Source organism: Paracoccus sp. MA (assembly GCF_020990385.1).
Lineage (GTDB): Bacteria > Pseudomonadota > Alphaproteobacteria > Rhodobacterales > Rhodobacteraceae > Paracoccus.
In genome coordinates this window covers 1,287,001-1,398,662 of sequence record NZ_CP087598.1, presented here as the reverse complement: position 1 = coordinate 1,398,662, position 111,662 = coordinate 1,287,001, and the positions used below count along the sequence as shown (strand labels likewise).

Below are 111,662 nucleotides of genomic sequence, written 5' to 3'. Positions count from 1 at the left end.
GGCCGAAACCGCGCGGCTCTCGGACCCGGAGCTGGCCCGGTGGATCACGGCGCATGTCGCCTTCCCGAACGCCATGGTGGACCGCATCACCCCCGCCACCAGCGACCGCGAGCGCCGCATGGTGCGCGAGGATTTCGGCATCGCCGACGACGCCCCGGTCTTCTGCGAGGATTTCATCCAATGGGTGCTCGAAGATAACTTCCCCGCCGGCCGCCCGCCGCTTGAGAAGGCCGGCGTCGAATTCGTCGCCGACGTGACGCCCTGGGAACTGATGAAGATCCGCATCCTCAACGGCGGCCATGCGGTGATCGCCTATCCGGCCGGGATGCTGGACATCCATTTCGTGCATGAGGCGATGGCCGACGCTCAGGTCCGCGCCTTCCTGGAAAAGGTCGAGGCGGACGAGATCATCCCCGCCGTGCCGCCGGTGCCCGGCACCGACCTTGGCGCCTATTTCGCCAAGGTGGCCGAACGCTGCGCCAATCCCAAGATCGGCGACACGGTGCGCAGGCTTTGCCTCGACGGTTCGAACCGGCAGCCGAAATTCATCGTGCCGACCATCGCCCACCGGCTGGAGCGCGACCTGCCCGTGGACGGGCTGGCGCTGGAATCGGCGCTGTGGTGCCGCTATTGCGCCGGGACTACGGACAGCGGCGCGGCCATCGAGCCGAACGATCCGAACTGGAACCACCTGACGGAGGTGGCGCAGGCGGCCCGGACCGATCCCTCGGCCTGGCTGGACATGGCCGAGATCTATGGCGCGACCGGCCGCGATCCGCGCTTTGCCGAACCCTTCGCGCGCTGGCTGGCCATGCTGTGGGACAGGGGCACGCGCGCGACGCTCGACGCTTATCTCAAGGGCTAGGCGGTGGTGCGCGGGCTGATCTTCGACTGCGACGGGGTGCTGGTCGATTCCGAGCCCCTCGCCGCAGTCGAGATCGAGGCGCTGCTGCAAAGGCTGGGCGCGCCGATCACCCGCGCCCGCATCTATGACGAATTCCTGGGCCGCTCCTTCTCGACCATCGTCGAGGCGGCGCGGGGGGAGGGCGTCGATCTGGGCCCGGCGCTGCCCGGCTATGCCGAGGCGCTGGCCCTGCGCTTTCGCCGCGAGCTGCGCCCGGTGCCGGGCATGGCCGAGGCGGTCGCGGGGCTTTCCGGGCCGCGCGCCGTGGCCTCATCCAGCGCGCCGGACCGGCTGCGGCTGTCCCTGTCGCTGACCGGGCTGGCGCCGCTCTTCGGGCCGCATGTCTATTCCGCGACCCAGGTCGCGCGCGGCAAGCCCGAGCCCGACCTGTTCCTGTTCGCCGCCCGGCATCTGGGCATCGCACCGGCCGACTGCGTGGTGATCGAGGACAGCCCGGCCGGCCTGCGCGCCGCCCGCGCGGCAGGCATGCGGGTGATCGGCTTTCTGGGCGGCAGCCATGCCGCACCCGCCCGGCTGGCCGAAAAGCTGGCGGCGCTGGCCCCCGACGCGCTGATTGACCACGCCCGGGATTTGCCCAAGACTTTGGCCGAGCTGGGCTAGGGAAGGGGAATCGGCGTGCTGATCGGGGCCGTGGATGTGGGCTCGGCCCGGGCGCGAGCGGGGCTTTTCACCCTCGACGGCCGGCTGATCGCCCGCGCGAGCCGGGGTTTCGCCACCATCGCGGGGCCCGACCGGCAGGCCATGCACGATTTCGCCGAGATCTGGCGGGCCGTGGCCGAGGCCCTGGCCGAGGCGCGGCGTCAGGCCGGCGCCAGCCCCGCGCAGGTCGGGGCGCTGGCCTTCGATGCCACCTGCTCGCTGGCGGTCGAGGCGCCGGGCTTTGCCCCGGACGTGATCGCCTGGCACGACCATCGCGCCGTGGCCGAGGCGGGCGAACTCAGCCGCATCCCGCATGAGATCGTCGCGCGGGCCGGCGGCTCGGTCTCGCCCGAGATGCAGACGCCGAAGCTGATGTGGCTCAAGCGCCATCGGCCCGAGGTCTGGGCGGTTCTGGCCGGAGTGCGCGACCTTTGCGACCAGCTGGCCTTTCGCGCCACCGGCATCGAGGCGCGCTCGCTTTGCGCGACGGCGGCGAAATGGCCCTGGCTGCCGGATCGCGGCGGCTGGCAGGCGGACCTGCTGGAACAGGCCGGGATCGCCGATTTCCCGCGCCCGGGGCCGGTCCTGCCGCCCGGCGCGCGCATCGGCCCGCTTTCCTTGCAGGGCGCGGCCGAGCTGGGGCTGGAGCCCCAGACGCTGGTCGCTGCCGGGCTGATCGACGCCTTTGCCGGGGCGCTCGGCGCGGCGCCGGACATGCCGGCGCTGATCGCCGGCACCTCGAACTGCGTGATGGCGACCGGGCTGGCGCCGCGCCCGGCGCTTTGGGGCCCCTATCCCGGCGCCATCCTGCCCGGCGAAAGCGTCAGCGAAGGCGGCCAGTCCGCGACCGGCGCGCTGCTGGAGCGGGTGCGCGGGCTTTACCCGCAGCCGGTCAGCCACGACGCGATCCTGGCCCGGATCGCCGCCGATCCCGAGCCGGAGCCCGGCCTGCATGTCCTGCCCGACATCAAGGGCAGCCGCACGCCCTTCGCCGATCCGCTGATGCGCGGCGCGATCCACGGCCTGACGCTGGAACGCAGCGCGCAGGCGCTGGATGCGCTATACTGGCGCGCGGCGGTGGGCATCGCGCTGGGGACGCGGCAGGTCATCGCGCATATGGGGCTGGCGCCCGCGGCGCTGGCCATGGCCGGCGGGCAGGCGCGCTCGGCCCTGCTGCGCCAGCTTTATGCCGATGCGACCGGGGCCGAGATCCACTGGCAGCCCGAGGACGCGGTGCTGCGCGGCACCGCCATCGCCGCCGCCGCGCCGCTCATGGGCGGGATCCGCGCCGCGCGCGCCCGTTTCGCAAGACCGGTCGAGATCACCCGCCCCGATCCGCAGGCCCGGGCGCGGCGCGAGCGGGACTGGCGCATCTTCCTGCGCATGCAGCAGCAGCGCGCCGAAATCGCCGCGATGTCAGTCGCCTAGCAGCGCCGCGCCGGTCGCGGCATCGGTGATCAGCCCGCTGATCAGCCCGCCCTGCAGCGCGCCGCGGATCGCCGGCACCTTTTCCGCGCCATGGGCGGCGCCGATCACCAGCGTCGTCTCGCGCGGCGGGATCGGGGCCGAGGCCACCCGGTCGTTGCTGAGCCCGGCCACCAGCGCGCCCCGGGCGTCATAGGCCCAGCCGGTGATCTCGCCCACCGCGCCGGCCGCGACCAGCGCGTCCAGATCGGGCTGGGACAGGAACCCGTCCAGCATCAGCGGCGCGCCTTCGCCCAGCGTGCCGATGCCGACGAAGGCCACCGCCGCCTCGGCCGACATGCGGATCAGCCGCTCGATGCTGGGCTGGCTGTTGACCGCCTGCCGCTCGCGCATGCTGGGGGCGATGACGGGCAGGGGCAGGGGAAAGCTGCGGGCGCTGACCAGGTCGGAGAGCGTGAACAGCACGTTGTAATAGGCGGTCGAGCCGTCCGGCGCGATATTGCCGGTCAGCGAGACGATGCGGTGCTGCGGGCAGTCGATATGCGGCAATTGCGCGATGGCGCTGCGCAGCGTGCGGCCGGTGCCGATCGCCATGGTCATCGGATCGGGACGCCGCAGCCATTGCTCGATCACATCGGCCAGCATCAGCGCCACCCCGACCTCGGGTGCGTCCGAGGGCGCGATCTGGCAGAATTCCAGCCCGTATTTCCGCTGCAATTCGACGGCGAGGTCCATGCAATGGGCGAAGGGATGGTCGATGCGGATCTTGACGATGCCCTCGGCCATGGCCTGCGCGACCAGGCGCTGCGCGGTCTGGCGCGAGACGCCCATGATGCCGGCGATCTCGTCCTGGGTCTTGCCCGCGACATAGGAAAGCCATGCCGCCTTGGCTGCCTGTTCCAGTTTCCGGCCCTGGTTCGACATCGGTTGCGGTTCCCGTCCTGCACCTGCCAGGGATGCGTTCCCCCGACCCCGTGTCTAGCTTGCCGGCGGACCGGCTGTCCAGCACCCCCGCCCCGCCGGAAAAGCCGCGCGCCGATGATCCATGTCAATTTCCGGGCCGCCCGATCCGGCGTAAACCGCCGGGGCTGGACAGACCTGCCGGGGATTCGCGCGATGAGCGTCATGGCCTTCCTTTCCGCCGTCCTGGCGCTGCTGATCGCGCCCGGGCCGACGAATACGCTGATGGGCCTTGCCGGGGCGCAGAAGGGGCTGCGCGCCGTGCTGCGCCTGATGCCGGCAGAGCTGCTGGGCTATCTGGCCGCCATCCTGCCGCTGGCCTGGCTCGGCGCCGGGCTGCTGGAACGCTGGCCGGCGGCGGCGGTGGGGCTGAAGCTCGTGGCGGCGCTCTGGGTCATGCTACTGGCCGTCCGCCTGTGGGGGCGAGGCGGCGAGGATGGCGCGGGCGACGAGGTGACGGCGCGGCGGGTCTGGCTGACCACGGTGCTGAACCCCAAGGCGCTGATCTTCGGTCTGGCGCTGCTGCCGGCGCCCGCGGATCCGGGCTTTGCGCCAAGGCTGGCGCTGTTCTGCGCCATGGTGGTCGCGGCGGCGTTGCTCTGGGGTTCGGCGGGGACGCTGACCCGGATCGGGGATCGCGGTCTCGGCCGGCTGGGCGTGGTGCAGCGCCTGGCCTCGGCCTGGCTGGCGGCAGTCTCGGTCACGCTGATCGCGGGGGTGATCGGGGCGTGACGCCCGCTGCGGCCGGGCCGGGAAGCGGTCGGGCAGGGGCCGGTGCGATCGGGCCGCCGGCCTGATGTATACCTCATGCGCTTCCGCGACCGGAGCTGACGGCCGCGGAAGCGCGAGGAGGCCGAGGGCCGATCCGGCTGATGCGCATGCGGGGCGGATGAAACCGCAGCCCCCTTTGCCGGTTGTCACTGGACAGATGCTTCACCGCAACCGGACAGAGATCGCCGCGAGGAGGGCGCCCATGGACAGCGAGCAGGCGCAGATCGGCACCTCCTATTGCGGGCCCCCGCCCGAACCCGGAGGGCTCTGGAGCAGCTGGAACCTCGATCCGGTCCTGATCGCGGCATTGTTGTTGTCGCTGGTCTGGGGGCTGCGGCACGCGGAGGCAAGGACTCTTTTCCTAGCCGGCTGGACGGGTCTGGTTCTCGCCTTCGTTTCGCCGCTCTGCGCCCTGACCACGGCGCTTTTCTCCGCGCGGGCTGTTCATCACCTGCTGCTGGTCGGGCTGGCCGCGCCTGCGCTTGCCGCCGGCCTGCCGCTTCGCCGGGTTCCGGCCGCGGCAGGTTTTGCCGCCACGGGCCTCGCCCTGGTCATCTGGCATGTGCCGGCCGCCTATTCGGCGGCGTGGAACAGCGCGGCCGTCTACTGGCTGATGCAGGCCGCGCTGTTCGTTCCGGCCTGGGCCTTCTGGTCCGCGGTGTTCCTTCCCGGGGACCGAAGCGCCGAGGCTCTGCTTGTCCATGCCTTGCTGGTGGGGGCGCTGGCCGGGACGATGGGGCTGATCGGCGCGGTGCTGGCCTTTTCGGACCGCGTTCTCTACCCCCAGCATCTCGCCGGCAGCTGGGCTTGGGGGGTGGAGGCCCTTGCCGATCAGCAGGCGGCGGGGCTGGTCATGTGGGTGCCGGGTCTGGTGCCGCTGGCGCTGGTCGCGGCGCTGATGCTGCGGCGGGTCTGGCGGCAGGGCGCGGCGGCATGATCGCGGCGGTGAAATTCATCCATTTCGTCGGGCTTGCCTGCTGGTGCGCGGCGCTGATCGCGCTTCCCCTGCTGATGCATGCCCATGGCGGGATGCGCGACCAGCGGCAGTTCGCGCGGTTCCGCCTGGTGACCCATGTCAGCTACATCGCCTTCGCCACGCCCGCCGCGCTGATCGCCATCGCGGCGGGAACCGCGCTGGTCTTCCTTGCCCGGGTCTTCGAGCCCTGGCTTCTGGCGAAGCTGGCCTTCGTCGCGGCCATGGTGCTGGTCCATGTCTGGCTTGGCCATCTGATCCAGCGCTCGGGCGAGCAGCCGGGCCGCGCGCGGCCGGCCCATCCGCTGGTCGGGCTGGCGCTGGCGCTGCCGCTGATCGGCGTGGTGCTGGCGCTGGTTCTGACCAAGCCCGACCTTTCGGCGCTGACGGCCCTGATCCCGGATCAGTTCCTCGTTCCCCGCGGAGCGGCCCCATGATCATGTTCCGGTCCTCCCTGCGTGCCCAGCCCGTAATCGAAGACCAGCTTGCCGCCGTGCCAGCCGGTCATGCCGGTCATGCCCGCAGCGAGAAGCGAGGTCAGCACGCCCCAGGGCAGGACCGCCGCGACCGGATCGTCCAGCCGGATCGCCCAGTTGGCCCCCAGAACCGACAGCAGCATGACCGCCAGGACGAAATGGGTCCAGCTTGCCGCGCGGATGCGGATGCCGGGCACCAGCAGCAGCTCGGCCGTGCCCGCGAGCCCGGCAAGCAACCCCATGAGGAAACCCACGCCCGACGCCCAGAGCGCGGTCCGGGGCCAGAACGGGTCTCCCGTCCACCAATAAAGCGCATCGGCGCCCAGCGTGCAGATGCACAGCGCGATCGGAAAGGTCACCAGCATGGCATGGATCGGATGCCCGGCGATGGCGATGCGGGATTCCGTCAGGTGGAAGCTGCGGTGTTCGTGAATCGGATCCCTGAACCTGCGGCGGGGCCGCCTGCGTCTCGCCATGCTCGGACCTTCCCTGCTGCCTGCCTGGACCGGGCGGCACCCGCATCCCCTGTGCCGCAACCGGCGGCGGCGCTGATGGTTCCTTTTCTGGCGGGTTGCGAGGGCCCCTTGTCCAGCCTTGCGCCCGCCGGGCCGGCGGCGGCGCAGATCGCGGTTCTGTGGTGGGCGATGCTGGCCGGGGCGGTGCTGATCACGTTGATGGTGCTGGCGCTTGTCTGGCGCGGTTTCGCCGTGCCGCCGCATCCTCGGCCCGGCGAAAGCTTCTGGATCCACGGCATGGGGCTGGGCTTTTCGCTGGCGGTGCTGGCGGCGGTGGTGGGCGCCGGCATCTGGGTGGGCGAAAGGCTGCAGGCCCGGCCGGACCCCGAGGCGATCCGGGTCGAGGCCATCGCCCGGCAATGGGACTGGCGCTTCCGCCAGCCGGGGCCGGACGGGCGCATGGTCGAAACGCGGGGCCGGCTGCATATCCCTGCCGGGCGTCCGGTCGATGTGGTGATCCGGTCCGAGGACGTGATCCACAGCTTCTGGGTGCCGCGCCTTGCCGGCAAGATGGATGCGCTGCCCGGGCGGGACAACCTGCTGCGGATCCAGGCGGATGCGCCGGGCCTCTATCACGGCACTTCGGCCGAGTTTTCCGGGACCGGCTATGCCGGGATGCGCTTCGAGGTGCTGGTCTGGCCGCCGGCCGATCCGCCCGATCTGACCGCGGAGGAGGCCGAATGATCCCGCCGCGCCCCAATCCGCCGCAGAACGCGCTGCGCCTTCATCGCGAGCTGGACCGGGTCTGGGGCCGGCCGCCGGGGTTGCGGGGCTTCCTGTCTTCGGTGAACCACAGCGAGCTGGGGCTGCGGTTCATGATCGCCGCCTTCGTGTTCTTCGCCGTCGCCGGGATGCTGGCGATGCTGATCCGCACCCAGCTTGCGACGCCGGGGGGCGCGTTCCTCGATACCGCGCATTACAACCAGATCTTCACCATGCATGGCAGCATCATGATGTTCCTCTTTGCCATTCCCATGCTGGAGGGGCTGGGGATGTATCTGCTGCCCAAGATGCTGGGCGCGCGCGACCTGGCCTTTCCGCGCCTGTCGGCCTTTGGCTGGTGGTGCTATCTCTTCGGCGGCGCGATCATCCTGCTGGCGCTGCTGGCCGGGGTGGCGCCGGATGGCGGCTGGTTCATGTATACGCCGCTGTCGTCGAAGACCTACAGCCCCGGCATCAATGCCGATGTCTGGCTGCTGGGCATCACCTTCGTCGAAGTCTCGGCGGTGGCGGCGGCGGTCGAGATCATCGTGACGGTCCTGCGGATGCGCGCGCCGGGCATGCGGCTGACCGACATGCCGCTGATGGCCTGGTACATGCTGGGCACGGCGGCGATGATGCTGGTGGGCTTTCCGCCGCTGATCCTCGGCTCGGTGCTGCTGGAGATCGAACGCGCCTTCGGCTGGCCGTTCTTCGACGTGGCGCGCGGCGGCGATCCGCTGCTGTGGCAGCACCTGTTCTGGCTGTTCGGCCATCCCGAGGTCTATATCATCTTCCTGCCGGCGGCGGGGGCGATTTCCACCATCCTGCCGGTGATGTGCCGCACGCGGATCATGGGCTACGGCGCCATCGTCGCGGCCGTCCTGGGGCTGGTGTTCCTGTCCTTCGGCCTGTGGGTGCATCACATGTTCGCCGTGGGCATCCCGCATATGGCGCTGGCCTTCTTCTCGGCCGCATCGGCGCTGGTCGCGGTGCCGACCGCGGTGCAGATCTTCGCCTGGATCGGGACGATGTGGCAGGGGCGGCCGCAGATGCGGCTGCCGATGCTGCACCTGATGGGCTTCTTCTCGACCTTCGTCATAGGCGGGCTGACCGGGGTGATGCTGGCCATCGTGCCCTTCAACTGGCAGGCGCATGATACGGCCTTCGTCACCGCGCATCTGCATTACGTGCTGATCGGCGGCTTCGTCTTTCCGATGATGGCGGCCGCGGTCTACTGGCTGCCGCTGTTCAGCGGCTGCGCGCGGGTGAAGGGGGTGGGCGAGGCCGCCTTCTGGCTGATCCTGACCGGCTTTCACGGCACCTTCCTGATCATGCACCTGACCGGCCTTCTGGGCATGCCGCGCCGGATCGACGCCTATCCCGACAATCCCGAATGGATCCTTCCCAACCTCGTCAGCTCGCTGTTCGGCTTCGTCATGGCGATGGGCTTTGCCCTGTTCCTGCTGGACCTGCTGCTTCAGGTCGTCTTCGGGTCGCGCGCGCGCCGCGATCCCTGGGAAGCGGGCACGCTGGAATGGGCCATGCCGATGCCGGCGCCCAGCTACAACATCGCCTCGCTGCCCTTGCCCGGGCAGACCGCGCTGGACCTGGCGCGCGGCGAAGGGATGCTGCCCGGGGCGCCGCGGGACCGCCGCGAAACGCTGGTGGTCGAGGCCCTGGGCGGCGCGCCGCGACATGTGGCGGTGCTGCCGGGGAACACCCTCCTGCCGGTGGTCACCGCGGCGGTGATCGGGGGCTTCGTGTTGCTGATGCTGTTTGGCTTCTACCGTCCCGCCGCGGTCGCGCTTGCCGCCATCGCGCTGACCGCCTGGCAGTGGCAGGGGTTCATGGGCTGCCGCCGCGACGCCGGCCCGGTCGAGGTCTCTCCCGGACTGCGCCTGCCGCCGAACTGGGCGGTAGAGGACGGTCTGGCCCGGACCGGGCTGGTCTGCCTTCTGATCGCCAACGGCACGCTGCTTGCCTGCCTTCTTTTCGCGGTGGGGTTCCTGTCGGTGATCGCGCCGAACTGGCCCGCGCCGGAAAGCGGCCCGGGCACGGCGCGGGCGGCGATCCCGGCGGGGCTGCTGCTTCTGTCGCTGCTTGCCGCCTCGGCCCTGGCGCGGCTGTCGCTGGCGCGGGGGGCGTCAGCCGCCCTGTTGCCTCTGGGGGCGGCGCTGGCTGCCGCCGGGCTGCTTGCGGCCGGGCTGGACGATCCGACCCGCCATGCCCGGGATGCCCTGCGGGCGGCGGGGCTGGGCTATGTCGTGCTTCATGTCGGGATCGCGCTGATGCTTGCCTTGCTGTGCCTTGTGCAGCGCCGGGACGGCCGGATCGCGCCGGGCCGGGTTTCCGCCTGGCCCGTCTGGCGCATCTGGCAGGATTACACCCTGGCGACCACCGCCGTCCTGACGGGCCTGGTCGCCGCGCAGGAGGTGCTGTCATGACCTGGCCCCTGCGCGCCTTGCTGGGTCCGATGCTCTGGGCGGCGGCATTTTCGGCGATCTATGCCGTTCACGGGCTGGGCTGTGCGCTGGACTGGCCCGCCCGTCCCGCCCCGGTTGGCGACCTGCACCGCTTCGCCCTGATCTCGCTGTGGTTGGCATCGCTCATGGGCGGGGCGCTGATCCTGTGGCGGATGCCGAAAGCCGGGGACGCAGGCGACAGGATCGCCCGCGCGGGCGGCTGGATCGGTTTCCTGGCCATCCTGCTAACGCTGTTTCCGGTTCTGGGCCTGACGACCTGCGGCTAGGCAGGAAGAGCGATCCGCGCCCAGCCCCCGAGGTCGCCGCAAGAGGCGGCCGGACAAAGGGGGCAAGATTTCGCCTTTGCGGCAGTTGCAACCGCATTCGAGCCGGGGACGCAGGCGGCCCGCGCCAGGCGCAGACCCTTCGACCCCGATCATCACGGGCCCGCAGGTGGCCTGACATCCGGGCCGGCACACCAAGCTGTGACGACGCTCAAGGAACCAATCCGAACGAAGGCGCATTACCCGGAAAGGCATCCGAGCGCATCATGGGTTTACGCAAGCTTCGAAAGGATTACCTGACCAAGCCTGTCTTCCGATGGGCCAGCGCCGCCATGCCGCCCATTTCGGAGACGGAACGCGAAGCGATCGATGCCGGCACCGTCTGGTGGGACGGCGCGCTGTTTTCGGGCAATCCGGACTGGAAGGCGCTTCTGGCGATGCCTCCGGCGAGGCTGACAGAGCGCGAACAGGCCTTCATGGACGGGCCCGTGCGCGAACTCTGCGCAATGGTCGACGACTGGAAGATCGCCTGGCAGGATCGCGACTTGCCGCCCGAGGTCTGGCGCTTCATGCGCGAGCAGAAATTCTTCGGGATGATCATCCCCGAGAAATATGGCGGGCTCGGCTTTTCGAACGCGATGCATTCCGAGGTGGTTCGGACGGTGTCCACCGCAAGCGTGGTGGCCGGCGTCACCGTCATGGTGCCCAACTCGCTCGGCCCCGGCGAGTTGCTTTTGCATTTCGGCACCGAGGAACAGAAGGATTACTGGCTGCCGCGGCTGGCCGACGGCCGTGAAATCCCCTGTTTCGGCCTTACGTCCGAGGATGCGGGCTCCGACGCGGCGGCGATGACGGATACCGGCGTCGTCGAGCATGGGGATATCGACGGCGAGCGGACCCTGGGCATCAGGCTCAACTTCCACAAGCGCTATATCACGCTCGGCCCGGTGGCGACGGTGATGGGTCTCGCCTTCAAGCTTCGGGACCCCGACAACCTGCTGGGCGAGGGGGTGGAGCGCGGCATTACCGTGGCGCTGATCCCGACCGCGACGCCGGGCGTCAGCCACGGCGAATGCCATATGCCCCAGTTCACGCATTTCCAGAACGGGCCGCTTCACGGCAAGGACGTTTTCATTCCGCTGGACTGGATCCTTGGCGGCAGGAAGCAGATCGGCCAGGGGTGGAAGATGCTGATGACGGCGCTTGCCGCCGGCCGCGGCATCTCGCTGCCGTCGCAATCGGCGGGATCGGCGGCGATATGCGCGCGCGTCACCGGCGCCTATGCCCGCATCCGGCGGCAGTTCAACCTTCCCATCGGCGATTTCGAGGGCGTGCGCGAACATCTTGCCGACCTTGCCGCCAATGCCTACCTGATCGACGCCGCGCGCCGTCTGACGGTCGCGGCGCTTGATGAAGGCCATCGGCCCTCCGTGATCTCGGCGATCATGAAATATCACGCGACCGAGCGCATGCGGCAATCGGTCGAGAAGGCCATGGATATCCATGGCGGCAAGACGATCATCGACGGGCCGAGGAACTATCTCGGCGGGCAGCACCGCTCGGTGCCGATCGGCATCACGGTCGAGGGGGCGAATATCCTGACCCGCAACCTGATGATCTTCGGCCAGGGCGCGATCCGGTCGCATCCCTACATGCTCGACGAGATGACGGCGCTGTCGGAGACCGACAAGGCCGCCGGCCTCGACGCCTTCGACCGCAGCTTCTGGGCCCATGCCGGCCATGCCGTCCGCACCGTCTTCCGCACCTGGGGGCGGGGCTGGACCGGCGGCCGCATCGCACCTGCGCCCGAGGGCGCCGCGCTGCCGCATCATTGGCGCCAGCTGTCCCGGCTGTCCGCCGCTTTCGCGCTGCTTTCCGACATGGCGCTGCTGACGCTGGGCGGGGCGCTCAAGCGCAAGGAGATGCTGTCGGCGCGCATGGGCGACATCCTGGCCGAGCTTTATCTGCTCGGCGCGGTGCTGAAGCGATACGAGGACGAGGGCCGGCAGGAGGAGGACCTGCCGATCGTGGATTACGTCATGCTGACGGGGACCGACCGCATCGCCGCCGCCTTCGACGGCGTGCTGGCCAACCTGCCTGCACGCTGGGCGGCGTGGCTCGTGCGCTTTCTCGCATTCCCCTTGGGCGTTCCTCGTGCCCATCCGCCCGACAGGCTGACCGATCAGGTGGCCGCGATCCTGCTGGAGCCGACGGCCCAACGCGAGCGGCTGACGCCGAACCTCTATCTGGGCGAAGGCCGGGACGGTCATCCGGTCCGGGATCTGGAGGAAGCCTTCCACCTGGTGGCCGCCAGCGCCCCGATCGAGAAGAAGATGCGCGAGGCAAAGCTCCGCGATCCCGAACAGGCGCACCGCCGCGGCCTGATCAGCGACGACGAGCTCGCCCATATCCGGGCCGCCGAGGCCGCGACCGCGCGCGTGATCGCCGTCGATGCCTTTGCGATGGAGGACATCTCGCCGCTGGCGAGTCAGCATCGTCGGGGCAAGAAGCTGCACGAGGCCGCGGAATAATGGCTGTGCAGCCGCCAGAACGCGCGGCGAGGCGGCAGGCACGCGATGCAGGAAAGATCGAACGCGCTTGGCGGCTGCCGGAACGGCCGCGGCCGAACGGCCCGGACGCGATCCCGGCCGCCCTGCGCGAGGCGCGCAACCGCGGCGGCGGCGGGCCGTTCCCCTTCGGGACGGATTTCACGGCCGGGGAACGAAAACTGCTCCCGGCGCTTTCGTTCCTGAAGGAGAGGACCGCCACGCGGCGGGGGACGGCCTCGGCCGCCCTCTCGGCGATGGCCGCAGGCGCACGGCGCACGGATCGCAGGGAAGAACTCGCCCGGATGCAGCTTGGCAGGGCGAACGGCTTTCGGGAGATGATCTGCAGGCGCCTGCTATGGGCGCTGGAACAAGCCAGCTCGGGGGATGCGTTGCGCTGAGCGTCCTTTTCGGGAGGATGACAATGCCAAATGACGAATCGAACCGCCCGACGGTCCTGATCACCGGAAGCTCGGGGTTTCTGGGAGAGGCCATCGCCAGGGGCCTGCGCGACCGCTATCGCGTCATCGGCCTTGACGTCGCGCAACCGAAGCATCCGATCCAGGGCGTGGAGACGGTCGAGATCGACCTCACCTCGGACGAAAGCGTCGAGGGCGCGGTGCGGCAGGCGGCCAGCAAAGCCGGCGGGCCCATCGCCTCGGTCATCCATCTGGCCGCCTATTACGACACGACCGGCGAAGACAATCCCAAATACGAAGCCGTGACGGTGCAGGGCACGCGCCGGCTGCTCCAGGCGCTGAAGGCGGTGGGCGCCGAGCAGTTCGTCTTTTCCAGCACCCTGCTGGTGCATGCGCCGAGCCCCGGCAAGGGCGTGCGCATCGACGAGGATTCCCCGCTGGATCCGCCCTGGGCCTATCCCCAGTCGAAGGCCGATACCGAAGAGTTGATCGCCCGCGAGCGCGGCGACGTCAGGACGGTGATCCTGCGGCTCGCGGGCGTCTACGACGAGGACTGCCGGGCCGCCTTCGTCGCCCAGCAGATCGCCCGCATCTTCGAGCGGTTGCCGACGGCCTATCTTTTCACCGGCGATCTGACTGCGGGCCAGCCCTATCTTCACAAGGACGACCTGGTCGGCGCGATCATGCGCACCGTGGATCGTCGCGCCGCGCTTCCCGAAGAAACGGTCATGCTGATCGGCGAGGAGGAGACGCCGTCCTACGAGGAGATGCAGAAGCGCATAGGCCGGCTGATCCATAACGAGGAGTGGCGCACGCTCAGCCTGCCCAAGGGCATGACCAAGGCCGGCGCCTGGGTCCAGACCGAAGTTCTGGACGAGGAAACCGACATCAAGCCGTGGATGATCGAAAACTCCGACGATCACTACGAGATCGACATCTCGCGCGCCCGCTCGCTGCTTGGATGGGCGCCCAGGCACAGCCTGACCGGAACGCTGCCCGAGATGATCCGCAGGCTCAAGCAGGACCCCACGGACTGGTATGAAAAGAACAAGCTCGACCCCTCCGCGGTCGCCGCGTCGCAGCCGGAACTGGATCAGGCCAAGGAACGCCTTCGGCAGCCGCTAGAACGCAGCCTTGATCAGGTCGAGAAGGCCGTCGAGCGGCATCGGTTCTGGACGCTCTGGGCGCCGATGGCGAATGCGGCGCTGGGCTTGTGGCTGATGGCCGCGCCGATGACGCTCGGGCTCTTCGATCCGGTCTCGGCGACGTTGCCGCCCGCGCTCGGCCACGAGATCGCCGAACCGCAGGTCCGGAACATGCGGCTCGGCATCAGCGAAATCCTGTCCGGCCTGCTCATCGCGGTTCTGGCGCTGGCGGGCATGGCGCGCCGCCGCCGCTGGATGCAATGGGCCACCGCCGCCGTCGGGCTATGGGTGATGTTCGCGCCGCTGGTGTTCTGGACCACCAGCGCGGCCGCCTATGGTCTGGACACGCTGGTCGGCATGCTGGTGGTGGCCTTCGCGGTGATGATCCCGCCGACGCCCGGCATCAGCCGCCGGGCGCTGGCGGCCGATGACGACCGGCCGCTGGGCTGGAGCTATTCGCCCTCATCCTTCACGCAGCGCATTCCCATCGTGGCGCTGGCCTTGGTCGGGCTTTTCGTCTCCCGCTATCTCGCCGCCTACCAGATGGGACATATAGACGGGCTGTGGGATCCGTTCTTCGGCCCGGCAGAGGCCTCGGCCCGCAACGGCAGCGAGGCCGTCGTGACCTCCTGGGTGTCGAAAGGATTTCCCATCGCCGACGCCGGGCTCGGCGCCTTCGCCTACGCCGTCGACATCCTGGCCGGGGCCATCGGCGACCGGCGCCGCTGGCGCACCATGCCGTGGATGGTCTTCCTGTTCGGCCTGCTGATCATCCCGCTCGGCGTGGTCAGCGTGTCGTTCATCATCATCCAGCCGCCGCTGATCGGCGCGCTTTGCACGCTCTGCATCATCCAGGCGGCCGTCACGGTCGTCCTCATTCCCTACTCGGTCGACGAGGTGCTGGCGACAGCCCAGTATCTCTGGCGTGCCAAGCGGGCGGGCGAGCCGTTCTGGCGCACCTTCTGGAAGGGGGGGCCGGCTCTGTCCGAGAACCAGACGCCCGAGCCCGATCTGAACCGTTCCGCAGGCGCGTTCCTGAAGGATTTCGTGTTCGGCGGCGTGACCTTTCCCTGGACGCTCACCGCCAGCGCGGCGCTCGGCGTCGTGCTGATGGCGACGCCCCTGATCTTCGGAACGCAGCCCCCGCTCTATTTCAGCGACCATGTCGTCGGCTGCCTCGTCATCATGGTGGCTGTCACGGCCATGGCCGAAGTGGTGCGCGCGGTGCGTTTCCTCAATGTTGCGCTCGGCGCCTGGATCTGCGCCTCGCCGTTCCTGCTGGGCGGCGGGTCGGGCGCCGCGACCGCTGCCGAGATCGCGATGGGCATCGCCTTGATCGGGCTGAGCCTGCCGCGCGGCGCGCGCAGCGACGAGCATTACGGCGGTTGGGACCGGGCAATTGTCTGAACTGCTCGATTTCGGCGGCCGCTCCGTCTGGTTCAATGTCACGCTGTTTGCCGCGGCGGCCGCGATCGTCTGGATCGCCGGAACCCGCATGGTCCGGCTGGTCGATCGCCTGGCCGACCGGACCGGAATGGGAAAGGGCTTTGCGGGAATGCTTCTGCTTGGCGGCATCGTCTCGCTGACAGAGATATCCACCGTCTCGACTGCCGCCTTCACCGGAAGCCCGCTGCTGGCGCTCAACAACCTTCTCGGCAGCGAGTCGATCAATCTCTTTCTGCTTGCCGCCGTCGATCCGCTGACCGGCCGCGAGGCGCTGACCTCCTTCATCGCCAAGCCCGCGATGCTGTTCCAGGGAACGATGGGCATCGTTCTTCTGGCCTTCACGGCCCTGGCCATGGCCGTCGGCGACGTCCTGGTCTTCGGGGTCGGCCTTTGGTCGTCGGCGCTTTTCCTGCTCTGCCTGGGGGCGTTGTGGATGTCCGCCCGCTACGAACATCGCAAGGTCTGGACCGTCCAGGACCAGACCGAAAAACCGGGCGACGAATCCGGGGACGACGGTGGGCCGGATCGCGACAAGCATCGCCAGGAACGTCTCGGGCCTCTCTGTCTCAAGCTGACGGCCCTGGCGGGGGTCATCCTTCTCGCCGGCCTGTTTCTTTCCCTGACCGGGGACGCGCTGGCCGAGCAGACCGGCCTCGGCGCCAGCTTCGTGGGATTCCTGCTGGTTGGCATCTCGACCTCGCTGCCGGAGCTGAGCACCATCACCGCCGCGCTGCGCATGAAGCGCCATGAAATGGCGGTCGGCGACATCCTGGGCTCCAATGTCTTCAACCTGCTTCTCGTCTTTCTCACCGATGTCCTTTATGTCGGCGAGCCGGTGTTGAATCAGGTAGGGCGGTTCGAGATCGTCGCCAGCCTGCTGGCGATCGTCATGACAGGCATCCTGCTGCTCGGCCTGCTGGAACGGAGAGACAAGACCGTCCTCGGCATGGGTTACGATTCGGCCGCGATGCTTGCGGTCTTTCTCGGCGGCGTCGCGATCCTCTACGGCTTCGGGGGCTGAACAGCGGCTGGCCCTTGGCCGCGAAGTTTCCTTGGCTGTTCCCCTGGCCTGCACCTGTGAGCGACCGGCTGATTGTCACGCGGCTGCGACCGGCCGGTGCAAGGCCGACTTTGGCCTTGGAGGCAAGCACGGGGCCAGCCTGCGCCTGCATTGCGGGGCTACTCGCCGGGAGCTTGCGGGAGGGTCGCTGACCGACAAGAGGCCAAGGCCGCAAGGGTCCGCCCTGAATGTGCGCTATTGCGCGGTTTGAGAATGCTCGCCCCCCGGCTCCGAGATGTCGCTCAAAGCCTCGCCGGCTTCCGCCACCTCGCCGTTCCTCGCGAGGTCGCCCAGAGAGATGATCCCGACCAGCCGCTTGTCACGATTGAGAACAGGCAGGCGCCGCACCTGCAAGTCTCCCATATTCTCCAGGACTTGCTCGACTTCTTCATCCTCGAAGCAATATCTGACCTCCGAGCTCATGACCTCGCGCACCTTTGTGTCAGGCCCTTTCCCCATCGCGACGCCGCGGATTACGATATCGCGATCCGTGATCATGCCGACCAGCCGGTCATCGTCGCCCACGGGCATCGCCCCGGCGTCGATCTGCCCCATCATCTGCGCTATCTCGCGAATGGTCTGTTCAGGATTGGCGATTCTCACTTCCGCCGTCATGCAGTCGCTGACTTTCATGGCAACCTCCCATCAGTTGCAAGCTCGGATCGATGTTGAGCGGGGAAAACGAAACCTCAAGGGTATTGTTCCATCACATCCGGCCAGCTCTTCGGATGTCGCTCGCACCTGGCGAGAATCGATAGCGAAAGAGCCATTCGCTCAGCCACATCCGCTAAGGGTCTTCAGCGTGCCGTCAGGCGCGCGACGCCATTTCCGTCACGGCCGGTTCCGGAATGCGGCGCAGGAGCCAGGAGGATCGATCCCGACGGATCGCAGCCGGTGCGCAACGAATGCGAGGGATCCTCGGGGACCGTAGCGCATCATTCACGGAGATCGCAGGGGCGGGACAAGGCAGGGGCGGGGACTGCAGGAGGGATGCGATTGGCACCCCGCACAGCTCGCCCCATGCTGGACCCGCTTGATGCGGGTGATCTCCGAACGTCCGCGCATCCTGACGTGACCAGGCTATGGGGGCTGCTAGAGGATGAAACTGTCCTCGGTCAATGTGCGCAGGTCGCTCAGAATGACCGACAGGTCGGCTGCCCCGTCGCCATCGGCATCGGCGAGCACGACCAGATCGGACCCGCTGACCTCATATCTCAGCTCTCCCGCGTTCCCGGAGAATGCCTCCTGCCCGATAAACTCGAAACTCTGATTGCCGTCCATGGTCTGATCCGCGTCGATCCGCGACAGGTCGATACGGTCGCTGGTGCTGAGGTCGGTGATGATGTCTTCGTGGCCCGGCCGGCTTTCCGCAAGGCGGTCTATCCTGATCTTGTCGTGACCGTTACCCGTGGTGATGTGGTCAGCCCCGTAGCCTCCCACAAAGGTATCGTTCCCGCTCCCTCCAGGCATTTCCTCCCAGCCGTCCAGAGTATCGTTGCCGCCCCTGCCGGATAACAGGTCGTTCCCCACGCCTCCCCTGAGGCTGTTCTCGCCTTCGCTGCCGACCAGTATGTCAGCGTCGGGGGTTCCCGAGAGATTCTCGACGCCCGACACCTCGTAATCATAGATGATGCCGGTATGCGGCGACCGGACGGAGACCCGCCCCTCTTCCAGATTCGCGAAAGCCCCGTCGCCGTAGACCGAGAACATGTCCACGCCCGCGCCGGCCGCGATCACGTTCCCGGCGCCGACATTGTTGTTGTAGAACGTATCGTCCCCGGCCCCTGTGGTGAAGGCATTTCCACCGCCGAAGAAGCTGATGGAATGGCTCGTATCGCCACCTTGCACCGTATCGTTCCCGTCCGAGAAGTTGACTGCCACATAGCGGGCGGAGATCTGCGTCACATCCACAAAATCCCTGCCGTTCAGCATGTTGATTCTATAGGTGTCGTCGTCGCCTGCGACGGTCAGGCGGTCGTTCCCGTCTGTTCCATGGATCGTGGTGGCCATGATCGTGTCTCCTCAATGCGTCAACGGGCAAGAAGGCCCGGAGCAAGGGAAGGGTTGCACCTCTCGGCGCCGCCACCAACCCCTCTGCCGGTAGTCGGCGGAGACCCGACAATCGCTCTCTGACCCATAGGCATTTTCCCGCCAGTCATGGGGGATCGGACAAGCAGGAGGCCAGCGCCAGGGATGCCTCACGATGCCTGTCCAGAGGGCTCTCATCGCTTGATGGCCGTAAATTTCACGAACTCGGCCAGCGCCGCCGTGATCGAGACGGGCGGCTTGTCCATTGCACCGTGAAGGGCAGAGGCTTCCGCCAGAGGCGTGAAGGTCCCATCGGAGCGGACAAGCGCCTCAAGCCGCGTGAGCAGGTTGTCAATCGACCCGGCTGCCAGTTCCGCTGCCGGGCGGTAAGGAAACTCGCGTGCCTGCGCCAGCTTCCGCGCCGCCTCATAGGCGGCAGCCGCATCATCGGCTTGCCCGGTTCCCCATGGGCCATGACCTCGGCCTCTGCGGCCTTGATCCTCGCCTCGCGTTCGGAGGCGGTCCAGAGCGTCCGCGTCACCTTCTACCGGGGATCGGCATGGGCGAACCTTTTGGAGCACCCGTTTCACGATTTACCAGTGCGGCGATCCCGGGTGATATCCATCGCCCTGCCTCATGTTCCGGGATTCAAGAGCGATTTCAAGGGCGCGGAAGGCGAATATGCAGTAAATTCTGGAGGTTTCGCAGTCGCATAGCGGCTGAATTGGTGGAGCCAAGGGGAGTCGAACCCCTGACCTCTTGAATGCCATTCAAGCGCTCTACCAACTGAGCTATGGCCCCACCGGAGGTCTCGGGCGGCGTCTCCGGCGCCCGTGTGAGGCGTCGTATAGGAGGGCGCGTCGGCGGGCGCAAGCGGAAAAATACAGCCGTCGGGAAAATTTCTCGGGGCCGGCGCAGCGCCCTTGAAAGACCCGGTTCTGCCCCGGAAATCACCTCCTTCCGGCCTCCCATTCCGGCCGGGCCCTGTTCGGCCTGCTCGTCATCCTCCGCGCGGGCGCCGATCGACATCTCCAGATCCAGGAACGGCGACCGGCGCGATTATCGCGTGGCTGGTGCGGGCAGACTTGTCAGTCCAGGGGAAAACCCTGCGGCGCCTCGTCTCAACCCCGGCCGTGCGGCTCCTCCCAGTCGATCAGAGGATTGATCGGGACGATGCGATGCGGGTTTATCGTGACGTGGCTGTAATGGTAATGCCGCACGATATGGTCGAAATGCACCGTCTCGGCGACGCCCGGCCATTGGTAAAGCTCGCGCGTCCAGCCCCAGAGGTTCGGATATTCGCGCAGCCAGCGGCGGTTGCATTTGAAATGCGTGTGATAGACTGGATCGAAGCGCAGCGCGGTGGTGAAAAGCCGCCAGTCCGCCTCGGTGATCCGGTCGCCGCACAGGTAGCGGTTGGCGGCCAGATGGCCCTCGAGCCAGTCCAGCGTTTCGAACAGCGGTTGCACGGCCTCGTCATAGGCCGCTTGCGAGGTGGCGAATCCGGCCTTGTAGACGCCGTTGTTCACCCGGTCGTAGATGCGCTCGTTCATCGCGTCGATGCGCTCCCGCAGGTCGGCCGGGCAATAGTCGTCGCGATTGCCGGTCAGCCCGTCGAAGGCGGAATTGAACATGCGGATGATCTCGGCGCTTTCGTTGCTGGCGATGGTGCCCTGGGCCTTGTCCCACAGCACCGGCACCGTCACCCGGCCCGAAGCCTTCGGATCCACCTTCAGGTAGATGTCGCGCAGGTAGGGCAGGCCGAACAGCCGGTCTCCGGTCGCGCCGGGGAAGTCGGTGGCGAAGGTCCAGCCCTCGGACAGCATGTCGGGATGCACGGCCGAGACGTCGATATGCGGCGCCAGCCCCTTGATCGCGCGAAAGATCAGCGTGCGATGCGCCCAGGGGCAGGCATAGGAGACATAGAGATGGTAGCGCCCGCTTTCGGGGCCAAAGCCGCCCTTGCCGCTGGGACCGGGGCTCCCGTCCGGGGTGATCCAGTTGCGATAGGCGGTCACGCTGCGCTGGAAACGTCCGCCGCTGCTTTCCGTGTCATACCATTCGTCATGCCAGATGCCGTCGATCAGTTGGCCCATGTCGTCCTCGCCCGTCTTGTTCCGGCCTCCAGCTTAACCGAGCGTGCCGCCGCGGCAACCGCGCCGCCCTCAGCCGCGTAGCCGCGCCTGGGCCCAGCCGGCGATCGAAGCCGCGTCCATGGCGCCGGATTGCCGCGCGATCTCGCGCCCGCCGCGATAGAGAAGCAGCGTCGGGATGCCGCGGATGCCAAGGGCGGCGGCGGCCTGTGGCTCGGCCTCGGAGTTCAGCTTGATCAGCCGCATCGCCGGTTCCAGAAGGGCGGCGGCGCGGGCGAATTCCGGCGCCATCATCCGGCAGGGGCCGCACCAGGGCGCCCAGACATCGACCAGAACCGGGATCGAACTGCGGCCGATCTGGCGCTGGAACATCCGTCCGTCCACCTCGGCCGGCTGGCCGGAAAACAGCGCCTTCCGGCATTTGCCGCAGCGCGCGGCGGCCGGATCGCGCGCGGGCGGCAGGCGGTTTACCGCGCCGCAGGCGATGCAGACGATCTGGCTGTCCGGGCCGGACATGGTCGAACCTCGTTGTTCCGGGCGGGCAGCTTGACCATATATTCGGAATCGTGTAGGTATGCAAGAATGACCAGCGACACCCAGCCAGACTGCTCCCGACCCGATGCTGCCGGGATCGACCCGGAGGCGATGCGCGCGGCTGCGGCCGAGGCCAGCGAGTTCCTGAAATCGCTGGGCAACCAGCACCGGCTGATGATCCTTTGCGCGCTGAGTTCGGGAGAAAAGTCGGTGGGCCAGCTTGCCGCTTTCCTGGGCATCCGCGATTCGACGGTCTCGCAGCATCTGGCGCTGCTGCGCCGCGACCGCATCATCGCCGGGCGCCGGGACGGGCAGGTGATCTGGTATCGCATCGAAAGCGAGCCGGCGCGGCGGGTGATGGCGGTGCTTTACGCCAGTTTCTGCACCGGCGCCTGATCGCCGGCCGAGGCCGCCGCTCTTCCTCCGCATCGATTCGGGCATTCCGCGCGCCGCGGGGCCGGAAACGGGGGCGGCATTGCGCCAATCGGCTTGACGATGGAAGGATCTTCGATTCTTCTCGCCATCCGGAGGGTCCTGTTCCGTTCGGGCGCGCCAGCCGGGGCCATCTTCGCAACAGCTTGCGGGCCAAGCAGGCAGACTGGTCGCGCACCCGCACCGAAACCAGCGCGAGGAGAGGAGATGAGCATGAAGATCGGCTGCCCCAGGGAAATCAAGCCGCAGGAATTCCGCGTCGGCCTGACGCCGGCCGCCGCCGCCGAAGCCGTGGCCCACGGTCATCAGGTCCTGGTCGAGACCGATGCCGGGCTGGGCGCCGGTTTCGCGGATCAGGACTATCTGGCCGCCGGGGCGCAGATCGCGCCGGACGCGGCCTCGGTCTTTGCCGCCGCCGACCTGATCGTCAAGGTCAAGGAGCCGCAGCCCCAGGAACGCGCCATGCTGCGGCAGGGGCAGGTGCTCTTCACCTATCTGCATCTGGCGCCCGATCCGGCGCAGACCCGCGACCTGCTCGACTCGGGCGTGACGGCCATCGCCTATGAGACGGTGACGGATGCGCGCGGCGGCCTGCCCCTGCTTGCGCCCATGTCCGAGGTGGCGGGGCGCTTGGCGCCGCAGGTCGGCTCATGGGCGCTGCAAAAGGCCAATGGCGGGCGCGGCGTGCTGCTGGGCGGGGTGCCGGGGGTCCGGCCGGCCAATGTGCTGATCATCGGCGGCGGCGTGGTCGGCGCCGCGGCGGCGCGGGTCGCGGTCGGCATGGGCGCGAACGTGACGGTGATGGACCGCTCGCTGCCGCGGCTGTCCTGGCTGGACGACCTGTTCATGGGCAAGCTGACCACCCAGCACGCCAGCGCCGCGGCGACCGCCGAGCTGATCCAGACCGCCGACATGGTGATCGGCGCCGTGCTGGTGCCGGGCGCGGCGGCGCCCAAGCTGGTGTCGCGGGCCCAGCTGGAAACCATGCCGCGCGGCGCGGTGCTGGTCGATGTCGCCATCGACCAGGGCGGCTGCTTCGAGACCTCGCGCCCGACCACCCATCAGGACCCGATCTACGAGGTCGATGGCATCGTCCATTACTGCGTCGCCAACATGCCCGGCGCGGTGGCGCGGACCTCGACCCAGGCGCTTGGCAATGCCACGCTGCCCTTCCTGCTGGCGCTGGCCGACAAGGGCTGGCGGCGCGCGCTGGAACAGGACCCGCATCTGCGCGCCGGGCTTGCCACGCATGAGGGGCGGCTGACCTCGCCGCCGGTGGGCGAGGCGCTGGGGCTGGCGGCGGTCACTCCGGACGAGCTTCTGGCGGGCTGAACGCGGGCGGGGCGGCCGTTTCGGCGGCCTGCGGGAACAGTGCCTCGGGGCGCAGGATGCGCAGGAAGCGGCGGCCGCTCTCGATCACGCCCTCGCGGCCAAGCTTGGCCAAGTTTCGGCTGATCGCCTCGCGGTTGGCGCCGACGATATTGGCGATCTCGGCATGGGTCGGCAGGTCGCGCAGCACGCGGCCGCGCTCAAGCCCGCCGCGCTCCAGCGCGATGCGCAGCAGATAGGCGCGCAGCCGCTCCTCGACGCTGAGCGAGATCAGTGCATGCACCCGGTCGGTCAGGCCGTGGATCTGGCGCACCAGATGGCCCATGATCGCCTGTCGCACCGAGGGATGGGTCCCGATCAGCTCCAGCAGCAGCGCGCCGGGCATCTCGAACAGCGTGCAGGCGCTGCGGGCGTAAAGCGACAGCGAGCGCGGGCTGCCCGACAGCACCGACAGCTCGCCGCAGGCGCAGCCGGGCCCGATGTCGCTATAGACGATCTCGCGCCCGGCCTGCGTCCAGTGCACGGCAAGCACGCGGCCCGACAGCACGAACAGCACCGTATCGCCCGGATCGCCGCGCTCCAGGATCAGCTGTCCCTGGTCGAACTGCCGCCGCCGCAGGGCGGCTTCGATCGGGGCCAGATCCCACGGCGTCAGCCCGGCAAACCAATCCAGATCGCCCAGCCCCAGCGTTTCCGTCATCACCCGCGCCCTGTTCCGGTGTCATGGCCTCGATCCGGCCGGTTGCAGGTCGAATATGCCGGCTCTGTGCGTTCGCGCACTGATTGTGGCCGATCGATACGGCAGGAGCAAGGCGCAACCATGACAGCCCGAGAGCCGCCGCAATGTCCAAGCCGCCATGCACAGCCGTCCATGCCCCCGATCTTCCGGCCCTGACCGGGGCGGCCCTGCATCGGCTGGCGATGACGGCGCTGCTTTTGCAGGTCCGGGCCGGCTTGCAGGGCGGGCAGCCGCGCCCCCTCTGCGGGCGCGGCACCGGCGCCATGGAGGGCGCGGCCGCCAAGGCCGAGGCCGATCTGCGCGCCATGTCGCGCTATTGCCTGGACCATCTGCTGCCCCGCACCCGCAGCCTGCTGGTCCAGGCCGGGACGCTGGCCCGCGGCCTGGCCGCGCCGCCCTGCGACGCCGCGCAGCTGCCGGCGCTGCTGAAGGCCGCCGCGGGCGATCTGGATCGCTGCCGCTCCATCCTGCGCGGCCATACCCGCACCGCGCCGCGCGGCGCCGGGATGATCCGGTTCAGCGCGCAGCGGCTCTGGGGCGCGCTGGCGGCCGAACTGCACCGGACCGAGGGCGCCGACGGGCCGATGATGCAGGCCTGCACCCGCATCGAGGAACTGGCCCAGAAGCTGGCGGCGGCGGTCGAGGCGCTGCTGGAAGCCGGGGCCGAGATGTCCTTGGCGCAGCGTCACCGGCTGGGCCGGGCGCTGATCGGCGCCGCGGCGCGGGCGGCGGCGGGGAACTGGCGCGGCGAGGCGCTGCTGGGGGCGGCGGGGTCTCATGCCGGCCGACTGTCGCGGCCGGCCGCGCTGCTCGACCGGCTGGAATTGGACTATCGCGGGCTTCGGGCCGGCAGCGTTCCGGTGGCGGCGGCGCTGGCCATCGCCACGCAGGCCAGCGCGCAATCCGCGGTCGCCGCCCGGCTGGAACAGGACCTGCAAGAGCTGGACCGGCTGCTGGGCGGACTGGCCGCCGATTACCGCGCCATGGTCAAGCTGGCGCAGCGGGGGCAGGGCAGGGCGGCGGTGCTGCGCCGGCTGGAGCTGGATGCGCCCGCCTGGGGCGAGGCGGCCCGCGCCCTTGCCGAACCGCTGGCGCTGCTTGGGCCGGCCGCCGAAGCGCCCTCGCAGCCGGGACCGACGCCTGCGCCCCCGCCGATGGCGCGGGCCTGACTGGGCGATCCGACAACGGCAAGGCGGCGTCGCTTTCGGCCCGGCCGGTCCGGCGCGCACCGCCGGCGCGATCCCGGTTCCGGCCGGCTGCTCTGCGCGCGGCGGCACCCGTTCGGCCGGTTCCGCCTGTCGGGGAGCCGCCCGCTTCCGGGGTTTCCGCACTTGACAGTTCAGTTCAGGGCGGATTTCACGGTCTCCGGCAGGCATTGCCGCCATGCAGGAAAGCCGGGAGCCGATGTCAGGGTGATGAGCGCGCAGTCCGATCTGTCCGGTCCCCGGCTGCTCACCGTGCTTTATGCCGATGTGCAAGGCTATACCGGGCTGGTCGAGCGGGACGAGGCCGGCACCGTCGCCCGGCTGGCGCGCTCGCTGCGCCTGATCCGCCGGCTGGCCGGCGATTATGGCGGCTCGGTGGTGAATACCGCCGGCGACGGGCTGGTGGCGGTTTTCGAAAGCGTCCACCAGGCGCTGCATTTCGCGCTCGAGATGCAGCAGGAACTGTCGCAGGACGCGGCCTGGACCGGCGGGGCCGAGCCGATCGCCTATCGCATCGGCATCTCCATCGGCGAGGTCTTTGCCGGCGACGACGGGGTCTATGGCCACAGCGTCAACCTGGCCGCGCGCATCCAGAGCTTCGCCGCGCCCGGCGGCGTCTGCATCACCGAAGCGGTCTATCGGCTGGTGCGCGGCCATCCCGACCTGGTCCTGCGCTCGCTGGGGCGCAAGCGGCTCAGGAACATGACGGCGCCGGTCGAGATCTATGCGGTCGGGCTCGCCTCGGCGGCGGCGGGGCCCCGCGCGATCCCTGCCGCGCCGCCGCCTGCCGCCGGGACGCTGGCCTTGCCCGATGCCTCGCTGGCGGTCTTGCCGCTGGAAAACCTCTCGGGCGACCCGAACGACCTGCATCTGTGCCGGGGCCTTGCCGCCGATCTGATCACCAGCCTCAGCCGGTTCCGGCACCTGATGGTGATTGCCCGCCATTCCGCCTTCCTGGCGGCGGCCGAGGTCGCGTCGCTGCGCGAGATCGGCCGGCGGCTGGGGGTGCGCTATCTGCTCGCCGGCAGTTTCCGGCGCGTGGACAGCCGCATCAGGATCACCGCGGACCTGATCGAGGCCGAGACCGAGAACACGCTCTGGTCCGAACGCTACGACGGGGCGATGGCGGGCATTCTCGACATCCAGGACGATATCGCCGCCACGACCGCCGCACGCGTCGCCCTGCGCATCGAGGCGGCCGAACGGCGCCGGCTGGCCGAGCAGACCCATCCGGCGCTTTACGCCTATGGGCTGGTGCTGCGCGGGCTGGAACTGGACTTCCGCTTCCGTCCCGAGGCGAACCTGCACGCGCGCCGCCTGTTCGAGCAGGCGCAGGAGCTCGATCCGCTCTATGGCCGCAGCTATGCGGCGATGTCGCGGACCTTCAACGTGGAATGGCGCTACAACTGGAGCAGCGATCCGCAGACGGCGCTGGACCGGGCGCTGGACCTGGCGAAGCGCGCGGTGGAATGCGACGGGTTCGACGCGCGCGGCTTTTCCGAGATGGGGCTGGCGCATCTTTACAAGAAGCAGCACGCCGAGGCGACGTCGGCCTATGAGCATGCGCTGGCGCTGAACCCCAACGACGCCGACCTGCTGGCCTATACGGGGGATTGCCTGGCCTATGTGCGGCAAGGCGAAAGGGCGGTGCGGCTGATCCGGCGGGCGATGCGGCTGAATCCCTATCACCCGGACGCCTATCTGTGGTTCCTGGGTGACGCCCATTTCCACATGGGCGAATATGCCGAGGCCATCGAGGCGCTTTCCCGCATGCGCGACGGTTCCGAGGCGCATCGGCTTCTGGCCGCCAGCCACGCGCTGCTGGGCCAGATGGACGAGGCCCGCCACCATGCGCGCGAGGTGATGCGCGTGCACCCGAACTTCACCATCGCGCATTGGCGCAAGGTGCCGCCGCTGCAGCATCCCGAGGATCTTGAGCTTTATGTCGATGCGCTGCGCATGGCCGGGCTGCGCTGAACCGGGGCGGTTTTCCGGCCGGATTCCGCCGACCCGGCCGCCCGCGTCTTGAGCTTGCCCGGCGGCTTGCGCCTTAATTCCCGCATGACGGGTAAGCGACGGGCCTCTCTGCTGCGGCGTCTGAGGGTGCGCATGGCCGCCTCGATCGGGGTCGCGGCCGCGGTGCTGCTCGGCCTTTGGCTGAAGGTCGAGGAAGCGCGGGCGCCGCAGGAGCCGCCTGCGGTGGCGCTGGGGCAGCCGGTCGATCTGGGCCGGACCGAGATCACGCCGCTGTCGCTTTCGCTGGCACCGCCGGAACGCGAGGGCGAGCCCCGGCGGCTGCTGTTGCGCGCCCGGCTGCTGAACCTGACCGGAGAGACCCAGTCCGCCGTCTTCGGCTTTCCGCGCACCCGCCCGAACTGGCTGCCGCAGGCGTGGCCTGGCCCGAGCCGGAGGTCACGCTCGACCGCGACGGCGAGCTGCTCTGGCACCTGCAGCCGCGGCTGGCCGAGCGGGTGACGCTGGCCTGGCGGGTGCCGCCGGGCTGGCAGCCCGGGCCGGTCTCGCTGACCTTCCAGCGGCAGACCTTCAAGCTCAGGGACAATCTCTATGGCAAGTCGAGCTGGCTGCTGTTCCAGCCCGCCGGCCGCATGGCGACCACGCCCGAGGGGGCGCCATGACCCGGGCGGGGCGCGTCCTGATCGTTCTGGCCGGGGCGGCGCTGCTGGGCGCCATGATGCAGAGCGCGCCGGATTACGACAGCACCGTGCAGCCGTTCCGCAGCCCTGTCGCGGCCGGCGAAACCGGCGAGGCGCGCAGCTTCCGGGCCCGCTTCACCGGCATGCGGCTGGCCGAGCGCATCGCCTTTCGCCGCTATGGCCGCGATCTGGTCCGCGACAGCGACGGCCTGTTCCTGATCGCCGAGATCGAGGCCGAGGCCAGGCTGGCCTCGCAGCGCCTCGACGCGGTCTGGCAGGGGGCGAGCGGGCGGCGCTATGCGCTGTCGCACCGCGCCGAGGACATTCCGCGCGGGCTTGAAAGCCGCTGGTTCCAGCCCGGCCTGACCGACCGCGCCATCGCCGTCTTCGAGCTGCCCGAGGACGAGGTCGCGGGCGGGGCGCTGGTGCTGACGGGCAGCGCCAGCGCGGTCTTCGACAGCGCCCTGCACCTCGCCCCGCCGGCCTTGCCCGAGCGCCAGCCGATCATCCGGTTCGCGCCATGAAACACCTGCTGTGGATCATCCTTGCCGCGGTGCTGCTGCTTGCCAATGTGGTGGTCGCCGGCTGGACCGAGATCGCCGACCTGCGCCGCGCGCGCGAATGGCAGGTGACGCAGGCGGGCGGGGCGGCCGAGCTGCGCGGCGTGCATGTCCGGGTCGATCAGGTCTGGGCGGGAACCGCGCCCAACCTGCCCGAGCGGGCGCTGGTCCTGGTCCGTCTGGCGCTGCGCGGTCCCGAGGCGGCGCGGCATGGCTGGGCCGGCTGCGATGTCGGCCTGCGCGACGCGGCTGGCCGGCAATGGCTGCCGCTGACAAGCGCCGATGCCGAAGGGGCGGTCCGGGTGATCGCGCCCGATGGCGAGAACATGGGCCGTTGCAACCCCTTGTCCCATGACGCGCCGCCCGAGGGGCAAGAGATCCTGTCGGACCAGCTTTTCCTGGTGCCGGCCGAATTGCTGAAGGGGGCGCGGCTGCGCGTCTCGGCCCTGGGAACGCGGCCCGAGGCGCTGGAATTCCCGGTCAGGCCGGTGCTGCGCGATCTGCGCTAGCGGCCCGGGTCGCCTGCGCCCGCCCGGCCAGCTCCAGCCCGGCGGCGAGGATGCAGAACTGCAGGACGCAGACCAGCACCCCGTCCTGCTGCTGGCCCGGCGCACCGAACAGCAGGTTCAGCGGATATTGCGCCAGCTGCCAGACCCGCAGGTCCTGCGGCCCGATCAGCTCGGCCAGCCCGATCCAGGCCCAGCGGCCCGCCCAGTCGGCCAGCCGCCACAGCACCAGCACCGAGACGGTCAGCGAAAACCCCGCCGATCCGGCCAGCAGCACGCCGTTTGCCACCGCATGCCAGCGCCTGACCAGCCCGGCCCAGAAATGCCCGAGAAAGTCGGTCAGCGGTTTCGGCAGCCCCTGCCAGCGGTCCAGCACCTTGCCGGCCGAGCGCCGCGTCTCCTCGGCCATGAGGTTCAGGTCGTGGCCGTAGACGATGGCACCGAGGTTGAACCAGATCAGCGGCAGCAGCGCATACCAGAACAGCCGCACCAGCCAGGGCCAGGGCTGGAAGGCGGGCGGCCAGTCCACCGGGCGGCGCGCGGCATCGACGACCTCGGCCGCGGCGGGCGGGAACAGGCTCTGCCACAAGGCGCCGGGCGAGGGCAGCTGGGCCAGCCATGCGACGAAGCCCTCCTGCCAGCCCGCGATGACGTAAAGGCCCAGCACCGCCCAGCTCGCCTCGCAGGCGACGACCAGCAGCGGCCAGATCCCGGCCTCGCTGCGCTTGTGCATGGCCTTTGCGCCGCGCCGGATCGCCCAGATCAGCAGCACCGCCGCCACCACCCACAGCGTGCTTTGCACCTCAAGCGCGGTGGGCGCCCGTTCGGGCGAGACCTCCGTGAAGTCGATGCGCTCCATCGAGGTCGAAAGGAACGCCTTGGAATAGTCGCGCAGCGTGTTCCCGAGCAGGCCCCAGCCGGCATAATAGCCGTAAAACGGGATCAGCGCCGCCAGAAGCGCCCCGGCCAGCATGCCGATGCCGGGCCGGCCGTCGGCCGCCTCCGTTCCGGCGGCCGGCGCCTCGCGGCGGCGTCTTGCGCGAAAACGCAGCACCGGCAGCCCATCGCGCAGGATCACGAACATGGCGACGAACAGCACCAGTTGCAGCAGGATCACCGGTACCAGCGCGATCAGCCCGGCCAGCCGGTCGGCGAAGCCGATCTCGACCGCCAGCATCATCAGCAGCGCGCCGAGCAGGGTGCCGGCGAGCCAGGTGGCGGCCAGCACCGCGCCGTAGTTCCGAAACAGCCGCGCCGCCAGCAGGACATGCTGGCGCAGGATCTTCAGGTCCCCGGTCATGGCCGCAGGATCGCAGGATCGCCCGCGCATCGCAAGCCTGGCGCTGGCGGCGGTTCAGGATCGGGCGTCGTCGGCGTGGCGCCCCAGCCCGCCAAGACCCATGCCCACGCCCATGCCGCCGCCGCCCATCGCGGCACCGCCGCCGCCGGTCTTGCCGCCGCCTTCGCCGCGCCCGCCCCGGGACGAACCGCCCTGCTGGCGCGCCGGGCCCTGCAGCGGAATGGTCACGTCCCCGGGCACCGGCGCCAGGTCCAGCGCCTTGCGGATGAAATCGCGCAGCGAGACGACCAGCTCGGCGGTATGGATCGGCCGGCCAGCGGCCATTTCGGCCGCGGCATGGCTGGCCAGGCGGACCTGTTCCTCGGTGCCCAGCAGGATGATGTCGGACAGCGCCGCCTCGACCGCGTCGCGGATGCGGCGGGCGCGGTCCGAGCCGCCGGCCTCTTCCGCGCCGGCGGTCTGGGCCTGCTGCCGCAGGTCGCGCAGATGCGCCGGATCGACCAGAAGCTCGCCGGTGAAAGAGCCGCCGAGCACCTTGTAGGCCGCGATCAGCGTGCGCAGGCGTTCGTTGATCTGGCGGTTCATGCGCTGCTGGCGCTGCTGGATGGTCAGCAGCATCAGCACCCGGATGCCCACGCCGATCAGCGTGAACAGCGCAAGGCCCAGCAGCGTCGTCAGGATCCCCTGCCACGAGCTGAAATCGAAATAGCGCATCATCCATCCCCCTTTGGCCCGGCACGGACCTTTATCCCATCGCTTCGGGGCGCTGCGCCAGAGGGTTGTCCGCGCCGCCGGTTATTCCGGCTTGCGGCGCAGGTCCGTCTCGCGGGCGCGCAGATCGGGGGTCGGCTCCTCGCCGCATTCCTCGCTTTCGAAGACCGCGCGCAACTCCGGCTCGCCGCTGCGGAAGGGGGCCTGCCTCGCCCGGTCCAGCGCCTCCTGCAGCGAGCCGACCTTCCAGAGCCAGAAGCCCGCCACCAGCTCCCTGTCCCGGCGAAAGGCCCGTCGAGCACCGCCGGCCCGGCGGCGCCGAAGCGGATGCGGTGGCCGCGGCTGCTGCGGTGCAGCCTCTCGCCGGCATCACCCCGTCTCGGCAAGCCTTTCGTTGAAGCGGGTCATTTCCTCCAGCTCCCGGGCGGTCGGCATCACGCCGGCCTCGCTGTCCTCGTCGGCCCTGACCAATGCCATGGCGCGCATGATCGTCTTCTTTCTTCGATCGCAGCGGATGCAAGGGCCAACGCATGGCCGGCCAGCACGGGAACCGACATGCGGGCCCGATTTTTTTCGCTCCGCTCCTTTCGGATATTCCGGCGGCCGGGCCAGGAACCGGGCGGTCAGCCAGCGGCCGGGCCACCTCTTGGATCCTCGTCTAGGCCAAGCCTGCGCATGCGGCGATAGATCGTGCTGCGGTCCACCCCCGCCTGCCGCGCCACGGCCGAGATATTGCCCTCGCATTCCGCGATCAGCCGGCGCAACCCGGCGCGTTCGGTCCCGTCGGGGCCGGGTCGGGCGGTCGCCTGCGCCGCGCCGATCTCATCGGGCAGATCCTCGGGGCCGACCGTGGCGCCGTCGCAGAGCGCTGCGCAAAGCGTGCAGAGATTGACGATCTCGCGCACATTGCCGGGCCAGTCATGCGCCAGCAGCAGCGCCATGGCCTGCGAAGAGAAGCGCGGCTTGCCCTCGGTCGCGGCGGCGATGCGGGCGATCAGCCATTCCAGGTCTGCCCGCGCCCGCACCGGCGGGATGTCCAGCACCAGCCCGTTCAGCCGGTAATACAGGTCCTGCCGGAACCGCCCCTCGGCCACCAGCCCGGCCAGGTCGCGATGCGAGGCCGAGATGACCCGGATGTCCACCGGCTCGGCGCGGGTGGCGCCGACCGGCAGCACCTCGCGCTCGGACAGCACGCGCAGCAGCCGCGCCTGCAGGGCCAGCGGCATGTCGCCGATCTCGTCCAGGAACAGCGTGCCGCCATGCGCCTCGCGGATCAGGCCCTTCTTGCCGCGGGCATGGGCGCCGGTAAAGGCGTTCGGGGCATAGCCGAACAGCTCGCTTTCGATCAGCGCCTCGGGCAGGGCGGCGCAGTTGATCGCCACGAAGGAACCCCGCCTCCGGGACGAGGCATGCATGGCGCGGGCGATGAATTCCTTGCCGGTGCCGGTCTCGCCGCGCAGGATGACGCTGATCTGGCGGTCCACCACCTTGGCGGCGCGCTCGGCCAGGCGCTGCATGGCCGGGTCGCCGCCATGGATCGCGCGCAGCGGCTGGGGCAGGCTGGTCTCCGCGGCCCGGCGCGGCGGCGCGGTGGGCGGCACGGCGCGGGCAAAGATCAGACCGCCGGCCTGCATCTCCAGCGCGCCGTCGACCGGGGCCATGGCGCGCGACAGCTTGGGCAGGTCGTCCAGGTCGCAGGCGAAGATGTCGTCGAAGCGCCGGCCGATCAGCGCCTCGGCCGGCCCGCCGGCCAGAAGCTCGCGCGCGTTGTCGGTCATGCCGCTGATGCGGCCCCCGGCGTCGATGGCGACCGCGGCCATCGGGTCCACGTCCAGGAATTCGGGCGAGGGGTTCAGCCGCAGGATCCAGTCGGCGCGGTGCCGGCGCACCAGATTGGCCATCTCGATGCGGCGGGCGCAGGATTTCATCACCTCCAGCGTCAGCGCCTGGCTCATCTTGTCCTGCGGCGCCTGCAGATGCGACAGGTCCAGCACTCCGATCAGCCCGCCGCGCGTGTCATGCACCGGCACGGCGGTGCAGGACAGCGGCGTCAGCGCCAGGTCGAAATGGTCGGTGCGATGCACGGTGATCGCCCGCCCGGTGGCGAGGCAGGCGCCGACGCCGTTGGTGCCGACATGGCTTTCATGCCATTCCGAGCCGGCGATCAGGCCGGCATGGCGCAGCTCGCGGTCCAGTTCCGCGTCGCCGATGGCATCGACGGTCACGCCGCGCGCATTGGACAGCAGCAGGACATAGCCCATCGTGTTCACGCGGCGGTAAAGGTCCTCCATGCCGTGCCGGGCCATGCCCAGCAATTCCTCGGATTCCTGGCGGTGCTGGCGCAGTTCCTGCTGGGTGACGATGCGCGGCCCGGCATGGCGGCCGGGGTCGAGCTGGTGTTCGTTCACGCAGCGCCGCCACGAGGCCAGCACATCGGCATCCCGGCGCGGCGAGGGTTCGCCCTCGGCCACGCGAATGACTTCAAGGACATGCGTCCCGGTATCCGGCATTCCCCGCATCGGCTCCTCCCAAAGCCCGGCGCGACCATAGCACGGGCCGGGCCGCGCCGGGGCAGAAATCTTGCCGCAGGCGCGGGCCGTCAGCGCGACAGGTCGATCAGGATCTTCAGCTGGCTGCCGGCCGGGTCCAGCAGCGCCTCGAACCCCTCGGCCACCGCCTCGTCCAGCGCGATGCGCTTCGTCACCACCCGCCTGGCCGGGATGGCGCCCGAGGCGATCAGCTCGATGGTGCGCGGCCAGCCATGGGTCGGATAGCACCACGAGCCGCGGATCTCGGCATCCTTGAAGGTCAGCTGGAAGAAATCCACGCTGCCCTTGCCGGGATGCAGCCCGGTCTGCACGATCACCCCCTGCTTGCGCACCGCGTCGAGGCAGGATTGCAGCGCCCGTTCATTGCCGACGCATTCCAGCGCCACGTCGCAGCCGATGCCGCCTTGGGTGCCGGCGCGCACCCGCTCGCCCACATCCTCGCGCGCGGGGTTGATGGCGACGACACCCGGCACCACCTCGGCGGCGAGCCGCAGCCGCGTGTCGTTCACGTCCGACACGAACAGCCGCGTCGCGCCAAAGGCCCGCGCGGTCAGCAGCGCCAGGATGCCGATGGGCCCGGCGCCGGTCACCAGCACCGAATCCCCGGCGGTGATCCGGCCCCGGTCGCAGGCATAGACGCAGACGGCGGTCGGCTCGACCAGCGCCGCCTCCTCGTCGCTCATGCCGTCGGGGATCTTCTCGACATTGTAATCGTTGAGCAGCGCCATCTCGGCCATGCCGCCCGAGACCCAGGACAGCCCGACCAGCGCCAGGCTGCCCGAGAGGTTGTGCCAGCCGCGGTCGGCGAAATGCTCGCCGCCGCGCGGCATGATCAGCGGCTGCACTGCCACCCGGTCGCCGGGCGCCACCTTGGTCACGTCCTCGCCCACTGCCTCGACCTCGCCGCCGAATTCGTGGCCCAGCACCTGCGGGCCATGGGCGCCGGAATAGGGATGCGGTGCGGTCGGAATGAAGATCGGCCCCGAGGCGTATTCGTGCAGGTCGGTGCCGCAGATGCCGACATGGCGGTTGCGGATCAGCACCTGCCCGGGACCAGGCCGGGGCGGTTCGGGAATATCCTCGACCCTAAGGTCCCGCGCGGCATGGAAACGCAAGGCTTTCATGGTGTTCCCCCTTGCAATTCGTCAAAGGCGGCCAGCGCCTTGGCGGCATAGACCGTGCCCGGCCCGCCCGACATCTCGATGGCGACGGCCAGCACCTCCAGCAGTTCCTCGCGGCTGGCGCCGTGGGCCTTGGCCTCGCTGGCGTGAAAGACGATGCAATCCTCGCAGCCGCGCCCGATGGCGACGGCGATGGCGATCATTTCCTTCATGGCGGGGCTGACCTTGCCCTCGCGGTTGGCGGCGAGCATCAGCCCGCGAAAGGCGGACATGGTCTTGCCGTCGGCCTTGTAAAGCGCGGCGGCGCGCGCGTTCATCTCGGCCAGTTTCTGTTTCGCGTTCATGCCAGCACCATCCCTCCATCGACGACCAGGCTTTGCCCGGTCATGTAATCCGACCCGGCCGAGGCGAGGAAGATCGAGACGCCGGCCAGATCCTCGGGGTACGACGGGCGGCCCAGCAGGATGTCGGCGGAAAAGCCCTCGAAAGCCTCGTTGTCGCGTTGGGTCAGCCCCTCGTCCTTGAAGCCCTTGTCGATCAGCTTCCACATGTCGGTCGCCACCACGCCGGGGCAGATGGCGTTGACGCAGATGCCGTGCCTGCCGAAGGCGCGGGCCGCGGCCTGGGTCAGCGCCACCACGGCGAACTTGCTGGCCGAGTAATGCGCCAAGGGCTCGTAGCCCTGCTTGCCGGCGATGCTGGCGGTGTTGACGATCTTGCCGCCGCCGCCCTGGGCGATGAACTGCTTCGCCGCCTCCTGGATGCCGATCAGCACGCCCATGGCGTTCACGTCCATGACGCGGTGCCAGTCGTCCTCGGTGATGTCGTTGAACGGCTTGACCTGGGCGATACCGGCATTGTTGAACATGGCATCCAGCCGGCCATGTTCGGCGACGGTTCGGGCGATCAGCGCGCGCGTGCTGGTGCGGTCGGTCACATCGACGGCAAGGCCGATGGCCTGCCCGCCGGCTTCGCGGATCTCGGCGGCGGTGGTTTCGGCGGTATCGGCGGCGATGTCGGCGATCACCACCCGCGCGCCGGCCTGCGCCAGCCCCTCGGCGATGGAGCGGCCGATGCCGCGGCCCGCGCCGGTGACGATGACCACGCGGCCTTCGACGGAATTGCTCATCTCTCTCCTCCCATTGCAAGGGGCCGCCCCCGAGGGGACGGCCGCATTGTCAGGCGATGAAGTCGCGGATCAGGCGGTTGACCTCGGCCGATTGCTCCATCTGCACCATGTGGCCCGCATCGGGGATGACATGGCGCGATGCCCCCGGCAGGCTTTCGGCATGGGCGGCGGGGATGATCGCATCGGCCTCGCCCCAGATCACCTGCGCGGGCACGCCCGAGGCGGCCAGCGCCTCGGCCAGTCGCTCGGCCTGCCGGCCCTCGCGGAACAGGTTTCCGGCCAGTTCGGTCAGGAAATCCTGCACCCCGTCGAGGCGCTTGTATTTTAGCAGATCCTCGACCATCGCGCGGCTGACCAGCGACTGGTCCCTGAACAGATGCGCCAGCACCGGCTTCAGGTCCTTGCGCCCGGCGGCCTGCACGAAGCCGTCGATGTAATCCGCATTGATCTCGGACCCGAGGCCCGCCGGACAGATCAGCGTGACCGAGGCGGCGCGCGCCGGGTGCTGCGCCGCCAGCGTGCCGGCGACCAGCCCGCCCATGGAATGGCCGGCCAGATGCGCCCTGTCCGCGCCGATATGGTCGAGGAAGGCCAGGACGGTTTCCACCATCAGCCCCAGCCCGGCCGGGCGCGCGGATTTCACCGACTGGCCATGACCGGGCAGGTCCAGCGCATAGACCGGCGCGGCTTCCGCCAGCGCGTCGATGTTGAACAGCCAGTTGTCCAGATCGCCGCCGAAGCCGTGGATCAGCACCAGCGGCACACCCTCGCCCGGACGCTCGGCATAGCGGATGCGGCCCATGGGCAGGTCGGCATATTGATAGGAGGGGCCGGCATCCTCGTCCTCGTCGCCGGCCGACGGGGCCTGATAGGCGGCGACATAGGCGTCGATTTCCGCGCCCGGCACCGATTCCGGCGCCATCACCGCCAGCAGCGCGCGCACCGGATAGGTCTCGCCCTCGATGCCGACGCGGCGGCGCAAGAGGCCCCCGTCGGCGGCCTCGACCACATTGGCGATCTTGTCGGTCTCGACATCCATGATCTCGTCGCCGGGCTTGATCTCGGCGCCCTCGGCCACGTGCCAGGCCGCCAGCTTGCCCTCGCGCATCGAGAGCCCCCATTTCGGCATCAGGATCGGGGTGATGTCTGCCATGTCAGTTCTCCAGCGTCTTGCGAACGGCCGCGGCGATGCGCTCGGCCGAGGGCACATAGGCGTCCTCCAGCGAGGACGAGAAGGGCACCGGCGCATGCGGCGGCGTCACCATCTGGATGGGTGCCTTGAGCGCGCCGAAGGCGTCCTGCGCCACGGTGGCGGCGATGTCGGCGGCGATGGAACAGCGCGGGTTCGCCTCGTCGACGCAGACCAGCCGGCCGGTCGCCTCGACGCTTTCCAGCACCGTGTCCATGTCGATGGGCGACAGCGTGCGCAGGTCGACCACCTCGACATCGACGCCGTCCTTCTTCAGCAGCTCGGCGGCTTCCAGCGAGCGGCCGACCATCTGGCCATAGGTGACGATGGTGGCGTCCGCGCCCTCGCGGACGATGTTCGCCTCGCCGAAGGGGATGGCATAGGGCTCCTCGGGCACGTCGCAGGTGCTGGCGTAAAGGTTCTTGTGTTCGAGGAAGATCACCGGGTCGTTGTCGCGGATCGCCTGGATCAGCAAGCCCTTGCAGTCATAGGCGTTCGAGGGGCAGACCACCTTCAGCCCCGGCAGATGCGTGAAAAGCGGCGTCAGCATCTGGCTGTGCTGGCCCGCCGCGCGAAAGCCCGCGCCGCACATCGCCCGGATCACCACCGGGGTTTCCGCCTTGCCGCCGAACATGTAGCGAAACTTCGCTGCCTGGTTGAACACCTGGTCCAGGCAGACGCCGATGAAATCGACGAACATCAGTTCCGCCACCGGCCGCAGCCCCGCCGTCGCCGCGCCCACCGCCGCGCCGACATAGGCGCTTTCCGACAGCGGCGTGTCGATCATCTGCTTCGGATGCTTGGCGTAAAGCCCCTTGCTGACACCGAGGACGCCGCCCCAGGCGTCATCCTCGCCCTGCGCGCCGGCGCCGCCGACGATATCCTCGCCCATCATGATCACGGTGGGGTCGCGGGTCATCTCCTGATCCAGCGCCTCGTTCACCGCGTCCTTCATGCTGATGATGCGTGCCATGGTTTCCCCTCCCTCAATAGGACACGTAAACGTCGGTGGTCAGTTGTTCCGGGCCGGGCAGCGGCGCGGCGATGGCCTCGACCACCGCCTCGTCGATCAGCGCGGCCACCTCGGCGTCGATGGCGTCCAGCTCCTCGTCCGAGATCACCCCGGCCTCGGTCACCTTCTGGCGAAACAGCTTCAGGCAATCATTGTGCGCGCGGTTGTATTCGTTCTCGCCCGGCGCCTTGTAGGTCTGGGCGTCGCCTTCGAAATGGCCGAAGAAGCGGACGTTCTTGCATTCCAAGAGCGTCGGGCCGGCGCCTTCGCGGGCGCGGCGGATAACCTCGCCCGCCGCCTCGTGGACGGCGAAGAAATCCAGCCCGTCCACGGTGATCCCCGGCATGCCGAAACCGGTCGCCCGGTCCACGTAGCTGTCCGAGGCGGTGGCATAATCGACCGAGGTCGATTCGGCATAACCGTTGTTTTCCACCACGAAGATCACCGGCAGGTTCCAGATTGCGGCCAGATTCATGCTTTCCAGCACCGTGCCCTGGTTCGAGGCGCCGTCGCCGAAGAAGGTGATGCCGACGCCGTCATGGCCCAGCTTCTGCGCCGCCAGCGCCGCGCCGCAGACCAGCGGCGCCCCGGCGCCCAGGATGCCGTTCGCCCCCATCATCCCCAAGGACAGGTCGGCGATATGCATCGAGCCACCCTTGCCGGCGCAGCAGCCGGTGGCCTTGCCATAGATCTCGGCCATCATCGCCTTGACGTCGACGCCCTTGGCGATGCAATGGCCATGGCCGCGATGGGTCGAGGCGATGCGGTCGCGGTCGTGCAGATGCATCATGATGCCGACCGCCGTGGCCTCCTCGCCGGCGTAAAGATGCACGAAGCCCGGGATCTCGCCGCGGGCGAAATCGACATGCAGCCGTTCCTCGAAATCGCGGATGGTGCGCATCTTGCGATAGGCTTCAAGCAGCCGCTCCTTGGGCAGCGGAAACGGATTGGACATGAACTCCTCCCTTGTCTGGTTCAGTCTGGGTTGCGGATGAACAGCCCGGCCGCGGCCGCATGGGCCATGCAGGCGGGCACGTCGATGGTGCGGAAGGCGTCGGGCACCAGCCGCATCGAGACCCGGTCACTTTCGGTGAAGGTCAGCTCGCGCTCGCCGTCGAAGGCCAGCGTGCCGGCGGGGATCGAGGGGCAATGCGCCTTGCCCGGTGCCATGCGCGCGACGCCGGCGATGCCCACCCGGTCGATCAGCCCCGGCGCGATGGGGGCAAGCAGCTGGCGCGGCGCGTCGGGCGACAGGCGGACATGCCGGCCCTCGGGCGTGGCGCGGTCCACCGGGTCGCAGAGCCCGGCGATGGCCGACATGCCGATGGCCTGCGGCAGGCCGAAGGTCACGAACAGGTCGCGGAATCCGGCGGCCTTCCAGATGGCGCGGGCCCCGACGAAGCGGTCCTCGACCACGGCGACATCGACCAGCGCGATCTCGCGCCGCTCGCCCAGCGTCACCTCCAGCCATTTGTTCGGCCGCAGCGCCACGGCCTCGGGCACCTGTCCGGTGACGGCCAGCCCCACCGCGAGGCCGGTGATCGTCGGCTCGCGCAGCTCGGGAAAGGCGTTGTTGGTGCCGGTCGAGACCCCGGCCACCGGCACCGCGCCGCAGGCCCCCACCACGACGCGGCTGGTGCCGTCGCCGCCCAGAACCACGATGGCGCCCACGCCGTCCTCGGCCATCATCCGGGCGGCGCGGGCGCTGTCCTCGGGCGTGGCGGTGACGGGCATGTCCAGGTAGCGCAGGCGCGGGAAATTCCCGTGGCCGAGTCGAAGCTCGCGCTGGATGCTGCGTTCCAGGTGAAAGCGGATGCCGCCGTTTTCCGGCATGACCACCACCTCATCGACGCCGGACGCGGCCAGCCCGGCCATCATGCGCAGCACGATATTGGCGCGGTCGTTGATGGGCAGGTTGCCCGCATGCGAGATCACCCGCCGGATGTCGCGGGCCGAAATCGGATTGGCGATGATGCCGACCTTGACCATGTCTGTCCTCCCTGCCCATCATGCAAGCAACGGCCGTGCCAATTTTCCGGCGCAGGGTTTGCCGGGGTTTTCGCGCCGGGCTGTTGCATGGCCGTGCAACACTGTGGCGCCACAGGGGTGGGGGATGCAGAACCAGCAGCAGCGCCAGATCCGCGGCCTTGCGCTGAGCCAGCAGATGCGGCTGTCGCTGGACCTGCTGCATATGGACGGCGCGCGCCTGCGCCGTCGTCTGCGGCTGGAGGCGGCGCGGAACCCGTGCCTGGACCTGGTCGAGACGCCCGAGGCGCTGACGGCAAGGCAGGCGCTGGCCGCGCAGATCGGGCTGCTGCGCCTGACCCGGGACGAGGCCGATCTGGCCCGGGCGCTGGTGCATTGCCTGGACGAGCGCGGCTGGCTTGCCGACCCGCTGCCCGAGATCGCCGGCTGGCTGGCGGTGCCGGCCGCGCGGATCGAGGCGCTGCTGCCCGTCCTTCAGGGCCTCGACCCGCCCGGCATCTTCGCTCGCGATCTGGCCGAATGCCTGCGGCTGCAATTGCGGGCGCGGGGACGGCTGGACCCGATGATCGAGCGGCTGTTGCAGCGGCTGGACCTGGCCGCCTCGGGCGATCTGGCGGCGATCCGGGCGCATTGCGGCTGCGATGCCGAGGACGCGGCCGGGATGCTGGCCGATCTGCGCGCCCTGTCGCCCTTTCCGCTCTCCGAGGATATGACACCCCCCATGGCGCCCGAACTGGAGCTGACGGCGGACGGCCGTGTCCTGCCGCTGGACGCACCGGCCCCGACGCTGCGCGCCGGCGCGGGCGCCGCCGGGCAGGCCGCCCTTGCCCGTGCCCTGATCGCGGGTTGCGAGGCACGCGGCGCCAGCCTGCTGCGCATCGCCTCGGCGCTGGCCGAGGCGCAGGCGGATTGGCTGCGCGGGCAGGGGGCCTTGCGGGCGCTGACCATGGCCCAACTGGCCGGACGGCTGGGGCTTGCGACAAGCACCGTCAGCCGGGCGGTGGCGGGCGTGGCCATGCGGACACCGCGCGGCACCGTGCTGTTGCGCCAATTGCTGCGCATCCCGGCCAGCCCGCGCAATCCCGATCTGAGCCGCGGCGAGGCGCAGGAGGCGCTGCGCCGGCTGATCGCGGACTGGCCGGCGGGACAGCGGATATCGGACGCGGCGCTGGCGCAGCGGCTGGCCGGGCAGGGCATCGCCCTGTCGCGCCGCACGGTGGCGAAATACCGCGCCGAGATGGGGCTGGCCGCCCGGGGCCGGCGCTGATCCCGGCCTTCAGGCGGGGCGCGCGCCGCGGTCAGCCCGGCCCGGCATGGTCCATGGGGCGGGACAGCTCGTGGCCGCGCTCGGCCAGGCTGGCCGACAGAAAGCCGATCACCGCCCGCACCCATTGCATCACCCGCAGGTCGCGATGGCAGGTCAGCCAATAGGTCCGGGTCAGCCGGACCCGGTCGGGCAGCACGATCTGCAGCTCGGGATATTTCGCGGCGATATACCAGGGCAGCACGCCGATCCCCAGCCCGTTGCGCACCGCCGCCAGCTGGTTGAAGATGCTGGAGCTTTTGACGCTGGCCCGGATGGCGGGATGGATCTCGCCCAGATAGTCCAGGCCGGGGGCGAAGATCATCTCCTCGATATAGCCGATGAAACGCAGCTGGCGCAGATCCTCGGGGCCGGCGATGGGCGGCAGGCCGCGCAGATGCTCGCGGGTGGCATAGAGATGCAGGGTGTAATCCGCCAGCCGCTCCGAGCGATAGGGACCGCTGGTCACAGGGTCCAGCGTGATCGAGATATCCGCCTCGCGCCGCGACAGCGACAGCACCTGCGGCATGGTGACGAGTTCCAGCGAGATCAGCGGGAAGCGCGCGATGAAGGCGGGCAGCAGATGGGTCGAGAACAGGCTGCCGAAGCCTTCGGGCATGGCCAGCCGCAGGGGCCGCGCCTGTCCCGGGGCGCTGGCCTGGTCCAGCGGGATCAGCCCGGCGGCCTCCTCCATGCGCTCGGCGGCCTCGATCAGGCGCTGGCCGGCGGGCGTCGGCTCATAGCCGCGGGGGTTGCGCTCGAACAGCCGGGTGTTCAGCGCCTGCTCCAGCCGGTCGATGCGGCGCGAGACGGTGACATGCGAGGTGCCCAGATGCCGCGCGGCGCGCGACAACTGGCCTTCGCGCACAACCGCCAGAAAGAATTGCAGATCGTCCCAGCTGAGATTGGCCATCTGTTCGAAAACGCACAGGTCCTGTAAGAAATTAAACCGATCTGAACACTTGTGTCAAAGCCGAATTACCTGCATCGTTCGGATGAGCGGGCGCGGGAGTCGCCCCTCGTCATGGACAGGACAGCGTTCCCACCCGGCCCGCCCAAGCGGCCGGCGGAAGGAGTACGCCTTCGGGAGGACATAATGCGAAAGTTTCTGCTGTCGGCCACCGCGGTCGGCCTTGTTGCCACGCCTGCCTTGGCCGAGATCTCGGACGGCAAGGTCAGGATCGGCATCCTCAACGACCAGTCGGGGGTCTATGCCGATTTCGGCGGCAAGTTTTCCTATGAGGCGGCGCGGATGGCGGTCGAGGATTTCGGCGGCACGGTGCTGGACGCGCCCATCGAGGTCGTCACCGCCGACCACCAGAACAAGCCCGACATCGCCTCGAACATCGCCCGGCAATGGTATGACACCGAGCAGGTCGATGCGATCATGGAGCTGACCACCTCCTCGGTCGGCCTGGCGGTGCAGGCGCTAAGCCAGGAAAAGAAGAAGATCACCGTCAACACCGGCGCCGCCACGACCGAGCTGACCGGGGCGCAATGCACCCCCTATGGCTTCCACTGGGCCTATGACACCCATGCGCTGGCGGTGGGCACCGGCGGCGCGCTGGTGAAGGAAGGCGGCGACAGCTGGTTCTTCCTGACTGCCGACTATGCCTTTGGCTATTCGCTGGAGGAGCAGACCGGCAATTTCGTCAAGTCGCAGGGCGGCACGGTCGCGGGGGCGGTGCGCCACCCGCTGGCGACGACGGATTATTCCTCGTTCCTGCTGCAGGCGCAGGCTTCGGGCGCCAAGGTCATCGGCCTGGCCAATGCCGGCATGGACACGCAGAACGCCATCAAGCAGGCGGCGGAATTCGGCATCACCGCCGGCGGCCAGCGCCTTGCGGCGCTGCTCTTCACCCTGGCAGAGGTGCATGGCATCGGGCTGGATGCCGCGCAGGGGCTGACGCTGACGGAAAGCTTCTACTGGAACCGCAACCCGGAATCGCGCGAGTTCGGCGAACGCTTCAAGGAACGCACCGGTGTCATGCCGAACATGGTCCATGCAGGCACCTATTCGGCGGTCACCCAGTATCTCAAGGCGATCCAGGAGGCGGGCACCGACGAGACCGAGGCCGTCGCCGCCAAGATGCACGAGATGCCGGTCGACGATGTCTTCGCCCAGGGCGGCAAGGTCGGGCCCAATGGCCGGCTGATCAAGGACGTCTACCTGATGGAGGTCAAGGCCCCCGGCGACGTGACCGAGGACTGGGACTATTACAACGTCCTGGCCACCATCCCGGGGGACGAGGCCTTCCTGAAGCCGGCCGACAGCGGCTGCCCGCTGGTCCAGTGATGGCGGCATCTGTGGCAACGCAGGCCGAGCCGCGGGTGGTTTTGTCCGCCCGCGGCCTTGGGAAGGATTTCGCCGGTTTCACGGCGGTGAACAACGTCGATCTGGACGTGGAGCATGCGCGCATCCATGCGCTGATCGGGCCGAACGGCGCCGGCAAGACCACGGTCTTCAACCTCTTGACCAAGTTCCTGCAGCCGACGCGGGGCCAGATCACGCTCTTGGGCCAGGACATCACCAACACCAAGCCCGACAAGGTGGCGCGGATGGGGCTGGTGCGCAGCTTCCAGATCTCGGCGGTGTTCCCGCATCTGACGGTGCGCGAGAACGTCAAGGTGGCGCTGCAGCGGCCGGCGGGGCTGGCGGTGCAGTTCTGGCTGCCGCTCTCGTCGCTCGACCGGCTGGACGCGCGCGCCGACCAGCTGATCGAGCAGCTGGGCCTGGCGCGCTGGCGCGACCACCGCGCCGCCGACCTGTCCTATGGCAGGAAGCGCGTGCTGGAGATCGCGACCACCCTGGCGCTCGACCCCGAGGTGCTGCTCTTGGACGAGCCGATGGCCGGCATGGGGCAGGAGGACGTGGCCATGGTCGCCGGGATCATCCGCGACGTCGCCGCCGAGCGCGCCGTGCTGATGGTCGAGCACAATCTGAGCGTCGTGGCCAATATCTGCCACCACGTCACCGTGCTGCAGCGCGGCGAGATCATCGCGGCGGGCGACTATGCCGCCGTCTCGGCCGATCCGCGCGTGCGCACCGCCTATATGGGGTCCGAGGCATGAGCGCGCCGCTTCTGAACGTCCGCGACCTGCATGCCTGGTATGGCGAAAGCCATGTCCTGCACGGCGTGAACCTGACCGTCGCCGAGGGCGAGACCATCTGTATCCTGGGCCGCAACGGCATGGGCAAGACCACCACGCTGCGCGCGATCATGGGCATCCTGCGCAAGCGCACCGGCCGGATCGAATTCGCCGGGCGCGACATGACGGCGCTGCCCCTGCACCAGACCGCCCGCGCCGGCCTGGGCTTCGTGCCCGAGGAGCGCGGCATCTTCGCCAGCCTCTCGGTCGAGGAGAACCTGATGCTGCCGCCGAAGGTCGCCGAAGGCGGCATGTCGGTCGAGGAGATCTACGCGCTGTTCCCGAACCTGCAGGAACGCCGCAATTCGCAGGGCACCAAGCTTTCGGGGGGCGAGCAGCAGATGCTGGCCATGGCGCGCATCCTGCGCACCGGGGCGCGCTGCCTTTTGCTGGACGAGCCGACCGAGGGGCTGGCGCCGGTCATCATCCAGGCCATCGGCGAGGTGCTGCAAAAGCTGAAGGCGCGGGGCATGACCGTGGTGCTGGTCGAGCAGAACTTCCGCTTCGCCGCCAAGGTCGCCGACCGCTTCTACCTGATGGACCACGGCCGGATGACAGCGGAATTCCCGGTCGCGGAACTGCAGGCGCAGATGGACATGCTGCATCGGGAACTGGGGGTGTGACATGACGATGATCTTCGGCGTTCCCATTCAGGCCCTGATGGGGCAGTTGCTGGTCGGGTTGATCAACGGCTCGTTCTACGCGCTGCTGTCGCTGGGCCTTGCGGTGATCTTCGGCCTGCTTCGGGTCATCAACTTCGCGCATGGCGCGCAATACATGCTGGGCGCCTTCGTGGCGCTGCTGCTCCTGACCGTGGGCGGCATCAACTACTGGCTGGCGCTGCTGCTGGCGCCGCTGGCGGTGGGCCTGTTCGCGGCGCTGGTGGAAAAGACCATGCTGTCGCGGCTCTACAAGCTCGACCATCTCTACGGGCTTCTCTTCACCTTCGGGCTGGCGCTGGCGATCGAAGGGACGTTTCGCTATTTCTTCGGCGCCTCGGGCAAGCCCTATGCGCCGCCCGCGCAGCTGACCGGGGCGGTGAACCTGGGCTTCATGTTCCTGCCGATCTATCGCGGCTGGGTGGTCATCGCCTCGCTGGCGACCTGCATCGGGGTCTGGCTGCTGATCGAGAAGACCAAGCTCGGCGCCTATCTGCGCGCCGCGACCGAGAACCCCACGCTGGTGCAGGCCTTCGGCGTCAACGTGCCGCTGCTGCTGACCCTGACCTATGCGCTTGGCGCGGGCCTCGCGGGTTTCGCGGGGGTGCTGGCGGCGCCGGTCTATCAGGTCAGCCCGCTGATGGGTTCGAACCTGATCATCATCGTCTTCGCCGTGGTGGTGGTCGGCGGCATGGGCTCGATCCTGGGCGCCATCGTCACCGGCTACATGCTGGGCGTGGTCGAGGGTCTGACCAAGGTCTTCTACCCCGAGGCCTCGAACATCGTGATCTTCGTCATCATGGCGATCGTCTTGATCCTGCGGCCCGCGGGCCTTTTCGGAAAGGATGCCTGAATGGCCGCAAAATCCGAAACCGTCGTCTCGGAGGACCATGTCGCGGCCCATCCCCGCGCCGGGCAGGTCCGGCTGCTGCTGGTCGCTGTCGCGCTGGCCGGGCTGCTGGTGGCGCCGATGTTCCTCTATCCGATCTTCCTGATGAAGCTTCTGGCCTTCGCGCTCTTCGCCTCGGCCTTCAACCTGCTCTTGGGCTATACCGGCCTTCTGTCCTTCGGCCATGCCACCTTCTTCGGGGGCGCGGCCTATTTCACCGCCCATGCGGTCAAGGTCTGGGGCTGGTCGCCCGAGGCCGGCATCCTGCTGGGCGTCGCCGGCGCGGCGGCGTTGGGGCTGGTGATGGGCGCCATCGCCATCCGCCGCCAGGGCATCTATTTCGCCATGATCACCCTGGCGCTGTCGCAGATGTTCTTCTTCTTCTGCCTGCAGGCGCCCTTCACCCATGGCGAGGACGGCATCCAGTCTGTGCCGCGGGGGCATCTGTTCGGGCTGATCGACCTGAACCGGCCGATGAACATGTATTACTTCGTGCTGGCGGTGTTCGTGATCGGGCTGCTGGTCATCCGGCGCTTCGTGAATTCGCCCTTCGGCATGATCCTGAAGTCGATCCGCGAGAACGAGCAGCGCGCGATCTCGCTGGGCTATTCGGTGCAGCATTACAAGCTGGGCGCCTTCGTGATGTCGGCGGCGCTGGCGGGGCTCGCGGGCGGCGTCAAGGCGCTGATCTTCCAGTTCGCGACGCTGACCGACGTGACCTGGCAGATGTCGGGCGAGGTGATCCTGATGACGCTCTTGGGCGGCATCGGCACGCTGCTGGGCCCCATCGTCGGCGCAGGGCTGGTGGTCACGCTGCAGAACTACCTCGCCACCTCCGACTTTCCGGTCACCATCATCACCGGCGTGGTGTTCATGGTCTGCGTGCTGCTGTTCCGCCGCGGGCTGGTGGGCGAGTTCTTCGCAACCAAGATCGGCAGAAGGCTCGGGTTCAGGGGCGAATCGTGATGTCGCGGCCCTCGCGTGGCTGCGGGGGCCCTGCATGGAGTATCCGATGGAAAGCTACGATTATATCGTGATCGGCGCGGGCAGCGCCGGCTGCGTGCTGGCCAACCGCCTCAGCGCCGATCCCGGCACCCGCGTGCTGCTGCTGGAGGCCGGGGGGCGCGACAATTACCACTGGATCCATATCCCGGTCGGCTATCTCTATTGCATCGGCAATCCGCGCACCGACTGGGGCTACAGCACCCAGCCCGAGCCGGGGCTGAACGGCCGGGCGCTGCTTTATCCGCGCGGCCGGGTGCTGGGCGGCTGCTCCTCGATCAACGGCATGATCTACATGCGCGGGCAGGCGGCGGATTACGACCATTGGCGCCAGCTTGGCTGCACCGGCTGGGGCTGGGACGACGTGCTGCCGCTGTTCAAGGCGCAGGAGGACCATTATCGCGGCGCCGACGCCATGCACGGCGCCGGCGGCGAGCTGCGGGTCGAGACGGCGCGGGTCCGCTGGGCGGTGCTCGACGCCTTCATGGAAGCGGCGGAACAGGCCGGCATCCCGCGGACCGAGGATTTCAACCGCGGCGACAACGAGGGCGGCGGCTATTTCGACGTGACCCAGCGCAGCGGCTGGCGCTGGAGCGCGGCCCGCGCCTTCCTGCGCCCGGTCAGGAACCGCCCGAACCTGCGCATCCTGACCGGCGCCGAGGTCGAGCGGCTGGCGATCGAGGCGGGCGAGGTCGCGGGCGTCGTCTTTCACCATCAGGGCCAGCGCCGCGAGGTCCGCGCTTCGCGCGAGACGGTGCTGGCGGCGGGCTCCATCGGCTCGGTGCAGATCCTGGAACTGTCCGGCGTCGGGCGCGGCGAGGTGCTTCAGGCCGCCGGCATCGCCCCGCAGGTCGAGGTGCCGGGCCTGGGCGAGAACCTGCAGGACCATCTGCAATTGCGGCTGGTCTACAAGGTCCGCGGCGTGCCGACGCTGAACGAGAAGGCCTCGCATCTGCTGGGCAAGGCGGCGATCGGGCTGGAATACCTGCTGAAACGCTCGGGTCCGATGTCGATGGCGCCAAGCCAGCTGGGCATCTTCACCCGCTCCGGGCCGGACAAGGCGACGCCGGACCTGGAATTCCACGTCCAGCCGGTCAGCCTGGACAAGTTCGGCGACCCGGTGCATCCCTTCCCGGCCATGACCGCCTCGGTCTGCAACCTGCGGCCGGAAAGCCGCGGCTCGGTCCATGTCGCCGGGCCGGATTTCCGCGCCCATCCCGCGATCCGGCCGAACTACCTTTCGGCCGAGGCCGACCGCGAGGTGGCGGTGCGCGCCATCCGCCTGGCGCGCAAGATTGCCGCGCAGCCGGCCTTCAACCGCTTCAATCCCGAGGAATACGTCCCCGGCATCGCCTTCCAGACCGACGAGGACCTGGTCAAGGCGGCCGGCGCGGTCGGCACCACCATCTTCCACCCGGTCGGCACCTGCCGCATGGGCGCCGATGACGGCGCGGTGGTCGACCCCCGGCTGCGGATGCGGGCGCTTGGCCGGCTGCGCATCGCCGACGCCTCGGTCATGCCGACGATCACCAGCGGCAACACCAACGCCCCGGTGATGATGATCGCGGAAAAGGCCGCGCGGATGATGCTGGAGGATGCCAGGGCCTAGGCCGCGGCTTTGACTTTTCCGCCGGCCTGCCCATATCCTTGCGCAGGGCTGGAAATGCGAAAGGCAAAGCCATGCTCAGAATCCTCTGCCTGTCCCTTGCGCTGGGGCTTGCGGCGCCCGCCGCCATGGCGGGGCCGGCGGCGCCTGCCGAGGGGCGCGTCACCGTAACCTATGTCGCGCCGGAAACCTTCCGGGACCGCGAGTTTCGCCGCGAACGCAGCCGCGTCTCGGCGCTGGCCGAGTTCGACCGCTGGTTCGCCGAGCTTGGCGCGCGCTACCTGCCTGCCGGGCAAAGCCTGCAGGTCGAGGTGCTCGACATCGACCTTGCCGGCGAGTCCGAGCCCTGGCGCAGCGGTTTCCACGACGTGCGCTTCCTGCGCGACATCACGCCGCCGCGCATCCATCTGCGCTATCGACTGCTGCAGGGTGGTGCGGTCGTTCGCGCGGGCGAGGAGCGGCTGACCGACATGAACTATCTTTCCAACCCGCGCGGCCATGGCGACGGGCGGCGCTTCGTCCATGACAAGCTGATGCTGCAGGGCTGGTTCCGCAAGACCTTCGCGGCGCCGCAGCGGCAATCCCGCCGGGATCTGTCGGGCTGATCGGCGGGGCAGGGGCGCGGCCGGCCCCTGCCGGGCCCGGCCGCCTGCCGTCAGCGCGCCTCGTTCACGATCCTGATCTGGGTGAACTCGGCCAGCCCCTCTTCGGCGAACTCGACGCCGAGTCCGGATTGCTTGGCGCCGCCGAAGGGGATGTTCGGGCCGAAATCCAGGTGCTTGTTGATCCAGACCGTGCCGCTTTCGATGCGCTCGGCGACGCTGCGGGCCAGGTCGCGATCCTCGCCCCAGACCGAGCCGCCCAGGCCAAGCTCGATGCCGTTGGCGCTGGCCACCGCCGATTCCACGTCCTCGAAGCGGATCACCGGCAGGATCGGGCCGAATTGTTCCTCGTCCACGATGCGGTCGCCGTCCTTGACGTCGGCGACGATGGTCGGGCGGATGAAATAGCCGGGCCCCTCGGTCAGCGCGCCGCCGGCGATGATGCGGCCGTCGGCGCGGGCGGAATCGAGGAAGCCCTTGACCTTCTCGAACTGCATGCGGTTCTGCAGCGGGCCGATGGTGGTGCCCTGCTGCAAGCCGTCGCCGACCACGGCGGCCTCGGCCAGCTCGGCCAGGCGGGCGCAGACTTCCTCATAGATCGAATCGTGCACATAGGCGCGCTTGATCGCCAGGCAGACCTGCCCGGCATTCATGAAGGCGCCGGCGAAAAGCCCGGGCGCGACTTTGGCCGGATCGGCGCCCGGCAGCACGATGGCCGCATCGTTGCCGCCCAGTTCAAGCGTCAGCCGCTTGATGGTGGATGCCGCGCTGGCCATGATCTTCTGCCCGGTCGCGGTCGAGCCGGTGAACGAGATCTTGGCGACATCCGGATGCGCGGTCAGCGCCGCGCCCAGGTCGTTCTGGTCGGTGACGATGTTGACCACGCCCGGCGGCAGGATCCCGGCGATGATCTCGCCCAGTTTCAGCGTGGTCAGCGGCGTGGTCGGCGCGGGCTTGACCACCATGGTATTGCCGGCCAGCAGCGCCAGCGGCAGCTTGAAGGCCACGATCAGCACCGGGAAGTTCCAGGGAATGATCGCCCCGACCACGCCCAGCGGCTTGCGGAACTGCCGCACCAGCCGGCTGTCGCTGTCCTCGATCACCTTCACCGGCAGGTCATAGCTCGCCAGATGGCGGATGAAGGCGCAGGTATAGGCGATCTCGGCCTGCGCCTCGGGCAGGGGCTTGCCCTGTTCCTGCGTCAGCAGCCGGGCGAACTCCTCGGCCCGCGCCTCCAGACCGTCGGCGATCTGCAGGATCAGCGCGCGCCGTTCCTCGATCGGGCGGGCGGCCCAGGCGGGAAAGGCCGCCTTGGCCGCCGCCACCGCCGCGTCGAGCTGCGCCGCCGAGGCACGGGGGGCTTCGGCCAGCAGCTGTTCGTTGGCCGGGTTCACGACCTCCATGGTCATGTCGCCCGCGACCAGCTGGCCGTCGATCAGCAATCGGTATTCCGTCATTTCGTCCCTCCCCAAAAGCGTCGCGCAAGTCTGGGGCAGAAGCCGGGTCGATTCTTGCCATATCCGGCCAATTCGCCGGGGCCGAGGGGCGCGGGCCGAAATCTGGCCGGAAATGTCAAATCCGCAACTGCCTGATTTTGCGGCATGATCCGGGAAAGCGGCGGATTTGTAACGGTTTTTCGCAAGCCCCGTCCCAAGGCCCGCGCGATGCGGCGATTCTTGGGGATCGTCCGGCGGATATGCTACACTTTGTCGCAACAGGGAAATAGCCGGGGCAAGGCGCGAGACAGCGGCCACCCGGCGCAGCCACGGGAAATGCCATGCAAGGGTCATGGATTCGCGGAGCCATCGCATTCATGCTGATCGGGTCCGAGGCGGACGGCGCCCCGGCTGCCGCTGCCCCGGTGCCGGCGATGCCCTTGCAGACCTTCGTCAACCATCTCGAACAGGAGCGCGCCGCCAGCAGCGACGGCCTGCGCTCATGGCGCTCGGGCGAGGAGATGGAGCTTTCCGCCATCGGCATCCTGGGCGACGCGGTCGCCCCGCGCCGCACGCTGGGCGAGGCGCTGCGCATCCTCGCCCGCGGCTTTCCGGTACTGCAATCGAACAGCCGGGTCTCGCTCGAGGTGATCGGCGACGAGGCGCATGTCTGCTACCGGGTGCTCGACCCGCGGATCTGGCCGCGCCGGGCGGATGCCGAGCTGACGCTGGGGCTGATCCGCGGCATCTGCGACCGCTACGCGGTGCCGAACAGCGCGATACAGGACCTGTGCTTCGAGCATCAGCCGGATCGGGACCTGCGGGTGCTGGCGCATCATCTGGGCCGCACGCCGCGCTTCGGCCAGGACGAGAACCGCATCGTGTTTTCCGCGCGCATGCTGGGCAACACGCTGCGCGCCGAGGCCGGAGGCGATGCCATGGCGCTGTCGAAACGGCTGGACGAGGCGCTGACCGAGCTGCGGCGGCAGACCCCGGTCGCGCAGCGGGTGCACGAGCTGATCCTGGCGCAGATGGAACGCGGGCTGGTCAACCAGGCCCATATCGCCGCGCAGCTCGGCATGTCCGAGCGTTCGCTGCGCCGGGCGCTGGCCGCCGAGGGGCAGCCGTTCCACGAGATCCTCGAAGAATGCCGCCGCGTCCACGGTTTCGCGCTACTGGTGCGCAGCGACCGGCTGTTCGGCGAGATCGCGCTGCTGCTGGGCTATTCCGATCAGACCGCCTTTTCGCGCGCCTTCTCGCGCTGGTATGGCGCTTCGCCGCGCGAACTGAGGAAGATGGGCGCCGAGGAGGTCAGCGTGATCCGCTGATCGAACCGCCCCTCGCGCGCCGGGCCGCTATGGGCGATGAAGATGCGCGTGGCGTCGGCCCGCCGCGTCTCTATGGCGGCCAGGATGCGCCGGCAGGCGGCATCGTCGATTTCCGAGAAGGCTTCGTCGAAGATCAGCACCTCGGCCGGGCGCAGCAGCGCGCGGGCGATGGCGATGCGCTGGCGCAGCCCGCCCGACAGATTGGCGCCGGTTTCGCTGACCGGCGTGGCAAGCCCGGCCTCGGCCCGCGCCCATCCGGCCAGATCGGCGGCCTCCAGCGCCTGCCACAGCGCGGCATCGCCCGCATCCGGCGCGGCCAGGCGCAGGTTCTCGGCCAGCGTGCCGCGCAGGATCGCCGGGCGCTGCGCCAGATGGGTGATGCGCGCGGCGAGGGCCAGCGGGCGCAGATGCGCGACCTCGGCGCCCGCAAGCCGCACCGCTCCCTCGGCCAGCGGCGCGTCGCGGGTCAGCGTGGCCATCAGCCGCGACTTGCCGATCCCCGACGGCCCATCCAGCAGCACGCGCTGGCCCGGCGGGATCACGGCCGTCACCGGATGATGCGCGGCGCCCTCGGCCCGGGCCTCGCGCAGGGCGATGGTCAGCCGGCCGGGCGGCGGCTCGGCGCCCGCGTCGGGACGGGCCGAGGCCATCACCGCGCCCAGCCGGTCCGCCGCCACCCGCGCCCGGGCCTGCGCATGGTAGAGGCCCAGAAGATTGCGCAGCGGCCCCGACATCATCCCGGCATAGGCAAGGAAGGCGACCAGCGTGCCGATCTGCCATTCGCCGCGGACCACCTGCCAGCCGCCGACCAGCAGGATGGTGCCGCGCAGGATGGCGGTGATGGTCTGGCTGACCGCGCCCACCGTCTCGGACCAGAGCCGCTGGCGTGTCAGCCCGGCGATCTGCGCCTGCTGCGCGGCGCCGAAGCCCGCCGCCCGCTGGTCCAGCGCGCCCAGCCCGCGCAGGGTGGCGCGGGCCGACAGCGTCTCGGCCATCTGCGCGGAAAGCGCGCCGCGCTGGCTGCGCACATCCTCGGCCAGCGCGCGGGTCCGGGGCCGGGCGCGGGACAGGAACCACAGCTCGAAGGGCGCGGCCAAGAGCGGCAGGACCGCCATGCGCCAGTCCAGCGCGATCATCAGCCCCAGCCCGCCGGCCAGCCGGAACAGCGCGCCGACCGCGACCAGGGCGGTGTCGAAGGCGAAGCCCTGGATCTCGGCGCAGTCGCCGTCCAGCCGCGCCATCGCCTCGCCCAGCGGCAGGTCGGCGTGGGCCGGGTCGCGCGCGAGGGCCGCGCCGAACAGCCCACCGCGCAGATCGGCCAGCATCCGGGCCGAGGCGCGCAGGTGCAGCATCGAGTTCACCATCCCGAAGCCCACCGCGCCCAGGCCGAGCGCAAAGGACAGCCCGGCCCAGAAGATCAGCGCGCCCATGTCCCGCGCCATGATGCCGGCATCGATCACCTGCCGGGTCAGCATCGGCATGGCCAGCCCCAGCGCCGCCGCGGCAAGCGAGGCCGCCAGCACCACCAGCCCCGAAGGCAGGGCGCGCGCCATCACCGGCGCCAGCCAGCCCGCCGCCTCGGGGCCGAAGATCAGCCGGGCAAGGCGGGCGGCCAGCCTATCCATGGCCGCATTTCCGTTCCGGGCCGTGATGGATCGCGCGCGCCGCCAGTGCGGCGATGGCGGCCGGCCCGTCGAGCCGGCCCGCCCCCGCCATGATCGCCGCCAGATGGCCGGCGACGCGCGCCGCGCCCAGGCTTGCGCCGCCCATCCCGGGCGGGCTGTGCTCGGGCGAATTGCACCAGGCCCCGAACAGCGCCGGGCCCAGTTGCGACAGATCATCCCAGCCGCAGCGCGCATCGCCGGTGGCGGCGATCACGCCGGGATAGGCGGCGGGAAAGCAGGGTGCGCCACGGGCCGGATGCGCCGCGACCAGAACCGCGCCGCCGGCCACCAGCGCCTCGCAGGCCCGGCGCAGCGGCGCGCGGTCGGCGCTCAGGCCCAGGCTCATGCAGATCACCTCGGGCCGGGCCTCGTCCATGGCGGCGAACCAGCGCAGCGCGGCGGCGACGCGCAGCGCGCTGGTGACAGGCCGGTCGTCGAAGACCTGCGCATGGATGACCGCCGCGCCCGGGCAGGCGCGGCGGATGATCGCGGCGACGGCGGTGCCGTGGCCCAGCCGGTCGGGCCGGGCGGGGATGGCCGAGCCGTCGGCCATGAAGGCGCGGGCGTCCTCGGCCGGGTCCTCGGGGCCGGGGCCGCTGTCGATCACCCCCACCCGCAGCATGTCATTCGTCCCGCGTGAACAGCCGCACCGAGGCCAGCGACATCGAGGCGTTGCCGGGCAGGTCGACCTGGCCCTTCTTCTCCAGCGTCTCGGCATCATAGGCGGCAAGGTCGCCAAGCGCGCCGCCCAGCCAGACCGTGCTGCCGTCGGTCGAGACGTTCACGGAATAATAGCTGTGCGGCAGCGCCACCCGCTTGATCGAGGCGTTCTTTTCCAGGTCGAAGCTTTCCAGCACGTTATAGGCGCCGAAGGCGCGGGTCTTGGCCGGGTTCACCGCGGTCGAGAAATAGAACACGTCCATGATGCGGATTTCGCGCATCGCCATCTCGCCGGTCTCCAGGTCCATGGTCAGCAACCCGGTGCGATAGGCTGCCGGGTCGGCCGGGTCGACGTCCTTGCGCGCGGTGTAGAAGGGCGTCGCCATCACCCCCGAGCTTTCGTGCTGGTTCCAGACCGCCAGCACGTCGGGCTGGGCATAGGTCTCGGCCTCCCAGCTCTGGATCGGCTTGTCTTCGATCAGCGTGCCGGTCTCGGGGTCCATGACATGCAGGTCGCGGCCCAGCCCGTAAAGCTTCGAGCCGTCGCTGGCCCAGGCCAGCATGGTGACCTGGCGCGGCGCCTCGAAGGCCTTGCGCCGTTCCAGCGTCTCGGCATCGTAAAGCGCGATGCGGGTGGGCTGGACCTCGAAATGCGTCAGCTCCAGCTTCACCGGGCTTTCATAGATCGCCAGCGTCTTGCCATCGGGGGAAAGCGCGGCGCCGAACAGGCTTTTCACTCGCTCCTCGGGGATGGACAGGTCGATGCGGCCCAGCGTCTCGCCGGTCACGAGGTCGACCTTGACCAGGCTTTCGGACTTGTTGACCGTGGCATAGGCGATCCTGCCGTCCGGCGCGACCATCGGCACCATGGGCGTCGGGCCGGCGTCGTCGATCTCGATCACCTTCTCGACCGCCATTGTCTGGGTATCGACCACGACCAGCTTGTTGGGCCGCGCCGGGGCGAGGATGTAGTCATGCGCGGCGGCCGGGCCGGCCAGCAGCGCCGCGGCGGAGGCCAGGAGCAGAAGGGATTTGCGCATCAGGACGAGCCTTTCGTTTCCGGGAACACCGATTGCAGCTTGCGCCAGTCCTGCATGACGTCGTCGGCGCCGGCGCTCCAGTTCGGATAGGTGTTCAGCGTATCGGCCACCTGCGCCGGCCACCAGCAGGGATCGGCGCAGCCGTACAGGTCGGCCTCCATCGGCTGGCACAGGTTCGAGACGGCGCCGAAGGCGTCCACCTCCCAGCCGGGGTCGAAGGAGGTGGTGCAGCCGACCAGCGAATTCATCGCCACGACCTCCTCCTCGCGGCCCAGGGCCTCGGCTTCGACGAAGGCCTTCGCCTTGGCGTTGGCGGGGATCAGATGTTTCATTGGAGAACCTCCCTTGCTGGGCCGGACCGGGTGATCCGGGGTTCCAATTGGCTGCGGAAGAAGGACGGGTTGGCCTGCATGATGCGGACATAGGATTCGATGCCGAAATCGACCCAGTCCCGCATCAGGTCGCAGTAATGCCAGACCGGCGCGAAGGGATCGCCTTGCCGGGCATAGCTTTCGTGATAGCAGCCGCCGGCGCAGATACTGCGGATGCGGCAGGTCTTGCAGCCAAAGGCGCTGCGGTCCTGCGCGGTCTCGATGAAGCCGGCGAGCTTGGGGATGTCGATGCCGGCTTCGACATTGCCATAGGTCGGCTGGTTCGAACCGACGAAGCGGTGGCAGAGGTGCAGCTCGCCCTCCTTGTCGACGGCCAGCATCCCCAGGCCCGCGCCGCAGGGCACCGCCTTCTTGGTGCCCTGGGCGATGTCGGTCAGCAGTTGGTGCATGTTGGAAAAGCCGATGTTCTCGCCCCGGCAGGCGGCCTCGACATAGCGCCGGCCCAGGGTCTTCATGTCCTCGAAGGCGCGCTTCAGCGCCTCCTGGTCCAGGTTGAAGACCGCGATCGGCCCCGAGGTCGCCGGGCCGAAGCCGACCTCGTGAAAGCCCAGCTCGTTCTTCAGGTGGTCGTGGATGCCGATGACGTCAGTCACGCCGCGCGTCAGCGTCACCCGCACGCCGACCGGGCGCGAGCGATAGCGCGCAAGCAGCATGCGCACATTGCGCGCCACCAGGTCATAGGTGCCCTTGCCGCCCACCGTCTTGCGGTTCGCGTCATGCAGCGCCTTGGGGCCGTCCATGCTGACCGTCAGCGCAAAGCGATGCGCGTCGAACCAGTCGACCAGTTCCGGCGTCAAGAGCGTCGCATTGGTGGTCAGCGAGAAATCGACCGTCTTGCCCAGCTCGGCCGCGCGCGGCAGGGCATAGGCGACGACCTCGCGGATTAGCGGCATGTTCGACAGCGGCTCGCCGCCGAAGAACACCACGTTCACCCGGTCGCGGGCATGGGCCTGCTTCAGCAGCAACTCGAAACTGGCGCGCGCCGTCTGGAAGCCCATCTTCTGGCCCTTGGCCGGGGTGGTCAGGTCTTCCTTGTAGCAATAGGTGCAGGCCAGGTTGCAGCCGGTGTTCACGTTCAGGATGATCGTGGACAGCGGGATCTCCTCGACCCTGGCGATGGGGCGCGGGGTGTCCGCCGCATCAGCATCGCGCAGGATGTCGAGCGCCAGGAAGCTTTGCAGGCAGTCGGCCAGGGTGTCGGGGGCGTGATGCGCGCCCAGCTCGGCGCGCATCACATCGGGATCGACGGCGGGCGAGCGGCGGAACAGGTCGTAGACGTCGCGCGCCACGCCGTCGAGCTCGAACAGGCTGGTCGTCGGCACATGCATCAGCATGGCGTGGCCGTCGACATCGACGCGGTGGGCATTGTGGCGGATGAGGGTCAGGGCTCCCATGGCGTCACCGGATCGGCGCGTCGACGAAGCGCTGCACCGTGGCGTAGAGATGCGCCTCGGCACTCAGCGGCTCGCCTCCGGCCTCGACGGTGGCGACCACCTTCAGGTTGCCGGCATTGTTGGTCTGCATCGGCCGTTCCGGGTTCGGCCCGGCATCGGCCGGCGTGAACAGGCCGGTGTCGTCGATCGAGCCGGCATATTTCGCGTCCTGCATCTTTTCCGCCTCCTCGTCGAAATTGTCGGTGGCCCAGCTGGCCGGGAAGGCGCCCAGGGCGATGTCGTCCTCGGTCCCGGCTTCGCCGTCGGGACCGTTCAGCCAGCCAATCGCCTCGAACTGCGCGGGCACCTTGGGGATCGGGCCGCCATTGCCGCCGATGCGGGCGATGGTCATGTCTGGCACGATGCTGATGCGGTCGGGCCGGTCATAGGCCACCAGCTCGACCTTCTGCCCGCCCAGATCCAGGCTGACCGGGCCGGGCGCGCCGCTGGCGGTCAGCTTCAGCACCGTCACGCCGTCCCCGGCGCTTTCCACGCTGCCGGTAACGCCTTCGGGCAGGGTCAACGCATCGCCCAGGCCGGTGCCCGCGACGCGGACCCGCGTTTCCTCGCCGATCTTCAGCCGCGCGGGGGCGGCCGCCAGCACCTGCGGCGCGCCGTCCGCCTTCACCGCCGCCAGCCTTCCGCCGATCACGTCGCTGTCGGCATGATACCAGCGGCCCGAGAAGCGGCCGTCCTCGAAGGCCATGACCTGGCGGATGGTGGTCTCGCCGTCGCTCAGCGTCGCCCGCCATTCGCCGGCGCCGAGGATGCGGCCGGTGCCGGCAAAGCTCCGGCTGCCATCGGCGAAGTCGAGGGTCATGGTCACCTCGTAATCCTCGCCCGCCTTCTTCAGCGCCAGCCGGCCGGTATAGTCGCCGCGCCCCGGCTGCCGCCCGGCCAGCACGTAATCGCCCGAGGCATCGCCGGCAAAGGCGGCCGGCGCTTCGCCCAGCGGATAGGTCTTGGCGAGGAAGGGGATGATCTCGGCCTGGGCGATGCCCCACCAGTCGCGATCCCGCGCCAGCGCCTGGTATTCCAGCGTCGGGAACTGGCCGAGGTGGAAGTTGACCAGATGCGTCCAGTCCTCGGGGGTGCGGCGCTGCAAGGCGACGCGGGCATAGGAATGGCAGCGGCCGCAGGTCTGGGTCATCAGCGTGTCGGGGCCATCGTCCCAGGCCACCGGCTCGCGTTCCAGGATGTAGCGGCGCTCTTCGGTCTCGGAAAGCGTCAGGCCGCGGGTGTCGGACAGGTAGCGCACCACCGCCGCGCGTTCCTCGGGCTGCAGGGCGACCCCGTGGTTGCGCATCATCCGCGTCACGGTCATGTCCCAGCCCTCGGGCGTCTTGCGGGCGGCGTCGATGCGCTCCCAGCGACCGTCCTCGTGCTTGACATGGCAGGCGGCGCAGGCGTTCTCCAGCACCTCCTCTCCGGTTGCCGCAAGGGCCGGACTGGCGGCGGCAAGGGCTGCGGCAGAGACCAGCGCGGTTCGGGTCAATGGCTTCATCTGGCGGTTTCCTATGGCTGGCCGGGCGGGGCCCGATTGCTTCGCCATCCAGAAAAGCGCCAGCCGGGGCGGCATTCTTGTCATTCCCGGCCAAAGGCGCGGCGGATGGTCGCGCCGGGCCATTCTGGCCGGAAATGTCAGGTATCGCCTTCCCGGCCGGAGGCAGACTGCACGGCATCGCAGCACAGGAGGCGGGAATGAGGCGCCATGCCGATCTGATCGTGCTGGGGGGCGGACCTGCGGGCGCCGTCTCGGCCTGGCTGGCGGCGCGCGACGGGCTCGACGTGCTGCTGGTCGATCCCGACCGCCAGGCCCCCCGGCTGGAAGGGTTAAGCCCGCGTCTGCATCGCTGGCTGGCCCGGCAGGGGCTGCTGCGCGGCTTTTCCGCGATCCACGGCCCGCTGCGGCGGCAGGTCGATTGGGCCGGGATCAGCGACAGCAATGCCGAACATGTGGTCCTGCGCCACGCGCTCGACGCGCATCTGCGCCGGGCGGCGGCGGCGGCCGGCGCGGTTCCGGTCGTCGCCAGCGGCAGGCCCGAGGCGGGCGGGGCGGTGCTTTCGGACGGCCGGCAGCTGCGCGCGCCGCTGGTAATCGACGCGCGCGGCCGCAAGGCGCCGGCGGCGGGCGGGCGGGCGCCCGCCACGGTGGCGCTCAGCGGCTGGGTCGTGGCCGAGGCGGCGGCGCCCGGCATCCGGCTGGCTGCCTTCGCGGGGGGCTGGCTGTGGCGCGTGGCCCTGCCGGACGGCCGGATCTGGGCGCAGGCGCTGCTGGACGCCGCCGGCCCGGGTAGCCCCGAGGAGCGGCTGCGCGCCGCCATTGCCGAGGCCGAGCCCGGGCTCGAAGCCGTTCCGGCCGGCGCGGTGCTGGCCCGCGAGGCTGCGCCGCGCCTGCCGGCCCCGGTCTCGGATCTGTCGCTGCTGCGTGTCGGCGACGCCTTCGCCGCCATGGACCCGCTGTCCGGGCATGGCCAGTTCTGGGCGGTCTCCAGCGCGCTCGCGGTCGCCGCCGTCCGCCGCACCCTGGCCGCGAGGCCGGGATCCGAGGCGCTCTGCCGCCGCTTCCTGAACCGCCGCGCCTTCGAGACGAGCCTGCACCAGATGCGCGTCGGCCGCGACTTCCTGCGCGCCGAGACCCGCTTCGGCGCAGCCCCCTTCTGGTCGGCACGGCACGCCTTTCCCGACGACCGGCCGCTGGCGGTGCCGGCCGTGCCGCGGATCGCGCCGGGCATCGTCATCGAGAACGGGCTGCTGGCGCGGCGCGAACTGCTCCGCACCCCGCGCTCGCCCGGCGGCATCGGCTGGTTCGGCGCCATTCCCGCGGCCGAAGTCTGGCGGCGCTGGCAGCAGGGCGGCGCGCCGGCGCTGCGGGCGCGCTGGGGCGAGGCGGCCCCGACCCTGGCCCGCCGCCTTCAGGCCGAGATCGGCCCCGAGCCCGCCTGAGCCGCGGTCAGGGCCCGCCGCCGGCGAGGCCGGTGCGGGAACCGTCGCGGCCGCCGGGATCATGCGGATGCCGGTCGGCCTCGGCCGGGAAGGGCAGGTCGAAAGGGGCATGGCAAAGCGGACAGCGGCGTGCGGCGGCGCGCGGCACGTGCCGGCCGCATTGCGGGCAGACCATGGGCAGGGCGGATCGGGTCATCCCGATACCCGGCTGCAAAGGCAAGCCCCGGCGCGGCCATGCCCGCCATCGTCGCACCCGCGCGCCCGAAAGAACCCGCCCGCCGGATCGCACCGGGTCGCATAATCGCCATAACCAAACTGTTTCACTGTTCAACCTGCTCAAAAAAGGAAGCGTCATCGTCCGCGACGCTCCCCGTCGAGGTCGAGCCCGCCCGAGAACACCCGGCTCGCGCGGATATCCGCCGCGGTGATGGTCGAGAGCGCCCGCGCATCGACCGGCGCGTCGCCGGAGAACAGCCGGTTGGCCTGCCGCAGCCGCGCCCGGTCCAGCGCATTGCGGATCGAACGGGCATTGGCGAAATGCGGCTGGTCGCGGCGCAGGCGGATATATTCCTCCATCGCCAGCCGCCCGCCCTCGTCGAAGCCGTAGCCCTGCGCCTCCAGCATCGAGGCCGAGATCCGCCCCAATTCCTCGTCCGTATAGTCGGGAAACTCGATGTGATGGGCGATGCGCGACCGGAAACCCGGATTGGCCGAGAAGAAGCGGTCCATCCGCTCGGCATAGCCGGCCATGATCACCACCAGGTCGTCGCGGTTGTTCTCCATCACCTGCAGCAGGATCTCGATCGCCTCCTGGCCATAGTCGCGCTCGTTGTCGGGCTTGTAGAGGTAATAGGCCTCGTCGATGAACAGAACGCCGCCCATGGCCTTCTTCAGCACCTCCTTGGTCTTGGGGGCGGTATGGCCGATATATTGCCCGACCAGGTCGTCGCGGGTGACGCTGACCAGATGGCCCTTGCGCACATAGCCCAGGCGGTGCAGCAGCCCGGCCATCTTCAGCGCCACCGTGGTCTTGCCGGTGCCGGGATTGCCGGTAAAGCTCATGTGCAGCGTGGGCGTCTCATGGGCCAGTCCCAGCTCGCGCCGCGCCCGGTCCACCAGCAGCAGCGCCGCCGTCTCGCGGATCCTCTGCTTGACCGGCGTCAGCCCGATCAGCTCGCGGTCCAGCTCGTCCAGGATCTCGCGCACGCCCGAGGATTCATATTCGGCCTTCAGATCGACCGTGGCGGTCTTCTCGCCCATATCGCCATCCATAAGGCTTTCTCCGTTTTCCAAATACCCCCGGGGGTCCGGGGGCAGGCAGCCCCCGGCCCGGCAGCGCCCTCAGCCGACCAGCTCATGCGTATAGCGGATATGCCGGCCGTCGGCTTCCATCCGCCAGGTCCTGAAGCTCGGCTCCGATTTCGGCCGGTTGACGATGAAGGACATCATCACCGTCTCCCATCCCCGGGTGCTGTCGAAGGCGTTGATGCGGATATAGCTGTCGCCATGCGCCTTGCGGCACTCGTCCAACTCCATCATCACGCCCTTGGCGTCCCGAAGGTCGAACATCGGATTGCCCCACATCTCCCAATAGGTATTGCGGGGATGCGGCTCGTCGGTGAACTCGATCCCGACCGCCCAATCCCTCGACAGGATATATTCCACCTGGTCGCGGATCTGATTGTCGTCCAGATCCGGCAGGAAGGAAAAGCAGCCCTGAGTGATACGCATTTTCTCTCTCCCTTAGCTGACGGACGCGGTCGGAACGAAATCCGAGGTGTCGGTCGAGGTATAGTTGAAGGTGATGTTGCCCCAGGTATCCAGCGCCGCCTCCAGCGGCTTGCACCACTTGGCGGCGCGGCGCAGGACCTCGGGGCCCTCGGTTGCGATATCGACGCCCTCGTTGCGGGCCAGGACCATGGCTTCCAGCGCCACGCGGTTCGCGGTCGCGCCGGCCTGGATGCCCATCGGGTGGCCGATGGTGCCGCCGCCGAATTGCAGCACCACGTCGTCGCCGAACAGGTCCAGCAGCTGGTGCATCTGCCCGGCATGGATGCCGCCCGAGGCGACGGGCATCACCTTCTTCAGGTTGCCCCAGTCCTGCTCGAAGAAGATGCCGCGCGGCAGGTCCACTTCGTTCACCATCTCGCGGCAGACGTTGTAATAGCCCTGCACGGTCAGCGGATCGCCTTCCAGCTTGCCGACGGCGGTGCCGCAATGCAGGTGGTCGACGCCCGCCATGCGCAGCCATTTGGCGATGACGCGGAAGCTGATGCCGTGGTTCTTCTGCCGGGTATAGGTGCCGTGCCCGGCGCGGTGCATGTGCAGGATCATGTCGTTCTGCCGGCACCAGTTGCTGATCGACTGGATCGCGGTCCAGCCGACGATCAGGTCCACCATGACGATGACCGAGCCGAGTTCCTTGGCCAGTTCGGCGCGGCGATACATCTCCTCCATGGTGCCGGCGGTGATGTTGAGGTAATGGCCCTTGACCTCGCCGGTGGCGGCCGTGGCCTTGTTCACCGCTTCCATGCAGTAAAGGAAGCGGTCGCGCCAATGCATGAAGGGCTGCGAGTTGATGTTCTCGTCGTCCTTCATGAAGTCGAGCCCGCCCTTCAGCCCCTCATAGACCACGCGGCCGTAGTTCTTGCCCGACAGTCCCAGCTTGGGCTTGGTGGTGGCGCCCAGCAGGGGGCGGCCGAACTTGTCCAGCCGCTCGCGTTCGACCACGATGCCGGTGGGCGGGCCGGCAAAGGTCTTCATATAGGCGACCGGAAAGCGCATGTCCTCCAGCCGGGCGGCCAGCAGCGGCTTGAAGCTGAACACGTTGCCGATGATCGAGGCGGTGACATTCGCGATCGAGCCTTCCTCGAACAGGATCAGGTCATAGGCGACATAGCAGAAATACTGCCCCGGCTGGCCCGGCACCGGCTCGACCTTATAGGCCTTGGCGCGATACTGGTCGCAGGCGGTCAGCCGGTCGGTCCAGACCACGGTCCAGGTCGCGGTCGAGCTTTCGCCGGCCACCGCCGCCGCCGCCTCGATCGGGTCCACGCCATCCTGCGGGGTGATGCGGAACAAGGCCAGCACATCGGTGTCCTTGGGCTGGTAGTCGCCGTCCCAATAGCCCATCTGGGCGTATTTCAGCACCCCGGCGGCATAGCGCTTCTTCTTGTCGGTGATCTCGGACTTGCTCAATTCGTTCATCGGGCTTCCTCCTCTCAGGCGGCTTTCGCGCCGGTGATTGCCGGGTCCAGAGCCCCCGACGCATAGCGTTTGGCCATCTCGTCCATCGGGACGACCTTGATCGTGCCGGCATGGCCGGCGGTGCCGAAACGCTCGAAACGGTCGCGGCAGAGCGCGGTCAGTTCCTGCATCGCCGGGATCAGGAATTTCCGCGGGTCGAATTCCTCGGGGCGCTCGCGGGCGACCTTGCGGAAATGCCCGGTCATCGCCATGCGGCAATCGGTGTCGATGTTGACCTTGCGCACGCCGTGGCGGATGCCGCGTTCGATCTCCTCGACCGGGACGCCGTAGGTCTGGGGCATCTCGCCGCCCGCCTTGTTGATCAGATCCTGCAGGTATTGCGGCACCGAGCTGGAGCCGTGCATGACCAGATGCGTGCCGGGCAGCCGTTCATGGATCGCCTCGATCACATGCATGGCCAGGATGTCGCCATCCGGCTGGCGGCTGAACTTATAGGCGCCGTGGCTGGTGCCGCAGGCGATGGCCAGCGCGTCGCAGCGGGTGCGGGCGACGAAATCCACCGCCTGGTCCGGGTCGGTCAGAAGCTGGCTGTGGTCCAGCTTGCCCTCGGCGCCCGAGCCGTCCTCGGCCGCTGCCTCGCCCGTTTCCAGCGAGCCCAGCACGCCCAGCTCGCCCTCGACCGAGGCGCCGACGGCATGGGCGGCCTCGGAGACCTTGGCCGTCACCGCGACGTTATAGTCGTAATCGGCGGGCGTCTTCATGTCCTCATGCAGCGAGCCGTCCATCATCACGCTGGTGAAGCCGTGGCGGATCGCCGACATGCAGGTCGCGAGATTGTTGCCATGGTCCTGGTGCAGGCAGATCGGGATGGCCGGGTTCATCTCGGCCAGCGCCTCGACCATGCGCCGCAGCATGATGTCACCGGCATAGGAGCGGGCGCCGCGGCTGGCCTGCAGGATCACCGGCGCATCGACCTCGGCCGCGGCCTTCACGATGGCCAGGCCCTGTTCCATGTTGTTGATGTTGAAGGCGGGCACGCCGTAGCCATGCTCGGCGGCGTGGTCCAGAAGCTGTCGCAGCGTGATGAGGGCCATCACTTTCCTCCCTGGATAAGCTGGTTGGCAAGATCGGCGGCACGTTCGGCGGTGATGCCGAAATGCCGGTAGAGCGCCGGGGCAGGGGCCGAGGCGCCAAAGCCCGCCATGCCGATGAAGCCGTCGCCGGGGCGCAGGATCAGCCCGTCCCAGCCCTGGCGGATCAGCGCCTCGATGCCGATGCGCGGGGCACGGCCCAGCACGGCCTCGCGCTCGGCCTGCGGGCGTTCGGCGAACAGCTCGAAGCAGGGGGCCGAGACGACGGCGGCGCGCACGCCCTGCGCGGCCAGCAGGTCGGCGGCCTCCAGCGCGATCTCGACCTCCGAGCCGGTGGCGATCAGCGTCACGTCGCGCGCGCCCTCGGTCTCGCGCAGGACATAGGCGCCCTGCCGGGTCAGGTTCTCGTCGTCGGGTTCCAGCCGCACGGCGGGCAGGTTCTGGCGCGAGAGGCAGAGGACCGAGGGCGTGGCAGGCGCTGTCAGCGCGATCTCCCAGGCCTCTGCGGTCTCGACCGCGTCGGCGGGGCGGAACACCATCAGGTTCGGGATCGCCCGCAGCGCCGCGACATGCTCGACCGGCTGGTGGGTCGGGCCGTCCTCGCCCAGCCCGATGCTGTCATGGGTCATCACATGGACCACCGGCACCCCCATCAGCGCCCCCAGCCGGATCGCGGGCCGGGAATAGTCGGAAAAGGCCAGGAAGGTGCCGCCATAGGGGATGAGCCCGCCATGAAGGGCGATGCCGTTCATGATCGCGGCCATGCCGTGTTCGCGAATGCCGTAATGGATATAGCGGCCCAGCCGCTCGGTGGGCGTAACCGCGACCATGCCCTTGCTGCGGGTGTTGTTCGAGCCGGTCAGGTCGGCCGAGCCGCCCACCGTGTTCGGCAGGGTGGCGTTCACGACCTCCAGCGCCATTTCCGACGCCTTGCGGGTCGCGACCTTCGGCCGGTCGGCGGCCAGTTTCGCGCTATGGTCGCGGATGGCGCTGCGCAGCGCCGCAGCATCGGGCGCGGCCAGCATGGCAGAGAAAGCGGGCTTGAGAGGGGATAGATCAAGCCGTTCCTGCCAGGCCGACCGCGCCGCTGCCCCTCGCGCGGAGACAGAGCGCCAGGAGTCCAGGATGTCCTGCGGGATTTCGAAGGGTTCGTGCGGCCAGTCCAGATGCGCGCGGGCCGCCGCGATCTCGTCGGCGCCCAGCGGCGCGCCATGCACGTCGTGGCTGCCCTGCTTGTTCGGCGCGCCGTAGCCGATCACCGTCCTGCAGGCGATGAGCGAGGGGCGCTCGTCGGCCCGCGCGGCCTCGATGGCGGTGGCCACCGCCTCGCGGTCATGGCCGTCCACCGCCTGCACATGCCAGCCCGCGGCGGCAAAGCGCGCCGGCTGGTCGGTCGAGGTCGAAAGCCCGGTGCCGCCGTCGATGGTGATGCCGTTATCGTCCCACAGCACGATCAGCCGGCCCAGCCGCTGGTGGCCGGCAAAGTCGATGGCCTCGTGGCTGATGCCCTCCATCAGGCAGCCGTCGCCGCAGATGACATAGGTCCGGTGGTCCACCAGGTCGTCGCCGAATCGGGCGTTCATCATCCGCTCGGCCAGCGCCATGCCGACGGCGGTGGCGAGCCCCTGGCCCAGCGGACCGGTGGTGGTCTCGATGCCCTTGGCATGGCCGTATTCGGGATGGCCGGCGGTGCGCGCGCCCAGCTGGCGGAAATTCCGCAGCTGGTCCATGTCCATGTCGTCATAGCCCAGCATGTGGTTGATCGCATAGACCAGCATCGAGCCATGCCCGGCCGACATCACGAAACGGTCGCGGTCGGGCCAGGCGGCATCCGCCGGGTCGATGCTGATGAAGCGGTTGAACAGCACCGTGGCCACGTCCGCCATGCCCATGGGCGCGCCGGGATGGCCGGATTTCGCCGCCTCGACCGCATCCATCGCCAGCGCGCGGATGGCATTGGCCATGGCGGCCTCTTGTCCGGTGTCGATGCGCTGCATCTGGTTCATTGGCTTCGTTCCTCCCTCAGGCGCGTTTCGAGTCGCCGACCAGACGCAGGATCATCGGCGTCAGGATCAGCTGCATGGCGAGGTCCATCTTCGGCCCCGGAATGACGATGGAATTGGCGCGGCTCATCCACGAGCCCTGGATCATCGAGGTCAGATAGGGAAAATCGATGCCGCGCGGGTTCCTGAAGCGGATGACGACCAGGCTTTCGTCCGGCGTCGGGATCCAGCGGGCGATGAAAGGGTTCGAGGTATCGACCACCGGCACGCGCTGGAAGTTGATGTCGGTCTGGGTGAATTGCGGGCAGATCACATGCGCATAGGCATGCATGCGGCGCAGGATCACATCGGTCACGGCCTCGGTCGAATAGCCCCGGCTGGCCTTGTCGCGGTGGATCTTCTGGATCCATTCCAGGTTGATGACCGGCACCACGCCGATCTTCAGGTCGGCCTGCCCGGCGATGTCGATGCCGTCGGTCCTGACCGCGCCATGCAGCCCCTCGTAGAACAGCAGGTCCGAATCCGGGGCGAAATCCTCCCATGCGGTGAAATTGCCGGGGGGGACGCCATAGCGTTCGGCCTCGCGCTCGTCATGGACGTAATGCCGGGTCTGGCCGGTGCCGGTCTCGCCATAGTGGCGAAAGACCTGTTCCAGCCGCTCCAGCTCGTTGGCCTCCAGGCTGAAATGGCTGAAGGTATGGTCGCCCGCCTCGGTCCGCCGCGCCAGCTCGGCCTTCATCGCGGCGCGGTCGTAGCGGTGGAAGGCGTCGCCCTCGATGCTGACGGCGGTGATCCTCTCGCGGCGGAAGATCTGGTCGAAGGTGTTCTTGATCGTGGTGGTGCCGGCGCCCGACGAGCCGGTGACAGAGATGATCGGGTGCTTCTTGCTCATGGTGTCCCCCGGTTTTCCAGATCAGGCCCGGAACAGGCCGCGATTGCCGAACAGCGCCGAGATCTCGGTTTCGGGCAGTTCGTGATAGGCGGCGATGCGCGCGACCTTCTCGGCCGAGCCGAAGACGAAGGGCGTGCGCTGGTGCAGCGTCCCGGCGCCCTGGTCGAGGATCGCGGTGCAGCCGTCGGTGGCGCCGCCCCCGGCCTGTTCGATCAGAAAGGCGATGGGCGCGCATTCGTAGAGCATGCGCAGCCGGCCCCGCTCATAGCCCTTGCGGGTGTCGGAGGGATACAGGAACACCCCGCCCCGGATCAGGATGCGATGGGTCTCGGCCACCAGAGAGGCGATCCAGCGCATGTTGAAATTCCGCTCGCGCGGGCCGTCGCAGCCGGCCAGGCAATCGTCGATATAGGCCCGGATCGGCTTCGGCCAGTGCCGGTAGTTCGAGGCGTTGATGGCGAATTCGAAGGCGCATTCCGGCAGGTCCTGCCGGGCCGCGACCAGCCGGAACCCGCCGCTGTCGGGATCCAGCGCATAATGCTGCACGCCGTCGCCGAAACTGACCATCATCGCGCAGCGCGGCCCGTAGATGATGTAGCCGGCGGCGATCTGCTGGCGGGCCGGGCGCAGGAAACTGGCCTCGGCCGTGGCCTCGGCCGGGTAGATCGAGAAGATGGTGCCGATCGAGACATTGGTGTCGATGTTCGACGAGCCGTCCAGCGGGTCGATGGCCACCGCCAGCCGGCCCTCGGGGGCCAGCGCGACCGCCTCCTGCTGTTCCTCCGAGGCGAGCCAGCGCACCCCGGTTCCGGTCAGCGCCTGCCGGAACAGGTCGTCGGCGATCACGTCCAGCGCCTTCTGGCCGTCGCCGTCCGCATTGGTGCCGACCGGTGCGGCCAGATCGCCGCCCCGGCGAATGATCTGCGCAAGCCGCGCGCCGGCGGCGGCGATGGCCTGCAGCGCGGGGCGCAGCTCCTGGGGAATCCGGTCGGTCTGGATGGTCTTGGCGGTCATCGGCGCTTCTCCTCGCACGCGTCCCGCCTTCTTGTTGACATGTCCTCGTTTTAAGGAACATTTAATAATGCAAAAATGATTTTCGGAATTTTTGAATGGCCCGCCTCGATGCCGTCACCCTTCGCCAGCTGCGTGCGCTGCGCGCCGTCATCGACAGCGGCTCGCTGACCGGGGCGGCGGGCAGCCTAGGGCTGAGCCCGCCGGCGGTCCACAGCCAGCTGCGCGCGCTGGAGGACCTGACGGGCGCCCCCATGGTGATCCGGGGCGAGCACGGCGCCTTTCTGGCCACCGAAGAGGGGCGCGCGGTGCTGGAGGCCGAGGCGCAGATCGCCGTGGCGCTGGAGACCTGCGCGCGCCGGGTGGCGGCGCTGCAAAGCGGCCATACCGGCAACGTCTCGCTGGGGGTGGTCTCGACCGGGAAATATTTCGCGCCGCGGCTGGTCGCCGACCTGCGCCGGGCGCTGCCCGAGGTCGAGGTGACGCTGCGCATCGGCAATCGCGACACGGTGATCCAGTGGCTGGGCTCGCGCGCGCTGGATCTGGCGATCATGGGTCGGCCGCCGCGCAGCCCGGCGGTGCTGGCCGAGCTTGTCGGCCCGCATCCGCATATCATCGTGGCGCCGCCCGATCACCCTCTGGCCGCCGCCGATCCCGCCCTGCCGCAGGATCTGCTGGCCGAGACCTATCTGGCGCGCGAGCCGGGCTCGGGCACGCGCATCCTGATGACGCGCTTCCTGGACCGGATCGGCGACGGCACGCCCTGGCGCATGGTCGAGATGGGCACGAACGAGACCATCAAGCAGGCGGTGATCGCCGGGCTGGGGATCGCGCTGATCTCGCAGCATACCGTCACCGAAGAGCTGCGCTCGGGCCGGCTGGTGGCGCTGAAGGCGGTCGGGCTGCCGATCCAGCGCAGCTGGTTCCTGCTGCGGCGCGAGGACATGGCGCTGTCGCCGGCGGCGCAGCGCGTGCATGACCATGTCCTGGCACTGAACGGGGCCTTCCTGCCGGCGGTGGACGCGTAAGGGCCGGCCGCGGGCGACATGCCTGCGGCCGGCCCTTCGGGCGGGGCGGTCAGTCCTCCAGCGGCTTGCCGGCGGTCTCGCGCGCCATCAGCATGGCGACCAGCGCCAGCCCGGCGGCGCCGACCAGATACCAGGCCGGGGCCAGCTTGCTGCCCGTGGCGCTGATCAGCGAGGTCGCGACGAAGGGCGCGGTGCCGCCGAACAGCGCGTTCGCGGCGTTGAAGCTGAAGGCGAAGCCGGAATAGCGGACCCGGGTCGGGAAGATTTCGGACAGGAAGCAGGGCAGGGTGCCGTCGTTGACGGTCAGAAGCGCCCCGAAGGCGATCTGGATCAGCACGATGGTGGCGAAGCTGGCGCCGTCGAGCATGCTGAACAGCGGCACGGTCAGGCCGATGAACAGCACCGAGGCGGTGATCAGCGCCGTCTTGCGCCCCAGCCGGTCCGACAGCATGCCCATCAGGAAGATCAGGAAGATATAGCTGGCCAGCGAGATGCTGGTGGCCAGGAAGGCCTGGGCCTTGCCCATGCCCATCTCGGTCGAGAGATAGGTGGGCATGTAGCTGAGGATCAGGTAGAAGCCCACGGCGTTGAGGCAGGTGACGCCGAAGGCGATGGCGATCTGCCGGCGATGGTTGCGAAACAGCTCGCGCACCGGCGTGGCCTCGACGTGATGGGTCTTTTCCAGCTCGCGGAATTTCGGCGTGTCCTCCAGCCGCAGCCGGATATAGAGGCCAATGAAGCCCAGCGGCAGCGCCAGCAGAAAGGGAATGCGCCAGCCATAGCTTTGCATCTGCGCCTCGGTGAGCAGCGCGAACAGCCCCGCCGACATCAGCGAGCCGGCCAGCAGCCCCGCGGCGGTCGAAGCCGGCACGATGCTGGTATAGAGCCCGCGGCGATGGGTCGGCGAATATTCGGCGATGAACGAGGTCGCGCCGGCATATTCGCCCGCCGCCGAAAAGCCCTGCACCATCCGCACCACCAGCAGCAGCACCGGCGCCAGCATGCCGATCTGGTGATAGGACGGCAGCAGCGCGATGACCGTGGTGGCGCCCGACATGATCAGGATCGACCAGGACAGCGCGGTGCGCCGGCCGACCCGGTCGCCGATCGCGCCCCAGATGATGCCGCCGACCGGGCGGATGATGAAGGAGATGGCAAAGACGGCGAAGGTCGCCAGCAATGCGCTGGTCGGCGCGATCTCGGGGAAGAAGGCATGGGCGATGACAGTGGCGAAATAGCCGTATGAGGCATAGTCGAACCATTCGACGAAATTGCCGACGAAGCTGGCGCCCAGCACCTTCTTCACCACATCGGGCGAGACCTCGGCGCCTTGCGCCGCGTCCTGCGGCAGTTCGGCCGCCGAGGCGAGCATTGGATTGGACATTGGCAACCCTCCCTTGGGTGTCCTTGCCGGCCTCCTCTGCCGGCAATGGTCGTTCGGCCCGGCCCGCGGGGGATGCGGGCCGGCGACGGGCGTCTGGGGGATGATCGGCATTCGGCCTGCCCGCCGGGCGGTCCGGCGGGCGGCGGGCGTCAGGCGGCCTGGGCCTTGCCCTTGACGATCAGGTGCTCGGGTCCATAGGGGAAGCCGGTGATGTTGCGGTTGCCGGCCTCCTCGATCACCAGGATGTCATGCTCGCGATAGCCGCCGGCACCGGGCATGCCCTCGGGGATGGTGATCATCGGCTCCATCGAGACGACCATGCCGGGCTCCAGCACCGTGTCGCAATCCTCGCGCAGTTCCAGCCCCGCCTCGCGGCCGTAATAGTGGCAGAGCACCCCGAAGCTGTGGCCATAGCCGAAGCTGCGATATTGCAGCAGGTTCTCGGCCGCATACATCTCGTTGAGTTCGGCGGCGATCTCCGAGCATTTCTTGCCCGGCACCAGCAATTCCTTGCCGCGGTCGTGGACCTTGCAGTTGAATTCCCACAGCCGGATATGCGCGTCGCTGGCATGTTCAGCGAACAGCGTGCGCTCCAGCGCGACGTAATAGCCGGCGACCATCGGGAAGCAGTTCAGCGACAGGATGTCGCCGGCTTCGATCTTGCGGCTGGTGACGGGGTTGTGGGCGCCGTCGGTGTTCACGCCGGACTGGAACCAGGTCCAGCTGTCCAGCAGTTCGGCATGGGGCCAGGTTTTCGCGATCTCGCGCACCATGGCGGCGGTCGAGTGCAGCGCCACCTCGTGCTCGGGCACGCCCACGGCGGTCGCCTCGACGCAGGCGGCGCCGCCCAGATCGGCGATGCGGGCCATCTCGGTGATATGGGCGATCTCCTCGGCCGACTTGACCATGCGCAGCCGCATGGCGGGGGCGGCGATGTCGACGAACGCGACGCCGGGGAATTCGGCTTTCAGCAGGGCCAGCAGGTCGATGTTCACATGGTCGAACTCGATGCCGATGCGCTTGGCGCTGCCGGCGAGCTGGCGGAGGGCATGAAAATAATTGTCCTTCTGCCAGTCGGTATAGGTGATGTTGCCGCCGAAGCTGCGCCGCCAGGGCTGACCGCCGTCGATGCCGGCGCTGATGGTGGTCGCCTTGCCGTGGTCGATCACCAGCCCGTAGCGGCGACCGAACTGGCAATAAAGGAAATCCGCGTAATAATTGATGTTGTGATACGAGGTGAACAGCGCCGCATCGACGCCTGCCTGCGCCATATGGGCGCGGATCGCGTCCTGGCGGCGCTGCATCTCGGTGGCCGAGAAGGTCGGGGCCGCTTTCTCGCCATTGCCGACGAAACTCTGAAGCCTGTCGCGTTGCATGGGGTTCCTTTCGTCATTCCGGGGGTTCGGATGGCGGCAGGATCGGGCCGGGAGGGGCTCTTGTCAAAAGACGGTTTCTCATGCTTCACTTGAGAAAATCTCAAATGGTTCCGGAACGCCCATGTCGCTTCTGCCGCTGAACGCCCTGCGCGCCTTCGAGGCGGTGGCCCGGCTGAAAAGCTTCAAGGAGGCGGCGAAGGCGCTGTTCGTCACCCAGTCGGCGGTCAGCCATCAGGTCCGCCATCTTGAGGAATTCCTGGGCGTGGCGCTGTTCGACCGCTCGGGGCCGCGGCCGCGCATCCTGCCCCGCGGGCAGGAGCTGGCGCGCACCCTCAGCCTGTCGCTGGCCGAGATCGAGGCCGCCTGCAGGCGGGTGCGCAGCGCCGGCCAGGCGCAGCCGCTGGTGATCGCCGCCATCCCCTCGGTGGCGATCTGCTGGCTGATCCCGCGGCTCTCGCGCTTTCGGCAGGCGCATCCCGAGGTGGCGCTGCGGGTGGTCTATGCCATGCACGGGCAGGAGATCGACTTCCGCAGCACGCATTTCGCCTTCGTCTTTTCAGAGGGGCCGCCGGCCGTGCCGGGGGTGCGGGTGCTGGGCTTCATGCCGGGGGAAAGCGCGCCGGTCTGCAACCCCTCGCTGCTGCCCGCCTTGGGAAAGGCGCCGCCCTCGGCGGCCGGGATCAAGGCGGCGGGCCTTCTGCACGATACCGACACCTCCGCCTGGCGGGCCTGGCTGTCGCGGGCGGGCGACGGGATCGCACCGGACGAGGCCGGGCCGGTCTTCGAGGATTTCAACCTGCTGCGCGCCGCCGCCCTGGCCGGGCAGGGCGTGGCGCTTTGCCCGCTGGCGATGATCCGCGACGACCTGGACAGCGGCCGGCTGGTGCAGCTTTCGTCGGTCACCGTTCTGGAGAATTTCGGCTATTACCTGCTCGCCAGCGATCCGCAGCCCGCCGATCTGGCCGAAAACGCCCTGGCCTTTCAGGACTGGGCGTTTCGGGAACGCGACGCGGGGCCCGCGGACGCCTGATCCCGGTCAGGGCCGCGCCGGCTCGCGCGGCGCCACCGGGTTCAGCAGATGCGAGAAATCCGGCCGCCGCGCCAGCACATCGGCCAAGCTGTAGCCGTCCAGCACCGCCATGAAGCCCGCCAGCGCCTCGTCCAGCACCGAGGTCAGCCCGCAGGCCGGCGCGATGATGCATTGGCCGCAGCCGACGAGGTCGAAATCGTCCTCGGTATGGCGCACCAGCGCGCCGATATTGATCTCGGCCGGCGGCCGCGCCAGCCGGATGCCGCCGTGGCGGCCCCGCAGGCTGGTCAGGAAGCCGGCATGCACCAGATCGTTGATGACCTTCATCAGGTGGTTCTGCGAGATGCCGTAGGCCTGCGCGATCTCGCCGATCGAACAAAGCCGCCCGGGCTCGCGGCCCAGATACAGCAGCACGCGCATGGCGTAATCGGTATAGCGCGTCAGGCGCATCGCGGACTCCGATAAAACATGTATCCTGATTGCATGTTTCTGGCGGCAAGGATAGATGTATCCACGATACATGTTTTTTGAGTCGCGGCCGCAGACGCCGCCGCGCGACCTTGCAGGAGAAGCCGCATGCCGCAGCCACCGAGCGCGCAGACCATTGCGCTGGTCAAAGCCACAGTTCCCGCGCTCGAAGCGCATGGTCTTGATATCGTGCGTGAAATGTATGCACGCATGTTCCAGAACCCCGAGATCGGCGCCCTGTTCAACCAGTCGCACCAGGGCGCATCCGAGGCGCAGCCGCGCGCGCTGACCGGGGCGATCCTGGCCTATGCCAACAATATCGACAATCTGACGGCGCTGGTGCCGGCGGTCGAGCGCATTGCCCAGAAACATGTCGGCCTGCAGATCCTGCCCGAACATTACCCGCATGTCGCCGAGGCGCTGCTGGGCGCAATCCGCGCCGTGCTGGGCGAGGCCGCCACCGACGAGGTGCTGGAGGCCTGGGGCGAGGCCTACTGGTTCCTTGCCAATATCCTGATCGCGCGCGAGCGGCGAATCTATGACGAGCAGCTGGCACAGCAGGGCGGCTGGAACGGCTGGCGCGACTTCCGCATCGACGAGATCGTCCGCGAAAGCAGCACCATCTCCTCTTTCGTGCTGCGCCCGCTCGATGGCGGGCCGGTGATGGCGCACAAGCCGGGCCAGTATCTGACCTTCTGGTTCGAGATCCCCGGTCATGCCCCGGCCAAGCGCAACTATTCGATCTCGGCCGCGCCGGACGGGCGGAGCTATCGCATCTCGGTCAAGCGCGAGCCGCAGGGCCTGGCCTCGGGCTGGCTGCATCGGCAGGCGCCGGGCACGGTGCTGAAGGTGGCCGCCCCCGCGGGCGAGTTCTTCCTGCCCGAACGACCCGAGCGGCCGGTGGTGCTGCTGTCGGGCGGCGTGGGGCTGACGCCGATGGTCGCCATGCTGGAGGCGCTGGTGCAGTCGGGCGCGCAGGTGCCGGTGCATTACATCCACGGCACGCATGACCGCGACACCCATGCGATGCGCGCCCATGTCCGCGCGCTGGCCGAGGGGCGGCCGCAGATCCGCGTCACCGATTTCCACCAGACGCCGCTGCCGGACGAGGTCGCGGGCCGTGACTACGACCATGCCGGGCTGATCACCGAGGAATGGCTGCTGGCCAGCACCCCGGTCGGCGAGGCGGATTACTATATCTGCGGCCCGCGCCCCTTCCTGCGCGCGGCGGTCGCGGCGCTGTCGCTGGCGGGCGTGCCTTCGGACCGGATCCATTACGAATTCTTCGGCCCGGCCGACGAATTGCTGGCGGCCTGAGGCGGGGGGCGTCATGGACGACTTCACCCTGGCGCGGATCGTCCATGTCGTCGCCGTGCTGTTCTGGATCGGCGGCGTGGCCTTCGTCACCACGGTGCTGATCCCCGCCGTCGCCGCCGCCTTCCCGGCGGCCGAGCGGCTGCGCTTCTTTCACCGCATCGAGGGGCGCTTCGCCCCGCAGGCCCGGCTGTGGGTGCTGCTGGCCGGGGCCAGCGGCTTCTGGATGGTCTGGCGCGGCGACATGTGGCACCGCTTCGCCGAGGCGCGGTTCTGGTGGATGCATGCCATGCTGGCGGTCTGGCTGGTCTTTTCGGCCATGCTCTACCTGATCGAGCCGCTGTTCCTGCATCGCCGCATGCAGCACTCGTCCGAGCCGGGCCGCGATTTCGCGCGGCTGGCGCGGATGCACCGCATCCTGCTGGCGCTGTCGGTGGTGGCGGCGATCGGCGCGGTCGGCGGCAGCCACGGGTTGTTCTAGCACCGAGTCGCGCGCCTTGGCTGACCGGGGCCAATCCGGATCCGTCCGGTCCGGGGGCGCTGCGGGCGGGCCGGGCCGCGGGGAAACGGGCGGGCAGGGGGCTTGGCAGCGCCCCGCGCCTTGTGGCAATGCGGGACCGACGCCGGGCCCGCCCGCCGGGCGCAGCATTCGGGAAAGGTATCGTGCCGCAATCTGCCGACGACAGCGAACGCTATATCGCGCGGGGCATCGCCCATGTGAAGCTTTCGGCCCCGGTCCGGGCGCCGATCACGGTCTCTTTCGTGCTGATGCCGCGCTTTACCATGCTGGCCTTCACCTCGGCCATCGAGCCGTTGCGGGTGGCCAACCAGCTGACCGAACAGCTGCTGTTCAAATGGCGCGTGCACAGCGAGACGGGGGCGCCCATCACCTGCTCGAACGGGGTGCCGCTGGTCCCCGACGCGCCGCTGTCCGAGGCGCTGAGCGCGGATTATGTGCTGGTCTGCGGCGGCGTCGAGCCCGATGCGGCCTGCAGCGCCGAGCTGACCGACTGGATCCGCAAGCAATGGCGGCATGGCGGCACGGTCGGCGGGCTTTGCACCGGCGCCTATGCGCTGGCCCGCGCCGGCATCCTCAACGGCCGCCGCTTTACCCTGCATTGGGAGAACATCCCGAACTTCTCCGAGAAATATCCCGACCTCGCGCCCGAGCGGCGGATCTTCTGCATCGACGAGCGCATCGTCACCTGCGCCGGCGGCGTCGCCTCGGCCGAGCTGGCGCTGAAGCTGATCGAGGATTACTACGGCGCCGAGCTGAGCCAGGCGGTGATGAACATGTGCCTGCTGGGCCAGATCCGGCGCGGCGAGGAAGAGCAGCTGAGCTCGCTCTCGGTGCGGCTGGGCACCCGCAACGACCACCTGATCCGGGCGGTGGCCTATATCGAGGCCCATGTCGAGGACGAGGTGGATCTGGGCGAATGCGCCAGCCATCTGGGCATCTCGCGCCGCCAGCTGGAACGGCTGTTCCAGCGCTATCTGGACACCACGCCGCTGCAATACCTGAACAAGGTGCGGCTGCAGCACGCCCGCTCGCTGCTGACCGAGACCAATCTCAGCGTCATGCAGGTGGCGGTGGCCTGCGGCTTCGGCTCTTCCTCGTATTTCTCCAAGGTGTTCCGGACGCAATACGGCGTCTCGCCCTACAAGTTCTCGCTGACCCGCAAGCGCGCCGCGGATTGAAAGCAGGTTTCGGAGTGCCGGCCCTCCTGGGCTATGATCCCCTGAGTCGCAGCGACAGGAGGGCGAGGCATGGACAAGAAGGGGATGGGGCGCATCCGCATCGGCATCGGCGGCTGGACCTATGAGCCCTGGCGCGGCAGCTTCTATCCCGAGGGCCTGCCGCAGCGGCGCGAGCTGGAACATGCCAGCCGCCAGCTGAGCTCGATCGAGATCAACGGCACCTATTACGGGGCGCAGAAGCCCGAGAGCTTTCGCAAATGGCATGACGAGACGCCCGAGGACTTCGTCTTTTCCGTGAAGGCGCCGCGCTATGCCACCAACCGCAAGGTGCTGGCCGAGGCGGGCGAGACCATCGCGCGCTTCTTTTCCGGCGGCGTGATGCTGCTGGGCGACAAGCTCGGGCCGATCAACTGGCAGTTCATGGCGACGAAGAAATTCGACCCGGCGGATTTCGAGGCCTTCCTGAAGCTTCTGCCCGCCTCGGTCGAGGGCAGGGCGCTGCGCCATGTGGTCGAGGTGCGCCATGACAGTTTCCGCTGCCCCGAATTCCCGGCGCTGCTGCGCGAGCATGGCGTCGCGGCGGCGGTGGCGGCGGATGGCAAGTTCCCGCAGATCGCCGACCCGACCGCGCCCTTCGTCTATGCCCGCATCATGGGCACCACCGAAGACGAGCCCCTGGGCTATTCCAAGGCGGCGCTGGACCTCTGGGCCGAGCGGGCGCGCATCTGGGCCCTGGGCGGCCTGCCCGAGGGGCTGGACTATGCCGGGCCGAACGCCGCGGCGGGGCCGCGCGACGTCTATCTCTATGTCATCAGCGGCCACAAGATGCGCAATCCCCAGGCCGCCATGGCGCTGATCGAACGGCTGGGCTGACGGGCCCGGCCCGGTCGGCACGCGCCGGCCTGCGACATTTCGCGACAAAAGAATCCCGCCCGACAGATTGATGCGCCTGCCCGCAAGTGATTGAAGCAGCCAAGCCCGCATTCCGCCAGCCACCTTCGGATCAAATCTACAGGAGCAGGTGATGGGGATGCTTTTCGCTCGCCGGGGCGCGAGCACGGCGGTTTGTTTGTTGATGTCGCTCCCGGCCTTTTCGGGATCCGCGCTGGCGCAGGCCGCAGATGCCGCCGAAGACACGGTGGTTCTGGATACCGTCGTGCTGACGGCCGAGGAACAGGTCAAGCAATCGCTCGGCGTGTCGCAGATCACCGAGGAGGATCTCGAGAAATCGCCGGTGGTGAACGACGTTTCGGAAATCATCCGCAAGATGCCGGGCGTGAACCTGACCGGCGCCACCGCCACCGGACAGCGCGGCAACCAGCGCCAGATCGACATTCGCGGCATGGGGCCGGAAAACACCCTGACCCTGATCGACGGCAAGCCTGTCATGTCGCGCAACGCGGTCAAGATGAGCCGCGGCGGCGAGCGCGACACCCGCGGCGACTCGAACTGGGTGCCGGCCGAGATGATCGAGCGCATCGAGGTGATCCGCGGCCCGGCGGCGGCGCGCTACGGCTCGGGCGCCTCGGGCGGGGTGGTCAACATCATCACCAAGCGCCCGGACACCTTCACCGGTCAGGTCTCGATGCATACGAACGTGCCCGAGAACAGCAAGGAAGGCAGCACCAACCGCGCCAACTTCATGCTGGCCGGCCCGGTGGGCGAGACGCTGACCTTCCGGCTGTTCGGCAATTACAACCGCACCGAGGGCGACGCGGCCGACCTCAACCCGCCGCGCATCGATCCCGAGAGCGGCGAGCTCCTGCCGCCGCTGGCCGGCCGCGAGGGGGTGACCAACAAGGATCTGGGCGCGCTGCTGAGCTGGAACCTCGCCCCCGGCCATCACCTCGATTTCGAGACGGATTTCTCGCGCCAGGGCAATGATTACGCAGGCGATACCCGCAGCGGCGCCGTGGACGATGGGCTGGCCGAGCTGCTGGGTTCGGAAACCAACCGCATGTATCGCCGCACCTTCTCGGTCACCCATCGCGGCGAATACGATTTCGGCGAATCGCACAGCTACATCCAGTGGGAGAACACCGGCAATTCCCGGATCTGCAACGGCAATGCCGGGTCGGTCGAGGACAACCCCAACCCCTGCGTCGATACCGACGGCGACGGCACGAACGACGCCTATGAATACCGCACCATCGATCTGGACACGGTCGCCGCCAAGACGGAATGGATCCTCCCGATGAGCCTGGGCTCGAAGCCCAGCCGCGTGACCCTGGGCGCCGATTACCGCGGCGAGTTCATGCATGACGCGGTCTCGACCACCAATACCCTGCCGCCGGAGCTGGGCGGCGAGACCGGCGTCCCAGAGGATCCGGCCGACCGCGACCCCAAGATCGACCAGAACACCATCGGCCTTTACGCCGAGGCGAATATCGAATGGAGCGGGCAGCTGACCCTGACCCCGGGCCTGCGCTTCGACTATAACGACAATTTCGGCACGAACTGGTCGCCCAGCCTGAACGCGACCTGGCGCTTCAACGACGAATGGACGATGAAGCTGGGCGTGGCCCGCGCCTTCAAGGTGCCGAACCTGTTCCAGCTGAATCCGAACTATGTCTATACCACCCGCGGCAACGGCTGCCCCTATGTGGACGGCGTGCGGGTCGGCGGGCCCTGCTATGTGCTGGGCAATCCCGACCTTGAGCCCGAGCGCAGCCTGAACAAGGAAATCGGCGTCGCCTATGCCGGCCATAACGGCATCGAGGCCAGCCTGACCTATTTCCACAACGACTATCAGAACCGCATCGGCGCCGGGACCTATCAATACAACGAAGGCGCCGAGACCAACCGGCTGTATCGCTGGGAAAACCAGAAGGACGCGGTGATCTCGGGGCTCGAGGGGAATTTCTCGACCGATCTGGGCGACCGTTTCGCCTTCTCGGCGAATTTCACCAAGATGATCAAGTCCGAGAAGAAGGAGAACGGCGAGCCGCTGAGCCTGGTGCCGGACTATACCGTCAACGCCTCGCTGGACTGGTTCGCCTCGGACACGGTGACGGTCACGCTTTCCGCCACGCGCTACGGCAAGATCAAGGCGCCGACGGTCAGCTCGATCACCAATGCCGAGTTCGACGAGACGAACGAGCGCGACCCCTATACCCTGGTCAATCTGGGGGCGAGCTGGGACATGACCGAGAAGGCGCGGCTGTCGGCCGGGGTGACCAACCTCTTCGACAGGGCCGTGCTGCGCACCGACTCGAGCACCGGCGCCAACACGTTCAACGAACCGGGGCGGGCTTTCTATCTGTCGCTGACCTCGACATTCTGAAAAACCGGCGGGCGGCGGATGCGCTGCCCGCCCAGACCGCATTCGCGGCGGCGCCCTCGCGGTGCCGCCGTTCCGTCGTTTCCGAACCGGGCCCAAGCCGCATGACCGAAGCCAGCGAACCGCGCATCCTCATCGTCGACGACGCCCGCGACATCCGCGAGCCGCTGGGGCAATATCTGCGCCGCAACGGCTTTCGCACCTGCCTCGCGGCCGATGCGGCCGAGGCACGCCTGGCTTTGGGCCGCGAGAGCGTGCATCTGATCGTCCTCGACGTGATGATGCCGGGCGAGGACGGGCTGAGCCTCTGCGCGGATCTCGCGCGCAGCCGCCGGGTGCCGGTGATCCTGCTGACGGCGCGCGCCGCGCAGGGCGACCGCGTGGCGGGTCTGGAACTCGGCGCCGACGATTACGTCACCAAGCCCTTCGACCCGCGCGAGTTGCTGGCGCGGATCCGCGCGGTGCTGCGCCGCGTGCCGCCCGAGCTGCCGGGACCGGGCACCCTGCGGCGGCGCTTTGCCGGGCTGGTCCACGATCCCGGCCGGGCCGAGGTGACGCTGGCTTCGGGCCAGCGGGTGGCGCTGACCTCGGGCGAGAACCGGCTGCTGGGCCTGCTGCTGGACCATCCTGGCCAGGTGCTGTCGCGGATGCGGCTGCTGGACCTGCTGGCGGGGCGCGAGGCCCGGGCCTATGATCGCGCCGTGGACAACATTGTCAGCCGCCTGCGGCACAAGATCGAGGAAAACCCGCGCGCGCCGCGGCTGATCGTCACCGAATGGGGCGGCGGCTACCGGCTGGCCGCCGACGAGGTCGAGGAACTGGCATGAGGCGGGCCGTGCCGTGGCCCGACGGGCTTGCCGCGCGGTTCTCGCTGCTGCTGGTCGCGGCGCTTCTGGGGGTGAACCTGATCGCCGCGATCCTGCTGGGCCGCGAGGGCACCGCCTTCGACCGCGCGGTGCGGCTGCAGGGCGACCTGCATCGCCTCTCGGCGCTGGTCACGGCCCTGGAACTGGCCGAGCCCGAGACGGCGCGCTCGCTGCCCGACCGCAGCAGCACCGGCTTCACCCGCTTTTCGCTGGATGCCGCGCCGCTGGACTTGCCCGGCAGCGCCCGGCTGCCCGCGCATGAGGCGCAGCTGGCCGTCGATCTGCCCGGGCTCGACATCCAGATCCGCGACGGCGGCACGGAAAGGGTCCAGGGCCGCGCGCCGCTGCTGCTGGTCTCGGTCCGGCTGGAGCGCGGGGCAGAAGCCGGGCGCTGGCTGAACGCGCTGGCCTATCCCTTGCCCTCGCCCCGAGCCTGGGAGTGGAAGATCGGCTTCTTCGCGCCGCTGACCGCCTCGCTGCTGGGCACGCTGGCGGTGGGGCTGATCTTCATCCGCCGCATGACCCGGCCCCTGCAGGCGCTGGCCGAGGCGGCGCGGGCGGCCGGGCGCGGCGACCGCAGCGCCCGTGTGACCGAATGCGGCGCCAGCGAGCTGCGCGAGGCCGCCCATGCCTTCAACGACATGCAGCGCCGCATCGCCGGTTTCGAGGCCGAGCGCATGCGCATGCTGGCCGCCGTCGGCCATGACCTGCGCACGCCGATCACCGGCCTGCGCATCCGCGCCGAGCTGCTAGAAGACGAGCATCAGCGCCAGGACATGATCCGCGCGCTGGACGAGATGGCGGTGATGGCGGACGGGCTGCTGCACGCCGCCTCGGCCGGCGGCGACTCCGAGCCGGCGCGGCCCGAGGATCTGGATGCGCTGCTGGCGCGGCTCTGCGCCGACCGCGGCGTGACCTATGCCGGCGCGGGGCCGCTGATCCTGCAGCTGCGGCCGGTGGCGATGCGGCGGGCGATCGGCAACCTGCTGGACAATGCGCGGCGCTATGCCGGCCCCGCCCGGCTGCGGTTGCAGTCCAGCCCCGGGGCGGTGCTGATCGTCATCGAGGATGACGGCCCCGGCATCCCCGAACCGCTGCTGCCCCATGTCACCGAGCCCTTCGTGCGCGGCGAGGCAAGCCGCAATCCCGGAACCGGCGGCGCCGGGCTGGGGCTGTCCATCGCGCAGGACGTGATCCGCGCACATGGCGGCAGCCTGACCCTGTCCAACCGCACCGAGGGCGGGCTGCGGGTCGAGATCCGCCTGCCGCTGCCGACCGGCGCAGCGGCGGAGGAGATCGCGGAGGACAAGGCTCCGCAGGGCGGCCCCTAGTCGCGCGCGCGTGGGCCTGACGCAGGACGGGCGGGGTCCGGATCGCGAAGGGGCCGTGCCGCGCCTGCAAGCCGCATGGCCGTCGGTTCGCCCGGCGGCGAGCCGCGAAGAGTCCGCGCCGGAGACGCTCCGCGGAGGGCTCTTGCTGCGCGCCGGGCGCCGCTGCCCGAAAATGCGGCTCTTGCCCGGAAAACCAAGCCCTGCCAATCTGGTCGCAGGGGGAATGCGCGCATGGACGGATCAGGGAACGGCCGCAAGCCGCTGGACACGGCCGAGATCGGGGCGCTGGCCCATCTCTACCGGGCCGAGATCTATCGTTCGACGATCTGGCGCACCCGGCTCGACACCACCACGAACTGGTCGGTGGTGACGCTGGGGGTGGCGCTGTCGATCACCTTTTCCTCGCCGCAGGCCTCGCCCCTGCCGCTGGTGCTGGTCGGCATCCTGATCGTCTTCTTCCTGATGCTCGAGGCGCGGCGCTATCGCTATTTCAATGTCTGGCGTGCCCGCTGCCGCTGGATGGAGCTGCATTTCATGGCCCCGATGCTCAGCGACGGCGACCTGCGGCTGGACAGCGGCTGGCAGGACCGGCTGGCCGCCGATTACCGCCGCCCGGCCTATCACGTCAGCCTGCGCACCGCCATCGGCCGGCGGATCCGGCGGAACTACTTCTGGATCCTGCTGATCCAGACCCTGGCCTATCTGGGCAAGATCGCGGTGCATCCGGCCGCGCTGCAATCGCCCGCCGAATTGCTGGATCGCGCCGCCATAGGGCCGATCCCGGGCTGGCTGGTACTGGGGGCGGGGCTGCTCTACTGCCTGTCCTGGGGCGCCATCGCGCTGTGGAGCCTGCGGGACGACAAGCGGCGGGCACGCCATCGCCGAGACCCGCTGGGCATGGGCTGACCGCGACAGGAGCATTGCAATCCTGATAAAACTCCCTCACGATTCCCATCAAGAGGATGAGGGGAAACATGGCAGGGCGTCCGACGATCGAGGATGTGGCCAAGGCGGCCGGTGTCAGCGTGGCGACGGTGGATCGCGTGCTGAACGGCCGGGCCAAGGTGCGCGAGGAAACCGCGCGCAAGGTGTCCGAGGCGGCCGAGGCGGTCGGCTATCACGCTGCGCCGGCCATCCGGGCCCGGGCGCTGGCGCATGTGCCCGAGCTGCATCTGGGCGTGGTCCTGCAAAAGGAGCGCCATGCCTTCTATCAGGACTTCGCCGCCCGCATCGAAGAAGCCGCGCGCCATGATCCGCTGCGTCGCTGGCGGCTCAGCATCCGCTTCTCTCCCGGCCAGTCGCCGGCCGACTTCGCCGAAACCATTGCCGGCATGGCCGGCAAGGTGCAGGCCGTGGCGGCGACCGGCGTCGATCATCACGACGTCACCTCGGCCGTGGCCATGCTCCGCGGGCGCGGCATCCCGGTGTTCTCGCTGCTGTCCGACTTTGCCGCCGGGGTGCGCGAGGCCTATCTGGGCACCAACAACCTCAAGACCGGGCGCACCGCGGCCTGGCTGATGCATCGCATCATGCGCCATCCGGGCAAGCTGGCGCTGTTCATCGGCGGCCACCGCTTTCACGGCCATGACCTGCGCGAGGCGGGTTTTCGCAGCTATTTCCGCGAATACGCGCCGGAAATCGCCTTCCTGGAGACGATGATCAACCTGGAAACCCGGCAGCTGACCTATGAGACGACGCTGGAGATCGCCTCTCGCCATCCGGACCTGGCCGGCATCTATTGCGCCGGCGGCGGCATGGAGGGCGCCATCGCCGCCATCCAGGAGCTGGGCCTGGGCGGCAAGGTGGCGCTGATCGTGAACGAGCTCACACCGGAATCGCGGCAGGGGCTTTTGCAGGGCGTGGTCTCGGTGGTGCTGGCGACGCCCCTGCAGCCGCTGGCGGCGGACCTGCTCAGCGCCGCGGCGCATGTGCTGGAACATGGCATGGCCGAGAATCCCGGCCAGCGTTTCGTCACCTCGCTGGTCGTCACGCCCGAGAGTTTGTGATTGCCGATGATGGAAAACCATCATAATCCGATCTTTTTATATCATCCATGATGGAAAAATTATCTCAAACCGTTTGACCAGAATCGCTTTCTGGCGGAAATCTCCCTCACGGTCCGCGGAGGAGGATAGCGCGGGCCGGTTTGCGGGAGCGGGATCGCGTTCTGACTGCGCCGCTCCCAGGCGGGCCGGGGGCCTGCGGAACAGATAGGGGAGGACAAGGATGAGAGCATTTCTGCTGACGACCGCCTGCGCCGTTTCGGTCTCGGGCGCGGCCATGGCCGAGAATATCGGCGTGACCATGGCGCTGTTCGACGACAATTTCCTGACCGTGCTGCGCAACGGCATGCAGGAGCATGCGGCTTCGCTGGACGGCGTGACCATCCAGATCGACGACGCGCAGAACGACGTCGGCAAGCAGCTGAACCAGATCGAGAATTTCGTCGCCTCGGGCGTCGATGCGATCATCGTGAACCCGGTGGATACCGACGCCACCATCGCGATGAGCGCGGCGGCCCAGAACGCGGGCATCCCGCTGGTCTTTGTCAACCGCCAGCCGGTGAACCTGGACAGCCTGCCCGAGAAGCAGGCCTTCGTCGCCTCGGACGAAAAGGAATCCGGCACCCTGCAGACGCAGGAGATCTGCCGCCTGCTCAAGGAGCAGGGCAAGACCGAGGCCAAGGCCGTGGTGCTGATGGGCGAGCTGTCGAACCAGGCGGCGCGAATGCGGACCCAGGACATCAAGGACGTGCTGGCGACGCCGGATTGCGGCTTCATCACCATCGTGCAGGAGCAGACCGCGAACTGGTCGCGCACCCAGGGCGCCGATCTGCTGAGCAACTGGCTTTCCGCCGGAACCGAATTCGACGCGGTGATCTCGAACAATGACGAGATGGCGATCGGCGCCATCCAGGCGCTGAAATCGGCGGGGCGTCCGATGGATGACGTGGTGATCGGCGGCATCGACGCGACGCAGGACGCGCTGGCGGCGATGAAGGCCGGCGATCTGGACGTGACCGTGTTCCAGGACGCGGCCGGGCAGGGCCAGGGCGCGGTCGAGACGGCGCTGAAGCTTGCCCGGGGCGAGCCGGTCGAGCAGAAGGTCTATGTGCCCTTCCAGCTCGTCACCCCCGAGAACCTGGACGAGTTCCTCTCCAGGAACTGAGCCTTGCGGCGGGGCCGTCCTGGCCCCGCCCGATCAAGACAGGGGGAAGCCGATGCTTGACCGGACCAGCGCCTGGCAGGGCGAATACATTCTGGAAGTCGACAACATCACCAAGGAGTTTCCGGGCGTGAAGGCGCTCGACGGGGTGCAGCTGAAGATCCGCCCCGGCACCGTCCACGCGCTGATGGGCGAGAACGGCGCCGGCAAGTCCACGCTGATGAAGATCATCGCCGGGGTCTACACCCCCGATGGCGGCGAGGTGCGCTTTGCCGGCCAGCCGCTGGACATCAAGACGCCGCTCGACGCGCTGAACTCGGGCATCGCCATGATCCACCAGGAACTGAACCTGATGAACTGGATGACGGTGGCCGAGAACATCTGGATCCGCCGCGAGCCGCTGAACCGCGTCGGGCTTGTCGATCACACCCGCATGCGGCAGATGACCGCCGATCTTCTGGGCCGGCTGAACATCCGGCTGGACCCCGACCAGCAGGTCAGCGAGCTGACCGTGGCGCAGAAGCAGATGGTCGAGATCGCCAAGGCGGTCAGCTACAATTCCGACGTGCTGATCATGGACGAACCGACCAGCGCCATCACCGAGGCCGAGGTGGCGCATCTGTTCGCCATCATCCGCGACCTGAAATCGCGCGGCATCGGCATCGTCTACATCACCCACAAGATGAGCGAGCTGTTCGAGATCGCCGACGAGTTCACCGTCTTCCGCGACGGCAAATATGTCGGCACGCATCCGTCGAGCAGCGTGACCCGCGACGACATCATCCGCATGATGGTCGGCCGCGAGATCACCGAGATGTTCCCCAAGATCGACTGCGCGATCGGCGAGACCATCCTGGAGGTCCGCAACCTGACCCTGCCGGGCGTGTTCCACGACGTCAGCTTCGAGGTCCGCAAGGGCGAGATCCTGGGCATCGCCGGGCTCGTCGGCTCGAAACGCTCGAACGTGGCCGAGGCGATCTTCGGCGTGCATCCCGCGCCCATCGGCGACGTGCTGATCGACGGGCGGCACGTGCGGATCACCTGCCCCTCGGACGCCATGGCGCATGGCATGGCCTTCCTGACCGAGGACCGCAAGGAAAGCGGCTGCTTCCTGATCCTCGACTGCCTCGAAAACATCCAGACGGCGCTGATCACCCAGAGCCATGTGAAGAACGGCTTCATCGACCGCAAGGCCATCACCGCCAAGGCCGAGGACATGGCCCGGAAGCTGCGGGTCAAGACGCCGAGCCTGCACGAGGCGGTCGAGAACCTGTCGGGCGGCAACCAGCAGAAGCTCCTGATCGCGCGCTGGCTTCTGACCGAGCCCCGCATCCTGATCCTGGACGAACCCACGCGCGGCATCGACGTCGGCGCCAAGGCGGAAATCCACCGCCTCATCACCAACCTGGCCGCGCAGGGCGTGGCCGTCATCATGATTTCCTCGGAAATGCCCGAGGTGCTGGGAATGAGCGACCGCATCATGGTCATGCACGAAGGCCATGTGTCGGGCTTCCTCGACCGGGCCGAGGCCGATCAGGTCAAGATCATGTCGCTGGCCGCCAAGTAACGAGAGGAACCCATGTCAGACGCAAGCATGGCCGCCGCACCGCGCCGCCACCGCCCGATGATGGCGGAACTCAACATCCTTCTGGTCCTGGTCGGCATCAGCCTGACCTTCGAGATCCTGGGTTGGATCATGCAGGGGCAGAGCTTCCTGGGCAACTGGCAACGGCTGTCCATCATGATCCTGCAGGTCTCGGTGGTGGGGATCATCGCCATCGGCGTGACCCAGGTCATCATCTCGGGCGGCATCGACCTCAGTTCGGGCTCCATCGTCGGCGCCACGGCGATGATCTCGATGAGCCTCGCGCAGGCGGCGGGATACGAGCGGGCGATCTATCCCGACCTGACCGGCCTGCCGGTGGTGGTGCCGGTCGCGGCGGGGCTGATCTTCGGGCTGCTTTGCGGCACCATCAACGGCGCGCTGATCGCCTATACGAAAATTCCGCCCTTCATCGCCACGCTGGGCATGATGGTGACGGCGCGCGGCTTTGCGAAATGGTATACCAAGGGCCAGCCGATCAGCTTCCCCTCGGACGGTTTCGCCGCCATCGGCCGGGGCATGATGCCGGTGCTCATCTTCCTGGTGGTGGCGCTGATCTTCCATGTCGCGCTGCGCTACACCCGCTATGGCAAGTTCACCTATGCCATCGGCGCCAACCCGCAGGCCGCCCGCGTCTCGGGCATCAATGTCGAGCGCCAGCTGGTCAAGATCTATGCCATCGCCGGGCTGCTGTCGGCGCTGGCCGGGATCGTGGTCGCGGCGCGTGGCCTGACGGCGCAGGCCGGCATGGGCACGATGTACGAGCTCGACGCCATCGCCATGGCGGTGATCGGCGGGGTGTCCTTGACCGGCGGCCGCGGCTCGATCCTGGGGACGATGATCGGCATGGTGATCTTTGGCGTCATCATCTCGGGTTTCACCTTCCTGCGGCTCGACGCCTATTATCAGGAGATGATCAAGGGCGTCATCATCGTCGCCGCCGTCGTCGCCGACGTCTATCGCCAGAAGAAGCGCAAGAAGGCGTGAGGGGGCCGATGATGAAAGGCCTGACCCTGATGGCACCGGCAGGGAACGGAGCGCCCAGGCGCAATATCCGGTCGCCCTCCGGACCCGTCACCCCCGAGACCCTCCCGAAAGACGAGTAAGCCCGATGACCGCAACGGAGAAATCCCTCGGTGTCGCCCTGATCGGCACCGGGTTCATGGGAAAGTGCCACGCGATGGCCTGGCGCAACCTCGCCACCGCCTTCGGCGGCCTGCCGCCCCGGCTGGAGGTTCTGGCCGACACGCCCGCCGACAAGGCCGCCGGACTCGCCGCCGCCTTCGGCTTTGCCCGCGCCACCGATGACTGGCGCGCGGCGGTCGGCGATCCGGCCGTCGATGTGGTCTCGATCGCCACGCCGAACGGCATGCATCGCCAGATGGCCGAGGCGGCGCTGGCGGCGGGCAAGCATGTCTGGCTGGAAAAGCCCATGGCGCTGAGCGTCGCGGATGCCGAGGCGATGGAGGCCGCCGCCCGCGCCTCGGGCCGCGTCACCATCCTGGGCTACAACTATACCCGCTCGCCCGCCTTCCGCGCCGCCGCGGACATGGTGGCCTCGGGCGCCATCGGCCGGCCGGTCCATTTCCGCGGCATCTATGACGAGGATTACATGGCCGATCCGCAGCTGCCCTGGAGCTGGCGGCTAACCCGTGCCGAAGGCGGATTGGGCGCGCTGGGGGATCTGGGCTGCCATCTGGTTTCCGTCATGCTGGCGCTGATGGGGCCGGTGGCGCGGGTCCAGGCGCAGATGGACACGGTGATCGCCCGGCGGCCGCACCAGGGCGGCACGGCCCCGGTCGAGAACGAGGACCAGGCCCAGGCGCTGGTCCGCTTCGCCTCGGGCGCCTCGGGCGAATTCTCCTGCTCGCGGGTGGCGCGCGGCTATCGCTGCCGGCTGGCCTGGGAGGTGCAGGGCACCGAGGGCACGCTGCGCTTCGACCAGGAGCGGATGAACGAGCTGTGGCTCTACCAGCCCGGCGAGGCGCAGGCGGATGGCTTCCGCCGCATCCTGACCGGTCCGGCGCAGCCCGGCTTCGCCGCCTTCTGCCCGGCCCCCGGCCATAATTTCGGCTTCAACGAGCAGAAGGTGGTCGAGGCGGAAATGCTGCGCCAGGCCATCGCCGGCACCGCCCGCGCCTGGCCCGACTTCACCGATGGGCTGACCATCGAACGCATCATCCACGGCATGGCCCGCTCTGCCGAGACCGGCCGGCCCGTCACCTTCTGAGGACGCCATGAAAATCGCCATAGACCCCTTCATGCACCGCCACCTGCCGCTGGAACAGATCCCCGCCAAGGTCAAGGAGCTCGGCTACGACTGGATCGAGCTGAGCCCGCGCGGCGATTTCCTGGAATGGTTCAAGGCCCCGCGCGTCTTTCCCGACCGCATCAAGGCGCTGAAGCAGGCGCTGAAGGATGCCGAGGTCGGCATCGCCAGCCTCTTGCCGATGTATCGCTGGGCCTCGAACGACGAGACCGAGCGTCAGGCCGCCGTCAGGCACTGGAAGCGCGCCATCGAGATCGCCGTCGAGCTGGGCGTGGACACCATGAACAGCGAATTCGGCCGCGGCCCGCATCCCGACAAGGGCAGCTGCTATTGCTGCCACACCGGCAGCATGATCGAGTCCTGCGAGGACGCCTGGTGGCGCAGCATGGAAGAGCTGGTGCCGATCTTCGAGCGCGAGGGCATCAACCTGCATGTCGAGCCGCATCCCGAGGACTGGTGCGAGACGCTGCAACCGGCGCTCGACATCATCCGCACGGTGAACTCGCCGCGGGTGAAGTTTCTCTATTGCGCGCCGCATACCTTCTATTTCGGCGACGACACCCGGGCGATGCTGCGCGAGGCCGCCGACGTGCTGGCGCATGTCCATGTCGGCGATACCTTCAACCACAAGGCCAGCTCGGGCCTGCGCTATATCCTGAACCCGCCGGGCACGCAGGCGCGCATCCACCAGCATCTCGACATCGGCCAGGGCGAGGTGCCCTGGGACGACTTCTTCGGCACCCTGGCCGAGATCGGCTTCGACGGCATCATGACCGCCTGCGTCTTTGCCTGGGAGGACCGCGCCGACCAGTCCGGAAAATTCATGCGCAGCGAAATGCAACGCTACATCGACACCTATTGGAGCAAATGACCATGACCCTGAAGATCGGAGTGATCGGCACCGGCGCCATCGGCCAGGACCACACCCGGCGCATCAACCGGGTGCTGGCCGGTGCACGGGTCACCGCCCTGAACGACGTGAACCGCGCCAATGCCGAAGCCTGCCAGCGCGACCATGCCCCCGAGGCGCGGATCTTCGACGACCCGCATGCGCTGATCCGGGATGCGGATGTGGACGCGATCCTCGTCTGTTCCTGGGGCCAGACGCATGAGGAATACGTGCTGGCCGCCATCGCCGCCGGCAAGCCGTGCTTTTGCGAAAAGCCGCTGGCCACCACCGCCGAGGGCGCGCGCCGCATCGTCGAGGCCGAGCAGGCCGCCGGCAAGCGGCTGGTGCAGGTCGGCTTCATGCGCCGCTATGACCCCGGCTATGTCGCGCTGAAAAAGGCGGTGGGAGAGGTGACCGGCGCGCCGCTGATGGTCCATGCCGCGCATCGCAACCCGCGGGTGGGCGAGAATTACCAGACCCCGATGGCGATCCACGACACGCTGATCCACGAGATCGACGTGCTGCGCTGGCTGCTGGACGACGACTATGTCAGCGCCCGGGTGTTCTTCCCGCGCAAATCGCCCCGCGCCCATGAAAAGCTGCGCGACCCGCAGGTGGTGGTGCTGGAAACCGCCAAGGGCGTGGTGATCTATGTCGAGATCTTCGTGAACTGCCATTACGGCTATGACATCCAGTGCGAGATCGTCGGCGAGGACGGCACCGCCAAGCTGCCCGAGCCGATGAGCATCCAGACCCGCTCGGGCGCCGTGCTGGGCCAGCCGATCCTGATGGACTGGAAGGACCGCTTCATCGACAGCTACGACTACGAACTGGCCGATTTCCTGAAAGCGGCGGCCGAGGGCACCGCCGCCGGCCCGACCGCCTGGGACGGCTATGTCGCCGCCGTCACCGCCGATGCCTGCGTCGCCGCCCAGGAATCCGAAGGCCAGTCCGTCAGGATCGAACTGCCCCCCCGTCCCGCCCTTTACGCCTGAGGTCCGCCATGCGCTTCGCCCTGAACCATATCGTCGCCCCCCGGCTTTCGCTGGCCGAGTTCTTCGCCCTGGCCCGCCGCCTCGGCTGCACCGACGTCGAGATCCGCAACGACCTGCCCGACGTGACCGGCCAGGCCCCGGCCGAGATCGCCCGCATGGCCGCGGAGGCCGGGGTCTCGATCCTGTCGGTCAATGCGCTCTATCCCTTCAACCGCTGGAGCGAGGACCTCGCCGCCCGCGCCGAGCGGCTGGCCGATTTCGCCGCCGGGGCAGGGGCGCAGGCGCTGGTGCTCTGTCCGCTGAACGACGGCACCGAGATCGCCCATTCCGAGACGGTGGCGGCGCTGGACCGGCTGCGCGCCATTCTGCAGCCGCGCGGGCTGATAGGGCTGGTCGAGCCGCTGGGCTTTCCGCAAAGCGCGCTGCGCCGCAAGGCCGAGGCCGTCGCCGCCATCACCGAGGCCGGCGGGTTCGACGCCTTCCGCCTGCTGCATGACAGCTTCCACCACCATCTGGCGGGCGAGACGGAATTCTTCCCGCATCGCACCGGGCTCGTGCATGTCTCGGGCGTGACCGATCCGTCGCTGGCGGTCGCGGCGATGCTGGACGGCCATCGCCTGCTGGTCGATGCCGACGACCGGCTGGAGAACGTCGCGCAGCTGCGGGCACTGCTGGCGGACGGCTACGACGGCCCGGTCAGCTTCGAGCCCTTCGCCCCCGAGGTCCATGCGCTGGAGGATATCGAAACCGCGCTGCGCGCCAGCATGGACCATCTGCGGGCGGCGGTCTCGGAACCCGTGGAGGCCAGGGGATGACCAGGACGCTGGACGTGATCACCATCGGCCGCAGCTCGGTCGATCTTTATGGCGCGCAGGTCGGCGGTCGGCTCGAGGACATGCGGTCCTTCAGCAAATATGTCGGCGGCTCTCCGACCAACATGGCCTGCGGCACGGCGCGGCTGGGGCTGCGCTCGGCCCTGATCACCCGGGTCGGCGACGAGCATATGGGCCGCTTCCTGCGCGAGGAGCTGGCGCGCGCGGGGGTGGACCTGCGCGGCGTCGCGACCGATCCCGAGCGGCTGACGGCGCTGGTGCTGCTGGGCATCCGCGACGAGGACAGCTTTCCGCTGATCTTCTATCGCGAGAACTGCGCCGACATGGCGCTGTGCGAGGACGACATCGACGAGGACCTGATCGCGCAGGCGCGTTCCGTGGTCGCCACCGGCACGCATCTGAGCCATCCGCGCACCGAGGCCGCGGTGCTGAAGGCGCTGCATCTCGCGCGCAGACACGGGGCGCAGACGGCGCTGGATATCGACTATCGCCCGAATCTCTGGGGGCTCTCGGGCCATGGCGACGGCGAGAACCGCTTCATCGCCAGCGACACGGTGACGGCGAAGCTGCAGGCGCATCTGCCGCTTTTCGACCTGATCGTCGGCACCGAGGAGGAGTTCCACATCGCCGGCGGCTCGACCGACACGCTGGCGGCGCTGCGCGCCGTGCGCGCCGTCACGCCCGCGGTGCTGGTCTGCAAGCGCGGGGCGGCGGGGGCCGTGGCCTTCACCGGCGCCGTCGAGGGCTGGGACAGCGGCGAGACCGGGCCGGGCTTCCCGATCGAGGTCTTCAACGTGCTCGGTGCCGGGGACGGCTTCATGTCGGGGCTGCTCAAGGGCTGGCTCGACGGCGAGAGCTGGCCGCGGGCGCTGGAATACGCCAATGCCTGCGGCGCCTTCGCCGTCAGCCGCCACGGCTGCACGCCCGCCTATCCCTCGCTGGCCGAGCTGGAGTTCTTCCTGCGCCGCGGCATCCGCGAGCGGGCGCTGCGCAAGGATGCGGCGCTGGAGCGCATCCACCGCGCCACCAACCTGCATCCCCTGGAGGGCGACATCCGCGCCTTCGCCTTCGACCACCGCATGCAGCTGGAAGAGATGGAGGGTGCGACCCCGGAACGGATCGGCGCCTTCAAGCAGCTCTGCCTGCAGGCCGCGCTGGAGGTGCAGGACGGCCGCCCGGGCTATGGCATCCTGTGCGACGACCGGCTGGGACGGGCGGCGCTGCATGCGGCGGCGGGCACCGGGCTCTGGGTCGGGCGGCCCTGCGAATGGCCGGGCTCGCGTCCCCTGCGGCTGGAGCCGGAGCTGGGCGCGGCCTGCCAGGGGCTGATGGAATGGCCGGCGGGGCAGGTGGTCAAGGTGCTGTGCTTCTGCCATCCCGAGGACGATGCGGCGATGCGCGCCGATCAGGAGGCGACGGTCACCCGGCTTTATCAGGCCGCGCGGGCCAATGACCTGGAATTCCTGCTGGAGATCATTCCCTCGAAGGTCGGGCCGGTGGATGACGGAACCACGGCGGCGCTGATCCGGCGCTGGTACGAGATCGGCGTCTATCCCGACTGGTGGAAGCTCGAGCCGCTGCGGTCCGATGCCGCCTGGCAGCAGGCGGTGGAGACGATCCGGGCGCATGATCCCTGGCTGCGCGGCATCGTGGTGCTGGGGCTGGAGGCGCCGGAGGCCGAGCTGGCGGCCAGTTTCGAGAAGGCGGCGAAGCACGAACTGGTGCGCGGCTTTGCCGTCGGCCGGACGATCTTCGCCGAGGTGGCGGGCGACTGGCTGGCCGGGCGCCGCAGCGATGCCGAGGCCGTGGCCGAGATGCGGCGGCGCTTTGGCCGGCTTTGCGCGCTTTGGGACCGGGCCCGGGCCGGCGCCGAGGCGGCGGCATGAGCGGGGCGCCCGGCACCGGCGGCGGAGGGGCTCTGCCCCTCTTGGCCTGCGGCCAATTCACCCCGGGATATTTGCACAAGAAAGAAGTCACGGGCGCCGGCACGCGCCGAGGAGGAGAGGCATGAGCGAGACGATCCGGCTGACCGCCGCGCAGGCGATGATGCGCTGGCTGTCGGTGCAGATGACCGAGGAGGGCGAGCGTTTCATCGAGGCGGTCTGGGCGATCTTCGGCCATGGCAATGTCGCCGGGATCGGCGAGGCGCTGCATGGCATCGGCGACGCCCTGCCGACGCTGCGCGGCCAGAACGAACAGACCATGGCCCATGCCGCCATCGCCTGGGCCAAGACCAAGAAGCGCCGGCGCGCCATGGCGGTGACGAGCTCCATCGGGCCGGGGGCGACCAATATGGTGACCGCCGCGGCGCTGGCGCATGTGAACCGCCTGCCGCTGCTGCTGATCCCGGGCGATGTCTTTGCCAGCCGCCGCCCCGATCCGGTGCTGCAGCAGATCGAGGATTTCGGCGACGGCACCGTTTCGGCCAATGACTGCTTCCGGCCGGTCAGCCGCTATTTCGACCGCATCTCGCGGCCCGAGCATCTGCTGACCGCGCTGCCGCGCGCCATGCAGGTGATGACCGATCCGGCGAATTGCGGACCGGTGACGCTGGCCTTCTGCCAGGACGTGCAGGCCGAGGCCTGGGACTGGCCCGCGGCGTTCTTTGCGCCCAGGGTCTGGCGCATCCGCCGGCCCGAGCCGGACGCGGCCGAGCTGGCCGAGATCGTCGCGCTGATCCGCAAGGCCGAGCGGCCGGTGATCGTTTCGGGCGGCGGCGTGATTTATTCCGGGGCCGAGGCCGCGCTGCTGGATTTCGCCAGGCGCCACCGCATTCCCCTGGTCGAGACCCAGGCCGGCAAGGGCGCCGTCGACTGGCGCGAGGAGTTGAACCTCGGCTCTCCCGGCGTCACCGGCACCGATGCCGGCAATGCCGCCTGTGCGCGGGCCGACCTGATCATCGGGGTCGGGACGCGGTTCCAGGATTTCACCACCGGCTCCTGGGCCGCCTTCGCCAATCCGGGGCGGCGGCTGGTCTCGATCAACCTCACGGGCTATGACGCGGCGAAGCACGGCGCGGTGCCGCTGGTGGCGGATGCCCGGGTGGCGCTGGAGCGGATCGGCGCGGCGCTTGGCGCGCATCGCTTCGCCGAGCCGGATCTGCGGCCGCGCGCCGACTGGTTCGCGCTGGCCGACAAGGCCATGGCGGCGCCGAACCATGACGGGCCGCCCTCGGATGCGCAGGTGATCGGCGCGGTGCAGCGCGTCGCCGGCGAGAACACCGTGGTGATGTGCGCGGCCGGCACCATGCCCGGCGCGCTGCAGGTGCTGTGGCGCGCCACCCCCGGCGGCTATCACATGGAATACGGCTATAGCTGCATGGGCTACGAGGTGGCCGGCGCGCTAGGCATCGCCATGGCCCGGCCCAAAGCCGAGGTGGTCTGCATGGTCGGCGACGGCAGCTACATGATGGCCAACAGCGAGCTGGCGACGGCCGTCATGCTGAAGGTGCCCTTCACCGTGGTGCTGACCGACAACCGGGGCTATGGCTGCATCAACCGGCTGCAGCAGGAATGCGGCGGCGAGGAATTCAACAACATGTATGCCAGCTCGAACCTAGTCGAGGAGCCGCAGATCGACTTCGTCGCCCATGCCGCCAGCATGGGGGCGCATGCCGAGAAGGTCTCGGGCATCGCCGCGCTCGAATCCGCGATCCGTGCCGCGCGCGGCCGCGACATCCCCAGCGTGATCGTGATCGACACCGAGGCCCTGACCGGCGCCGGGATCGGCGGCGGCTGGTGGGACGTCGCCGTTCCCGAGGTCGGCCAGAGCGACAGGCTGAGGGCCGCCCGCAAGACATATGAAACCTGGCTGCGAAAACAGCGGCTTGTCAATTGAGGCTCGACCCATGATCCTTTTCGGAACCAATCCCATCGCCTGGGCCAATGACGACGACCAGTCGATCGGCGCCGATATCCCGACCGAGCAGATCCTGCACGAGGCGGGCCAGCTCATCGGCTTCGACGGCATCGAGAACGGCCATCGCTGGCCCGACGAACCGCTGGCGCTCAAGGAACTCCTGGGCCGCTACGGGCTGAAATTCATCTCGGGCTGGTATTCGACCGCGCTGCTGACCCGCTCGGTCGAGGAGGAGATCGCGGCGGTGCAGGGGCATCTGGCCAAGCTCAAGGCCAATGGCTGCAAGGTCTGCATCGCCTGCGAATGCTCGAACACCGTGCATGGCCGGCCCGACGTGCCGGTCAATGCCCGGCCGCGCCTGACGCCCGCCGAGATGGCGGCGTTCGGCCGCAGGATGGAGGAATTCGCGCAGTATCTGGCGGGGCAGGGCATCACGCTGGCCTATCACCACCACATGGGCACCGTGGTCGAAAGCCCCGAGGAGATCGACGCCTTCATGGCCGCGACCGGGCCGGCGACGCATCTGCTGTTCGATGCCGGGCATTGCACCTTCGGCGGCGGCGATCCCGAGGCGGTGCTGAGGAAGCATGTCGGCCGGGTGGCGCATTTCCATGCCAAGAACATCCGCCGCGCCGTGACCGAGGAAGTGCGCGCCCGGGACATGAGCTTCCTGCAGGGCGTGCTGGCCGGGGCCTTCACCGTGCCGGGCGATCCCGAGGGCGCCATCGACTTCCAGCCGCTGCTGAAGATCCTGGCCGAGGCCGGCTATGACGGCTGGCTGGTGATCGAGGCCGAGCAGGACCCCGGCAAGCGCAACCCGCTGGAATACCAGTCGCTTGGGCTGAAATCGCTCAAGGATATGGCGCGTGCCGCCGGGCTGCACTAGGCTGGTGCCATGCTGGTCGATCCCCAACACCCGTTCTTCCGCCCGCTTTGGGTCCGTGTCCTCTGCGTCCTGCTGCCGCTGCTCTGGGCGGGGTTCGAGGCCGCCAGCGGCTCGGTCTTCTGGGCGATCCTGTTCGGCGCGGCGGGGGTCTATCTTTTCGTCACGCTTTTCCTGAATCGCAGCGAGGACCGATGACTCTCTTGCGCAAACCGGCCGGCCAGCACGGTCTTGTCCATCACATCACCCCCGAAGGCGCGGGTTGGTCCCATGTCGGCTTCGACCTCTGGCGGCTCGGGCCCGGCGAAGTGGCCGAGGGCCATACCGGCGGCATGGAGGCGATCCTGGTGATCGTCGAGGGCAAGGCCCGCATCGCCGGCGCCGGCCGGGACTGGGGCGAGATGGGCGAACGGCTGGACGTGTTCGAAAAGACCCCGCCGCATTGCCTCTATCTGCCCGACGGCAGCGACTGGCGGGCCGAGGCCGTGACGCCGCTGACGCTGGCCGTTTGCCTCGCCCCCGGCAAGGGCGGCCATCCCGCCCGCCGCATCGGCCCCGAGGGCATCGCGCTGACCCGGCGCGGGCAGGGCGCCAATACCCGCTTCATCAACAACATCGCCATGGAGGCCGAGGATTACTGCGACAGCCTGCTGGTGACCGAGGTCTTTACCCCGGAAGGGAACTGGTCGAGCTATCCGCCGCATCGCCATGACGAGGACGACTTTCCCCGCATGACCTATCTGGAGGAGACCTATTACCACCGGCTGAATCCGCCGCAGGGCTACGGCATCCAGCGGGTCTTTACCGACGACGGCAGCCTGGACGAGACCATGGCGGTCAGGAACCACGATGTCGTGCTGGTGCCGCGCGGCCACCACCCCTGCGGCGTGCCCTATGGCTACGAGATGTATTACCTGAACGTCATGGCCGGACCGATCCGCAAATGGCGTTACGAGAATCATCCCGACCACGCCTGGATATGGGAGCGCGACAACGCCTGAACCGGGCGGTCCAGCCCGCTTTCGGGCGTGCCTTCGGCCTCTGCTCTCTCATGCCTGCCGGCGAAACGCCGTAAATCGGCCAAAGTTTACGGCGTTTCGCAGCGTCATTGCGGCAAAATGACGACAAGACCCGGCAGAGCACTTGACCTGTCAGGCAGATTCGTTTGCATCAGGTCAGGGAATATCTCTAGACATGGGAGGCATTATGTCGTTCTTCTCCACCCGCATGCTCGCGGCGTCGGCCTTTGCGCTGATGGCCGCCGCGCCGTTGCATGCCAAGACATTCGTCTATTGCTCGGAAGGCTCGCCCGAGGGTTTCGACGCGGCGCCCTATACCGCCGGCACCACCTTCGACGCCTCGGGCCATGCCATCTACAACCGCCTGGTGCAGTTCAAGCCCGGCACGACCGAGATCGAGCCGGCGCTGGCGGAAAGCTGGGACGTGTCCGAGGACGGTCTGGAATACACCTTCCACCTGCGCCAGGGCGTGAAGTTCCATTCCAACGACAAGTTCACGCCCTCGCGCGACTTCAACGCCGATGACGTGATCTTCACCTTCGAGCGCCAGGCCAGCGCCGACCACCCCTGGCACGAATACATCCCCGGCATCACCTACGAATATTATTCCTCGATGGAGATGGACAAGCTGATCAAGTCCATCGAGAAGGTCGACGACCACACGGTGAAATTCACCCTCAACCAGCCCGAGGCGCCGTTCCTCGCCAACGTGGCGATGCCTTTCGTCTCGATCGTCTCGAAGGAATATGCCGATGCGCTGGACGCCGCCGGCACCCGCGAGGACCTGAACAACGCCCCCATCGGCACCGGCCCGTTCCGCTTCGTCGCCTATCAGAAGGACGCGGTGATCCGCTACCAGAAGAACGCCGATTACTGGGGCGAGGCGCCCAAGATCGACGACCTGGTCTTTGCCATCACCCCCGACGCCTCGGTGCGGCTGCAAAAGCTCAAGGCCGGCGAATGCCACCTGATGCCCTATCCCGCGCCCGCCGACCTGGACGAGATCCGGGCCGACCCGAACCTCAAGCTGGACGAGCAGCCCGGCCTGAACGTCGGCTATCTGGCCTATAACACCACCGTCGCGCCCTTCGACAATCCGCAGGTCCGCAAGGCGCTGAACATGGCGATGGACAAGCAGGCGATGATCGACGCCGTCTATCAAGGCAATGCCGAGGTCGCCAAGAACCCGATCCCGCCGACCATGTGGTCCTATAACGACGCGGTCGAGGACGACGCCTACGATCCCGACGCGGCCAAGCAGATGCTCGAGGAAGCCGGCGTCCAGAACCTGAGCATGGAGATCTGGGCGATGCCGGTGCAGCGTCCCTACATGCCCAACGCCCGCCGCGCCGCCGAACTGATCCAGAGCGATTTCGCCAAGGTCGGCGTCAAGGTGGACATCGTCAGCTACGAATGGGGCGAATACCTGAAGAAATCGATGGAAGAGGGCCGCAAGGGCGCCGTCATCCTGGGCTGGACCGGCGACAACGGCGATCCGGACAACTTCCTGTCGGTCCTGCTGTCCTGCGCTTCGGCCAATCCGGGCGGGGCGAACCGCGCCTTCTGGTGCAACCAGGAGTTCTCGGACCTGCTGGCGAAGGCCAAGGCCAGCTCGGACCATGACGAGCGCGTGAAGCTTTACGAAGAAGCGCAGCTCATCTTCAAGCGCGAGGCGCCCTGGGCCACGCTGGCGCATTCGACGCAATATGTGCCGATGGCCAAGAACGTGACCGGCTTCGTGCAGTCGCCGCTGGGCGACTATGCCTTCGACACCGTGGACCTGACCGAATAAGGCCGGTCCCGGACTGAAACTATCGCGGCCGTGCAGGGAATTTTCTCTGCACGGCCCTTAGGTTAGGGTTCGATGCTCAGATTCATCCTCAAGAAACTGCTTTACCTGGTCCCGACGATGATCGGGATCACGCTGGTGGCCTTCGGCTTCATTCGCCTGCTGCCGGGCGACCCGGTGCTGCTGATGGCCGGCGAGCGCGGCGTCTCGCCCGAGCGTTATGCCCAGATTGCGGCGCAGCTTGGCTATGACAAGCCGGTCTGGCAGCAATATCTGCACTATCTCGGCAATCTGCTTCAGGGCGACCTGGGCAATTCGCTGGTGACCAAGAAGCCGGTGCTGACCGAGTTCCTGGCGCTGTTCCCGGCCACGGTCGAGCTTGGCCTGGTGGCCATCGTCCTGGCCACGGTGATCGGCGTGCCGGTGGGCGTGATAGCGGCGATCAAGCGCGGCAGCTGGTTCGACCAGTTCTCGATGACCGCGGCGCTGGTCGGGTTCTCGATGCCGATCTTCTGGTGGGGGCTTCTGCTCATCATCCTGTTTTCCGGCGTGCTGGGCTGGACGCCGGTCTCGGGCCGCATCTCGCTGATGTATTTCTTTCCGCCGGTGACCGGCTTCATGCTGATCGACAGCCTGATCTCGGGGCAGAAGGGCGCCTTCGCCTCAGCGTTCAGCCACCTGATCCTGCCCTCGATCGTGCTGGCGACCATTCCGCTGGCGGTGATCGCCCGCCAGACCCGCTCGGCCATGCTTGAGGTGATGGGCGAGGATTACGTGCGCACCGCCCGCGCCAAGGGCCTGTCGCCGCGCCGGGTGATCGGCGTGCATGCGCTGCGCAACGCCATGATCCCGGTCATCACCACCATCGGCTTGCAGATCGGCGTGCTGATGGCCGGCGCCATCCTGACCGAGACGATCTTTTCCTGGCCCGGCATCGGCAAGTGGATGATCGATTCGATCTCGCGCCGCGACTATCCGGTGGTGCAGTCGGGCCTGCTGCTGATCGCCGCCATCGTGATGATCGTGAACCTGATCGTCGACCTGACCTATGGTCTCATCAACCCGAGGATCCGGCACAAATGACCGATACCACCGTCAAGATCTCGGACGCGGCCATCCGCCGCCGGATGCTGCGCGAGTTCTGGTTCTACTTCAGCCAGAACCGCGGCGCGGTGATCGGCCTCGTCGTCTTCGTCCTGCTGGTGCTGACCGCCGTATTCGCCCCGCTGATCGCGCCGCATGACCCCACCCAGCAATACCGCAGCGCGCTGCTGGTGCCGCCGATCTGGCAAGAGGGCGGCCGGGCCGGCTTCCTGCTCGGCACCGATGCCGTGGGCCGGGACATCCTGTCGCGGCTGATCTACGGCGCGCAATATTCGCTGTTCATCGGCATCGTCGTCGTCGCCATCGCGCTGACCGGCGGCATCATCATCGGGCTTGTCGCCGGCTTCTTCGGCGGCTGGGTGGACACCGTCATCATGCGGGTCATGGACGTGGTGCTGGCCTTCCCCTCGCTGCTGCTGGCGCTGGTGCTGGTCGCGGTGCTGGGGCCGGGGCTGACCAATGCGATGATCGCCATCGCCATCGTCTACCAGCCGCATTTCGCCCGCCTGACCCGCGCCGCGGTGATGGGGGAAAAGGCGCGCGAATACGTCACCGCCGCCAAGGTGGCCGGGGCGTCGAACCTGCGGCTGATGTTCAGGACCATCCTGCCCAACTGCCTGGCGCCCCTGATCGTGCAGGCGACGCTGAGCTTCTCCTCGGCGGTGCTCGACTCCGCCGCGCTGGGTTTCCTCGGCATGGGCGCGCAGCCGCCGGCCTCGGAATGGGGCACCATGCTGGCCGAGGCGCGCGAGTTCATCCTGCGCGCCTGGTGGGTGGTGACCTTCCCCGGCCTCGCCATCCTGGTCTCGGTGCTGGCGATCAACCTGATGGGCGACGGGCTTCGCGACGCGCTCGACCCGAAACTGAAGCGGAGCTGAGCCATGGCCTTGCTGAATATCCGCAACCTGACCGTGCGCTTCGCCACCTCGACCGGCAGCTTCACCGCCGTGGACGGCATCGACGTGCGCGTCGACAAGGGCGAGGTGCTGGCCATCGTGGGCGAGTCGGGCTCGGGCAAGTCGGTCTCGATGCTGGCGGCGATGGGGCTCTTGCCCGACACCGCCACCGTCACCGCCGATGAGATGAGCTTCGACGGCAAGGACCTGCTGCGCATGACGCCGCGCCAGCGCCGCCGCGTCATCGGGCGCGAGATCACCATGATCTTCCAGGAACCCATCGCCTCGCTGAACCCCAGCTTCACCACCGGCTACCAGATCGAGGAGGTGCTGCGCTTCAATGCCGGCCTCTCGAAGCGGGCCGCGCGAGCAAGGGCGCTGGAGCTCTACCGCCAGGTCGGCATCCCCGACCCCGAGGAGAAGCTGAAATCCTACCCGCACCAGATGTCGGGCGGGCAATGCCAGCGGGTGATGATCGCCATGGCCATCGCCACCAACCCGCGCCTGCTGATCGCGGACGAGCCGACGACGGCGCTGGACGTGACCATCCAGAAGCAGATCCTCGACCTGCTGATGAAGCTACAGGAACAGACCGGCATGGCGCTGATCCTGATCACCCACGACATGGGCGTGGTGGCCGAGACCGCCGACCGCGTGCAGGTGCAATACAAGGGCCAGAAGATGGAAGAGGCCGACGTGCTGTCGCTGTTCGAGGCGCCGAAACACCCCTATACCCGTGCGCTGCTCTCGGCCCTGCCGGAGAACGCCACCGGCGACCGCCTGCCCACCGTGGGCTCGTTCCTCGAGGAGGCCGCGAAATGAGCGTGGTGCAGGGCAAGAACATCATCCGCGACTATCACGTCCCCGGCTCGCTGACCCGTCGGGCGCGCGAGGTGCGCGCGGTCAAGGGCATCAGCTTCTCGGTCGATCGCGGCAAGACCCTGGCCATCGTCGGCGAATCCGGCTCGGGCAAGTCGACGCTGGCGCGCATCGTCGCGCTGATCGACCCCGCGACCGAGGGCGAGCTCAAGATCGAGGGCAAGCCGGTCGACATCACCAAGGGCCTGACGCGCGAGATGCGCTCCAAGGTGCAGATGGTGTTCCAGAACCCCTATGGCTCGCTGAACCCGCGCCAGAAGATCGGCGACGTGCTGATGGAGCCCTTGCTTCTCAACACCGACACTCCCGCCGCCGAGCGCCGCCGCCGGGCCGAGGAAATGCTGGTCAAGGTCGGCCTCCCCCCCGAGGTGTTCAACCGCTACCCGCACATGTTCTCGGGCGGCCAGCGCCAGCGCATCGCCATCGCCCGGGCCTTGATGCTGAACCCGACGCTGCTGGTGCTGGACGAGCCGGTCTCGGCGCTGGACCTGTCGGTGCAGGCGCAGGTCCTGAACCTGCTCGCCGACCTGCAGGAGGAGTTCAACCTGGCCTATGTCTTCATCAGCCACGACCTGTCGGTGGTGCGCTATATCGCCGATGACGTGCTGGTGATGAACAAGGGCGAGGCGGTGGAACAGGGCAGCCGCGAGGCGGTCTTCGCCGACCCCCGCCATCCCTATACGCGCGAGCTTTTCGCTGCGACCCCGGTCACGGATGTCGAGGCGATCCGCGAGCGCGTGGCCCGCCGCAAGGCGCTGCGCGCCGCAACCGCCTGACGAACCGCCCCAGGGCGCGCAAACGGCCCCGGGGTGGCCTTCTTTCTTGTCCAAATATCCTCGGGGGGTCCGGGGGGCGAAGCGCCCCCGGCCTCAGCCGTCCGGATCGCGATATTCGTGCCTTTGCCCGCGCCAGTCCCGGATCAGGTAACGGCCGGGCCCGGCCTCCTCGACATAGCCCGGTCCCAGCGGCACCTTGCCATGCCCGCCCGGCAGGTCCAGCACATAGGTCGGCAGGCAGGTCCCCGACAGACGGCCGCGCAGGCCCGCCATGATCGCCTGCCCCTCGGCGATCGAGATGCGGAAATGGCCGGTGCCGCGCGCCAGGTCGCAGTGATGCAGGTAATAGGGCTTGACCCGGTTGCGGATCAGCGTCCGGAACAGATCGGCCAGCACCGCCGCATCGGCGTTCACCCCCTTCAGCAGGACGGTCTGCGACAGCAGCGGCAGGCCCGCATCGGCCAGCCGGGCCAGCGCGGCCAGCGCCTCTGCCGTCAGCTCCTGCGGGTGGTTGGTGTGGACCACCACCCAGACCGCCAGCCGCCCGGGGCGCAGCGCCGTCAGCATCGCCGCGTCGATGCGGCCCGGGGCCACCACCGGCACGCGGGTGTGGAAGCGGACGATATCGACATGCGGGATCGCTTCCAGCCGCGCCATCAGCGCCGCGATGCGCCGCGCCGACAGCACCATCGGATCGCCGCCGGTCAGGATCACCTCGTGGATCGCCGGGCTGCGGGCGATATAGTCCAGCGCCGCCGCCAGCTCCGGCTCGGGCAGGGTGCCGTCCTCGCCCACGACCTCGCGGCGAAAGCAGAAGCGGCAATAGACCTCGCATGTTTTGGTGACATGCAGGATCACCCGGTCGGGATAACGATGCGTCAGGCCGGGCGTCGGGCTGTGCGCCTCGTCCCCGATCGGATCGGCCAGTTCCTCGGGGCGGATCTGCAGCTCGCGCGCATCGGGCACGAATTGCGCGGCGATGCCGTCGCCGGGCGTGCGCATGGCCTCGCGCATGGCAGGCGAGATGCGGATGCGGAACTCGGCCGCCACCGCGTCCAGCGCCTCGGTCCGGGCGGAATCGGCCAGCCCGGCCTCGACCAGGGCAGGGACGGTGGTGATGGGGCGCTGCGGCAAGACGGCCTCTCGCGGTGGACGGGAAGGGCGGTTTATCGCCCCCCTGGCCGATCTTGGCAAGAGCGGGCCTTGCCGCATGGTTCGGGGCAGCGCCAGGCTGCCTGGCCGAACCGAACCCGCGTCCCGAGGGCTTCGGCTTCTACTATCTCGACCACCTGACCCACAATGGTGCCGCGCAGGGTCAGGGTGTCATTGTCCTCGACAAAGCTGCGCGCGGCGCCGTTCCAGCTCAGCTCCAGCAGTCTGCCCCTGCTGGCCTTCTCCAGCCCCGCGATCGCCTGGGACCCGAACTGGCGGCGCAGCTGGAAACCGCGCTGCGCCACCTGATGCGCCCCGAGCAGGGGGAAGGCTAGCTCACAGCGATTTCGCCAGCGCCTCCAGCTGGTCGGCGGCCATGTTCCAGCCGTCGTGAAAGCCCATCTGCTCGTGCTGCTTCAGGGTCTCCTCGTTCCAATGCATGGCGCGGGCCAGATAGCGCGTCCGCTCCCCCTGCGGTTCGAACTCGACATGCGAGACCATGAAGGCCCGCTCGGTCGGCACCCAGCCCGGCCGGAAGGCATCGGTCGAGACCAGCCGGCGCTGCGGCTCGATCTCCAGGAAGACGCCGATATTCTCGAACCGCTCGCCCTCGGGCCCGTTCATGACAGAGAAGAATTCGCCGCCCGGACGCAGGTCCATGCGCGCCTCGGACACATACCAGGGTTTCGGGCAGAACCATTGTTTCAGCAGCTCCGGCTCGGTCCAGCAGCGCCAGAGTCCGGCGACCGGCGCGTCCAGCACGCGGTCCAGCGTCAGCACATGGGCAGGTGGGGTGGTCATGGCATTTCTCCTTGTGGGCTTGATGGTCTGCTTCAAGGACGCGGGCCGGGCGGCGATCCCGACAGGGGCCGCGAAAAAATTTTCAACCCGGTTCCGGGCCGGCCCGCAGGCCGTCGAGCTGGCGGCGGATATGCGCCGCCTCGGCTGCCGTTCCCGCCAGCGCGATGGCCCGGGAAAACGCCTCGCGCGCCGCGTCGTTCCGGCCCAGCTGGCGCAGCAGGGCGCCGCGCAGCCCGTGCAGGTAGAAATAGCCGTCCAGCCGCTCGCGCAGCGGCTCGACCATCTCCAGCGCCGCCTCGGCGCCTTGCAGCTTCATCACCGCCACGGCGCGGTTCAGCGTCACCACCGGCGAGGGGGCGTGCCGCTCCAGCGCGGCATAGAGCCGGTCGATGCCGGCCCAGTCGGTCTCCTCCGGCCGGGCGGCGCGGGCATGCAGCGCCGCGATGGCCGCCTGGATCTGATAGGGGCCGGGCCGGCGGTGCAGCATCGCCTTGTCCAGCATGGCCAGCGCCTCGGCGATCATGGCGCGGTTCCAGCGGCCGCGGTCCTGATCCTCCAGCAGCACCGGCCCGCCCTCGGCATCGAAACGCGCCGCCTGCCGCGAATGCTGGATGAGCATCAGCGCCAGCAGGCCCATCATCTCGGGCTCGGCGGGGAAAAGGCGCAGCAGCAGCCGCGCCAGCCGGATCGCCTCGTCGCACAGCGCCGCGCGCTCGCTGGCGGGGTTCGCGTCGGTATAGCCCTCGTTGAAGACCAGATAGATCATCGCCGCGACGGCGGCGAAACGCTGGGCCCGTTCGACGGGGCCGGGGGTGTCGAAGGGGATCTCGGCCCGTGCGATGCGGGCCTTGGCGCGGGTGATGCGCTGCTCCATGGCGCGCGGCGCGACCAGGAAGGCGCGGGCGATGCGCTCGACCGGCAGGCCCGAGACGATGCGCAGCGCCAGCGCGATCTGCTGCGTCGCCGGAAGCTCGGGGTGGCAGCAGATGAACAGCAGCCGCAGGATGTCGTCGCGGTAATCCGCCGCGTCCAGCCGCTCGGCCAGATCGGGGCCGTCGGGCTGGTCGGGAACCGCGTCGCCGGGCGGCAGCTCGGTCTGGCGGGTCCGGCGACGAAGCTGGTCCAGCGCCGCGTTGCGCCCGACCATGACCAGCCAGGCCTCGGCATTGCGCGGCGGGCCGTTCCGCGGCCAATGCCGCAGGGCGCGCAGGCAGGCTTCCTGATAGGCCTCCTCGGCCAGGTCGAGATCGCGGAAATAGCGCAGCAGCGCGGCCATGGCGCGCGGGCGGGCCCCGACCAGCCGCGTCTCGATCCAGTCGGGATCGGCTTCGATCATCGGGGCGCCTCCGTGCCGGGGGAATAAAGCATGACCGGCCGGATCTCGTAGGCACCGCCGGGATTGGCCTCGCCCAGGTCGCGGGCGATCTGCAGCGCCATGTCCAGCCCCTCGACCTCGACGAGGTAGAAGCCCAGAAGCTGCTCCTTGGTCTCGGCATAGGGGCCGTCCAGCACCACCTGCTCGTCCTTGCGGAAGGTGGTGGCGGCGCTGGTCGGCATCAGCCGGGCGACGGGACCGAAATGCGCGGCCCATTTGCGGTGCACGCCGTCCAGCCGCGCCATCACGGCCGCCTCTTCCTCGCTTGTCCAGGCCGAGGTCATCGCCTCGTCGTTATAGCAGAGCAGGGTATAGAGCATCGGGTTTTCCTTGCGCCAAGGACGGACCGGGGTCCGCCGTCCCGACACTGGCCGGAAAATTTTCCGGGGCCTAGCCCGCAGGCGACGAAAACGCCGCCGCGGGCGGGCCGCGGCGGCGTCATGCCGGCATCCGGCGGGCCGGATCAGAAGACGAAGTCGTTCATGTCGAGCTGCGACAGCTGCATGTCGCGGATGGTCACCGAACTGTCGGCCGACAGCCGCAGCACGATGTCGTCGCCGACCTGCCGGGCAGTGTCGATCACCGCCTGAACCTGCGCCCGGCTGAAATCGTCGAAGTCGAGCCGGTCCACGCCGTTCTGGAAATCGGTGACGATGTCGCGGCCGTCGCCGCGCTCGAACTCGAAGACATCGGCGCCGGCGCCGCCGGTCAGGATGTCGTTGCCGCGGCCGCCCTCCAGCCGGTCGCGGCCCGCGCCTCCGTGCAGCCGGTCGTTGCCGGCATCGCCGTCCAGCTCGTCATTGCCGATGCCGCCGAACAGCAGGTCATTGCCGCCGCCGCCCTCGAGCTCGTCATGGCCGGCCCCGCCGTAAAGCGTATCGGCCCCGGCGTCGCCTTCCAGCTCGTCATTGCCGTTGCCGCCATGCAGGATATCGTTGCCGGCGCCGCCTTCCAGCTCGTCCGCGCCCTCGCCACCATGAAGAAGGTCGTCGCCGTTGCCGCCGCGCAGGGCGTCGCGGCCGGCCCCGCCATAGAGCGAATCGCGGCCGTCGCCGCCGTCAAGCCGGTCGTCGCCGGCAAGGCCGAACAGCCGGTCATTGCCGCCCAGGCCCGACAGCCAGTCGCCGAATGCCGTGCCATTCAACGTATCCGCGAAATTCGTTCCGATCTTGCGCACCATGTCCTGATCCTTTCCTGTGCTGAGGCGGCGGGTCGCCCCTGCCGCAAAGTCATGGCGGGAATGCCACGGACCGGCTGACAGCGCTCTGACCCCGGCTGTCAGCGGGCTGTCAGAATGCCCCGGCCTGGGCGGAAAGCCGCCCATAGCGGGCTGTTGCCGTTTCGGCACGCCGGGGTCACGGCGCGGGCCGGCGCCGCGCTTTGTCAGCCGGCTGTCAGGCCGCCGCCGCTATGACCGGCGGCATGAGACCGCTTGTCCTTCTGTCCCTGGCCCTGACGCTCTGCCCGCCGCCGGTCACGGGGCAGGGCCTGTCGGGGCCGGATTTCGAATTAGCCCGCGACGCCGTGGAGCGCGGCGAGATCCTGCCCCTTGCCGAGGTGCTGGCGCGGCTGCAAGACTCGCATCCGGGCCGGGTGGTCGAGGTGGAGTTCGAGGATGAGGACGGCATCCTCGCCTATGAGATCGGGCTGGTCACCGCCGACGGCCGGCTGATCGAGGTCGAGCTGGACGCCCGCACCGGGCGGATCCTGGCGCTGGACGAAGACGATGCGGATGATGCGGATGAAGATGACTGATGCGCGCCCTGATCGTCGAGGATGAGCCCCGGATCGCCGCCGACCTGGAGCGGGCGCTGAAGGCGGCAGGCTTTCTGGTCGAGCGCGCCGCCGATGGCGAGACCGCCTGGTTCCGCGGCGGCACCGAGAGCTACGACCTGATCGTGCTGGACCTGAACCTGCCGCGGCTGGACGGGCTGACGGTGCTGAAACGCTGGCGGGCCGAGGGCTGCGAAAGCCCGGTGCTGATCCTGACCGCGCGCGGCGCCTGGACCGAGCGGGTCGAGGGCATCGATGCCGGCGCCGACGACTACCTGCCCAAGCCCTTCCGCATGGAGGAGCTGATCGCCCGCGCCCGGGCGCTGGTGCGCCGCGCCGGCGGGCGGGGCAACGCCACCCAGCAGGTCGGGCGGCTGACGGTGGACCTGAACCGCATGACCGCCGCCATCGACGGCATCCCGGTCCCGGTGACGCCGCTGGAATTCCGCCTCGTCTCCTATCTGGCGCTGAACCGCGATCGCAGCGTGCCGCCGACCGAGTTGCTGGAACATCTCTATGGCGACGACGATTCGCGCGAGACCAATGCCGTCGAGGCGGTCGTCACCCGGCTGCGCCGCAAGCTGGGGCCGGGGGTGATCGGCACCCGGCGCGGCTTCGGCTATCACCTCGACGGCGGCCCGGCGCCGTCGCAGGGCAAGGCATGATGCGTTCGATCCGCTGGCGGCTGGTGCTGGCCGGAGGGCTGGCGATCGCGCTGGCGCTGGCGCTGTCGGGCATGGGGCTTGCCGTGCTGTTCGAGCGTCATGTCGAGCGCGTCGCCGTCGCCGACCTGCAGGCGCGGGCCCTGGCGCTGGCCGCCATGGTGCAGCCCGGGGGCGAGGCCGGCGCCAGCCTGCGCGCGCCGCCGGACGACCCGCTCTATGACCAGCCCTTCTCGGGCCATTACTGGCAGGTCATGCTGGGCGCCGAGCTGCGCCGCTCGCGCTCGCTATGGGACTATACCCTGCCGACCGGCGAGCCCGCGCCGGCGCCGGGCGAAACCGCGGTGCGAACGCTGGCCGGCCCCCAGGGCGAGCCGCTGCTGGCGGTCGAGCAAAGCCTGACGGTCGGCCGCGGCGACCCGCCGCTGCCCTTGCGCATCATCGTCGCCTCGGACCGCGACGAGCTGGCGCTGGCCCGGCGCGGCTTTCTGGACGACCTGCTGCCCTATCTGGCGCTGCTCGGCGCGGCGCTGCTGCTGGCCAGCTGGCTGCAGATCACCGTCGGGCTGCGGCCGCTGGGGCAGGTCGGGGCGCGGGTGACGGCGCTGGCCTCGGGCGCGCGCGCGCGCATCGGGCTGGACCTGCCGACCGAGGTGATCCCGCTGGCGACCCAGATCGACCGGCTCCTGGACGCGCGCGACGAAGAGCTGGCCCGGGCCCGCCACCGCGCCGCCGACCTGGCGCATGGCTTCAAGACCCCACTGCAGGCGCTGCTGGGCGATGCGGCCCGGCTGCGCGCCGACGGCGAGGCCGAGATCGCCGCCAGCATCGAAACCGTCGCCACCCAGATGCGCCGCCATGTCGACCGCGAGCTGGCGCGGGCGCGCATCCAGTCCTCCCGCAGCGGCCAGTCCGCCGATCCGGGGGCGCTTCTGGCCAAGCTGATCGGCGTGCTGCGCCGTACGCCGCGCGGTGCGGAGATCGACTGGCGGCTGTCCGCGCCGCCCGGCCCCCTGGCCCGGATCGATCCCGACGACCTGACCGAGGCGCTCGGCGCGCTGCTGGAAAACGCCATGCGCCATGCCCGGGCGCGGGTCACGGCCTCGGTCCGCGTCGCGGGCGCGCGGCTGGTCATCGCCATCCGCGACGACGGGCCGGGCGTGCCCGAACCCGCGCTGGCCCGGCTGACCAGGCGCGGGCTGAGCCTCGATCCCGACGGCGAGGGGCAGGGCATCGGCCTGGCCGTGGTCTCGGACATCGCCGATGCCGCGCAGGGCGCGCTGCGGCTGGAAAACGCCCATCCCGGCCTGCGGGCCGAGCTGCATCTCGACGCTCTGCCGCCCGCCGCCCGGGACTTGGCGCTTTCACCGTTTTCCAAATACTCATGAGGCAACCGCGCATCCCGCGCCGCCTCGCGGGAAAGGGGCCGTTCAGCGCAGCGTCACCGCGACGTTGTCGATCAGCCGCACGCCCTCCAGCCAGGCCGCGACCAGCAGCCGCGCCGGCCGGCCCGGGCGCGGCTCGCCCAGCGACTCGCCGTCGCGCAGCTCAAGATATTCGACCGGCCCCAGCCCCGCCGCCTCCAGCCCGGCCCGGGCAGCCGCCAGCGTGGCCTCCACCGGCGCGCCGGCCTCGATGCGCCGCGCCGCCTCGAACAGCGCCTGCGGCAGGGCCGAGGCCAGCGCGCGGCCCTCGGCCGTCAGGCGCTGGTTGCGCGAGGACAGGGCCAGCCCGTCCTCGGCCCGCACGCAGGGGCAGGGGACGACCTCGACCGGCAGTTTCAGGTCCTGCACCAGCCGCCGCACCAGCTGCAGCTGCTGCCAGTCCTTTTCGCCGAAGAAGGCGCGGTCGGCCTGGGTCATGTTGAACAGCAGCGTCACCACCGTCGCCACGCCGTCGAAATGCCCCGGCCGATGCGCGCCCTCCAGCGGGTCGGACACGCCCGAGACCGAGATCACCGTGGCATGGCCGGGCGGATAGACCTCGTCGCCCTCGGGCACGAAAAGCGCGTCCACGCCCAGCGGGCCGAGCAGCGCGGCATCGGCATGTTCGGTGCGCGGATAACGGGCGAAATCCTCGGCATTGTTGAACTGCCGCGGGTTGACGAACAGGGTGACGATCACCCGGTCGCAGCTGGCGCGCGCCGCGCGGACCAGGCTCAGATGCCCCTCGTGCAGCGCGCCCATGGTCGGCACCACGCCGATGGTTTCGCCGCGGGACTTCCAGCCGCGCACCAGCTCACGCAGCTCGGCCAGCGGCCGGACGATGGGCGCGCTCATGCAGGCTTGCCCTCGGCGAAGGCGTGCTCGGGGCCGGGAAAGCGGCGGGCCCGCACCTCGGCGGCATAGCCGGCGATGGCGGCATCGGCATCCTGGCCCAGCTCGGCGTAGCGCTTGACGAATTTGGGCCGGAAATCCGAGAACAGCCCCAGCATGTCGTCGACCACCAGAACCTGGCCATCGCAATCGACCCCGGCGCCGATGCCGATGCTGGGCACCGGGATCTCCTGGGTGATGCGCCGCCCCAGCGCCTCGGGCAGCTTTTCCAGCACCACGGCGAAGGCGCCGGCATCGGCCAGCGCCGCGGCATCGAGGGCGATGCGATCGGCCTCGTGATGCCCGCGGCCCTGCACCTTGTAGCCGCCCAGCGTGTTGATCGATTGCGGCGTCAGCCCGACATGGCCCATCACCGGGATGCCGCGCGCCACCAGGAAGGCCACGGTGTCGGCCATGTGCCGCCCGCCTTCCAGCTTGACCGCCTGGCAGCCGGTCTCGGCCATCAGCCGCGCGGCGTTGCGGAAAGCCTGCTCGCGCCCCTCCTCATAGCTGCCGAAGGGCATGTCCACCACCATGCAGGCGCGCGCGCAGCCCCGCGCCACCGCCTTGCCGTGCAGGATCATCATCTCCATGGTGACGCCAAGGGTCGAGGGCAGGCCGTGCAGGACCATGCCCAGGCTGTCGCCCACCAGCGCGAGGTCGCAATGCGCATCCACCAGCCGGGCCATGGGGGTGGTATAGGCCGTCAGGC

General features: G+C 68.9%; 107 protein-coding genes and 1 tRNA gene (2 of these 108 only partly in view). 63 read left to right on the top strand and 45 right to left on the bottom strand.

The annotated features are described in order from the left end of the window. The 3 genes in view from LOS78_RS14020 to LOS78_RS14010 are tightly spaced (at most 15 nt apart) and all read left to right on the top strand, a layout consistent with a single transcriptional unit that may run on beyond the window. Positions 1 to 865, top strand: the 3' portion of a protein-coding gene (locus LOS78_RS14020) for a mannitol dehydrogenase family protein (RefSeq protein ID WP_230377186.1). It extends 599 nt beyond the left edge of the window; the window shows 865 of its 1,464 coding nt (coding positions 600-1,464); its start codon lies off the left edge, out of view; it ends in the stop codon at positions 863 to 865. Positions 866 to 871: 6 nt separating this feature from the next. After that, positions 872 to 1,525 (top strand): HAD-IA family hydrolase, encoded by a 654-nt coding sequence (locus LOS78_RS14015; protein ID WP_230377185.1) that lies wholly within the window; start codon positions 872 to 874, stop codon positions 1,523 to 1,525. Positions 1,526 to 1,540: 15 nt separating this feature from the next. Then, positions 1,541 to 2,992: an FGGY-family carbohydrate kinase gene (locus LOS78_RS14010; RefSeq protein WP_230377183.1), complete on the top strand. Its 1,452-nt coding sequence runs from the start codon at positions 1,541 to 1,543 to the stop codon at positions 2,990 to 2,992. Here LOS78_RS14010 and LOS78_RS14005 read toward each other — a convergent pair. Then, the gene (locus tag LOS78_RS14005) at positions 2,981 to 3,913 is read right to left on the bottom strand and encodes a sugar-binding transcriptional regulator (RefSeq protein WP_230377181.1); all 933 of its coding nucleotides are present in this window, start codon (positions 3,911 to 3,913) and stop codon (positions 2,981 to 2,983) included. The genes LOS78_RS14010 and LOS78_RS14005 overlap by 12 nt on opposite strands. Positions 3,914 to 4,105: 192 nt before the next feature. Here LOS78_RS14005 and LOS78_RS14000 point away from each other — a divergent pair, with 192 nt between their 5' ends. The 3 genes from LOS78_RS14000 (at position 4,106) to LOS78_RS13990 (ending at position 6,130) form a co-directional block, all read left to right on the top strand. Beyond that, positions 4,106 to 4,681, top strand: a complete 576-nt coding sequence (locus LOS78_RS14000; protein ID WP_230377180.1) for a LysE family translocator — start codon at positions 4,106 to 4,108, stop codon at positions 4,679 to 4,681. Between the two features lie 241 nt (positions 4,682 to 4,922). Next, entirely contained in the window at positions 4,923 to 5,657 is a 735-nt protein-coding gene (locus tag LOS78_RS13995; protein ID WP_230377179.1) for a cytochrome c oxidase assembly protein, read from the top strand. Continuing rightward, complete coding sequence (locus tag LOS78_RS13990) at positions 5,654 to 6,130, top strand: CopD family protein (RefSeq protein WP_028716780.1); 477 nt, start codon at positions 5,654 to 5,656, stop codon at positions 6,128 to 6,130. The genes LOS78_RS13995 and LOS78_RS13990 overlap by 4 nt, the downstream gene beginning before the upstream one ends. On the opposite strand, the gene LOS78_RS13985 is transcribed toward LOS78_RS13990, so the two are convergent. Then, on the bottom strand, positions 6,097 to 6,645 hold the full coding sequence (locus LOS78_RS13985) for a DUF2231 domain-containing protein (protein ID WP_230377178.1): 549 nt from the start codon (positions 6,643 to 6,645) through the stop codon (positions 6,097 to 6,099). The genes LOS78_RS13990 and LOS78_RS13985 overlap by 34 nt on opposite strands. Before the next feature lie 75 nt (positions 6,646 to 6,720). Between LOS78_RS13985 and LOS78_RS13980 the strand changes: the two genes are divergently transcribed. From LOS78_RS13980 to LOS78_RS13950, 7 genes are all read left to right on the top strand, one after another. Then, a complete protein-coding gene (locus tag LOS78_RS13980) occupies positions 6,721 to 7,368 on the top strand; it encodes a cytochrome c oxidase subunit II (protein ID WP_230377177.1) in 648 nt (215 codons plus the stop codon). Continuing rightward, on the top strand, positions 7,365 to 9,830 hold the full coding sequence (ctaD, locus tag LOS78_RS13975; RefSeq protein ID WP_230377176.1) for a cytochrome c oxidase subunit I: 2,466 nt from the start codon (positions 7,365 to 7,367) through the stop codon (positions 9,828 to 9,830). Before LOS78_RS13980 ends, ctaD begins: the two co-directional genes overlap by 4 nt. After that, positions 9,827 to 10,135 carry a hypothetical protein gene (locus LOS78_RS13970; RefSeq protein WP_230377175.1) on the top strand — a complete coding sequence of 103 codons (309 nt, stop codon included), beginning with the start codon at positions 9,827 to 9,829 and terminating at the stop codon, positions 10,133 to 10,135. Before ctaD ends, LOS78_RS13970 begins: the two co-directional genes overlap by 4 nt. A 263-nt stretch (positions 10,136 to 10,398) precedes the next feature. Then, positions 10,399 to 12,663 carry an acyl-CoA dehydrogenase gene (locus LOS78_RS13965; RefSeq protein WP_230377174.1) on the top strand — a complete coding sequence of 755 codons (2,265 nt, stop codon included), beginning with the start codon at positions 10,399 to 10,401 and terminating at the stop codon, positions 12,661 to 12,663. After that, a complete protein-coding gene (locus LOS78_RS13960; RefSeq protein ID WP_230377173.1) occupies positions 12,663 to 13,079 on the top strand; it encodes a hypothetical protein in 417 nt (138 codons plus the stop codon). Before LOS78_RS13965 ends, LOS78_RS13960 begins: the two co-directional genes overlap by 1 nt. A 23-nt stretch (positions 13,080 to 13,102) precedes the next feature. After that, on the top strand, positions 13,103 to 15,649 hold the full coding sequence (locus tag LOS78_RS13955; RefSeq protein ID WP_230377172.1) for an NAD-dependent epimerase/dehydratase family protein: 2,547 nt from the start codon (positions 13,103 to 13,105) through the stop codon (positions 15,647 to 15,649). After that, positions 15,642 to 16,709: a sodium:calcium antiporter gene (locus tag LOS78_RS13950; RefSeq protein WP_230377171.1), complete on the top strand. Its 1,068-nt coding sequence runs from the start codon at positions 15,642 to 15,644 to the stop codon at positions 16,707 to 16,709. The genes LOS78_RS13955 and LOS78_RS13950 overlap by 8 nt, the downstream gene beginning before the upstream one ends. 234 nt (positions 16,710 to 16,943) lie before the next feature. Here LOS78_RS13950 and LOS78_RS13945 read toward each other — a convergent pair whose 3' ends face one another. From LOS78_RS13945 to LOS78_RS13925, 5 genes are all read right to left on the bottom strand, one after another. Further along, positions 16,944 to 17,381 carry a CBS domain-containing protein gene (locus LOS78_RS13945; RefSeq protein ID WP_028712468.1) on the bottom strand — a complete coding sequence of 146 codons (438 nt, stop codon included), beginning with the start codon at positions 17,379 to 17,381 and terminating at the stop codon, positions 16,944 to 16,946. Positions 17,382 to 17,840: 459 nt separating this feature from the next. Further along, on the bottom strand, positions 17,841 to 18,758 hold the full coding sequence (locus LOS78_RS13940; protein WP_230377169.1) for a calcium-binding protein: 918 nt from the start codon (positions 18,756 to 18,758) through the stop codon (positions 17,841 to 17,843). Positions 18,759 to 19,501: 743 nt separating this feature from the next. Further along, a tRNA-Ala gene (locus tag LOS78_RS13935) sits at positions 19,502 to 19,577 on the bottom strand. Between the two features lie 320 nt (positions 19,578 to 19,897). After that, positions 19,898 to 20,872 carry a glutathione S-transferase family protein gene (locus LOS78_RS13930; RefSeq protein ID WP_230377167.1) on the bottom strand — a complete coding sequence of 325 codons (975 nt, stop codon included), beginning with the start codon at positions 20,870 to 20,872 and terminating at the stop codon, positions 19,898 to 19,900. 69 nt (positions 20,873 to 20,941) lie between these two features. Beyond that, positions 20,942 to 21,385: a co-chaperone YbbN gene (locus tag LOS78_RS13925; protein ID WP_230377165.1), complete on the bottom strand. Its 444-nt coding sequence runs from the start codon at positions 21,383 to 21,385 to the stop codon at positions 20,942 to 20,944. A 66-nt stretch (positions 21,386 to 21,451) separates the two neighbouring features. On the opposite strand from LOS78_RS13925, the gene LOS78_RS13920 reads away from it, so the two are divergent. Both LOS78_RS13920 and ald read left to right on the top strand, forming a co-directional pair. Continuing rightward, the gene (locus LOS78_RS13920; RefSeq protein ID WP_230377164.1) at positions 21,452 to 21,799 is read left to right on the top strand and encodes a metalloregulator ArsR/SmtB family transcription factor; all 348 of its coding nucleotides are present in this window, start codon (positions 21,452 to 21,454) and stop codon (positions 21,797 to 21,799) included. A gap of 249 nt (positions 21,800 to 22,048) precedes the next feature. After that, the gene (ald, locus tag LOS78_RS13915; protein ID WP_230378522.1) at positions 22,049 to 23,167 is read left to right on the top strand and encodes an alanine dehydrogenase; all 1,119 of its coding nucleotides are present in this window, start codon (positions 22,049 to 22,051) and stop codon (positions 23,165 to 23,167) included. Here the strand turns inward: ald and LOS78_RS13910 are convergent. Continuing rightward, positions 23,139 to 23,864, bottom strand: a complete 726-nt coding sequence (locus tag LOS78_RS13910; protein WP_230377163.1) for a Crp/Fnr family transcriptional regulator — start codon at positions 23,862 to 23,864, stop codon at positions 23,139 to 23,141. The genes ald and LOS78_RS13910 overlap by 29 nt on opposite strands. Positions 23,865 to 24,007: 143 nt before the next feature. Here LOS78_RS13910 and LOS78_RS13905 point away from each other — a divergent pair, with 143 nt between their 5' ends. The 6 genes from LOS78_RS13905 (at position 24,008) to LOS78_RS13880 (ending at position 28,831) form a co-directional block, all read left to right on the top strand. Then, positions 24,008 to 25,072 (top strand): hypothetical protein, encoded by a 1,065-nt coding sequence (locus LOS78_RS13905; protein WP_230377162.1) that lies wholly within the window; start codon positions 24,008 to 24,010, stop codon positions 25,070 to 25,072. 246 nt (positions 25,073 to 25,318) lie between these two features. Then, positions 25,319 to 27,085: a tetratricopeptide repeat protein gene (locus LOS78_RS13900; protein WP_230377161.1), complete on the top strand. Its 1,767-nt coding sequence runs from the start codon at positions 25,319 to 25,321 to the stop codon at positions 27,083 to 27,085. 132 nt (positions 27,086 to 27,217) lie between these two features. Then, entirely contained in the window at positions 27,218 to 27,583 is a 366-nt protein-coding gene (locus LOS78_RS13895) for a hypothetical protein (protein ID WP_230377160.1), read from the top strand. Beyond that, positions 27,499 to 27,744 (top strand): hypothetical protein, encoded by a 246-nt coding sequence (locus LOS78_RS13890; RefSeq protein WP_230377159.1) that lies wholly within the window; start codon positions 27,499 to 27,501, stop codon positions 27,742 to 27,744. Before LOS78_RS13895 ends, LOS78_RS13890 begins: the two co-directional genes overlap by 85 nt. Next, positions 27,741 to 28,286: a hypothetical protein gene (locus tag LOS78_RS13885; protein WP_230377158.1), complete on the top strand. Its 546-nt coding sequence runs from the start codon at positions 27,741 to 27,743 to the stop codon at positions 28,284 to 28,286. The genes LOS78_RS13890 and LOS78_RS13885 overlap by 4 nt, the downstream gene beginning before the upstream one ends. Continuing rightward, entirely contained in the window at positions 28,283 to 28,831 is a 549-nt protein-coding gene (locus LOS78_RS13880) for a hypothetical protein (protein ID WP_230377156.1), read from the top strand. Before LOS78_RS13885 ends, LOS78_RS13880 begins: the two co-directional genes overlap by 4 nt. Here the strand turns inward: LOS78_RS13880 and LOS78_RS13875 are convergent. The 11 genes from LOS78_RS13875 to LOS78_RS13825 form a co-directional block, all read right to left on the bottom strand. Then, the gene (locus LOS78_RS13875; protein WP_230377154.1) at positions 28,803 to 30,128 is read right to left on the bottom strand and encodes a hypothetical protein; all 1,326 of its coding nucleotides are present in this window, start codon (positions 30,126 to 30,128) and stop codon (positions 28,803 to 28,805) included. The two genes, LOS78_RS13880 and LOS78_RS13875, sit on opposite strands and share 29 nt — an antisense overlap. Before the next feature lie 54 nt (positions 30,129 to 30,182). Further along, the gene (locus tag LOS78_RS13870; protein WP_230377153.1) at positions 30,183 to 30,845 is read right to left on the bottom strand and encodes a hypothetical protein; all 663 of its coding nucleotides are present in this window, start codon (positions 30,843 to 30,845) and stop codon (positions 30,183 to 30,185) included. Positions 30,846 to 30,923: 78 nt separating this feature from the next. After that, on the bottom strand, positions 30,924 to 31,106 hold the full coding sequence (locus tag LOS78_RS13865) for a hypothetical protein (RefSeq protein ID WP_230377152.1): 183 nt from the start codon (positions 31,104 to 31,106) through the stop codon (positions 30,924 to 30,926). Between the two features lie 356 nt (positions 31,107 to 31,462). Beyond that, positions 31,463 to 33,358: a sigma-54-dependent Fis family transcriptional regulator gene (locus LOS78_RS13860; protein WP_230377151.1), complete on the bottom strand. Its 1,896-nt coding sequence runs from the start codon at positions 33,356 to 33,358 to the stop codon at positions 31,463 to 31,465. A gap of 80 nt (positions 33,359 to 33,438) precedes the next feature. Next, positions 33,439 to 34,512: a 2,3-butanediol dehydrogenase gene (locus LOS78_RS13855; protein WP_230377150.1), complete on the bottom strand. Its 1,074-nt coding sequence runs from the start codon at positions 34,510 to 34,512 to the stop codon at positions 33,439 to 33,441. Continuing rightward, on the bottom strand, positions 34,509 to 34,853 hold the full coding sequence (locus LOS78_RS13850; RefSeq protein WP_230377149.1) for a carboxymuconolactone decarboxylase family protein: 345 nt from the start codon (positions 34,851 to 34,853) through the stop codon (positions 34,509 to 34,511). The genes LOS78_RS13855 and LOS78_RS13850 overlap by 4 nt, the downstream gene beginning before the upstream one ends. Further along, positions 34,850 to 35,638, bottom strand: coding sequence for an SDR family NAD(P)-dependent oxidoreductase (locus LOS78_RS13845; protein WP_230377148.1), 789 nt, complete (start codon positions 35,636 to 35,638; stop codon positions 34,850 to 34,852). Before LOS78_RS13845 ends, LOS78_RS13850 begins: the two co-directional genes overlap by 4 nt. Before the next feature lie 49 nt (positions 35,639 to 35,687). Further along, entirely contained in the window at positions 35,688 to 36,791 is a 1,104-nt protein-coding gene (locus LOS78_RS13840; RefSeq protein WP_230377147.1) for an acetoin dehydrogenase dihydrolipoyllysine-residue acetyltransferase subunit, read from the bottom strand. A 1-nt stretch (position 36,792) separates the two neighbouring features. Beyond that, on the bottom strand, positions 36,793 to 37,800 hold the full coding sequence (locus LOS78_RS13835) for an alpha-ketoacid dehydrogenase subunit beta (RefSeq protein ID WP_230377146.1): 1,008 nt from the start codon (positions 37,798 to 37,800) through the stop codon (positions 36,793 to 36,795). Between the two features lie 13 nt (positions 37,801 to 37,813). After that, a complete protein-coding gene (locus LOS78_RS13830; RefSeq protein WP_230377145.1) occupies positions 37,814 to 38,794 on the bottom strand; it encodes a thiamine pyrophosphate-dependent dehydrogenase E1 component subunit alpha in 981 nt (326 codons plus the stop codon). 20 nt (positions 38,795 to 38,814) lie between these two features. After that, entirely contained in the window at positions 38,815 to 39,828 is a 1,014-nt protein-coding gene (locus LOS78_RS13825; RefSeq protein ID WP_230377143.1) for an ATP-NAD kinase family protein, read from the bottom strand. Positions 39,829 to 39,952: 124 nt separating this feature from the next. On the opposite strand from LOS78_RS13825, the gene LOS78_RS13820 reads away from it, so the two are divergent. Next, entirely contained in the window at positions 39,953 to 41,092 is a 1,140-nt protein-coding gene (locus LOS78_RS13820; RefSeq protein WP_230377142.1) for an RNA polymerase subunit sigma-54, read from the top strand. Positions 41,093 to 41,123: 31 nt separating this feature from the next. Here the strand turns inward: LOS78_RS13820 and LOS78_RS13815 are convergent, their stop codons facing one another. Further along, positions 41,124 to 42,041 (bottom strand): LysR family transcriptional regulator, encoded by a 918-nt coding sequence (locus LOS78_RS13815; protein ID WP_230377141.1) that lies wholly within the window; start codon positions 42,039 to 42,041, stop codon positions 41,124 to 41,126. A gap of 183 nt (positions 42,042 to 42,224) precedes the next feature. Between LOS78_RS13815 and LOS78_RS13810 the strand changes: the two genes are divergently transcribed. The 7 genes from LOS78_RS13810 (at position 42,225) to LOS78_RS13780 (ending at position 49,039) form a co-directional block, all read left to right on the top strand. Then, positions 42,225 to 43,424, top strand: coding sequence for an ABC transporter substrate-binding protein (locus tag LOS78_RS13810; RefSeq protein ID WP_028713724.1), 1,200 nt, complete (start codon positions 42,225 to 42,227; stop codon positions 43,422 to 43,424). Continuing rightward, on the top strand, positions 43,424 to 44,200 hold the full coding sequence (locus LOS78_RS13805) for an ABC transporter ATP-binding protein (protein WP_028713725.1): 777 nt from the start codon (positions 43,424 to 43,426) through the stop codon (positions 44,198 to 44,200). The genes LOS78_RS13810 and LOS78_RS13805 overlap by 1 nt, the downstream gene beginning before the upstream one ends. Further along, complete coding sequence (locus LOS78_RS13800) at positions 44,197 to 44,901, top strand: ABC transporter ATP-binding protein (protein ID WP_230377140.1); 705 nt, start codon at positions 44,197 to 44,199, stop codon at positions 44,899 to 44,901. The genes LOS78_RS13805 and LOS78_RS13800 overlap by 4 nt, the downstream gene beginning before the upstream one ends. 1 nt (position 44,902) lies before the next feature. Beyond that, positions 44,903 to 45,790 (top strand): branched-chain amino acid ABC transporter permease, encoded by an 888-nt coding sequence (locus LOS78_RS13795; RefSeq protein WP_230377139.1) that lies wholly within the window; start codon positions 44,903 to 44,905, stop codon positions 45,788 to 45,790. Further along, on the top strand, positions 45,791 to 46,792 hold the full coding sequence (locus tag LOS78_RS13790; RefSeq protein ID WP_230377138.1) for a branched-chain amino acid ABC transporter permease: 1,002 nt from the start codon (positions 45,791 to 45,793) through the stop codon (positions 46,790 to 46,792). A 46-nt stretch (positions 46,793 to 46,838) separates the two neighbouring features. Continuing rightward, a complete protein-coding gene (locus LOS78_RS13785; protein ID WP_230377137.1) occupies positions 46,839 to 48,437 on the top strand; it encodes a GMC family oxidoreductase in 1,599 nt (532 codons plus the stop codon). 71 nt (positions 48,438 to 48,508) lie between these two features. Then, on the top strand, positions 48,509 to 49,039 hold the full coding sequence (locus tag LOS78_RS13780) for a DUF3016 domain-containing protein (RefSeq protein WP_230377136.1): 531 nt from the start codon (positions 48,509 to 48,511) through the stop codon (positions 49,037 to 49,039). 50 nt (positions 49,040 to 49,089) lie between these two features. On the opposite strand, the gene LOS78_RS13775 is transcribed toward LOS78_RS13780, so the two are convergent. Beyond that, positions 49,090 to 50,493, bottom strand: a complete 1,404-nt coding sequence (locus tag LOS78_RS13775) for an aldehyde dehydrogenase family protein (protein WP_230377135.1) — start codon at positions 50,491 to 50,493, stop codon at positions 49,090 to 49,092. A gap of 356 nt (positions 50,494 to 50,849) precedes the next feature. On the opposite strand from LOS78_RS13775, the gene LOS78_RS13770 reads away from it, so the two are divergent. Then, positions 50,850 to 51,800: an AraC family transcriptional regulator gene (locus LOS78_RS13770; RefSeq protein ID WP_230377134.1), complete on the top strand. Its 951-nt coding sequence runs from the start codon at positions 50,850 to 50,852 to the stop codon at positions 51,798 to 51,800. Here the strand turns inward: LOS78_RS13770 and LOS78_RS13765 are convergent. From LOS78_RS13765 to peaA, 6 genes are read right to left on the bottom strand one after another with little or no spacing between them, the layout of a single operon-like run. Then, positions 51,704 to 53,425: an ABC transporter ATP-binding protein gene (locus LOS78_RS13765; RefSeq protein WP_230377132.1), complete on the bottom strand. Its 1,722-nt coding sequence runs from the start codon at positions 53,423 to 53,425 to the stop codon at positions 51,704 to 51,706. The two genes, LOS78_RS13770 and LOS78_RS13765, sit on opposite strands and share 97 nt — an antisense overlap. After that, a complete protein-coding gene (locus LOS78_RS13760; RefSeq protein WP_230377130.1) occupies positions 53,418 to 54,086 on the bottom strand; it encodes a S8/S53 family peptidase in 669 nt (222 codons plus the stop codon). The genes LOS78_RS13765 and LOS78_RS13760 overlap by 8 nt, the downstream gene beginning before the upstream one ends. 1 nt (position 54,087) lies before the next feature. Further along, positions 54,088 to 55,164 carry a quinohemoprotein amine dehydrogenase subunit beta gene (gene peaD, locus LOS78_RS13755; RefSeq protein WP_230377128.1) on the bottom strand — a complete coding sequence of 359 codons (1,077 nt, stop codon included), beginning with the start codon at positions 55,162 to 55,164 and terminating at the stop codon, positions 54,088 to 54,090. Next, positions 55,164 to 55,496, bottom strand: a complete 333-nt coding sequence (gene qhpC, locus LOS78_RS13750) for a quinohemoprotein amine dehydrogenase subunit gamma (RefSeq protein ID WP_018001313.1) — start codon at positions 55,494 to 55,496, stop codon at positions 55,164 to 55,166. Before qhpC ends, peaD begins: the two co-directional genes overlap by 1 nt. Further along, positions 55,493 to 56,950: a quinohemoprotein amine dehydrogenase maturation protein gene (gene peaB, locus LOS78_RS13745; protein WP_230377127.1), complete on the bottom strand. Its 1,458-nt coding sequence runs from the start codon at positions 56,948 to 56,950 to the stop codon at positions 55,493 to 55,495. The genes qhpC and peaB overlap by 4 nt, the downstream gene beginning before the upstream one ends. Positions 56,951 to 56,954: 4 nt before the next feature. Then, entirely contained in the window at positions 56,955 to 58,493 is a 1,539-nt protein-coding gene (gene peaA / locus LOS78_RS13740; RefSeq protein ID WP_230377126.1) for a quinohemoprotein amine dehydrogenase subunit alpha, read from the bottom strand. Positions 58,494 to 58,690: 197 nt separating this feature from the next. Between peaA and LOS78_RS13735 the strand changes: the two genes are divergently transcribed. Then, complete coding sequence (locus LOS78_RS13735; RefSeq protein WP_230377124.1) at positions 58,691 to 59,935, top strand: NAD(P)/FAD-dependent oxidoreductase; 1,245 nt, start codon at positions 58,691 to 58,693, stop codon at positions 59,933 to 59,935. 7 nt (positions 59,936 to 59,942) lie between these two features. Here the strand turns inward: LOS78_RS13735 and LOS78_RS13730 are convergent, their stop codons facing one another. The 8 genes from LOS78_RS13730 to LOS78_RS13695 form a co-directional block, all read right to left on the bottom strand. Further along, positions 59,943 to 60,131, bottom strand: coding sequence for a hypothetical protein (locus LOS78_RS13730; RefSeq protein ID WP_230377122.1), 189 nt, complete (start codon positions 60,129 to 60,131; stop codon positions 59,943 to 59,945). Positions 60,132 to 60,286: 155 nt separating this feature from the next. After that, positions 60,287 to 61,207, bottom strand: coding sequence for a CbbX protein (gene cbbX / locus LOS78_RS13725; protein ID WP_230377120.1), 921 nt, complete (start codon positions 61,205 to 61,207; stop codon positions 60,287 to 60,289). Between the two features lie 69 nt (positions 61,208 to 61,276). Then, positions 61,277 to 61,666, bottom strand: a complete 390-nt coding sequence (locus tag LOS78_RS13720) for a ribulose bisphosphate carboxylase small subunit (protein WP_230377118.1) — start codon at positions 61,664 to 61,666, stop codon at positions 61,277 to 61,279. A gap of 12 nt (positions 61,667 to 61,678) precedes the next feature. After that, positions 61,679 to 63,142, bottom strand: coding sequence for a form I ribulose bisphosphate carboxylase large subunit (locus LOS78_RS13715; protein WP_028713742.1), 1,464 nt, complete (start codon positions 63,140 to 63,142; stop codon positions 61,679 to 61,681). A gap of 14 nt (positions 63,143 to 63,156) precedes the next feature. Next, positions 63,157 to 64,236: a class II fructose-bisphosphate aldolase gene (fba, locus tag LOS78_RS13710; protein ID WP_230377117.1), complete on the bottom strand. Its 1,080-nt coding sequence runs from the start codon at positions 64,234 to 64,236 to the stop codon at positions 63,157 to 63,159. After that, complete coding sequence (tkt, locus tag LOS78_RS13705; protein WP_371824712.1) at positions 64,236 to 66,239, bottom strand: transketolase; 2,004 nt, start codon at positions 66,237 to 66,239, stop codon at positions 64,236 to 64,238. Before tkt ends, fba begins: the two co-directional genes overlap by 1 nt. 16 nt (positions 66,240 to 66,255) lie before the next feature. Next, entirely contained in the window at positions 66,256 to 67,128 is an 873-nt protein-coding gene (locus LOS78_RS13700; RefSeq protein ID WP_230377115.1) for a phosphoribulokinase, read from the bottom strand. 21 nt (positions 67,129 to 67,149) lie between these two features. Beyond that, a complete protein-coding gene (locus tag LOS78_RS13695) occupies positions 67,150 to 68,142 on the bottom strand; it encodes a class 1 fructose-bisphosphatase (protein WP_230377113.1) in 993 nt (330 codons plus the stop codon). A gap of 95 nt (positions 68,143 to 68,237) precedes the next feature. On the opposite strand from LOS78_RS13695, the gene cbbR reads away from it, so the two are divergent. Next, a complete protein-coding gene (gene cbbR, locus LOS78_RS13690) occupies positions 68,238 to 69,167 on the top strand; it encodes a LysR family regulator CbbR (protein WP_230377112.1) in 930 nt (309 codons plus the stop codon). Positions 69,168 to 69,216: 49 nt separating this feature from the next. Here the strand turns inward: cbbR and LOS78_RS13685 are convergent, their stop codons facing one another. Then, complete coding sequence (locus LOS78_RS13685; RefSeq protein WP_230377111.1) at positions 69,217 to 70,551, bottom strand: MFS transporter; 1,335 nt, start codon at positions 70,549 to 70,551, stop codon at positions 69,217 to 69,219. Positions 70,552 to 70,700: 149 nt separating this feature from the next. Next, positions 70,701 to 71,927, bottom strand: coding sequence for an aminopeptidase P family protein (locus tag LOS78_RS13680; RefSeq protein ID WP_230377110.1), 1,227 nt, complete (start codon positions 71,925 to 71,927; stop codon positions 70,701 to 70,703). A 121-nt stretch (positions 71,928 to 72,048) separates the two neighbouring features. On the opposite strand from LOS78_RS13680, the gene LOS78_RS13675 reads away from it, so the two are divergent. Further along, positions 72,049 to 72,957, top strand: coding sequence for a LysR substrate-binding domain-containing protein (locus LOS78_RS13675; protein ID WP_230377109.1), 909 nt, complete (start codon positions 72,049 to 72,051; stop codon positions 72,955 to 72,957). 6 nt (positions 72,958 to 72,963) lie between these two features. Here LOS78_RS13675 and LOS78_RS13670 read toward each other — a convergent pair whose 3' ends face one another. Next, complete coding sequence (locus tag LOS78_RS13670; protein WP_028713751.1) at positions 72,964 to 73,407, bottom strand: Rrf2 family transcriptional regulator; 444 nt, start codon at positions 73,405 to 73,407, stop codon at positions 72,964 to 72,966. Between the two features lie 126 nt (positions 73,408 to 73,533). Between LOS78_RS13670 and hmpA the strand changes: the two genes are divergently transcribed. The 26 genes from hmpA to LOS78_RS13540 all read left to right on the top strand — a co-directional run bounded on the left by hmpA (position 73,534) and on the right by LOS78_RS13540 (position 102,872). Then, complete coding sequence (gene hmpA, locus LOS78_RS13665) at positions 73,534 to 74,742, top strand: NO-inducible flavohemoprotein (RefSeq protein ID WP_230377108.1); 1,209 nt, start codon at positions 73,534 to 73,536, stop codon at positions 74,740 to 74,742. A gap of 13 nt (positions 74,743 to 74,755) precedes the next feature. Next, a complete protein-coding gene (locus LOS78_RS13660) occupies positions 74,756 to 75,220 on the top strand; it encodes a hypothetical protein (RefSeq protein ID WP_230377107.1) in 465 nt (154 codons plus the stop codon). Between the two features lie 182 nt (positions 75,221 to 75,402). Beyond that, entirely contained in the window at positions 75,403 to 76,437 is a 1,035-nt protein-coding gene (locus LOS78_RS13655; protein ID WP_028713754.1) for a GlxA family transcriptional regulator, read from the top strand. Positions 76,438 to 76,506: 69 nt separating this feature from the next. Then, the gene (locus LOS78_RS13650; RefSeq protein WP_028713755.1) at positions 76,507 to 77,310 is read left to right on the top strand and encodes a DUF72 domain-containing protein; all 804 of its coding nucleotides are present in this window, start codon (positions 76,507 to 76,509) and stop codon (positions 77,308 to 77,310) included. 202 nt (positions 77,311 to 77,512) lie between these two features. Further along, complete coding sequence (locus LOS78_RS13645; protein ID WP_230378520.1) at positions 77,513 to 79,720, top strand: FepA family TonB-dependent siderophore receptor; 2,208 nt, start codon at positions 77,513 to 77,515, stop codon at positions 79,718 to 79,720. 101 nt (positions 79,721 to 79,821) lie between these two features. Further along, the gene (locus LOS78_RS13640) at positions 79,822 to 80,544 is read left to right on the top strand and encodes a response regulator (protein ID WP_230377106.1); all 723 of its coding nucleotides are present in this window, start codon (positions 79,822 to 79,824) and stop codon (positions 80,542 to 80,544) included. After that, positions 80,541 to 81,914, top strand: coding sequence for an ATP-binding protein (locus LOS78_RS13635; protein WP_230377104.1), 1,374 nt, complete (start codon positions 80,541 to 80,543; stop codon positions 81,912 to 81,914). Before LOS78_RS13640 ends, LOS78_RS13635 begins: the two co-directional genes overlap by 4 nt. Before the next feature lie 231 nt (positions 81,915 to 82,145). Next, on the top strand, positions 82,146 to 82,820 hold the full coding sequence (locus LOS78_RS13630; RefSeq protein WP_230377103.1) for a DUF2270 domain-containing protein: 675 nt from the start codon (positions 82,146 to 82,148) through the stop codon (positions 82,818 to 82,820). Between the two features lie 68 nt (positions 82,821 to 82,888). Next, the gene (locus tag LOS78_RS13625) at positions 82,889 to 83,920 is read left to right on the top strand and encodes a LacI family DNA-binding transcriptional regulator (protein ID WP_028713759.1); all 1,032 of its coding nucleotides are present in this window, start codon (positions 82,889 to 82,891) and stop codon (positions 83,918 to 83,920) included. Positions 83,921 to 84,140: 220 nt separating this feature from the next. After that, positions 84,141 to 85,082, top strand: a complete 942-nt coding sequence (locus tag LOS78_RS13620; protein ID WP_028716806.1) for a sugar ABC transporter substrate-binding protein — start codon at positions 84,141 to 84,143, stop codon at positions 85,080 to 85,082. Between the two features lie 52 nt (positions 85,083 to 85,134). Then, positions 85,135 to 86,646 carry a sugar ABC transporter ATP-binding protein gene (locus LOS78_RS13615; protein WP_230377102.1) on the top strand — a complete coding sequence of 504 codons (1,512 nt, stop codon included), beginning with the start codon at positions 85,135 to 85,137 and terminating at the stop codon, positions 86,644 to 86,646. Between the two features lie 12 nt (positions 86,647 to 86,658). Beyond that, positions 86,659 to 87,669 carry an ABC transporter permease gene (locus tag LOS78_RS13610; protein WP_051416297.1) on the top strand — a complete coding sequence of 337 codons (1,011 nt, stop codon included), beginning with the start codon at positions 86,659 to 86,661 and terminating at the stop codon, positions 87,667 to 87,669. Positions 87,670 to 87,793: 124 nt separating this feature from the next. Continuing rightward, a complete protein-coding gene (locus LOS78_RS13605) occupies positions 87,794 to 88,912 on the top strand; it encodes a Gfo/Idh/MocA family protein (RefSeq protein ID WP_028713763.1) in 1,119 nt (372 codons plus the stop codon). Positions 88,913 to 88,919: 7 nt separating this feature from the next. Next, the gene (locus LOS78_RS13600) at positions 88,920 to 89,822 is read left to right on the top strand and encodes a sugar phosphate isomerase/epimerase family protein (protein ID WP_230377101.1); all 903 of its coding nucleotides are present in this window, start codon (positions 88,920 to 88,922) and stop codon (positions 89,820 to 89,822) included. 2 nt (positions 89,823 to 89,824) lie between these two features. Continuing rightward, a complete protein-coding gene (locus tag LOS78_RS13595) occupies positions 89,825 to 90,835 on the top strand; it encodes a Gfo/Idh/MocA family protein (RefSeq protein WP_028713765.1) in 1,011 nt (336 codons plus the stop codon). An 8-nt stretch (positions 90,836 to 90,843) separates the two neighbouring features. Continuing rightward, positions 90,844 to 91,650 carry a TIM barrel protein gene (locus LOS78_RS13590; protein ID WP_230377100.1) on the top strand — a complete coding sequence of 269 codons (807 nt, stop codon included), beginning with the start codon at positions 90,844 to 90,846 and terminating at the stop codon, positions 91,648 to 91,650. Next, on the top strand, positions 91,647 to 93,554 hold the full coding sequence (iolC, locus tag LOS78_RS13585; RefSeq protein ID WP_230377099.1) for a 5-dehydro-2-deoxygluconokinase: 1,908 nt from the start codon (positions 91,647 to 91,649) through the stop codon (positions 93,552 to 93,554). The genes LOS78_RS13590 and iolC overlap by 4 nt, the downstream gene beginning before the upstream one ends. Before the next feature lie 121 nt (positions 93,555 to 93,675). Next, positions 93,676 to 95,505 carry a 3D-(3,5/4)-trihydroxycyclohexane-1,2-dione acylhydrolase (decyclizing) gene (gene iolD / locus LOS78_RS13580; protein ID WP_230377098.1) on the top strand — a complete coding sequence of 610 codons (1,830 nt, stop codon included), beginning with the start codon at positions 93,676 to 93,678 and terminating at the stop codon, positions 95,503 to 95,505. A 10-nt stretch (positions 95,506 to 95,515) separates the two neighbouring features. Further along, entirely contained in the window at positions 95,516 to 96,412 is an 897-nt protein-coding gene (gene iolE / locus LOS78_RS13575) for a myo-inosose-2 dehydratase (protein ID WP_028713769.1), read from the top strand. A 9-nt stretch (positions 96,413 to 96,421) separates the two neighbouring features. Then, positions 96,422 to 96,607: a hypothetical protein gene (locus LOS78_RS13570; RefSeq protein ID WP_230377097.1), complete on the top strand. Its 186-nt coding sequence runs from the start codon at positions 96,422 to 96,424 to the stop codon at positions 96,605 to 96,607. Further along, positions 96,604 to 97,410, top strand: coding sequence for a 5-deoxy-glucuronate isomerase (iolB, locus tag LOS78_RS13565; RefSeq protein WP_230377096.1), 807 nt, complete (start codon positions 96,604 to 96,606; stop codon positions 97,408 to 97,410). Before LOS78_RS13570 ends, iolB begins: the two co-directional genes overlap by 4 nt. A gap of 205 nt (positions 97,411 to 97,615) precedes the next feature. After that, complete coding sequence (locus LOS78_RS13560) at positions 97,616 to 99,220, top strand: ABC transporter substrate-binding protein (protein WP_230377094.1); 1,605 nt, start codon at positions 97,616 to 97,618, stop codon at positions 99,218 to 99,220. Between the two features lie 72 nt (positions 99,221 to 99,292). Further along, positions 99,293 to 100,300: an ABC transporter permease subunit gene (locus tag LOS78_RS13555; protein WP_028713773.1), complete on the top strand. Its 1,008-nt coding sequence runs from the start codon at positions 99,293 to 99,295 to the stop codon at positions 100,298 to 100,300. Next, positions 100,297 to 101,199, top strand: a complete 903-nt coding sequence (locus tag LOS78_RS13550) for an ABC transporter permease subunit (protein ID WP_230377093.1) — start codon at positions 100,297 to 100,299, stop codon at positions 101,197 to 101,199. Before LOS78_RS13555 ends, LOS78_RS13550 begins: the two co-directional genes overlap by 4 nt. Positions 101,200 to 101,202: 3 nt before the next feature. Next, positions 101,203 to 102,039, top strand: coding sequence for an ABC transporter ATP-binding protein (locus tag LOS78_RS13545; RefSeq protein WP_230377092.1), 837 nt, complete (start codon positions 101,203 to 101,205; stop codon positions 102,037 to 102,039). Continuing rightward, on the top strand, positions 102,036 to 102,872 hold the full coding sequence (locus LOS78_RS13540; RefSeq protein WP_230377091.1) for an ATP-binding cassette domain-containing protein: 837 nt from the start codon (positions 102,036 to 102,038) through the stop codon (positions 102,870 to 102,872). Before LOS78_RS13545 ends, LOS78_RS13540 begins: the two co-directional genes overlap by 4 nt. A 93-nt stretch (positions 102,873 to 102,965) precedes the next feature. Here the strand turns inward: LOS78_RS13540 and LOS78_RS13535 are convergent, their stop codons facing one another. Then, complete coding sequence (locus LOS78_RS13535; protein WP_230377090.1) at positions 102,966 to 104,006, bottom strand: lysine-2,3-aminomutase-like protein; 1,041 nt, start codon at positions 104,004 to 104,006, stop codon at positions 102,966 to 102,968. Between the two features lie 192 nt (positions 104,007 to 104,198). On the opposite strand from LOS78_RS13535, the gene LOS78_RS22105 reads away from it, so the two are divergent. Next, positions 104,199 to 104,333 (top strand): hypothetical protein, encoded by a 135-nt coding sequence (locus tag LOS78_RS22105; protein ID WP_371824711.1) that lies wholly within the window; start codon positions 104,199 to 104,201, stop codon positions 104,331 to 104,333. Between the two features lie 27 nt (positions 104,334 to 104,360). Here LOS78_RS22105 and LOS78_RS13525 read toward each other — a convergent pair whose 3' ends face one another. From LOS78_RS13525 to LOS78_RS13510, 4 genes are all read right to left on the bottom strand, one after another. Further along, positions 104,361 to 104,825 (bottom strand): SRPBCC family protein, encoded by a 465-nt coding sequence (locus LOS78_RS13525; RefSeq protein WP_230377089.1) that lies wholly within the window; start codon positions 104,823 to 104,825, stop codon positions 104,361 to 104,363. Between the two features lie 82 nt (positions 104,826 to 104,907). Further along, entirely contained in the window at positions 104,908 to 106,161 is a 1,254-nt protein-coding gene (locus LOS78_RS13520; protein ID WP_230377088.1) for an RNA polymerase sigma factor, read from the bottom strand. Then, entirely contained in the window at positions 106,158 to 106,520 is a 363-nt protein-coding gene (locus tag LOS78_RS13515; RefSeq protein ID WP_230377087.1) for a YciI family protein, read from the bottom strand. Before LOS78_RS13515 ends, LOS78_RS13520 begins: the two co-directional genes overlap by 4 nt. Positions 106,521 to 106,663: 143 nt before the next feature. Next, positions 106,664 to 107,380 carry a calcium-binding protein gene (locus LOS78_RS13510; protein WP_230377086.1) on the bottom strand — a complete coding sequence of 239 codons (717 nt, stop codon included), beginning with the start codon at positions 107,378 to 107,380 and terminating at the stop codon, positions 106,664 to 106,666. A 242-nt stretch (positions 107,381 to 107,622) separates the two neighbouring features. Here LOS78_RS13510 and LOS78_RS13505 point away from each other — a divergent pair, with 242 nt between their 5' ends. Genes LOS78_RS13505 through LOS78_RS13495 form a run of 3 tightly spaced genes read left to right on the top strand, consistent with a single transcriptional unit; the run spans position 107,623 to position 110,023 of the window. Beyond that, a complete protein-coding gene (locus LOS78_RS13505; RefSeq protein ID WP_230377084.1) occupies positions 107,623 to 107,955 on the top strand; it encodes a PepSY domain-containing protein in 333 nt (110 codons plus the stop codon). Then, positions 107,955 to 108,638, top strand: a complete 684-nt coding sequence (locus LOS78_RS13500; protein ID WP_230377083.1) for a response regulator transcription factor — start codon at positions 107,955 to 107,957, stop codon at positions 108,636 to 108,638. The genes LOS78_RS13505 and LOS78_RS13500 overlap by 1 nt, the downstream gene beginning before the upstream one ends. Continuing rightward, positions 108,635 to 110,023, top strand: a complete 1,389-nt coding sequence (locus LOS78_RS13495) for a HAMP domain-containing sensor histidine kinase (protein WP_230377082.1) — start codon at positions 108,635 to 108,637, stop codon at positions 110,021 to 110,023. The genes LOS78_RS13500 and LOS78_RS13495 overlap by 4 nt, the downstream gene beginning before the upstream one ends. Positions 110,024 to 110,065: 42 nt before the next feature. Here LOS78_RS13495 and panC read toward each other — a convergent pair whose 3' ends face one another. Together panC and panB are read right to left on the bottom strand one after the other, a co-directional pair. Beyond that, positions 110,066 to 110,914 carry a pantoate--beta-alanine ligase gene (gene panC / locus LOS78_RS13490; protein WP_230377080.1) on the bottom strand — a complete coding sequence of 283 codons (849 nt, stop codon included), beginning with the start codon at positions 110,912 to 110,914 and terminating at the stop codon, positions 110,066 to 110,068. Beyond that, positions 110,911 to 111,662, bottom strand: partial view of a 3-methyl-2-oxobutanoate hydroxymethyltransferase gene (gene panB, locus LOS78_RS13485; protein ID WP_230377078.1) — the 3' portion only. 79 nt of this gene lie beyond the right edge of the window; 752 of the gene's 831 nt are visible here — the last part of the coding sequence; the start codon falls outside the window, past its right edge; it ends in the stop codon at positions 110,911 to 110,913. Before panB ends, panC begins: the two co-directional genes overlap by 4 nt.

Coding starts and splice junctions, on each gene's coding strand:
- LOS78_RS13905 (WP_230377162.1), top strand. CDS start 24,008: ATGTCCAAGCCGCCATGCACAGCCGTCCATGCCCCCGATCTTCCGGCC.
- LOS78_RS13495 (WP_230377082.1), top strand. CDS start 108,635: ATGATGCGTTCGATCCGCTGGCGGCTGGTGCTGGCCGGAGGGCTGGCG.
- cbbR (WP_230377112.1), top strand. CDS start 68,238: ATGGCCCGCCTCGATGCCGTCACCCTTCGCCAGCTGCGTGCGCTGCGC.
- LOS78_RS13850 (WP_230377149.1), bottom strand. CDS start 34,853: ATGAACGCGAAACAGAAACTGGCCGAGATGAACGCGCGCGCCGCCGCG.
- iolE (WP_028713769.1), top strand. CDS start 95,516: ATGATCCTTTTCGGAACCAATCCCATCGCCTGGGCCAATGACGACGAC.
- LOS78_RS13520 (WP_230377088.1), bottom strand. CDS start 106,161: ATGATCGAAGCCGATCCCGACTGGATCGAGACGCGGCTGGTCGGGGCC.
- LOS78_RS13560 (WP_230377094.1), top strand. CDS start 97,616: ATGTCGTTCTTCTCCACCCGCATGCTCGCGGCGTCGGCCTTTGCGCTG.
- LOS78_RS13525 (WP_230377089.1), bottom strand. CDS start 104,825: ATGACCACCCCACCTGCCCATGTGCTGACGCTGGACCGCGTGCTGGAC.
- LOS78_RS13640 (WP_230377106.1), top strand. CDS start 79,822: ATGACCGAAGCCAGCGAACCGCGCATCCTCATCGTCGACGACGCCCGC.
- LOS78_RS13730 (WP_230377122.1), bottom strand. CDS start 60,131: ATGACCCGATCCGCCCTGCCCATGGTCTGCCCGCAATGCGGCCGGCAC.
- LOS78_RS13795 (WP_230377139.1), top strand. CDS start 44,903: ATGACGATGATCTTCGGCGTTCCCATTCAGGCCCTGATGGGGCAGTTG.
- LOS78_RS13900 (WP_230377161.1), top strand. CDS start 25,319: ATGAGCGCGCAGTCCGATCTGTCCGGTCCCCGGCTGCTCACCGTGCTT.
- LOS78_RS13995 (WP_230377179.1), top strand. CDS start 4,923: ATGGACAGCGAGCAGGCGCAGATCGGCACCTCCTATTGCGGGCCCCCG.
- LOS78_RS14000 (WP_230377180.1), top strand. CDS start 4,106: ATGAGCGTCATGGCCTTCCTTTCCGCCGTCCTGGCGCTGCTGATCGCG.
- LOS78_RS13895 (WP_230377160.1), top strand. CDS start 27,218: ATGGCCGCCTCGATCGGGGTCGCGGCCGCGGTGCTGCTCGGCCTTTGG.
- ald (WP_230378522.1), top strand. CDS start 22,049: ATGAAGATCGGCTGCCCCAGGGAAATCAAGCCGCAGGAATTCCGCGTC.
- LOS78_RS13815 (WP_230377141.1), bottom strand. CDS start 42,041: ATGGCCAATCTCAGCTGGGACGATCTGCAATTCTTTCTGGCGGTTGTG.
- LOS78_RS13920 (WP_230377164.1), top strand. CDS start 21,452: ATGACCAGCGACACCCAGCCAGACTGCTCCCGACCCGATGCTGCCGGG.
- tkt (WP_371824712.1), bottom strand. CDS start 66,239: ATGAACCAGATGCAGCGCATCGACACCGGACAAGAGGCCGCCATGGCC.
- qhpC (WP_018001313.1), bottom strand. CDS start 55,496: ATGAAACATCTGATCCCCGCCAACGCCAAGGCGAAGGCCTTCGTCGAA.
- LOS78_RS13805 (WP_028713725.1), top strand. CDS start 43,424: ATGGCGGCATCTGTGGCAACGCAGGCCGAGCCGCGGGTGGTTTTGTCC.
- LOS78_RS13615 (WP_230377102.1), top strand. CDS start 85,135: ATGCTTGACCGGACCAGCGCCTGGCAGGGCGAATACATTCTGGAAGTC.
- LOS78_RS13610 (WP_051416297.1), top strand. CDS start 86,659: ATGTCAGACGCAAGCATGGCCGCCGCACCGCGCCGCCACCGCCCGATG.
- LOS78_RS13600 (WP_230377101.1), top strand. CDS start 88,920: ATGAAAATCGCCATAGACCCCTTCATGCACCGCCACCTGCCGCTGGAA.
- LOS78_RS13845 (WP_230377148.1), bottom strand. CDS start 35,638: ATGAGCAATTCCGTCGAAGGCCGCGTGGTCATCGTCACCGGCGCGGGC.
- LOS78_RS13700 (WP_230377115.1), bottom strand. CDS start 67,128: ATGAGCAAGAAGCACCCGATCATCTCTGTCACCGGCTCGTCGGGCGCC.
- LOS78_RS13785 (WP_230377137.1), top strand. CDS start 46,839: ATGGAAAGCTACGATTATATCGTGATCGGCGCGGGCAGCGCCGGCTGC.
- LOS78_RS13680 (WP_230377110.1), bottom strand. CDS start 71,927: ATGCAACGCGACAGGCTTCAGAGTTTCGTCGGCAATGGCGAGAAAGCG.
- peaD (WP_230377128.1), bottom strand. CDS start 55,164: ATGCGCAAATCCCTTCTGCTCCTGGCCTCCGCCGCGGCGCTGCTGGCC.
- LOS78_RS13670 (WP_028713751.1), bottom strand. CDS start 73,407: ATGCGCCTGACGCGCTATACCGATTACGCCATGCGCGTGCTGCTGTAT.
- LOS78_RS13595 (WP_028713765.1), top strand. CDS start 89,825: ATGACCCTGAAGATCGGAGTGATCGGCACCGGCGCCATCGGCCAGGAC.
- LOS78_RS13840 (WP_230377147.1), bottom strand. CDS start 36,791: ATGGCAGACATCACCCCGATCCTGATGCCGAAATGGGGGCTCTCGATG.
- LOS78_RS13875 (WP_230377154.1), bottom strand. CDS start 30,128: ATGACCGGGGACCTGAAGATCCTGCGCCAGCATGTCCTGCTGGCGGCG.
- LOS78_RS13645 (WP_230378520.1), top strand. CDS start 77,513: ATGTCGCTCCCGGCCTTTTCGGGATCCGCGCTGGCGCAGGCCGCAGAT.
- LOS78_RS13650 (WP_028713755.1), top strand. CDS start 76,507: ATGGACAAGAAGGGGATGGGGCGCATCCGCATCGGCATCGGCGGCTGG.
- peaA (WP_230377126.1), bottom strand. CDS start 58,493: ATGAAGCCATTGACCCGAACCGCGCTGGTCTCTGCCGCAGCCCTTGCC.
- panC (WP_230377080.1), bottom strand. CDS start 110,914: ATGAGCGCGCCCATCGTCCGGCCGCTGGCCGAGCTGCGTGAGCTGGTG.
- peaB (WP_230377127.1), bottom strand. CDS start 56,950: ATGGGAGCCCTGACCCTCATCCGCCACAATGCCCACCGCGTCGATGTC.
- cbbX (WP_230377120.1), bottom strand. CDS start 61,207: ATGGATGGCGATATGGGCGAGAAGACCGCCACGGTCGATCTGAAGGCC.
- LOS78_RS13550 (WP_230377093.1), top strand. CDS start 100,297: ATGACCGATACCACCGTCAAGATCTCGGACGCGGCCATCCGCCGCCGG.
- hmpA (WP_230377108.1), top strand. CDS start 73,534: ATGCCGCAGCCACCGAGCGCGCAGACCATTGCGCTGGTCAAAGCCACA.
- LOS78_RS13620 (WP_028716806.1), top strand. CDS start 84,141: ATGAGAGCATTTCTGCTGACGACCGCCTGCGCCGTTTCGGTCTCGGGC.
- LOS78_RS13980 (WP_230377177.1), top strand. CDS start 6,721: ATGGTTCCTTTTCTGGCGGGTTGCGAGGGCCCCTTGTCCAGCCTTGCG.
- LOS78_RS13605 (WP_028713763.1), top strand. CDS start 87,794: ATGACCGCAACGGAGAAATCCCTCGGTGTCGCCCTGATCGGCACCGGG.
- LOS78_RS13965 (WP_230377174.1), top strand. CDS start 10,399: ATGGGTTTACGCAAGCTTCGAAAGGATTACCTGACCAAGCCTGTCTTC.
- LOS78_RS13870 (WP_230377153.1), bottom strand. CDS start 30,845: ATGATGCGCTATTTCGATTTCAGCTCGTGGCAGGGGATCCTGACGACG.
- LOS78_RS13500 (WP_230377083.1), top strand. CDS start 107,955: ATGCGCGCCCTGATCGTCGAGGATGAGCCCCGGATCGCCGCCGACCTG.
- LOS78_RS13675 (WP_230377109.1), top strand. CDS start 72,049: ATGTCGCTTCTGCCGCTGAACGCCCTGCGCGCCTTCGAGGCGGTGGCC.
- LOS78_RS13540 (WP_230377091.1), top strand. CDS start 102,036: ATGAGCGTGGTGCAGGGCAAGAACATCATCCGCGACTATCACGTCCCC.
- LOS78_RS13800 (WP_230377140.1), top strand. CDS start 44,197: ATGAGCGCGCCGCTTCTGAACGTCCGCGACCTGCATGCCTGGTATGGC.
- iolD (WP_230377098.1), top strand. CDS start 93,676: ATGAGCGAGACGATCCGGCTGACCGCCGCGCAGGCGATGATGCGCTGG.
- LOS78_RS13790 (WP_230377138.1), top strand. CDS start 45,791: ATGGCCGCAAAATCCGAAACCGTCGTCTCGGAGGACCATGTCGCGGCC.
- iolC (WP_230377099.1), top strand. CDS start 91,647: ATGACCAGGACGCTGGACGTGATCACCATCGGCCGCAGCTCGGTCGAT.
- LOS78_RS13835 (WP_230377146.1), bottom strand. CDS start 37,800: ATGGCACGCATCATCAGCATGAAGGACGCGGTGAACGAGGCGCTGGAT.
- LOS78_RS13625 (WP_028713759.1), top strand. CDS start 82,889: ATGGCAGGGCGTCCGACGATCGAGGATGTGGCCAAGGCGGCCGGTGTC.
- fba (WP_230377117.1), bottom strand. CDS start 64,236: ATGGCCCTCATCACGCTGCGACAGCTTCTGGACCACGCCGCCGAGCAT.
- LOS78_RS13855 (WP_230377150.1), bottom strand. CDS start 34,512: ATGAAAGCCTTGCGTTTCCATGCCGCGCGGGACCTTAGGGTCGAGGAT.
- LOS78_RS13545 (WP_230377092.1), top strand. CDS start 101,203: ATGGCCTTGCTGAATATCCGCAACCTGACCGTGCGCTTCGCCACCTCG.
- LOS78_RS13770 (WP_230377134.1), top strand. CDS start 50,850: ATGCTGATCGGGTCCGAGGCGGACGGCGCCCCGGCTGCCGCTGCCCCG.
- LOS78_RS13910 (WP_230377163.1), bottom strand. CDS start 23,864: ATGACGGAAACGCTGGGGCTGGGCGATCTGGATTGGTTTGCCGGGCTG.
- LOS78_RS13925 (WP_230377165.1), bottom strand. CDS start 21,385: ATGTCCGGCCCGGACAGCCAGATCGTCTGCATCGCCTGCGGCGCGGTA.
- LOS78_RS13985 (WP_230377178.1), bottom strand. CDS start 6,645: ATGGCGAGACGCAGGCGGCCCCGCCGCAGGTTCAGGGATCCGATTCAC.
- LOS78_RS13505 (WP_230377084.1), top strand. CDS start 107,623: ATGAGACCGCTTGTCCTTCTGTCCCTGGCCCTGACGCTCTGCCCGCCG.
- LOS78_RS13860 (WP_230377151.1), bottom strand. CDS start 33,358: ATGCGGGGAATGCCGGATACCGGGACGCATGTCCTTGAAGTCATTCGC.
- LOS78_RS13660 (WP_230377107.1), top strand. CDS start 74,756: ATGGACGACTTCACCCTGGCGCGGATCGTCCATGTCGTCGCCGTGCTG.
- LOS78_RS13695 (WP_230377113.1), bottom strand. CDS start 68,142: ATGACCGCCAAGACCATCCAGACCGACCGGATTCCCCAGGAGCTGCGC.
- LOS78_RS13570 (WP_230377097.1), top strand. CDS start 96,422: ATGCTGGTCGATCCCCAACACCCGTTCTTCCGCCCGCTTTGGGTCCGT.
- LOS78_RS13820 (WP_230377142.1), top strand. CDS start 39,953: ATGCAGAACCAGCAGCAGCGCCAGATCCGCGGCCTTGCGCTGAGCCAG.
- LOS78_RS13885 (WP_230377158.1), top strand. CDS start 27,741: ATGACCCGGGCGGGGCGCGTCCTGATCGTTCTGGCCGGGGCGGCGCTG.
- LOS78_RS13510 (WP_230377086.1), bottom strand. CDS start 107,380: ATGGTGCGCAAGATCGGAACGAATTTCGCGGATACGTTGAATGGCACG.
- LOS78_RS13880 (WP_230377156.1), top strand. CDS start 28,283: ATGAAACACCTGCTGTGGATCATCCTTGCCGCGGTGCTGCTGCTTGCC.
- LOS78_RS13990 (WP_028716780.1), top strand. CDS start 5,654: ATGATCGCGGCGGTGAAATTCATCCATTTCGTCGGGCTTGCCTGCTGG.
- LOS78_RS13825 (WP_230377143.1), bottom strand. CDS start 39,828: ATGGTCAAGGTCGGCATCATCGCCAATCCGATTTCGGCCCGCGACATC.
- LOS78_RS13630 (WP_230377103.1), top strand. CDS start 82,146: ATGGACGGATCAGGGAACGGCCGCAAGCCGCTGGACACGGCCGAGATC.
- LOS78_RS13945 (WP_028712468.1), bottom strand. CDS start 17,381: ATGAAAGTCAGCGACTGCATGACGGCGGAAGTGAGAATCGCCAATCCT.
- LOS78_RS13970 (WP_230377175.1), top strand. CDS start 9,827: ATGACCTGGCCCCTGCGCGCCTTGCTGGGTCCGATGCTCTGGGCGGCG.
- LOS78_RS13555 (WP_028713773.1), top strand. CDS start 99,293: ATGCTCAGATTCATCCTCAAGAAACTGCTTTACCTGGTCCCGACGATG.
- LOS78_RS13955 (WP_230377172.1), top strand. CDS start 13,103: ATGCCAAATGACGAATCGAACCGCCCGACGGTCCTGATCACCGGAAGC.
- LOS78_RS13735 (WP_230377124.1), top strand. CDS start 58,691: ATGAGGCGCCATGCCGATCTGATCGTGCTGGGGGGCGGACCTGCGGGC.
- LOS78_RS13685 (WP_230377111.1), bottom strand. CDS start 70,551: ATGTCCAATCCAATGCTCGCCTCGGCGGCCGAACTGCCGCAGGACGCG.
- LOS78_RS13765 (WP_230377132.1), bottom strand. CDS start 53,425: ATGGATAGGCTGGCCGCCCGCCTTGCCCGGCTGATCTTCGGCCCCGAG.
- LOS78_RS13940 (WP_230377169.1), bottom strand. CDS start 18,758: ATGGCCACCACGATCCATGGAACAGACGGGAACGACCGCCTGACCGTC.
- LOS78_RS13590 (WP_230377100.1), top strand. CDS start 90,844: ATGCGCTTCGCCCTGAACCATATCGTCGCCCCCCGGCTTTCGCTGGCC.
- LOS78_RS13515 (WP_230377087.1), bottom strand. CDS start 106,520: ATGCTCTATACCCTGCTCTGCTATAACGACGAGGCGATGACCTCGGCC.
- LOS78_RS13775 (WP_230377135.1), bottom strand. CDS start 50,493: ATGACGGAATACCGATTGCTGATCGACGGCCAGCTGGTCGCGGGCGAC.
- LOS78_RS13960 (WP_230377173.1), top strand. CDS start 12,663: ATGGCTGTGCAGCCGCCAGAACGCGCGGCGAGGCGGCAGGCACGCGAT.
- ctaD (WP_230377176.1), top strand. CDS start 7,365: ATGATCCCGCCGCGCCCCAATCCGCCGCAGAACGCGCTGCGCCTTCAT.
- LOS78_RS13780 (WP_230377136.1), top strand. CDS start 48,509: ATGCTCAGAATCCTCTGCCTGTCCCTTGCGCTGGGGCTTGCGGCGCCC.
- LOS78_RS13760 (WP_230377130.1), bottom strand. CDS start 54,086: ATGCTGCGGGTGGGGGTGATCGACAGCGGCCCCGGCCCCGAGGACCCG.
- LOS78_RS13830 (WP_230377145.1), bottom strand. CDS start 38,794: ATGTCCAATCCGTTTCCGCTGCCCAAGGAGCGGCTGCTTGAAGCCTAT.
- LOS78_RS13720 (WP_230377118.1), bottom strand. CDS start 61,666: ATGCGTATCACTCAGGGCTGCTTTTCCTTCCTGCCGGATCTGGACGAC.
- iolB (WP_230377096.1), top strand. CDS start 96,604: ATGACTCTCTTGCGCAAACCGGCCGGCCAGCACGGTCTTGTCCATCAC.
- LOS78_RS13810 (WP_028713724.1), top strand. CDS start 42,225: ATGCGAAAGTTTCTGCTGTCGGCCACCGCGGTCGGCCTTGTTGCCACG.
- LOS78_RS14005 (WP_230377181.1), bottom strand. CDS start 3,913: ATGTCGAACCAGGGCCGGAAACTGGAACAGGCAGCCAAGGCGGCATGG.
- LOS78_RS13715 (WP_028713742.1), bottom strand. CDS start 63,142: ATGAACGAATTGAGCAAGTCCGAGATCACCGACAAGAAGAAGCGCTAT.
- LOS78_RS13635 (WP_230377104.1), top strand. CDS start 80,541: ATGAGGCGGGCCGTGCCGTGGCCCGACGGGCTTGCCGCGCGGTTCTCG.
- LOS78_RS13930 (WP_230377167.1), bottom strand. CDS start 20,872: ATGGGCCAACTGATCGACGGCATCTGGCATGACGAATGGTATGACACG.